Annotated in this window: 110 protein-coding genes, 1 pseudogene and 1 riboswitch (1 of these 112 running past the window's edge); of the genes and pseudogenes, 64 read left to right on the top strand and 47 right to left on the bottom strand. The window is 39.1% G+C overall.

The features are described from left to right. The coding region (putA, locus tag EXE29_RS03540) for a trifunctional transcriptional regulator/proline dehydrogenase/L-glutamate gamma-semialdehyde dehydrogenase (RefSeq protein ID WP_120363990.1) at positions 1-3,465 on the bottom strand (3,465 nt) is incomplete at its 3' end. A 122-nt stretch (positions 3,466-3,587) separates the two neighbouring features. Here putA and EXE29_RS03545 point away from each other — a divergent pair. Further along, positions 3,588-4,082, top strand: a complete 495-nt coding sequence (locus EXE29_RS03545; protein ID WP_106984781.1) for an Lrp/AsnC ligand binding domain-containing protein — start codon at positions 3,588-3,590, stop codon at positions 4,080-4,082. 57 nt (positions 4,083-4,139) lie between these two features. On the opposite strand, the gene putP is transcribed toward EXE29_RS03545, so the two are convergent. Then, positions 4,140-5,654, bottom strand: coding sequence for a sodium/proline symporter PutP (gene putP / locus EXE29_RS03550; RefSeq protein WP_120363989.1), 1,515 nt, complete (start codon positions 5,652-5,654; stop codon positions 4,140-4,142). A 459-nt stretch (positions 5,655-6,113) separates the two neighbouring features. Here putP and aspA point away from each other — a divergent pair, with 459 nt between their 5' ends. The 5 genes from aspA to EXE29_RS03575 all read left to right on the top strand — a co-directional run bounded on the left by aspA (position 6,114) and on the right by EXE29_RS03575 (position 14,034). Continuing rightward, positions 6,114-7,556 (top strand): aspartate ammonia-lyase, encoded by a 1,443-nt coding sequence (aspA, locus tag EXE29_RS03555; protein WP_120363988.1) that lies wholly within the window; start codon positions 6,114-6,116, stop codon positions 7,554-7,556. 329 nt (positions 7,557-7,885) lie between these two features. Then, complete coding sequence (locus tag EXE29_RS03560; RefSeq protein ID WP_120363987.1) at positions 7,886-8,257, top strand: hypothetical protein; 372 nt, start codon at positions 7,886-7,888, stop codon at positions 8,255-8,257. Positions 8,258-8,376: 119 nt separating this feature from the next. Next, positions 8,377-11,838 carry a transcription-repair coupling factor gene (gene mfd / locus EXE29_RS03565; protein ID WP_120363986.1) on the top strand — a complete coding sequence of 1,154 codons (3,462 nt, stop codon included), beginning with the start codon at positions 8,377-8,379 and terminating at the stop codon, positions 11,836-11,838. Positions 11,839-12,071: 233 nt separating this feature from the next. Continuing rightward, positions 12,072-12,506, top strand: coding sequence for an HIT domain-containing protein (locus EXE29_RS03570; RefSeq protein ID WP_106984776.1), 435 nt, complete (start codon positions 12,072-12,074; stop codon positions 12,504-12,506). 121 nt (positions 12,507-12,627) lie between these two features. Further along, positions 12,628-14,034, top strand: coding sequence for an adenylate/guanylate cyclase domain-containing protein (locus EXE29_RS03575; RefSeq protein WP_120363993.1), 1,407 nt, complete (start codon positions 12,628-12,630; stop codon positions 14,032-14,034). A gap of 126 nt (positions 14,035-14,160) precedes the next feature. On the opposite strand, the gene fdx is transcribed toward EXE29_RS03575, so the two are convergent. The 8 genes from fdx to EXE29_RS03615 all read right to left on the bottom strand — a co-directional run bounded on the left by fdx (position 14,161) and on the right by EXE29_RS03615 (position 20,335). Beyond that, entirely contained in the window at positions 14,161-14,499 is a 339-nt protein-coding gene (gene fdx / locus EXE29_RS03580) for an ISC system 2Fe-2S type ferredoxin (protein ID WP_106984775.1), read from the bottom strand. A gap of 16 nt (positions 14,500-14,515) precedes the next feature. Continuing rightward, a complete protein-coding gene (hscA, locus tag EXE29_RS03585; protein ID WP_120363985.1) occupies positions 14,516-16,375 on the bottom strand; it encodes a Fe-S protein assembly chaperone HscA in 1,860 nt (619 codons plus the stop codon). A 34-nt stretch (positions 16,376-16,409) separates the two neighbouring features. Beyond that, positions 16,410-16,925: a Fe-S protein assembly co-chaperone HscB gene (hscB, locus tag EXE29_RS03590; protein ID WP_106984773.1), complete on the bottom strand. Its 516-nt coding sequence runs from the start codon at positions 16,923-16,925 to the stop codon at positions 16,410-16,412. Positions 16,926-17,030: 105 nt separating this feature from the next. Beyond that, entirely contained in the window at positions 17,031-17,351 is a 321-nt protein-coding gene (gene iscA, locus EXE29_RS03595) for an iron-sulfur cluster assembly protein IscA (RefSeq protein ID WP_106984772.1), read from the bottom strand. 37 nt (positions 17,352-17,388) lie between these two features. Beyond that, positions 17,389-17,775 (bottom strand): Fe-S cluster assembly scaffold IscU, encoded by a 387-nt coding sequence (gene iscU / locus EXE29_RS03600; protein WP_005010233.1) that lies wholly within the window; start codon positions 17,773-17,775, stop codon positions 17,389-17,391. 106 nt (positions 17,776-17,881) lie between these two features. After that, positions 17,882-19,099, bottom strand: coding sequence for an IscS subfamily cysteine desulfurase (locus EXE29_RS03605; RefSeq protein WP_106984771.1), 1,218 nt, complete (start codon positions 19,097-19,099; stop codon positions 17,882-17,884). Between the two features lies 1 nt (position 19,100). Continuing rightward, positions 19,101-19,574, bottom strand: coding sequence for an Rrf2 family transcriptional regulator (locus tag EXE29_RS03610; protein ID WP_106984839.1), 474 nt, complete (start codon positions 19,572-19,574; stop codon positions 19,101-19,103). Positions 19,575-19,687: 113 nt separating this feature from the next. After that, the gene (locus EXE29_RS03615; RefSeq protein WP_106984770.1) at positions 19,688-20,335 is read right to left on the bottom strand and encodes a hypothetical protein; all 648 of its coding nucleotides are present in this window, start codon (positions 20,333-20,335) and stop codon (positions 19,688-19,690) included. Between the two features lie 190 nt (positions 20,336-20,525). Here EXE29_RS03615 and EXE29_RS03620 point away from each other — a divergent pair, with 190 nt between their 5' ends. From EXE29_RS03620 to EXE29_RS03640, 5 genes are all read left to right on the top strand, one after another. Then, positions 20,526-20,996: a phasin family protein gene (locus tag EXE29_RS03620; RefSeq protein ID WP_106984769.1), complete on the top strand. Its 471-nt coding sequence runs from the start codon at positions 20,526-20,528 to the stop codon at positions 20,994-20,996. 169 nt (positions 20,997-21,165) lie between these two features. Beyond that, complete coding sequence (gene hbs, locus EXE29_RS03625; RefSeq protein ID WP_106984768.1) at positions 21,166-21,438, top strand: non-specific DNA-binding protein Hbs; 273 nt, start codon at positions 21,166-21,168, stop codon at positions 21,436-21,438. 129 nt (positions 21,439-21,567) lie between these two features. Then, on the top strand, positions 21,568-23,430 hold the full coding sequence (locus EXE29_RS03630; RefSeq protein WP_120363984.1) for a SurA N-terminal domain-containing protein: 1,863 nt from the start codon (positions 21,568-21,570) through the stop codon (positions 23,428-23,430). Positions 23,431-23,572: 142 nt separating this feature from the next. Next, positions 23,573-24,658 carry a hypothetical protein gene (locus EXE29_RS03635; RefSeq protein WP_120363983.1) on the top strand — a complete coding sequence of 362 codons (1,086 nt, stop codon included), beginning with the start codon at positions 23,573-23,575 and terminating at the stop codon, positions 24,656-24,658. 151 nt (positions 24,659-24,809) lie between these two features. Then, positions 24,810-25,742, top strand: coding sequence for an alpha/beta fold hydrolase (locus EXE29_RS03640; RefSeq protein WP_228198707.1), 933 nt, complete (start codon positions 24,810-24,812; stop codon positions 25,740-25,742). A 108-nt stretch (positions 25,743-25,850) separates the two neighbouring features. Here the strand turns inward: EXE29_RS03640 and EXE29_RS03645 are convergent, their stop codons facing one another. Further along, entirely contained in the window at positions 25,851-26,723 is an 873-nt protein-coding gene (locus EXE29_RS03645; protein ID WP_120363982.1) for a DUF2797 domain-containing protein, read from the bottom strand. Positions 26,724-26,757: 34 nt separating this feature from the next. Between EXE29_RS03645 and EXE29_RS03650 the strand changes: the two genes are divergently transcribed. After that, the gene (locus EXE29_RS03650; RefSeq protein WP_106984764.1) at positions 26,758-27,228 is read left to right on the top strand and encodes a DUF6231 family protein; all 471 of its coding nucleotides are present in this window, start codon (positions 26,758-26,760) and stop codon (positions 27,226-27,228) included. A 103-nt stretch (positions 27,229-27,331) separates the two neighbouring features. Beyond that, on the top strand, positions 27,332-27,952 hold the full coding sequence (locus tag EXE29_RS03655; protein ID WP_120363981.1) for a YidB family protein: 621 nt from the start codon (positions 27,332-27,334) through the stop codon (positions 27,950-27,952). Positions 27,953-28,042: 90 nt separating this feature from the next. Here the strand turns inward: EXE29_RS03655 and EXE29_RS03660 are convergent, their stop codons facing one another. From EXE29_RS03660 to EXE29_RS03670, 3 genes are read right to left on the bottom strand one after another with little or no spacing between them, the layout of a single operon-like run. Continuing rightward, complete coding sequence (locus EXE29_RS03660; protein WP_117006689.1) at positions 28,043-28,660, bottom strand: OB-fold-containig protein; 618 nt, start codon at positions 28,658-28,660, stop codon at positions 28,043-28,045. 17 nt (positions 28,661-28,677) lie between these two features. Continuing rightward, on the bottom strand, positions 28,678-28,989 hold the full coding sequence (locus EXE29_RS03665; RefSeq protein ID WP_171356301.1) for a Rieske (2Fe-2S) protein: 312 nt from the start codon (positions 28,987-28,989) through the stop codon (positions 28,678-28,680). A 14-nt stretch (positions 28,990-29,003) separates the two neighbouring features. Then, entirely contained in the window at positions 29,004-30,008 is a 1,005-nt protein-coding gene (locus tag EXE29_RS03670) for an adenosine kinase (RefSeq protein WP_106984760.1), read from the bottom strand. Positions 30,009-30,279: 271 nt separating this feature from the next. On the opposite strand from EXE29_RS03670, the gene EXE29_RS03675 reads away from it, so the two are divergent. The 4 genes from EXE29_RS03675 (at position 30,280) to EXE29_RS03690 (ending at position 36,049) form a co-directional block, all read left to right on the top strand. Then, positions 30,280-30,732: a GNAT family N-acetyltransferase gene (locus EXE29_RS03675; RefSeq protein ID WP_106984759.1), complete on the top strand. Its 453-nt coding sequence runs from the start codon at positions 30,280-30,282 to the stop codon at positions 30,730-30,732. Positions 30,733-30,929: 197 nt separating this feature from the next. Next, the gene (locus EXE29_RS03680; protein ID WP_117006691.1) at positions 30,930-31,709 is read left to right on the top strand and encodes a COG4705 family protein; all 780 of its coding nucleotides are present in this window, start codon (positions 30,930-30,932) and stop codon (positions 31,707-31,709) included. A 196-nt stretch (positions 31,710-31,905) separates the two neighbouring features. Next, positions 31,906-34,845 (top strand): insulinase family protein, encoded by a 2,940-nt coding sequence (locus EXE29_RS03685; RefSeq protein WP_120363980.1) that lies wholly within the window; start codon positions 31,906-31,908, stop codon positions 34,843-34,845. Positions 34,846-34,963: 118 nt separating this feature from the next. Then, positions 34,964-36,049: a phospholipase A gene (locus tag EXE29_RS03690; protein ID WP_372658467.1), complete on the top strand. Its 1,086-nt coding sequence runs from the start codon at positions 34,964-34,966 to the stop codon at positions 36,047-36,049. A 98-nt stretch (positions 36,050-36,147) separates the two neighbouring features. On the opposite strand, the gene EXE29_RS03695 is transcribed toward EXE29_RS03690, so the two are convergent. Continuing rightward, positions 36,148-37,485 carry a TrkH family potassium uptake protein gene (locus EXE29_RS03695; protein WP_106984755.1) on the bottom strand — a complete coding sequence of 446 codons (1,338 nt, stop codon included), beginning with the start codon at positions 37,483-37,485 and terminating at the stop codon, positions 36,148-36,150. Beyond that, positions 37,482-38,135, bottom strand: a complete 654-nt coding sequence (locus EXE29_RS03700; protein WP_106984754.1) for a potassium channel family protein — start codon at positions 38,133-38,135, stop codon at positions 37,482-37,484. Before EXE29_RS03700 ends, EXE29_RS03695 begins: the two co-directional genes overlap by 4 nt. Positions 38,136-38,311: 176 nt before the next feature. On the opposite strand from EXE29_RS03700, the gene EXE29_RS03705 reads away from it, so the two are divergent. Both EXE29_RS03705 and EXE29_RS03710 read left to right on the top strand, forming a co-directional pair. After that, the gene (locus EXE29_RS03705) at positions 38,312-38,818 is read left to right on the top strand and encodes a hypothetical protein (protein ID WP_120363978.1); all 507 of its coding nucleotides are present in this window, start codon (positions 38,312-38,314) and stop codon (positions 38,816-38,818) included. Between the two features lie 199 nt (positions 38,819-39,017). Next, a complete protein-coding gene (locus tag EXE29_RS03710; RefSeq protein WP_106984752.1) occupies positions 39,018-39,563 on the top strand; it encodes a hypothetical protein in 546 nt (181 codons plus the stop codon). 107 nt (positions 39,564-39,670) lie between these two features. Here the strand turns inward: EXE29_RS03710 and ilvA are convergent, their stop codons facing one another. Then, positions 39,671-41,209 (bottom strand): threonine ammonia-lyase, biosynthetic, encoded by a 1,539-nt coding sequence (ilvA, locus tag EXE29_RS03715; protein WP_120363977.1) that lies wholly within the window; start codon positions 41,207-41,209, stop codon positions 39,671-39,673. Positions 41,210-41,316: 107 nt separating this feature from the next. Here ilvA and rpiA point away from each other — a divergent pair, with 107 nt between their 5' ends. The 9 genes from rpiA to EXE29_RS03760 all read left to right on the top strand — a co-directional run bounded on the left by rpiA (position 41,317) and on the right by EXE29_RS03760 (position 50,749). Further along, positions 41,317-41,988: a ribose-5-phosphate isomerase RpiA gene (gene rpiA, locus EXE29_RS03720; protein WP_106984750.1), complete on the top strand. Its 672-nt coding sequence runs from the start codon at positions 41,317-41,319 to the stop codon at positions 41,986-41,988. A 168-nt stretch (positions 41,989-42,156) separates the two neighbouring features. Continuing rightward, positions 42,157-42,834 (top strand): YgjP family zinc-dependent metalloprotease, encoded by a 678-nt coding sequence (locus EXE29_RS03725; RefSeq protein ID WP_117006695.1) that lies wholly within the window; start codon positions 42,157-42,159, stop codon positions 42,832-42,834. A 437-nt stretch (positions 42,835-43,271) separates the two neighbouring features. Further along, the gene (locus tag EXE29_RS03730; protein WP_228198706.1) at positions 43,272-44,609 is read left to right on the top strand and encodes a glycosyltransferase family 2 protein; all 1,338 of its coding nucleotides are present in this window, start codon (positions 43,272-43,274) and stop codon (positions 44,607-44,609) included. Then, positions 44,606-45,559, top strand: a complete 954-nt coding sequence (locus EXE29_RS03735) for a hypothetical protein (protein WP_117006696.1) — start codon at positions 44,606-44,608, stop codon at positions 45,557-45,559. The genes EXE29_RS03730 and EXE29_RS03735 overlap by 4 nt, the downstream gene beginning before the upstream one ends. A 153-nt stretch (positions 45,560-45,712) precedes the next feature. After that, complete coding sequence (argC, locus tag EXE29_RS03740) at positions 45,713-46,765, top strand: N-acetyl-gamma-glutamyl-phosphate reductase (RefSeq protein WP_171356298.1); 1,053 nt, start codon at positions 45,713-45,715, stop codon at positions 46,763-46,765. A gap of 77 nt (positions 46,766-46,842) precedes the next feature. Next, positions 46,843-47,595 carry a DUF6776 family protein gene (locus EXE29_RS03745; protein WP_117006697.1) on the top strand — a complete coding sequence of 251 codons (753 nt, stop codon included), beginning with the start codon at positions 46,843-46,845 and terminating at the stop codon, positions 47,593-47,595. Positions 47,596-47,614: 19 nt separating this feature from the next. Next, positions 47,615-48,031, top strand: coding sequence for an ATP-dependent Clp protease adapter ClpS (gene clpS / locus EXE29_RS03750; protein WP_117006698.1), 417 nt, complete (start codon positions 47,615-47,617; stop codon positions 48,029-48,031). Positions 48,032-48,040: 9 nt separating this feature from the next. Next, positions 48,041-50,317 (top strand): ATP-dependent Clp protease ATP-binding subunit ClpA, encoded by a 2,277-nt coding sequence (gene clpA, locus EXE29_RS03755; RefSeq protein ID WP_120363976.1) that lies wholly within the window; start codon positions 48,041-48,043, stop codon positions 50,315-50,317. Positions 50,318-50,395: 78 nt separating this feature from the next. Further along, positions 50,396-50,749, top strand: coding sequence for a YnfA family protein (locus EXE29_RS03760; protein WP_117006699.1), 354 nt, complete (start codon positions 50,396-50,398; stop codon positions 50,747-50,749). 38 nt (positions 50,750-50,787) lie between these two features. On the opposite strand, the gene EXE29_RS03765 is transcribed toward EXE29_RS03760, so the two are convergent. The 4 genes from EXE29_RS03765 to EXE29_RS03780 all read right to left on the bottom strand — a co-directional run bounded on the left by EXE29_RS03765 (position 50,788) and on the right by EXE29_RS03780 (position 54,267). Continuing rightward, positions 50,788-51,927 carry a hypothetical protein gene (locus tag EXE29_RS03765; protein WP_117006700.1) on the bottom strand — a complete coding sequence of 380 codons (1,140 nt, stop codon included), beginning with the start codon at positions 51,925-51,927 and terminating at the stop codon, positions 50,788-50,790. An 82-nt stretch (positions 51,928-52,009) separates the two neighbouring features. Then, positions 52,010-52,465: a hypothetical protein gene (locus EXE29_RS03770; RefSeq protein ID WP_228198705.1), complete on the bottom strand. Its 456-nt coding sequence runs from the start codon at positions 52,463-52,465 to the stop codon at positions 52,010-52,012. Positions 52,466-52,576: 111 nt separating this feature from the next. Next, positions 52,577-53,497 carry an ornithine carbamoyltransferase gene (argF, locus tag EXE29_RS03775; RefSeq protein WP_117006702.1) on the bottom strand — a complete coding sequence of 307 codons (921 nt, stop codon included), beginning with the start codon at positions 53,495-53,497 and terminating at the stop codon, positions 52,577-52,579. 119 nt (positions 53,498-53,616) lie between these two features. Further along, a complete protein-coding gene (locus EXE29_RS03780; RefSeq protein ID WP_120363975.1) occupies positions 53,617-54,267 on the bottom strand; it encodes a TetR/AcrR family transcriptional regulator in 651 nt (216 codons plus the stop codon). 235 nt (positions 54,268-54,502) lie between these two features. On the opposite strand from EXE29_RS03780, the gene prpB reads away from it, so the two are divergent. Both prpB and prpC read left to right on the top strand, forming a co-directional pair. Then, positions 54,503-55,387, top strand: coding sequence for a methylisocitrate lyase (prpB, locus tag EXE29_RS03785; protein ID WP_117006704.1), 885 nt, complete (start codon positions 54,503-54,505; stop codon positions 55,385-55,387). Between the two features lie 2 nt (positions 55,388-55,389). Beyond that, on the top strand, positions 55,390-56,526 hold the full coding sequence (gene prpC, locus EXE29_RS03790) for a bifunctional 2-methylcitrate synthase/citrate synthase (RefSeq protein WP_117006705.1): 1,137 nt from the start codon (positions 55,390-55,392) through the stop codon (positions 56,524-56,526). A 90-nt stretch (positions 56,527-56,616) separates the two neighbouring features. On the opposite strand, the gene EXE29_RS03795 is transcribed toward prpC, so the two are convergent. After that, positions 56,617-57,099 (bottom strand): CinA family protein, encoded by a 483-nt coding sequence (locus EXE29_RS03795; RefSeq protein WP_120363974.1) that lies wholly within the window; start codon positions 57,097-57,099, stop codon positions 56,617-56,619. A gap of 205 nt (positions 57,100-57,304) precedes the next feature. On the opposite strand from EXE29_RS03795, the gene EXE29_RS03800 reads away from it, so the two are divergent. Together EXE29_RS03800 and EXE29_RS17895 are read left to right on the top strand one after the other, a co-directional pair. Further along, a complete protein-coding gene (locus EXE29_RS03800; RefSeq protein WP_106984944.1) occupies positions 57,305-57,541 on the top strand; it encodes a hypothetical protein in 237 nt (78 codons plus the stop codon). Positions 57,542-57,821: 280 nt separating this feature from the next. After that, a complete protein-coding gene (locus EXE29_RS17895) occupies positions 57,822-57,935 on the top strand; it encodes a hypothetical protein (protein ID WP_410159309.1) in 114 nt (37 codons plus the stop codon). Positions 57,936-58,074: 139 nt separating this feature from the next. Here the strand turns inward: EXE29_RS17895 and EXE29_RS03805 are convergent, their stop codons facing one another. The 6 genes and pseudogenes from EXE29_RS03805 to EXE29_RS03830 all read right to left on the bottom strand — a co-directional run bounded on the left by EXE29_RS03805 (position 58,075) and on the right by EXE29_RS03830 (position 64,033). Then, the gene (locus EXE29_RS03805; protein WP_228198704.1) at positions 58,075-58,596 is read right to left on the bottom strand and encodes a lytic transglycosylase domain-containing protein; all 522 of its coding nucleotides are present in this window, start codon (positions 58,594-58,596) and stop codon (positions 58,075-58,077) included. Between the two features lie 293 nt (positions 58,597-58,889). Further along, entirely contained in the window at positions 58,890-59,378 is a 489-nt protein-coding gene (locus EXE29_RS03810) for a GNAT family N-acetyltransferase (protein ID WP_106984946.1), read from the bottom strand. Positions 59,379-59,466: 88 nt separating this feature from the next. Beyond that, a complete protein-coding gene (locus EXE29_RS03815) occupies positions 59,467-60,666 on the bottom strand; it encodes an acyl-CoA dehydrogenase family protein (RefSeq protein ID WP_120363973.1) in 1,200 nt (399 codons plus the stop codon). Between the two features lie 22 nt (positions 60,667-60,688). After that, positions 60,689-61,983: pseudogene (locus EXE29_RS03820) on the bottom strand (acyl-CoA dehydrogenase family protein). A gap of 225 nt (positions 61,984-62,208) precedes the next feature. Continuing rightward, entirely contained in the window at positions 62,209-63,582 is a 1,374-nt protein-coding gene (locus EXE29_RS03825; protein ID WP_120363972.1) for an ABC1 kinase family protein, read from the bottom strand. Positions 63,583-63,727: 145 nt separating this feature from the next. Next, positions 63,728-64,033: a hypothetical protein gene (locus tag EXE29_RS03830; RefSeq protein WP_106984950.1), complete on the bottom strand. Its 306-nt coding sequence runs from the start codon at positions 64,031-64,033 to the stop codon at positions 63,728-63,730. 152 nt (positions 64,034-64,185) lie between these two features. Between EXE29_RS03830 and EXE29_RS03835 the strand changes: the two genes are divergently transcribed. The 4 genes from EXE29_RS03835 (at position 64,186) to EXE29_RS03850 (ending at position 67,460) form a co-directional block, all read left to right on the top strand. Next, complete coding sequence (locus EXE29_RS03835) at positions 64,186-64,581, top strand: lysozyme inhibitor LprI family protein (protein ID WP_106984951.1); 396 nt, start codon at positions 64,186-64,188, stop codon at positions 64,579-64,581. Between the two features lie 72 nt (positions 64,582-64,653). Then, positions 64,654-65,664: a 50S ribosomal protein L3 N(5)-glutamine methyltransferase gene (gene prmB / locus EXE29_RS03840; protein ID WP_106984952.1), complete on the top strand. Its 1,011-nt coding sequence runs from the start codon at positions 64,654-64,656 to the stop codon at positions 65,662-65,664. Between the two features lie 13 nt (positions 65,665-65,677). Continuing rightward, on the top strand, positions 65,678-66,763 hold the full coding sequence (gene aroC / locus EXE29_RS03845; RefSeq protein ID WP_106984953.1) for a chorismate synthase: 1,086 nt from the start codon (positions 65,678-65,680) through the stop codon (positions 66,761-66,763). Between the two features lie 145 nt (positions 66,764-66,908). Continuing rightward, on the top strand, positions 66,909-67,460 hold the full coding sequence (locus EXE29_RS03850) for a GNAT family N-acetyltransferase (protein ID WP_120363971.1): 552 nt from the start codon (positions 66,909-66,911) through the stop codon (positions 67,458-67,460). 140 nt (positions 67,461-67,600) lie between these two features. Here EXE29_RS03850 and EXE29_RS03855 read toward each other — a convergent pair whose 3' ends face one another. Both EXE29_RS03855 and EXE29_RS03860 read right to left on the bottom strand, forming a co-directional pair. Next, on the bottom strand, positions 67,601-68,134 hold the full coding sequence (locus EXE29_RS03855) for a hypothetical protein (protein WP_117006716.1): 534 nt from the start codon (positions 68,132-68,134) through the stop codon (positions 67,601-67,603). A 251-nt stretch (positions 68,135-68,385) separates the two neighbouring features. Continuing rightward, on the bottom strand, positions 68,386-69,114 hold the full coding sequence (locus EXE29_RS03860; protein WP_228198703.1) for a hypothetical protein: 729 nt from the start codon (positions 69,112-69,114) through the stop codon (positions 68,386-68,388). A gap of 213 nt (positions 69,115-69,327) precedes the next feature. Beyond that, positions 69,328-69,419, top strand: a riboswitch (glycine riboswitch). 162 nt (positions 69,420-69,581) lie between these two features. Here EXE29_RS03860 and EXE29_RS03865 point away from each other — a divergent pair. After that, positions 69,582-70,826 carry a D-amino acid dehydrogenase gene (locus tag EXE29_RS03865; RefSeq protein WP_120363969.1) on the top strand — a complete coding sequence of 415 codons (1,245 nt, stop codon included), beginning with the start codon at positions 69,582-69,584 and terminating at the stop codon, positions 70,824-70,826. A 145-nt stretch (positions 70,827-70,971) separates the two neighbouring features. Here EXE29_RS03865 and EXE29_RS03870 read toward each other — a convergent pair whose 3' ends face one another. Then, on the bottom strand, positions 70,972-71,619 hold the full coding sequence (locus EXE29_RS03870) for an A1S_1983 family putative colistin resistance protein (RefSeq protein ID WP_120363968.1): 648 nt from the start codon (positions 71,617-71,619) through the stop codon (positions 70,972-70,974). A gap of 99 nt (positions 71,620-71,718) precedes the next feature. Here EXE29_RS03870 and ispF point away from each other — a divergent pair, with 99 nt between their 5' ends. After that, entirely contained in the window at positions 71,719-72,207 is a 489-nt protein-coding gene (gene ispF / locus EXE29_RS03875) for a 2-C-methyl-D-erythritol 2,4-cyclodiphosphate synthase (RefSeq protein WP_106984959.1), read from the top strand. On the opposite strand, the gene EXE29_RS03880 is transcribed toward ispF, so the two are convergent. The 4 genes from EXE29_RS03880 to EXE29_RS03895 form a co-directional block, all read right to left on the bottom strand. Beyond that, the gene (locus tag EXE29_RS03880) at positions 72,195-72,719 is read right to left on the bottom strand and encodes a protein tyrosine phosphatase family protein (protein ID WP_106984960.1); all 525 of its coding nucleotides are present in this window, start codon (positions 72,717-72,719) and stop codon (positions 72,195-72,197) included. The two genes, ispF and EXE29_RS03880, sit on opposite strands and share 13 nt — an antisense overlap. Positions 72,720-72,794: 75 nt before the next feature. Further along, on the bottom strand, positions 72,795-73,886 hold the full coding sequence (locus EXE29_RS03885; protein WP_165382478.1) for a 3-deoxy-7-phosphoheptulonate synthase: 1,092 nt from the start codon (positions 73,884-73,886) through the stop codon (positions 72,795-72,797). Positions 73,887-74,013: 127 nt separating this feature from the next. Further along, positions 74,014-74,922, bottom strand: coding sequence for a sulfite exporter TauE/SafE family protein (locus EXE29_RS03890; protein ID WP_120363967.1), 909 nt, complete (start codon positions 74,920-74,922; stop codon positions 74,014-74,016). Positions 74,923-75,056: 134 nt separating this feature from the next. Continuing rightward, a complete protein-coding gene (locus tag EXE29_RS03895) occupies positions 75,057-75,653 on the bottom strand; it encodes a hypothetical protein (RefSeq protein WP_130125644.1) in 597 nt (198 codons plus the stop codon). Positions 75,654-75,769: 116 nt separating this feature from the next. On the opposite strand from EXE29_RS03895, the gene lpxB reads away from it, so the two are divergent. Beyond that, positions 75,770-76,948, top strand: coding sequence for a lipid-A-disaccharide synthase (gene lpxB, locus EXE29_RS03900; RefSeq protein WP_120363966.1), 1,179 nt, complete (start codon positions 75,770-75,772; stop codon positions 76,946-76,948). Between the two features lie 53 nt (positions 76,949-77,001). Then, positions 77,002-77,646 (top strand): hypothetical protein, encoded by a 645-nt coding sequence (locus tag EXE29_RS03905; RefSeq protein WP_106984965.1) that lies wholly within the window; start codon positions 77,002-77,004, stop codon positions 77,644-77,646. Here the strand turns inward: EXE29_RS03905 and EXE29_RS03910 are convergent. Next, positions 77,641-78,576: an AraC family transcriptional regulator gene (locus tag EXE29_RS03910; RefSeq protein ID WP_117006722.1), complete on the bottom strand. Its 936-nt coding sequence runs from the start codon at positions 78,574-78,576 to the stop codon at positions 77,641-77,643. The two genes, EXE29_RS03905 and EXE29_RS03910, sit on opposite strands and share 6 nt — an antisense overlap. 189 nt (positions 78,577-78,765) lie before the next feature. On the opposite strand from EXE29_RS03910, the gene EXE29_RS03915 reads away from it, so the two are divergent. The 16 genes from EXE29_RS03915 to EXE29_RS03990 all read left to right on the top strand — a co-directional run bounded on the left by EXE29_RS03915 (position 78,766) and on the right by EXE29_RS03990 (position 98,433). Next, complete coding sequence (locus EXE29_RS03915) at positions 78,766-79,962, top strand: alkane 1-monooxygenase (protein ID WP_120363965.1); 1,197 nt, start codon at positions 78,766-78,768, stop codon at positions 79,960-79,962. 146 nt (positions 79,963-80,108) lie between these two features. Further along, entirely contained in the window at positions 80,109-80,576 is a 468-nt protein-coding gene (gene ybaK, locus EXE29_RS03920) for a Cys-tRNA(Pro) deacylase (RefSeq protein WP_117006724.1), read from the top strand. Between the two features lie 444 nt (positions 80,577-81,020). Beyond that, positions 81,021-82,844, top strand: coding sequence for an IucA/IucC family protein (locus EXE29_RS03925; protein WP_120363964.1), 1,824 nt, complete (start codon positions 81,021-81,023; stop codon positions 82,842-82,844). Continuing rightward, on the top strand, positions 82,837-84,297 hold the full coding sequence (locus EXE29_RS03930) for a lysine N(6)-hydroxylase/L-ornithine N(5)-oxygenase family protein (protein WP_120363963.1): 1,461 nt from the start codon (positions 82,837-82,839) through the stop codon (positions 84,295-84,297). Before EXE29_RS03925 ends, EXE29_RS03930 begins: the two co-directional genes overlap by 8 nt. Then, a complete protein-coding gene (locus EXE29_RS03935) occupies positions 84,294-86,162 on the top strand; it encodes an IucA/IucC family protein (protein WP_120363962.1) in 1,869 nt (622 codons plus the stop codon). Before EXE29_RS03930 ends, EXE29_RS03935 begins: the two co-directional genes overlap by 4 nt. A 29-nt stretch (positions 86,163-86,191) precedes the next feature. Then, positions 86,192-86,836, top strand: coding sequence for a GNAT family N-acetyltransferase (locus EXE29_RS03940; protein ID WP_117006728.1), 645 nt, complete (start codon positions 86,192-86,194; stop codon positions 86,834-86,836). After that, positions 86,833-87,207, top strand: a complete 375-nt coding sequence (locus EXE29_RS03945; RefSeq protein WP_120363961.1) for a hypothetical protein — start codon at positions 86,833-86,835, stop codon at positions 87,205-87,207. Before EXE29_RS03940 ends, EXE29_RS03945 begins: the two co-directional genes overlap by 4 nt. Beyond that, a complete protein-coding gene (locus EXE29_RS03950; RefSeq protein ID WP_120363960.1) occupies positions 87,180-88,487 on the top strand; it encodes an MFS transporter in 1,308 nt (435 codons plus the stop codon). Before EXE29_RS03945 ends, EXE29_RS03950 begins: the two co-directional genes overlap by 28 nt. Beyond that, positions 88,484-90,730, top strand: a complete 2,247-nt coding sequence (locus tag EXE29_RS03955; protein ID WP_120363959.1) for a TonB-dependent receptor — start codon at positions 88,484-88,486, stop codon at positions 90,728-90,730. Before EXE29_RS03950 ends, EXE29_RS03955 begins: the two co-directional genes overlap by 4 nt. A gap of 101 nt (positions 90,731-90,831) precedes the next feature. Next, positions 90,832-92,103 carry an MFS transporter gene (locus tag EXE29_RS03960; RefSeq protein ID WP_106984976.1) on the top strand — a complete coding sequence of 424 codons (1,272 nt, stop codon included), beginning with the start codon at positions 90,832-90,834 and terminating at the stop codon, positions 92,101-92,103. 472 nt (positions 92,104-92,575) lie between these two features. Further along, positions 92,576-94,663: a bifunctional mannitol-1-phosphate dehydrogenase/phosphatase gene (gene mtlD, locus EXE29_RS03965; RefSeq protein ID WP_106984977.1), complete on the top strand. Its 2,088-nt coding sequence runs from the start codon at positions 92,576-92,578 to the stop codon at positions 94,661-94,663. Positions 94,664-94,852: 189 nt separating this feature from the next. Further along, positions 94,853-95,479, top strand: a complete 627-nt coding sequence (locus EXE29_RS03970; protein WP_227865774.1) for a 2'-5' RNA ligase family protein — start codon at positions 94,853-94,855, stop codon at positions 95,477-95,479. Beyond that, positions 95,476-96,000 carry a bifunctional adenosylcobinamide kinase/adenosylcobinamide-phosphate guanylyltransferase gene (gene cobU, locus EXE29_RS03975; protein WP_106984979.1) on the top strand — a complete coding sequence of 175 codons (525 nt, stop codon included), beginning with the start codon at positions 95,476-95,478 and terminating at the stop codon, positions 95,998-96,000. The genes EXE29_RS03970 and cobU overlap by 4 nt, the downstream gene beginning before the upstream one ends. Further along, positions 95,997-97,049 carry a nicotinate-nucleotide--dimethylbenzimidazole phosphoribosyltransferase gene (gene cobT / locus EXE29_RS03980; RefSeq protein ID WP_117006732.1) on the top strand — a complete coding sequence of 351 codons (1,053 nt, stop codon included), beginning with the start codon at positions 95,997-95,999 and terminating at the stop codon, positions 97,047-97,049. The genes cobU and cobT overlap by 4 nt, the downstream gene beginning before the upstream one ends. Continuing rightward, entirely contained in the window at positions 97,049-97,681 is a 633-nt protein-coding gene (locus EXE29_RS03985) for a histidine phosphatase family protein (RefSeq protein WP_410159308.1), read from the top strand. Before cobT ends, EXE29_RS03985 begins: the two co-directional genes overlap by 1 nt. 5 nt (positions 97,682-97,686) lie before the next feature. Beyond that, complete coding sequence (locus EXE29_RS03990) at positions 97,687-98,433, top strand: adenosylcobinamide-GDP ribazoletransferase (RefSeq protein WP_120363958.1); 747 nt, start codon at positions 97,687-97,689, stop codon at positions 98,431-98,433. A gap of 93 nt (positions 98,434-98,526) precedes the next feature. On the opposite strand, the gene EXE29_RS03995 is transcribed toward EXE29_RS03990, so the two are convergent. Next, positions 98,527-99,750 (bottom strand): OmpP1/FadL family transporter, encoded by a 1,224-nt coding sequence (locus EXE29_RS03995; RefSeq protein ID WP_120363957.1) that lies wholly within the window; start codon positions 99,748-99,750, stop codon positions 98,527-98,529. A 345-nt stretch (positions 99,751-100,095) separates the two neighbouring features. Between EXE29_RS03995 and EXE29_RS04000 the strand changes: the two genes are divergently transcribed. Next, on the top strand, positions 100,096-100,578 hold the full coding sequence (locus EXE29_RS04000) for a winged helix-turn-helix transcriptional regulator (protein WP_106984983.1): 483 nt from the start codon (positions 100,096-100,098) through the stop codon (positions 100,576-100,578). 47 nt (positions 100,579-100,625) lie between these two features. Here the strand turns inward: EXE29_RS04000 and EXE29_RS04005 are convergent, their stop codons facing one another. Genes EXE29_RS04005 through tusD form a run of 4 tightly spaced genes read right to left on the bottom strand, consistent with a single transcriptional unit; the run spans position 100,626 to position 102,010 of the window. Continuing rightward, complete coding sequence (locus EXE29_RS04005; RefSeq protein ID WP_106984984.1) at positions 100,626-100,937, bottom strand: TusE/DsrC/DsvC family sulfur relay protein; 312 nt, start codon at positions 100,935-100,937, stop codon at positions 100,626-100,628. Between the two features lie 13 nt (positions 100,938-100,950). After that, positions 100,951-101,235, bottom strand: a complete 285-nt coding sequence (locus EXE29_RS04010) for a hypothetical protein (protein WP_117006735.1) — start codon at positions 101,233-101,235, stop codon at positions 100,951-100,953. An 11-nt stretch (positions 101,236-101,246) separates the two neighbouring features. After that, positions 101,247-101,597, bottom strand: coding sequence for a hypothetical protein (locus EXE29_RS04015; RefSeq protein ID WP_106984986.1), 351 nt, complete (start codon positions 101,595-101,597; stop codon positions 101,247-101,249). Positions 101,598-101,641: 44 nt separating this feature from the next. Beyond that, positions 101,642-102,010 (bottom strand): sulfurtransferase complex subunit TusD, encoded by a 369-nt coding sequence (tusD, locus tag EXE29_RS04020; RefSeq protein ID WP_117006736.1) that lies wholly within the window; start codon positions 102,008-102,010, stop codon positions 101,642-101,644. Positions 102,011-104,090: 2,080 nt separating this feature from the next. On the opposite strand from tusD, the gene EXE29_RS04025 reads away from it, so the two are divergent. The 5 genes from EXE29_RS04025 to EXE29_RS04045 all read left to right on the top strand — a co-directional run bounded on the left by EXE29_RS04025 (position 104,091) and on the right by EXE29_RS04045 (position 107,780). Further along, positions 104,091-105,098 (top strand): NAD-dependent epimerase/dehydratase family protein, encoded by a 1,008-nt coding sequence (locus EXE29_RS04025; protein ID WP_106984989.1) that lies wholly within the window; start codon positions 104,091-104,093, stop codon positions 105,096-105,098. A 206-nt stretch (positions 105,099-105,304) separates the two neighbouring features. Then, positions 105,305-106,699 (top strand): class II fumarate hydratase, encoded by a 1,395-nt coding sequence (fumC, locus tag EXE29_RS04030; RefSeq protein WP_120363956.1) that lies wholly within the window; start codon positions 105,305-105,307, stop codon positions 106,697-106,699. A 210-nt stretch (positions 106,700-106,909) separates the two neighbouring features. Further along, entirely contained in the window at positions 106,910-107,125 is a 216-nt protein-coding gene (locus EXE29_RS04035; protein ID WP_120363955.1) for a hypothetical protein, read from the top strand. A 233-nt stretch (positions 107,126-107,358) separates the two neighbouring features. Further along, positions 107,359-107,571 carry a DUF4177 domain-containing protein gene (locus EXE29_RS04040; RefSeq protein WP_106984992.1) on the top strand — a complete coding sequence of 71 codons (213 nt, stop codon included), beginning with the start codon at positions 107,359-107,361 and terminating at the stop codon, positions 107,569-107,571. Further along, positions 107,568-107,780 carry a hypothetical protein gene (locus EXE29_RS04045; protein WP_106984993.1) on the top strand — a complete coding sequence of 71 codons (213 nt, stop codon included), beginning with the start codon at positions 107,568-107,570 and terminating at the stop codon, positions 107,778-107,780. Before EXE29_RS04040 ends, EXE29_RS04045 begins: the two co-directional genes overlap by 4 nt. A gap of 115 nt (positions 107,781-107,895) precedes the next feature. Here the strand turns inward: EXE29_RS04045 and EXE29_RS04050 are convergent, their stop codons facing one another. Beyond that, positions 107,896-108,762, bottom strand: coding sequence for an alpha/beta hydrolase family protein (locus tag EXE29_RS04050; RefSeq protein ID WP_120363954.1), 867 nt, complete (start codon positions 108,760-108,762; stop codon positions 107,896-107,898). A 121-nt stretch (positions 108,763-108,883) separates the two neighbouring features. Between EXE29_RS04050 and EXE29_RS04055 the strand changes: the two genes are divergently transcribed. Beyond that, positions 108,884-109,348, top strand: coding sequence for a hypothetical protein (locus tag EXE29_RS04055; protein WP_120363953.1), 465 nt, complete (start codon positions 108,884-108,886; stop codon positions 109,346-109,348). Positions 109,349-109,455: 107 nt separating this feature from the next. On the opposite strand, the gene EXE29_RS04060 is transcribed toward EXE29_RS04055, so the two are convergent. Further along, positions 109,456-109,701, bottom strand: a complete 246-nt coding sequence (locus EXE29_RS04060; protein WP_106984995.1) for a hypothetical protein — start codon at positions 109,699-109,701, stop codon at positions 109,456-109,458. 684 nt (positions 109,702-110,385) lie between these two features. Continuing rightward, entirely contained in the window at positions 110,386-111,678 is a 1,293-nt protein-coding gene (brnQ, locus tag EXE29_RS04065) for a branched-chain amino acid transport system II carrier protein (protein WP_106984996.1), read from the bottom strand. Between the two features lie 359 nt (positions 111,679-112,037). On the opposite strand from brnQ, the gene map reads away from it, so the two are divergent. Next, positions 112,038-112,832 carry a type I methionyl aminopeptidase gene (gene map / locus EXE29_RS04070; protein ID WP_106984997.1) on the top strand — a complete coding sequence of 265 codons (795 nt, stop codon included), beginning with the start codon at positions 112,038-112,040 and terminating at the stop codon, positions 112,830-112,832. Between the two features lie 341 nt (positions 112,833-113,173). Here the strand turns inward: map and EXE29_RS04075 are convergent, their stop codons facing one another. The 3 genes from EXE29_RS04075 to EXE29_RS04085 all read right to left on the bottom strand — a co-directional run. After that, a complete protein-coding gene (locus EXE29_RS04075) occupies positions 113,174-114,073 on the bottom strand; it encodes a LysR substrate-binding domain-containing protein (protein ID WP_106984998.1) in 900 nt (299 codons plus the stop codon). 150 nt (positions 114,074-114,223) lie between these two features. Next, complete coding sequence (locus tag EXE29_RS04080) at positions 114,224-115,135, bottom strand: alpha/beta fold hydrolase (RefSeq protein ID WP_120363952.1); 912 nt, start codon at positions 115,133-115,135, stop codon at positions 114,224-114,226. 145 nt (positions 115,136-115,280) lie between these two features. After that, positions 115,281-115,343, bottom strand: partial view of a PadR family transcriptional regulator gene (locus tag EXE29_RS04085; protein WP_120363951.1) — the 3' portion only. It continues 504 nt past the right edge of the window; the window shows 63 of its 567 coding nt (coding positions 505-567); its start codon lies off the right edge, out of view; its stop codon occupies positions 115,281-115,283.

Raw genomic sequence — 115,343 nt, forward strand, 5'->3', positions numbered from 1 at the left:
TATAAAAGTATTATCTGGAAGTACAGCAGGTTGGCATCCGACTTTAAATAGCGCAAGTAACTGTTGGATCTGATCCTGTTCTTGAGCTGCTATTGTTAGTACACGATGTCTAGGTAGTACCACATATTGGTTACTTTCACCCGTAGGACCTTGTAGTTCATAACTATGGCCTACACAAAAGGCAGCAGGAGTCTGAAGTTTAAATTGAGGGAAGGTTTTTTCTGCCCAAAGTTTAAATGCATCGTACAGTTCTTGCTGATTTGGCAAACTTTCAGCTGAGCCAACCGCGTATGGTGTTGCCAACTGTTTTTGGCTGCACTGTTGCATTAGTCGGTACACATAAATTGGACCACCAGCTTTTGGGCCAGTTCCAGAAAGACCTTCGCCACCGAAAGGTTGTACACCTACGACTGCACCAACAATATTACGGTTAATGTAAAGGTTTCCGACTTCTGCATGTGAAATGACGGTTTGAATCGTTTCATCAATACGAGTGTGTAAGCCCATGGTGAGGCCATAACCTTTAGCATTAATTTGCGTGAGTAGTTGATCAAGTTCGCCGTATTTGTACGTAATAACGTGTAATACAGGACCAAAAACTTCGCGTTTTAAATCATCGAGATTTGGAAGCTCAATTAGGGTAGGTGGTACAAAAGTGCCTTGCTGTAAATCCGTCTCGTCATTATTACGCATGATTTGATGAACTTTATGACCTTTGGTACGCATATTAGCAATATGCTGATCAATAATACCTTTTGCTTCACGATCAATCACAGGGCCAATATCTGTACTTAAGAGATAAGGTTGACCCACTTGAAGCTGTTTCATTGCACCTTTTAACATGGTGATCACAGTTTCAGCATTGTCTTCTTGTACACACAGTACACGAAGTGCAGAACAGCGTTGACCCGCACTGTCGTAAGCAGAATTCACCACATCTAACACAACTTGTTCTGTCAGTGCAGATGAATCGACGATCATGGCATTTTGGCCACCTGTTTCTGCAATTAACGGAACGGATTGGCCAGTTAGGCTTAAACGCTGAGCAACAGTTTTTTGTAAAATACGTGCGACTTCTGTTGAACCTGTGAACATGATGCCATTAATTCGTGCATCTGCACTTAACTTCGCACCGACAGTTTCACCGCGGCCAGGTAACAGTTGTAATACGGCTTTAGGTACACCAGCATCCCATAAAATTTGCACGGCTTGTGCTGCAATCAATGGGGTTTGTTCGGCAGGTTTTGCTATAACGGTATTACCTGTAACTAAGGCCGCTGCGATTTGACCACTGAAAATTGCCAGTGGGAAGTTCCACGGGCTAATACACAATACTGTGCCTAATGGTTCAATTTGTGTTGTAGGTTCAAGGTTCACCATTTGTGCTGCATAGTAACGCAAGAAATCTACAGCTTCACGTACTTCTGCAATGGCATTGGCATAGGTTTTACCACTTTCACGGCACAGTAAAACCATTAGTGGCTGTAGTTGCGCTTCCATGCTGTCGGCTGCACGTTGTAAACATGCCGCGCGTTCATTTTTCGCTAAGTTTTTCCAAGCATCTTGAGCGGCAGTTGCAGAACTTAGTGCAATATCGACTTGTTCTAAGCTGGCTTCTGTTACATGACCAACTAAATCTAGATGATTTGCAGGATTTAAGATCGGAAGTGCAGTGCTTTCAGTTTCTGAATGTAAGTTTTCACCCATTGGTAATGCTTGCCATTCAACTTTACTAAGTTCTTGGGCTGTTAAATCGAGCGCCAATAAATCACGGTCATTGGCTAAGTCTAAGCCAGTCGAGTTGTTTCGCTCAGTACCATACAGATGAATTGGGTAAGGAATTGAAGGGTGCTTTAAGCCAGCTTGGCCTTCAAGTTTCGCTGAGTGTTCAATGGTTTGACGTGGATTTTCAATCAAATCATCAATTTTTAAAGTTTTGTCTGCAATTCGATTCACGAAAGAGGTATTTGCGCCATTTTCTAACAGGCGACGAACTAGGTACGCGAGTAGAGTTTCGTGGTTGCCAACAGGTGCATAAATACGGCAAGGAACACCCAGTTTATGGTCTTTTTTATCACCAACAACTTGTTTGTAGAGTGGTTCACCCATGCCATGTAAGCATTGGAATTCATATTGACCCACATAATATTTCGCAGGATCTGCCAATTGGTAGATTATTGCTAAAGTTTGCGCATTATGGGTGGCAAATTGTGGGTAAATTTGATCAGGAGCTGCCAAAAGTTTGCGTGCACAAGCAATATAAGACAAATCGGTATGTACTTTGCGGGTAAATACAGGGTATTCATCCATACCATCAATTTGTGCTTTTTTAATTTCGCTGTCCCAATAAGCACCTTTAACCAAACGAATCATTAAGCGTTTATGGCTACGTTTGGCAAGATCAATGACATAGTCAACGACATAGAAACAGCGTTTTTGGTAGGCTTGAATCACAAAACCAATGCCTTTCCAATTGTTCAGCTTTGGTTCGAAGCAAAGGCGTTCAAGCATTTGTAATGAAATTTCTAAACGCTCTGTTTCTTCAGCATCAATATTTAAGCCAATGTCATATTCTCTAGCCAATACAGCAAGGTTTAAAACTTTGGCATACAGTTCATCTTGTACACGGGCAATTTGCGAACGTTGGTAGCGTGGGTGTAATGCTGAAAGCTTAATGGAGATACCTGGGCCGTCATACACATTTTTATCTGCTGATGCTTTGCCAATGGCGTGAATGGCATTGGTATAATCATCATAGTAGCGTTCTGCATCATGATCGGTTAGGGCTGCTTCACCGAGCATGTCGTATGAATATCGGAAACCCTTATCTTCAAGTGTTTCTGCATTTTTTAAGGCTTCATTAATGGTTTCACCTGTAACAAATTGCTCACCCATCATGCGCATTGCAACGTCTACAGCTTTACGAATGACGCCACGGCCACTACGTGCCAAAAGGCTGGTCAGCATACCTGAGAGGCTATTGGCTTTTGGTGTTTCCATTAGCTTACCAGTAAGCATGAGTCCCCAAGCAGCAGCGTTCACAAACATCAAGTTACTTTGCCCAAGGTGATCTTTCCAGTTACCTTGGTTAATTTTATCTTTAATTAACAAGTCACGTGTTGCTTTGTCTGGAATACGCAAAAGTGCTTCTGCAAGGCACATGAGTGCAATACCTTCTTGCGAAGATAAGGAAAACTCTTGTAATAAGCCTTGTACAATGCCGGCTTTACCAGACTCGCCTTTGTGCTCACGTAAACTATGGGCCAAATCAAAAGCCAGTTGATAAATTCGATCTGAAAGTTCTTGATCAATTTGGCTATGTGCCAATAAATTTTCAACACATTCACTTTCTGAGCGACGCCAAGCGTCGTTGATTTCAAGCTCAAATTCCGATTTTGAAGTGAAGTGAGTAATATAACCAGTTTGAGAATGATCAGTACTGATAGGAGAAGTTGCGTCTAACATTTTAGTCAACATCCTGTGACATAGAAAATTAAATTGAGTATTGGACTGGATTTAATTTATGATCACAGAAAATATGCAGCACAACTCACTATATTTGGTGTCATTTTTAGGGAATTATTCAGATGACAAACCCAATTATGCTATTAGACCGTACAGACATCAGAATATTGGATATTCTGCAAAAAGATGGTCGAATATCAAATATTAAATTGGCTGAAGCAGTCAACCTTTCACCTACAGCCGCTTTGGCTCGTGTGCAAAAGCTCACCAAAGATGGTTATATCTTGGGCTATGAGGCAAAGCTTAATTCGGACATGCTTAACAAAAGTTTTGTGGTGTTTGTAGAAATTTTACTCGATAAAACCACGCCTAATGCTTTGGAAGAGTTTTCCGATGCCGTGATTCATTATTCAGAAATTGTCGAATGCCACATGATTAGCGGTGGTTTTGATTTCGTAGTGAAAATACGCTGTGCCAATATGGAAGAGTTTCGAAAAATATCAGGGCAGGTGCTTTGGCAACTTCCAGGAGTTAAAGAAACTCGAAGCTATCCTGTGATGGAAGTGATTAAAGAAACCAGCCAAATTAGTATCAAACAACCTGTTAAAAAATCTTAATTTCATAATTTACAGTGAACAAAAAAGGGGCCGAAGCCCCTAAATTTGTATCGGTTTTTATTTTCCAGCTTTTAACTCTTGCATTTCTTTTTCATACAAATCATTGGCTTGATCGAAACGAGCGGTAACGTCTTTCGATGGTGCTTTGCTGAGTAAACTAAATACAATGATACTGATAGTTGCTAAGATAAATCCTGGAATAATTTCGTAAATGCCTGTCGCGGCCATCGTGTTTTTCCACACAATTACCGTTACCGCACCTACAACCATACCTGCAATTGCACCGTTTATAGTCATACGTCGCCAGAACAAAGACAAAATAATAAGTGGACCAAAAGCTGCACCAAACCCAGCCCAAGCATAAGCGACTAAGCCTAAAACCTTACTATTTGGGTTAAGCGCAAGTAAAATTGCAAGAATTGCAATGGCAATGACCATTAGGCGGCCGACCCAAACCAATTCATTTTGAGAGGCATTTTTGCGGATGAAGGCTTTATAAATATCTTCTGTTAGGGTGCTTGAGCACACTAAAAGTTGACAACTTAATGTACTCATTACGGCAGCTAAAATGGCAGCCAAAATCACGCCTGCAACCCACGGGTTAAACAAGATTTTAGTTAATTCCATGAAAATAGTTTCAGGGTTTGCAGTGACCATTGCGGACAGCGCAGGATTTGCATGGAAGTAAGCAATCCCGATATAGCCTACTGCGACTGCACCACCTAAGCAAAGAATCATCCATGTCATACCAATGCGACGTGCCGCAGGAATAGATTTTACTGAGTCAGCCGCCATAAAGCGTACTAAAATATGCGGTTGGCCAAAGTAACCTAAGCCCCATGCCATAGAAGATAAAATAGCAACGGTACTTAAATCTGAAATTAAATTATTCGCATGTGGACGCACAGATTCTACAATTGCACCAACATGTGCTGCATTATCACCAATGGCTATGTAAGTCATAATTGGTGCAAGAAGTAATGCAAAAATCATTAGGCCTGCTTGGAAGGTATCGGTCCAACTAATGGCAAGAAATCCACCAATACAGACATAACTAATCGTTGCGATAGCACCAATCCAAAGAGCAGTAGTGTAGTTCCAGCCAAATAAGCTTTCAAATAGGCGGGCGCCAGCAACCATGCCTGAAGCACAGTAAATTGCAAAAAAGATTAAAATAACAACGGCTGAAATAATCCGCAGTACCTTTTTTGAATCGCCAAAACGACTAGTGAAATAATCAGGTAGGGTGAGTGCATTATGCTGAACTTCGGTGTGTACGCGAAGACGACCTGCCACCAAAAGCCAGTTTAGCCAAGCCCCAATAATAAGACCAATCGCAATCCATGCCTCGGATAAACCAGATAAGTAAATTGCACCAGGTAAACCCATTAAGAGCCAGCCACTCATATCTGAAGCACCAGCTGAAAGTGCGGTAACGACACTACCTAGGCTTCGTCCACCTAAAATATAATCGTCAAAGTTGGTTGTAGCCTTATATGCATACAATCCAATGCCAATCATTGCCACGATATAAAACATAAACGTGATTAGCGTAGGGTTTAGTTGGCTCATAGCTATGCCATCCTTTGTCTGTTCAATTAACCATCTTTCCTAAGATGAATTTTTGCTCGATATCACCGAGGTGCTGATTCAAACACAATTTAAAATTTACGCTCTGTTACATTTCGGTGAGTTTTATTATAACTTTGTGAAACTTATTGTGATTTTGGTTACAAAGTGAATAAAGGTGAATTTTTTTATTTTGATGCGTCACTCGTGTTATTTTGGGTTTAAATCTGCCGATTTTTGTGAGCTGATTTTTTATCAATTGGCTATATTTTTGAAAATAAAGGCAAAGGTTTTAGAGGGATGAGAATTAATTTACATAACTTTACATAGATTACCTAAAACAAACAATTGTAATAATATGTTTCATAATGAAGTAAAACGTCTGTGGTTTAACTAAGCCATCCTTATAGTATGGAAATTGCACACTTTTAGTGCATTTCATGAAGAGTATTTATTGTGGCAATGGTTCAGGTAGTTAAAACAAGAATAGAGCACGATTTGTTGGGACAAAAAGAAGTTTCAGCAGAAAGCTACTATGGTATTCATACATTAAGAGCGCTGGAAAACTTCCAGATCTCTTCTAGCAAAGTCGGTGAAAATCTCCCTTTCATTCGTGCTTTGGCGCAAGTGAAAAAAGCATCCGCACAAACCAACTTTAAATTTTCCAAAATCAGTCATGAGCTGAGTGAAGCAATTCAATTCGCATGTGATCAATTGATTGAACAACCTGCGCAGTGGAGCGCGTCATTTCCACTAGATGTCTATCAAGGTGGCGCAGGCACTTCAATTAATATGAATTGCAACGAAGTCATTGCAAACATTGCCTTGGAAAAATGTGGTTTTAACAAAGGTGAATATGCACATATCCACCCGAATGATCATGTGAATAAATCGCAATCTACCAATGATGTCTATCCGACAGCTTTGCGTTTGGCTGTTTTTTATCAGTTAGAACAATTATTGGCAGTGTTACAGCAAATTGTTGCGAGTATTCAAGCCAAGGCAAAAGAGTTCCAATATGTGGTGAAAATGGGGCGTACACAATTGCAAGATGCTGTTCCAATGACTTTGGGGCAAGAATTTCGTGCTTTTGCGACTTTATTAAAAGAGGATATGAAGTTAATTAATAATACCCGTCAGTTATTGTTAGAAATTAACTTGGGTGCTACTGCCATTGGTACAGGGGTAAATACGCCTAAAGGCTATGCGCATGAAACAGTGCAAGCGCTTAAAAAGATTACTGGTTTGCCTCTGGTTGGGGCAGAAGATTATGTTGAAGCAACCAGTGACTGCGGTGTATTTATTATATTGTCGAGTACATTAAAGCGTTTGGCAGTTAAGCTTTCAAAAATTTGTAATGATTTACGCCTACTCAGTTCTGGACCACGTACAGGTCTTGCAGAAATTCGGTTGCCTGAGCTACAAGCCGGCTCGTCTATTATGCCTGCAAAAATTAATCCTGTGATTCCAGAAGTTGTGAATCAAATTGCTTTTAAAGTCATTGGCAATGATTTGGCTGTCACTATGGCGGCTGAAGCGGGTCAGTTGCAGTTAAATGTTATGGAGCCTGTGATTGCTGTATCTATGAATGAATCGATTGATTTGCTATGCCGTGCAATTGAAACCTTAGATACGAAGTGTATTCAAGGCATTCAAGCGAATGAGCAGGCTTGTTATGATGCAGTCATGCGCAGTGTGGGTATCGTTACTTTATTAGACCCTATTTTGGGGCATGCTAAATGTGATGAAATTGGTAAGCAATGTATTGCAGAAAATAAAACCATTCAGCAAGTGGTGCTGGAGCGGAATTTACTCAGCCAAGCACAATTGGATGAAATTTTTGCATTTAACAATTTAGTGTCCGAAGTGGAATCTGGCCTCATTGATTTAGCTGCAGTTTCTTAATACTGCTATATGCTATATATAGTCTGTAATAGAAAATGTATGGTATCACTTTAGCTATTTAATAGCGCTCTTTCAAAAATCAAAAAAAGATTTATGAAAGATGTTTAAAATTTATCAGGCCATCACTTTAAATATGTATGAAGTGGTGGCTTTTTTGCATCTTAATTTTATCAGCGTTTGAGTTATTGAATGAAGCTTAAGTCGAGCGTGCCTTTAATTCAAAGCTTGGTTGTTTTCTAAGCTTTCATTGCAGAAATCATCGGCATTAGGTCACGTTAGTACCTAAAACATTTTAGAATATTCAAAAAGTCATTCTTGGACAAACCAATATGTTGAATAAACTCACTGCATTGTTTAAAAGCTCTGAGCCTACGGCAGAGCAACTTTTTAAAGAACAGCATCAAATACAATACGATGAAACACAGGGATATATAGTTGCGGGCGTGGTGCTGAATGAAGTGCTATCAGCAAGATTAAATTACTTTTCTAATCGTCGCGTGAGTTCATTTAATGATTTGGCTGCCGTCTACAATGCAGGCATGATTATTAATGAAAAAATTGACTTGGAAATTGCCCGTCAGAGCTTTAATACTGAACTTGGGAACACTGCCGAAAACTTACAGGAATTTAAACAATTAATACGCTTACTTAGCGAATACTATCGTAACTTTTTACGCGAGCATAATAAAAAGGGTCGCTAAGATAAAGCGGACTTATATTCAGTTGTAAAGGCATGTAAAGCAATGCGATAAAACACATCATGTTGAAATGCATCGTGTTAAAATAACAGCCATGTTGTTTAGACGCTAAAGCTATATACATGTTCCAACAAGAAATTACTCAACTTAATTTAAAACAGCTTAAAGCAGGCGAAAAGCGCTGGATTGGCAATTTGCAGGGCTCTGCGACGGGTCTGCTTTTTAAAGAAATCGCACAACAGAATAATAAGCAACTGTTTGTTATTGTTGCGCGTAATAATCAGCATTTGGGGCAGTTGGAAAGCGAGCTTGAATTCTATGGCATAAAACCAACGATTTTCCCAGATTGGGAAATTCTCCCTTATGATCGCTTGTCGCCACATCAAGATATTGTTTCAGAGCGTTTAGCAATATTGTCCAATATGCCAAATTCTGGGGTGCTATTAATTTCAGCATCCACCTTGGCGCAGCGAGTTGCACCAAGCTCTTGGGTTTTAGGCGAGCATTTTGATATTCAAGTCGGTCAAAAATTTGACTTAGAAAAACAAAAAACACGCTTAGTTCAAGCAGGCTATCACTTGGTCGATACGGTTTATGATCATGGTGAGTTTGCTGTGCGTGGCAGTATTATGGATATTTATGCGTCTGGGCAAAATTCCCCAATTCGTATTGATTTATTTGATGATGATGTCGATACACTCAAATTCTTTGATCCAGAAACTCAGCGCACCACAGAAACTTTAAAAAACTTTACTGTACTTCCTGCAAAAGAATTTCCATTAAAAGAAGGTCGCGCCGTATTTCGTGATCGTTATGCAGAACAATTTCCAACGGCTAATCCTAAGAAGAATCCAATCTATCAAGATGTGTTAGACGGGATCGCATCACCAGGGCTTGAGTTTTATTTTCCTTTATTTTTTAGTGCAGAAGCGATTCAGACACAATCTAGCCTAACATCGTATTTACCAAAGAATGGCATTGTCATTACAGATTCGCATTTGGATGATGGCTTAATCCAATTTTGGACTGAAGTACAACGTCGTTATGAAGATCGTCGACATAATGTAGATCAACCTATTTTAGCGCCAGAGCATCTCTTTTTATCGCCTAATCAAGTGTTTGAACAACTCAACCACTTTGGTCGTGTGATTGCTTCGCAAGATGTGTTTGATGAAAAAGCTGGTGTGGTCAATATTATTGCAGAAGCTCCCCCGCGTTTAGCTGTAGATCCAAAACGTGAAAAGCCTTTTACAGAAGTTAAAAATTATATTGACCATGCCAATCATCCTGTTTTATTGGTGGCAGAAAGTGCAGGCCGACGTGAAACTTTAAAGGATGCGTTACGCCCAAGTCTTGGCAATATTCCAACTGTAGAAGGCTTTGAAGATTTTGTGACATCGATGCATGCTGTCGCAATAACCAATGCACCTTTGGAACGCGGTTTATTACTGACAGATAAGCTCAGTGTGATTTCGGAAAATCAGCTGTATGAGCATCGCGTTGTACAACGCCGACGTAAACGCCAGCAAGAAGTTTCTGAAGAGTTTTTAATTCGTAGCTTAACTGAGCTGAATATTGGTGCGCCTGTTGTACATATTGATCATGGTGTTGGACGTTATGCAGGACTGGTTACACTTAGTATCGATGATCAAGACCATGAATTTTTACAGCTAGACTATGCCGATGCGGCCAAAGTATATGTGCCCGTAACTAACCTCCATTTGATCAGCCGTTATAGTGGTGGTGACCCAGATTTAGCACCATTACATAAGCTGGGAACAGATACGTGGAGCAAAGCAAAACGTAAAGCATTAGAGCAAATACATGATGTAGCTGCCGAGTTACTCCATATTCAAGCACGTCGCCAAGCGAAGCCAGGTTTTGGGTTTGAGCTGGATCACAGTATGTATATGCAGTTTGCTAGTGGTTTTGCCTATGAAGAAACACTCGATCAGGCCAATGCAATTGAGGCAACGCTACATGACATGCAACTGGCAAAACCTATGGATCGATTGGTCTGTGGTGACGTCGGTTTTGGTAAAACTGAAGTGGCGATGCGGGCAGCTTTTGTTGCGGTTCAAAATAACAAACAAGTTGCGGTATTAGTTCCGACTACATTGCTCGCTCAACAGCATTATGAGTCATTCAAAGACCGTTTTGCAGATTGGCCTGTGCGAATAGAAGTATTGTCGCGTTTTGGTTCATCCAAAACACATACTAAAACTATAGAAGACTTAGCCGAAGGTAAAGTTGATATTGTGATTGGTACACATAAAATTTTGCAAGAAAATGTGCAATTCCAGCAACTTGGGCTCATGATTGTGGATGAAGAGCACCGTTTTGGGGTGCGCGATAAAGAGCGCATCAAAGCAATGCGGGCAGATGTAGACATGCTGACTCTGACTGCTACGCCAATTCCTAGAACGCTGAATATGGCATTTAGTGGTATGCGTGATTTATCTATTATTGCGACGCCGCCTGCTCGACGTTTAGCGGTAAAAACTTTTGTGCAAGACCATACAGATGATGCAATTAAAGAAGCGATTTTGCGTGAATTGCTACGCGGTGGTCAGGTGTATTTTCTGCATAATGAAGTGGATACGATTGAACGCTGTGCAGAGACGATTCGTAATTTGGTTCCTGAAGCGCGTGTTGCAGTTGCACATGGTCAAATGCGTGAGCGTGAATTGGAGCAGGTCATGCAACAGTTCTATCATAAAGAATATAACGTATTAGTGTGCTCAACCATTATTGAGACAGGTATTGATGTTCCAAATGCCAATACGATTTTAATTGAACGTGCAGACAAGCTGGGTTTAGCCCAATTACACCAATTACGTGGCCGTGTAGGTCGTTCGCATCATCAAGCTTATGCTTATTTAATGGTGCCTTCGATTAAAGGCCTTAAGGGAGATGCTGAAAAGCGTTTAGATGCCATTAGTCGTGCCGCTAATTTAGGTGCGGGCTTTATGCTGGCCACTGAGGATTTGGAAATCCGTGGTGCAGGTGAATTATTGGGCGAACAGCAGAGTGGTTCAATGCAAGCCATAGGTTATAGCTTGTATATGGAAATGCTAGAAAAAGCGACCAAAGCCATTCAAAAAGGTAAGACCCCCAACTTTGATGCACCGTTATCACTTACTGCTGAAATTTCCCTACACATGCCAGCACTTATACCGGATGAATATTTAGGTGATGTCCATCAGCGCTTATTGTTTTATAAGCGTATTAGTAACACCGACTCTCGTGAAAAACTGGATAATATTCGTATGGAGTTGATTGATCGCTTTGGTCTTCCCCCTCAGCCAGTTAAGCAACTATTTGCAGTACATCAAGTTCGTTTGAAAGCAGAGCAGTTAGGCATTACCAAAATTGATATTGGTGGACATGGCGGGCATATTGAGTTTGCGCCTGATACGCCAGTACAAGCGATGAGCATTATTCAAATGATGCAAAAGCATCCGACTTTCTTCCGTATGGAAGGTGGGCAACGCTTAAAAGTGATGGTGATGTTAGAGGAATTTGAAAAGCGCATCCAGTTTATAAATGATTTACTGGACAGTTTGTTGAAAGAGCTAAATTGATCACAGATACATTAAAATATTTATATGAATATTCTTCAAAAAATGCGAGTATGATATTTGTATGTACAAAGAAATACTTGATTTTTTGGAGAAATTTATTAAAGTTAAAAATGTGACTTGCTTCAAAGCAAATCAAAGTTATTTGTACTGAAACACATAGCCTATAATTTTCACACCCAATAGGATGTGATAGTATTAGCCATCATTCTAATTTTTGCATCATTTATAAAGATATGTTTAGTTTACATCCACAACTTGCTCAAGATACGTTTTATGTAGGCGACTTTCCACTGTCAACATGTCGTTTGATGAATGATATGCAATTTCCGTGGTTAATTCTTATACCGCGTGTTCCAGGCATCACAGAATTATATGAGCTGAGCCAAGCAGACCAGGAACAATTCCTACGTGAATCAAGCTGGTTGTCTAGCCAGTTATCTCGCGTATTTCGCGCAGATAAAATGAACGTGGCCGCATTAGGTAATATGGTTCCACAACTACATTTCCATCATGTTGTACGTTACCAAAATGATGTGGCATGGCCTAAACCAGTTTGGGGCACACCAGCTGTACCTTACAGCAATGAAGTACTTGCTCACATGCGTCAAACCCTAATGTTGGCATTGCGTGGTCAAGGTGATATGCCATTTGATTGGCGTATGGATTGAACACCACATTTCTAAATTAAGGAAAATGTGGCTATCTATGTCCGCAAGGAGTAACTGAGTGGCATTGTTAGACGAATGGATTAATAAAGAACCAAGACAGTTCGAGTATCTACATCGCTTGATGGGATACTTGATGCTGTCATTGGTGACCATTGTCTATCATTACACTCAACCAGATACGCATTATCAAATTTACATTCCGTTTTTCTTACTTGTTGTACTTTTAATTACGCCAAAATTTTCGCATTGGTTGATTTATCGTTTTAACAATAAAGTTAAGCGGAATGTGCTTTTTATCATCGATATTATTATTATTTCGGTGATGTTATCGGCAGTACATCTTAATTTGGTGCTGTCATTTTTAGCGCTTTTTGCACTACTGTATACAGCAATAAATAACAAAATTTCCTTTTTGATGGTGTCTTTGGCCAGTCTGATTGGGATTTCAGTTTTCTATTTATGCACCATCTTTATATTTGATTTTCACGAGTACTTTGACAACACCAGTAGTGAACTGACGGTCGTTGGTTTCTTATGTTTGATTACTTATTTTGGCGTGGGAAGTTATTACCAAATGTCCCAAGTTCAATATATGGCCAACAAAAAGAATCATTATTATGATCAGATGAACCGCTATATGGAGTTTGCGAATCAGCTCAGTCGTTATGCGCCAGTACAACTGTGGCAATCGATTATGAAAGGCGAGTCTGAAGCTAAAATTGAATATAAGCGTAAGAAAATGACCATTTTCTTTTCGGATATTCAAGGCTTTACTGAACTATCAGAAACACTGATCCCAGATGATTTAGCCTTCTTGCTCAACGATTATTTAAGTCACATGACTGAAATTGCGAAGCAATATGAAGCAACTGTCGATAAGTTCATGGGTGATGCAATTCTCATCTTCTTTGGTGATCCACACAGTCAAGGTGTGGAGCAAGATGCCAAAGTATGTTTGGAAATGGCGATGGTTATGCGTCAGCAAATGAAATTGCTTCGTGAACGCTGGATCAAAATGGGTTATCCGCCGTTGCATATCCGCATGGGTATTTCTACAGGTTATTGCCACGTAGGGAACTATGGTGCAGCACATCGTATGGCTTATACGATTGTCGGGCGTGATGCAAACTTAGCGGCGCGTTTACAAAGTGCAGCAGAAGTCGATGAAATTTTAATTTCTGACGATACGCATAAGCTGATTAAAAATGATTATCTCTGTGCACCTAAAGCGCCAATTTACTTGAAAGGGATTCAAGGTCCAGTACGGACATGGCAGGTGATGGAGCGTTATACTTCGCAGAAAGTGGATTATCAACGCTGGTTTGATTATGAATATAAAGGCTTCCATTTACTGTTAAATTTAGATGAAGTACAAAATTTTGAGTATCCTGAGCTCATCCATGTACTTGAAAAAATGATCAAGCGAATTCAAACACAACAAAAAATGACAAACTCAGAAGGGATTGTGAAACTCAATCTTGAAGACGAAGTGATTGAAGAAATTGAAAAAATAGAAACCCATAGTTGAATGGTGTGAGTTCACTGAGCTCATTTCGTCTGAAATCACACAATAAATAGGTAGATTCTTAAACTAAAAAAGACCGCTTTTGCGGTCTTTTTTATGCGATTCTGAAGTGACTAAGTTATCGATAACTTAGTGATTTTCAGATGCGTGGTTAATGGTGTATTTCGGAATTTCAACTTCCAAATCATCATTTTCAATTTTAACTTGGCAAGATAGGCGTGAATCTGGCTCTAAGCCCCAAGCGCGGTCGAGCAAGTCGGCTTCAATGTCATCCATTTCTTCAAGCCCATCAAAGCCTTTACGAACAACAACATGGCAAGTTGTACATGCTTTAGACATATCGCAAGCATGTTCAATTTTAATGCCATTGTCTAAAAGGCTTTGGCATAGGTTTGCATTTGACTCAACTTCAAACTCAGCGCCATTTGGGCAAATTGTTGCATGAGGCAATACTTTAATACGTGGCATAGTCTTAACCTGTAAATTAATTTGAGTTTGACCAGTCGTCGAGCTTTGTACCTTTAAGCGCAGTATCAATATGTTGATTCATACGTGCAGCCGCAAAGGCATCACTATGTATTTTAAGCTGTTCTACGGCGTGTTCAATAGCTTGAATCTCATTTGATTCAAGTTGTGTTTCTAGTGCTTGTTTTGCGAGTAGAAGTGCATCTAAGTCAGGAGTAGCTAACAGCTGTTGATCTACTTTAAGTGCTTGAGTAAGTGCTTCTAATTCGCGTTGTGCTTCAATCTTGGTTTCATGCAAATGGCGCAGATGCTTATCTTCTTCAGCAAACTTGAAACCATCAAGAAGTAGACGCTCTGTATCTGTATCGGATAAACCATAAGATGGCTTGATATCAATTTGAGCGTGTACACCCGATGTAGCTTCTTTGGCAGAAACAGTGAGTAGGCCATCTGCATCCACTTGGAAAGTCACTTCAATGCGTGCTTGACCTGCAGTCATTGGTGGAATACCACGAAGTACAAAACGACCTAAGCTACGGCAATGTTCGACCAAATCACGTTCACCTTGTAATACATGAATCAACATGGCGGTTTGGCCATCTTGATAGGTCGTAAATTCTTGGCGACGTGCAACTGGAATGGCAGTATTACGAGAAATTAAACGTTCTACTAAACCACCCATGGTTTCTAGGCCGAGTGAAAGAGGGGTTACATCTAACAGTAAAGAGCCATCTTTGGTGTTACCAATCAATTGATTGGCAGTTATCGATGCACCAATTGCTACAACTTCGTCTGGGTTGATGGTACATAGCGGTTCTTTTTGGAACAGATTACGTACGGCATCTTGTACAGCGTATGAACGAGTTGAACCACCCACCAATACCACACTGTGAATATCGTCAAGTTCTAGTTTGGCATCGCGTAATACGCGTTTACAAACACTCATCGTTTTATCGAGCGCAACTTGAATGATGCTTTCAAAGTTAGCACGGTCAAGTACAAGTTTTTGTTCGAGTAATTGCAGTTCTGCTGATGGTGCGTCAGTGAGTGCTTCTTTTGCTTTGCGTGCTGCAACAACAAAATGTGCGTATTCTGCATCATCAAGTGTATCAATATTTAGCTGTTTTTTTGCCCATTTAACAATCAAGCGGTCTAAGTCATCACCACCAAGGGCTGTGTGACCACCTGTTGCAAGTACTTCAAATACACCTTGAGAAAAACGTAAAATTGAAACGTCGAACGTACCACCACCTAAGTCATAAATGACATAGTTTTGGTCTTGCGCAAGGTTTGATTCTTGATCTAGGCCATAAGCGACAGCGGCGGCTGTGGGTTCGTTAAGTAAGCGTAAAACATTGAGGCCTGCAAGTTGTGCTGCATCACGTGTTGCTTGGCGTTGTGCTTCATCAAAATAAGCTGGAACAGTAATTACTGCGCCATTAATTGGATTTTGTAAACTTGCTTCAGCACGGTCTTTAAGTTGTTTTAAAATTTCTGCCGAAATTTCAACAGGTGTTTTACGACCTTGTGCTGTTTCAAATGCAGGCATTTGATTGTCTTCACCCACCAATGCATAAGGGTGTTGAAATTTAATATCCGCTTTTGAACGCCCCATAAAGCGTTTTACAGAGACAATCGTATTTTTAGGATCTGTCGTTAAGTATGCTTTGGCGTCATCACCATACACTGTTGAATCTGTAGCATAGTGAACAATAGACGGAAGTAACACGCGACTGTGTTCGTCTTGTAGCACTTTTGCTTTACCTGAAAGTACAGAGGCAACGAGAGAATGCGTTGTGCCTAAATCAATACCAATTGCAATACGGTGTTCATGCGGTGCACTTGATTGACCAGGTTCTGCAATTTGCAAGAGAGCCATGTGTTACATCCTTTGAACGTTAAATATAAAAAAATTAAAAATCATCATCTAAATCAAAACTGTCATCATCTAAGAAGCGATCATCAGCTCTTTCGATATCAGCCATGACTTTTTGGAAAAAGCGCAACTTACGAACAGTATCGCGAGCTTCGCCCCAATCTTCATCGGCGTAGTCAATTTTGAATTCGCGAACTAAACCATCCATCCATTGTTGCACTTCAACACGTAAAGATTTTAGATCTTCTGAGCCTTGCGCATCGTCCAGTTGCTCACGAATTTCCATTGCATCTTGTAAAAACTCAAAATCACTGATGGATTGATCAAGATGATAGTCTTGTTTTTTTAGGCTGAGTAAATACGCTGCGCGACTATCTACTTGAGATAAGACTTTATAAGCTTGGTTGATTTCACTAGATTGAATCAATGCTTGGTCTTTATCTTCGGCTTTGTCTGGATGGAATTGTTGCTGCAAACTCAGGAATTGCGCTTTTAAAGCTGCTAAATCGATATCGAGTGCTGCGGGCAGATTGAACAGCTCAAAATGATTCATGGGAGATGTATTCCGCGATTGATGTGCAAAAAAATGTTGCATTAAATGCAATTAAAACAGTGATTTTACACTGTTTTAATGCATAAAGAAGGCATAAAGCTAAGATTAAACAGTGAAAGATTCACCGCAACCGCATTCACCTTTTTTATTTGGGTTGTTAAATTCGAAGCCTTCATTCAGGCCATTTTTAACATAATCCATCTCTAAACCTTCGAGATAAACTAGGCTTTTTGGGTCTGTAAAAACTTTAACGCCAAACTGTTCAAAGACTTGGTCATGTTCATTTGTTTCATCAACAAACTCAAGAACATAAGCCAAACCTGAACAGCCTGAAGTTTTCACGCCAACGCGAATGCCTTCACCTTTACCACGATTTTTTAGGTAATTGCTAATATGAGCAGCCGCATTTTCAGTTAAGTGGATCATGAAAACTCCGTGATATCTATTTCAAAAACTTAGAAAATTAAGCTTTTGTTTTTTTGCTACGGTAGTCTTCTACAGCAGCTTTAATGGCATCTTCAGCAAGTACAGAGCAGTGTACTTTTACTGGCGGTAGTGCAAGTTCAGTTGCGATGTCGATGTTTTTGATCGCTTGAGCTTCATCTAAAGTTTTGCCTTTTAGCCATTCAGTTACTAAAGAGCTAGATGCAATTGCAGAACCACAACCATAAGTTTTGAAACGTGCTTCTTCAATCACGCCGTTATCATCAACTTGAATTTGTAGACGCATAACGTCGCCACATGCTGGAGCACCAACCATGCCAGTACCAACATTTTCAGCGTTTTTGTCTAAAACACCAACATTACGAGGGTTTTCGTAATGATCAATTACTTTTTCGCTATAAGCCATGATGCCTCTCCAAACCTCGGGGTCAGCCTTTAAGATTTAATATGGGGGTGAAATAACATTAATCAATGAGATAGCCTTTAATTAAAAGCTATCTCACGAGGGTGAATCAGTGTTCAGCCCATTCAACAGTAGAAAGGTCGATACCTTCTTTGTACATATCCCAAAGTGGAGAAAGCTCACGCAATTTCTCAACAGCAGCGATAGTTACTTGTAACACGTGATCAATATCTTCTTCAGTGGTGTATTTACCAAAGCTAAAGCGGATAGAGCTGTGTGCTAATTCATCTGAAAGACCTAAAGCACGTAGAACGTATGAAGGTTCTAATGTTGCTGAAGTACATGCTGAACCAGAAGATACAGCAGCGTCTTTCAATGACATCATTAACGATTCACCTTCAACAAAGTTGAAGCTTACGTTTAGATAGTTTGCTACGTTGTGTTCTGGATGACCGTTTAAGAACACTTGTTCTAAACCTTGTAAGCCATTCCAAAGCTTGTCACGAAGTACGCGTAGGCGAGTTTGTTCTGCTTGCAAGTTTTTGCCAGCAAGTTCAAATGCTTCACCCATACCCACGATTTGGTGAGTCGCTAGAGTACCAGAACGCATACCACGTTCATGACCGCCACCATGCATTTGTGCTTTTACGCGTACACGTGGTGAACGACGTACAAATAAAGCACCAATACCTTTAGGGCCATAAATTTTGTGCGCAGAGAAACTCATCAAGTCCACTTTTAAAGTTGAAAGATCAATTTCGACTTTACCTGCTGCTTGAGCAGCATCAACGTGGAAGTAAGTTTTATTTGCGCGAGTTAATTCACCAATTGCAGCAACGTCAGTCACAGTACCAATTTCGTTGTTTACCATCATAAGTGAAACAAGAATTGTATCTGGGCGAAGTGCGGCTTGAACCATTTCAGGTGTAATTAGACCTGTTTTTGCTTCTGGTTCAAGGTAAGTGATTTCAAAGCCTTCTTCTTCAAGCTCACGGCATGTATCTAAAATTGCTTTATGTTCAATTTTAGAGGTAATGATATGTTTGCCTTTAGATGCATAGAATTGAGCAACACCTTTAAGTGCAAGGTTGTCAGACTCAGTTGCACCAGAAGTCCATACGATTTCACGTGGATCAGCTTTAACAAGATTTGCAACTTGTTCACGTGCGTATTCAACTTTTTCTTCTGCTTGCCAGCCGTAAGCGTGCGAGCGAGAAGCAGCATTACCGAAAGTGCCATCAAATGTTAGGCACTCCATCATACGTTCAGCAACTTGAGGGTCTACAGGAGTTGTTGCTGCATAATCAAGATAAATAGGACGTTTCATGTCAAATACCTGTAACCGATAGAAGAGCTGAATCAAAGTTTGAAGAATTTTGGCGAATGGCAACGGTTTGTACGTTGTCACGAGCTACAAGGTCTGCAAGTGTGATTTTTGCGAGATAATCGGCAATGTGGTGGGAGAGTTCTTGCCATAAGTCGTGAGTTAAGCACATTGCACCATTTTGACAGTTGCCTTTATGGTCACAACGTGTTGCATCAACAGTTTCGTTTACAGCTTCAATGATTTCTAAAACTGTGATTTCTTCAGCACTACGAGCTAGGTGATAACCGCCGTTTGCACCGCGAATACTAGAAACTAAGCCGTGGCGTTTTAATTTCGCAAATAGCTGCTCTAAATATGCAACTGAAATTGTCTGGCGAGCCGCAATTTCTGCAAGAGTGATCGTTTGTTCAGTTGGCTGCAAAGCTAGATCAAGTAGAGCAGTCACTGCGTAACGACCGCGAGTTGTTAAGCGCATGATTCGATACACATGTTTAGACTAGATGTGTAGATTTTAAGAATCCTGACTAAAATAGTCAAGTTTTTTTAAGTACAGTTGAATGGTTTTATTTTTACTGCAAAATTATGCAGTTAAGCAGGCCAAACATTATACACTAGTAACACGATTAATAGAACAGTAATCATTGTAAAGATTAAATTAATCCGCTTTTGACGACGCTCAATACGTTTAATTCGATTTTTATATTGTTTTACTTCAACTTGTAATGTGTTGATTTTAGATCGTTGTTGATCAATTTTTTCTAAAAGCGGTGCGATACGCTTTTTAGACGCAGTAATATCTTGGTCATTTGGTGCTTCAGAAAGCCAGTGTTTCCAATCTGAAAGTAGTTTTGGCAGGCTAAATAATGAAAGCAAATCACGAAATTCGTCTTTTAATACGATATCGCCATCAATGCGCATCCCTTTAATGCTACGACGATTACCAAAAATAAAAATTTTGATTAAATCCATGAGGGTGGTGCGGACATCAAGATCAACAGCTTTTTCAGGTGCTTTTTCATCAAACAAAATACCATGGTCTGAAAATTGCACATAAAAATCAAAGTAAGGAATGTAACTGTTGATTTTAATCGCAATTTTTTGGTCTACAAACTTTTTAGCTTGAAGTGCCACAACGCGGTCATGTTTTAAAATAAAAGAGAAAACTGTTTCTAAAACAATTAGAGTCATTGTGAGGAGCAGATGAGTTTGATCTTTTCTCTGTTGCGCATCACTCATAAATAATCAATCCTTACCTGAAGAAAGCATCCTGCTTGTTAAATCTTTCAGGTGTAACAAAAACACGTGAATTAAGTTGCTTTGTAGAACAGTTTAGCAAATCTATCAAGTACTAAGTTTGTTAATATGGTATGAAATTGCAATTTGCTGTATACAATTGCATATAAAATAGCTAGGAGCGTCCTGATAGATGGATCAAATAAATATAGAAGAAGAAAAGCACGACGAGCAAGCTGAGCAAAATAGTGTTGAGACTAAGCGAACGAGGCATTCTAGCCGTAAATCAGTACTCGATTTTCGTAAGTATACCAAGCAAATTTGGCTCGCTGGTTTAGGTGCTTTTTCACGTGCTGAGGAAGAGGGAAATAAGTTATTTGACTCTTTAGTCAAGGTGGGGGAAGAGCTAGAATCTAAAACCACTGAAATTGCTGACCAAACCGTAGAGAAAGTTTCAGAGAAAGCCAAAGAGTCCGTAACAGATACAAAAGATAAAGTTGAAAAACTGCTCGACAATAGCGTTAATCACTCTTTAAACCGACTCGGCTTAATTACTCCAAAGGATTTACAGCATTTAGAAAAGCTTCTTTTACAATTACATGCAAAAGTTGATGCTTTGGCAGAAGAGCAGGCTCAAATAAAAGATCAATTAAAGAAAAAATAAGAGTACGATCCACATTATTTATTTATCAAGGATTTTTTCTCTCTTATTTTGCAAAAAAAGAGGATCAGAAGTATTGCCTTTACCCCCAAAGCATTGCTATAAAGGCGCTATGGCGAAATAAACTATTTTCTGGACCTTAAATAAACGATATTAAGAGGACGTAATTTTCATGAATAAATCAGAATTAATTGATGCAATTGCAGAAAAAGGGGGATTATCTAAGGCTGACGCAGGTAAAGCTTTGGATGCGACAATTGCTTCGATCACTGAAGCGCTAAAAGCTGGCGATACAGTAACTTTAGTTGGTTTCGGTACTTTTAATGTGAAAGAGCGTGCAGCACGTACTGGCCGTAACCCACAAACTGGTGCAACTTTAGAAATTAAAGCAAGCAAAGTACCAAGCTTTAAAGCTGGTAAAGGCTTGAAAGATTCAGTAGCGTAAGTTGCTAATTTACTAAACGCGCCTCTTTGGCGCGTTTTTTTATGGATAAATGTGATTTATTCGCTCAACACATTCATTCAACTTTGGTTTTCAGTTAGAATCAGTCGCAAATAAAATATTGGATTACTTATGGAATCTTTTCGCAAAGTCATCAAGGGCTGGCTAGGCAAAGTTTTGCTCGTTTTGTTTTTAACCCCTTTAGCATTGGTTGGTATTGAGGGTTATTTTAGTGGCGGGTCAAAAGATGCTGTGAAATCCGTAAATGGAACAGACATTTCGCAAAAAGAATTAGAAAATGTCACGAAATCATTTAAAGATCAGTATTTAGCATACGTAAATGGTGATGAAACTCTTCTAAATTTAGATTTCATCAACAATAAAGCGATGGATACACTGATTTCACGCCAGTTACTATTACAACAAGCTGAAAAATTGGGTATTAGCTTAAGTGATCAGCAATTAATCCAAATGATTCATCAACAGCCAAGTTTCCAAGAAAATGGTGTGTTTTCGGATGAGATGTTTGCTAAATATTTGGCTTCTATTGGTATGACGAATCGTCAATTTTTAGACAATTTACGTCAAGATCATGCACTTAAAATGCTATCGACGACTTTTACTGATAATCCATTGGTCAGTAAGGTTGATATCCAACAAATTGCAAATTTACAAACTGAACAGCGCAGCATTCAGTTGGCGAGCATTCATTTAGATGAATACAAAAAAGCAGTTAAAGTAACTGACGCTGAAATTGTAGCTTATTTTGAAAAACATAAAGCTCAGTTTAAACAGCCAACTTCTGCTGATGTTGATTTTGTTGTTTTGAGCCCTGCTAATTTACCAGCAGTAAATACAGCGCCAAGTGAAGCTGAATTACAGCAAGCGTATAATGATTATGCTGAAAAACTGAAAAAAGATGCTCAGCCAATTGTGAAGCATATTTTGATTACAGCAGGTGATCGTACAGATGCTGAAGCAAAAGCTTTGGCCGTATCTGTAGCTGACAAAATTAAAGCAGGTTTAAGCTTTGATAAAGCGGCAGCACAGTTCTCTGAAGATCCTGCATCTAAAGCACAAGGCGGTAAGCTTGCCGTATATAGTAAGGGCGCTTATGGTGATGCCTTTGATCAAACTGTTGCAACTGCAAAAGTAGGTCAAGTGTCTGCACCTGTAAAAACGAAATTTGGTTATCACTTAATTGAAGTTGAAGGTGCGGTTGCAAGTGTGCCTGCATTTGAAACACAAAAAGCACGTTTAGCAGAAGAATTACTTGTTGCTAAAAAAGCCAATGCTTTTGCTGATACGGTAAATACGTTAAATGACCAAGTGGTAAGTAGTGATGCACTTGATGTGATTTCGCAAGACGTTAAAGGCGTATCAGTTCAAACTGTTAAAGGTTTAACTTTAGCTTCGCGTCATCCGGTTTTAAGCGAAAATGCGACAAAATCTAAAATCTTTAATGATGATGTGAAAAACGGTGATCGTAACGTTTCGAGTAGCATTCAGTTAAGTAATGGCGATGTTGTTTGGTTGAAAGTACGTGATTATCATCAAGCTGGTGAGCAGTCTTTAAATGCTGTTAAGCCTTTGGTTAAAGCTAAACTGATTGAACAAAAAGCGTATGATGCTGCAAAAGCTAAAATTCAAACTGTATTAAATGAGTTCAAAACAAAACCAGCAGCGGCTGTTGTTAAAACAGGTTTGAGCTTTGAAAATGCAGGCACATTTACACGTGCAGATGGTCTACTAAAACGTGACTTGCAGCGCGCCGCATTTAGTGTGGCTGCGCCAAAAGCAGGTTTTTGGTCTGTAACAACAGCAAGTATGCCAAATGAATTGGTGGTGGTTGCGGTAACAAATGTGAATAAAAATGTGAGTGCAATTCCAGCTGAACAAGTGGCAGAGCTACAGAAGTTGTATCAACAACTTCGCGGTCAGCAAGAGTTTGATGATTACACTCGTTATTTGAAGGCACATGCCAAAATTAAATAAAATGTGATCAGCTTCATGTAAAAAACCAGCCTAAAGGCTGGTTTTTTTATTTATATTTCAAAGTTTTATAAAATGCATGTTAGTCTGCTGATGCGTAAAAAATTGCATTTATAAATACTGAGTATATTTGGGGGAATAGAAAATGAAAATAAATAAGTTCAATCTGATTGAGCCAGCACAATTCAATTTGATTGATTTATTTGCATTGTATAAAAACTTCCTGAGCGCATTGCAAATACAATTAACTCCAACAACGCCAGAAGTTATTGAAAGCCATGCTTATTTGGTTGGGACTGCAGATCCTTATGCAACCGTCGTGCTTGTGGCAACTGATGTGGAGTATCGTGTTCGGGCAGATGCGCATGGCAACTGGAATATCGAAAACCCAATGATCAATGGGGGGAGTTTGACGCTTTATGTAGTGAATGCATTTGGCTTGCGCTCAGAAGAGATTAGCATTGCTGTGATTCCTGCACCTGAAATTGTAACGGCACCTGCTGTGCCTGTAATTTTGGAGCAAGGCGCGTATTTAAGTGGGACTGCAGATGCAAATGTATCGATTGTGATTCATGCTGAGGGTGTGGAGTATCGTATACCAACTGATGCGGATGGCCATTGGAGCATTGAAAATCCAATTATCAATGGTGGCAGTTTAATGCTCTATGCTGAAAGTGACAGCGGGCTTCAATCTGAGCAGATTGGTCTGGCAATTTTAATGCCTGAAATACCGCAAATGCCAGAAATTCCTCAGGTGATGGTAAATGGCGATATTTTATCGGGTACAGCATCTGCCCAGCATAAAGTGATTGTAACTGTAAATGCGCAAGAGTACGTAACGTATAGCGATGCATCTGGCCAGTGGGCTATGGATAATCCCATCAAACACGGTGGTTTTGCTTCAATTGTGACTGAAAATGGGCAGGGTGTACGTTCAGCTGAAATTCAAGTTGCAAAATTGGCTTTTTTTGAACATGAAACCGAAGTGCAAATCACCGACATTTTACTTTTAGCAGAAGGCGTTAACAGTAGTGAAGAACTCACATATTCAGATGATGTTGCGACAAGCGTAGATTTATCTGCACTTTTAACAGCCCATCAAGAGGATGTGCTTTATGCGGATCATACAGTAGCGACGAGCTCCGTACACTCTCAAAGTATTCCGTTGCATACTGCAACGACGTCAAATTTACTTGATGACGGACTCCAACAAAACAATTGGATTGGCTAGTAAAATGTGACTAAACCAGCTTTTGAGCTGGTTTTTTTTGTGGCTGATTTTGGTCGGATAGCGACTTTTGGGCAAATGCTTTTTTATAGAGGATACGAATAAATCAAATATAGAAGAAAACGTGGAAAATATTGAAATGGAGATCAAGGCTATGAAGGCTTATTTGAGTGCTTTGCTGCTGTGTTTCATCAGTGGTTTATTAAATGCAGCTGAAATTAATTTTCAAAATATTTTACAGCAAGAACGCACTTGGGCAGGACTAGAAAGTAAAACGTTAAAAGTGGGTGAGGTTGAATGGCGCTATAGTGAAGGCGGGAGTCGTTCTAAGCCAACCTTATTATTACATGGACTGTCTGGTACACGAGATAATTGGAATCGTGTCGCACGTTATTTTACACCTTATTATCATGTGATTATTCCAGACCTACCTGCGCATGGTGAAACCAAAACGCCAGAAAATTTTGATTTATCCATTCCAAACTTAACTGAAAAGTTGCGTCGTTTTGCTGATGCAGCACAATTTGACCCAAACTTGCATCTTGCTGGTCATTCAATGGGAGGTGCTATTGCAATGTTATATGCGGCTCAATACCCAACAGAAGTGAAATCATTGCTTTTGGTGGATGCAGCAGGCGTGTATAAGTCAGCCAATACGGCCTATCTTAAAAACCCAGAACAATTAAGAAATATTGTGGTAGAAAGGCCAGGTGATTTTGATCGATTGATGAACATTGCCATGCAAGCGCCTCCGTTTATTCCACAAGAGTTAAAGGTGGCGCAAGAAAAGCTTATGATTGCGCAGTCTAAAAATACCCATAAAATGGTTTCGACTTTGGTGGAAATGTCAAAACTCTATACGCCAGAATCTTTTGCCATGGCGACGCGAATGATTGATGCGCCCGTGATGATTGTTTGGGGGCGAAATGATCAAGTAATTAATGTTGAGGTTGCACAGGAGTTACATGGCTTATTTAAAAAGAGTGAAGCACCTTTAATTTTAAATGGAGTGGGTCACATGCCGATCTTAGAGGCAGAGCAATTGGTGGCACAGCCGTATTTGAAGTTTTTAAACACAGTTAAATAGCCTAAGCTAATTTGGATCTGTTGAAGTTCAGTATTTAAATAGGGTGCACATAGCAAATAAAAAAAAGCAGGATCGTATCCTGCTTTTTTATAACGAATTACGCTTTTATTATTCGGCACGTACTTTGAGTTCATAACCTGTATATTTGCGAATATTAATTACACCTGTATCCATAATCAGGTATTGGCCTTTAATGCCGTGCAATTTGCCACGGACAATAGGTGTTTTATCTAGATTATGAGACTTCACTTTTTCAGGATATTGCTCAACAGGGTAGATAAACTGGCGTGGTTTTTCATTTTCTAAAACTTCAATTCCTTCATTGAATTCAAGTTTTTGACTAAACTCATCGCGAATGATTTGAATTTTAGGCGCAAATTCTTCGAGTAATTGTTCACGAATACCAATTAAATCAATTGGATCAGCTTCGCCCTTAAGGAGTTTACGCCAATCTGTTTTGTCGGCGACTTGCGTACCAAACATGATTTCCAGTTGGCCAGATAAGCGACGTGATCCCACTTTCATAATTGGGAGTGCTTGGGTTGCACCTTGGTCTAGCCAACGCGTTGGCATTTGGCCCAAACGTGTAATACCTACTTTAAGCGCGCTTGAATTGGCCAAATAGACGATATGGGGTTGAAAGCAGACGTCGTGTGCAAAGCTGTCTTCACGGCAAGTTCCTAGATGGTAATGGCATGTTTCTGGTTTCATAATGCACATGTCACAAGACGCTTTGGTTTTAAAGCATTTAAAGCAATGACCCTGTGAATAGGACTTTGGTGTTTTTGAACCGCAAGAAACACAATAGATTTTACCTGTCCATTCAAGTTCAATTTCTTGACCAACACTGAATGGAAGCTCAATATCTGAACGATCTAATATGAGTTTGTATTCAACATTTGCCTTGTGTATATGTTGATCAGTTACACTAAGGTCTTTAAGGCCTGCATGCATTTTATGGCAAATGCCTTGTAGTTCCATACAAAATACTCACTTTAAACTAAGGATGCAGTAAATGGCTGAACAGAATGTCATCACTTCAATGCTAGACGATTTATCCACCGAACAGCCCATTTCAACTGCATTATGTATTGGTCAAAATATTGAGCAATACGGTCATGATCATTTAATTTCTTGGCAATATTTTAACGTAACTGACTTTTTAAGTCTGCCTTTTACCCAACGTTTTGACTTGGGATTTGTCTTGCTCGATACAGAAGAATGGCTGGGTGTAAGTGAAACGCAAAAAAGCCAAATTTTAGTCAAACTACGCGATTTAATGGCAAAGCGGATTGTGGTGGTCAGTCGTTTACAAGATGAAAAAATGCTTCGCGCTTTGGGTTTTACGCAATTAATTGACAAGACCACTCATGAAAGTGATTTTGCGTTATGGCAGTTTAATATTTTGACCTATAAGCATGTACCAGATTGGTTTAATTCAAAATTTTGGGCAAACCCAGAAAACTGGAATAAGTTCCGTTGGTAAAATTATGACTCTGTTAGTAGGCTAAATAAAATTAACAAAGATCAACAATGTATGAAATAAAAGCGTCGTATGCTGTAGTGATAATTTTATTTGGACTATAAACATGACAAATTTAAGTAATATCGTGGAAATTCTAGCAAAGCAGGCATTAGGCGGGGCAAATAATCAACAGGATACAAACTCAGGCGTAGGTGGCTTGGGAGGTATTTTAGGATCTGTGCTCGGTCAATTGGGTGGTGCAACTAATCAGCAAAGCAATGCGCAAGGCGGGCTTGGAGGTATTCTTGGATCTGTCTTAGGTCAATTAGGTGCAGGTCAACAGTCAACTGCAGGTGTGGGTGGTTCTAAGGCATCATCTTTATTAATTGCGGTATTGCCATTGGTACTTGCATGGATTCAAAAGCAAGGTGGCTTGCAAGGTGCTTTGGATAAACTCAGAGGGCAAGGCTTTAGCAGTCAAGTTGATGATTGGGTATCTACGGGCGAAGGTGATAACTTGGCTGTTAATCCACAGCAAGTTCAAAGTCTTTTTGATGACCAAGAAGTTGAGCAAGTTGCACAAGAAACTCAAATGCCAAAGCAAGATGTTTATAGTGCAATTTCTTCGGTATTACCGCAAATTATAGATGCTTTAACACCACAAGGTGAACAAACCAGTAAAACTGAGGCAAATGCCGACATTCAGCAAGTATTGGGCTTGGTCTCAGGCTTTCTTAAAAAATAAATAATTGTTTTGATCGTATTTTAGCTGCCCTTACGGATGGATGCTGTAGGGGCTTTTGATGCTAAATGATTGAAGACGAAGTATTCAGCCTTATGCATCAAGATCGAGTTTAAAAAGCTGATTCGCTTCGCAGATTTTTTTGGCTACGTAATGCGATCTTTTTAAACGGATCAGAATAATTTGCGATTGAAATTCGAGTTCGCCAAATTCAGGTTCAACTTGTACATAGTGGAGTTGACCAAATTCATCGCGTACGCGAGCTTGTGCTGAAAAACCTGGGCGGGCACTGCCACTGGAGATTGTTGCAAGGCGACCAAGTAGATTTACATTTGGGCGTTGATATTTACTTGGAATGACTTGATCCAAGCAATGAATCATAAAAACAGTAAAAAAGATGGCAATAATCAGCGCTGGTAGGGCCAAATAATACCAAGGGAAAAATTCTAGCTCTTGTGCATATATACACAATTGTAAAAAATATCCAGCAAGACTGAAGTTCATGAGTAAAAAGAACATAATCAGCATTTTAGAGAACTTAACATTCAAAATAGGTAAGTCATCGAGCTGTTTAGGGGATATTTTTTTGAGCAACATGCTAGGTCGAAGATTGAGATAGAAACCAATGGTTTCGGCCACACCAAGCAAAACCACAGCAATAAGACTTAAATGAAAGGGAATTAAGTCAATTTCTGTGAATAAGTTTGGCATGGCAAGACCTTTAGGTTTTATTCTTCGTTAAGATAGATTCCGCCATCAGAATGCACGTTAATATCTACTTTTTCAAGTGCTTGACCTTGGCACGGGCCAGATACACATTCACCAGTTTCAACTAAAAATAGAGCACCGTGTGTTGAGCATTCAATCATTTCTTGATCACGATCTAAGAATTGATTTTCCAAAAACTCAAGCTCTACTTGTAAATGTGGACAGAGATTTTGGTAGGCAAAAAAACCACCATCACGTTGTGTAATAAAAATAGTATCGCCATTTGGAAGCTCAAAAGAACGCGCTTCGCGCTCAGGCACATCCTCAGTCATGCAAATTTTATACATTAAGCACATTCCTTTTGAAAGCTATTTAATAGTGTTGCATAAGCATCATTGGCAAGACGTGGGCCAAATTGAGCAACAACTTCACTTGAGATTAAGATCGCAAGTTCGGCAGCAGTTTGAATATTAAAGTCAGCATTTAAAGCATATAAGAATGCGCCTGCAAAAGCATCACCAGCGCCATTGGTATCAATCGCATTAACTTTGCGACCTGCAACACTAAAAGTTTCGCCAGCGTGGTGAATACGTGCACCTTGTGCGCCCATTGTAATGACAACGTCCTTACTTAATGCTTTAAGTGCCTCTAATGCTGCATCAATGCTCTCAGTGCGTGTGTACATTAAAGCTTCTTGCTCATTGCAGAGTAATAAGTCTACGCCGTTGCCTACAAGCTCATCGAGACCTTCACGTGCGTATTGAACCATTGCTGGATCAGACAAAGTAAGGGCAATTTTCACATGATTGGCTTGTGCAATTTCACGTGCTTGTTTTACTGCTTTACGTGCAGTTTCGCTAGTTGATAAATAGCCTTCTAGGTACAACCATTTCGCAGTGGTTAAAGGGTCGAAGTCAATTTGAGCTTCAGAAAGTTCAGCTGTGATACCGAGGTAAGTGTGCATTGTACGTTCGCTATCTTCACTGACGAGTACCATGCATGTACCTGTTGTGCCTTCACTGATTGATTTTTCAGTAGTAGCAATGCCTGCTTCATTGAGGCCTTTAAGATAAATTGAGCCTAAATCGTCATTGCCTACGCGGCAACCATAAAATGCAGAACCACCTAATGCGCTAAATGCAACTGTTGTGTTGGCTGCAGAACCACCAGAAGCTTGACCTTTATAGTCTTGGCTTGCTTGTAGGTTTTGGAAAAGCGTTGCTTGAGTTTGACCATCTGTAAGTTGCATGGTGCCTTTTTGCAAGTTTTGTTCAAGAAGGAAGTGATCAGAAACTTTAAATTCCTGGTCAATTAACGCATTACCAATTGCAAAAAGATCAACAGTTGCCATGTCTTTCGGTCACATCAAAAAAATGAAAACCTAAGTTTACACGAATGCTCAGGATTGCTGTAGTTTGTTGAATAAAATTCATTTTATGGGTTTTGGCTGAAAATTAGACAAAAACAGCGCATTTATAGGTTTTTTTAACGATTTATATTTTATTTGTAGTGCTTTGCTATTGATCAATTGTGATTTTTTTATTTTGATAGGTGCATTGGGTCATGCCATTCGTTTCGGGCGGTATGAATGATAAAAAACGATGAATTATAAGTGTGAGTATATGGAAATTAGTATTCGACAAGCCGATGGTTTGCCAGCGCAAATCGAGCAATTAGCAGCATTGGCACGACAAGAAGGCTATCAATTTATTTACAAACTTATAGAGGAATTCCAAAGCGGAAAAAATCGTTTTGATCAATCAGGTGAATTTTTACTCCTTGCGTATGATCAAGACCAGCTGATTGGTTGTGGTGGTTTAAACCAACAATGGGGAGACGCTGGTGTAGAAGACCGTATAGGTCGTGTACGACGTTTTTATGTGCATCCAAAGTATCGTCAATATGGCGTAGGTAAGGCGCTGTTGCAACATTTGGAAAAGCAAGCTAAGCCATTTTATTCAGCACTTTGCCTGAATACTGAGCAAAAAGGTGCTGCTGGCTTTTATCAAAAGCACAATTATGTGTTTGTCGAAAGTCATCCAAACTACAATTATTTTAAATATCTGATCGCATAATATCTGTTGGATGAATAAAAACCCTATCTAAATAGGGTTTTTTTATGAGTTATTATTTTATTATTCATCGTATTAGCCTCATGTGATTACCAAATAAGATTTAACTTTGAGTGTCATCTGCTGTCACTTTCTTTTAATCTGTTTTTAAGTTCTGCACCTAACAATAAACTTATGTTCTGTAGATGAAGCATCTAAACATGATTGCGACAAATGACACAGCGTATTCAAAAGAATTGCTTTCGAAAGTTCCACAAATTACAGCGTTGTTTTGGCTCACAAAAATCTTTGCGACAACCTTTGGCGAAACTGCGGGTGATGCGGTTTCAATGTCAATGAATTTAGGATATTTGGTCAGTACCTTTATCTTTGCTGCTATTTTTATTGCATTGGTGATTGCACAAATTCGGGCCAAAACCTATCAACCATTTTTGTATTGGGCGACCATTATTGCCAGTACTACTGTCGGTACGACTTTGGCTGATTTTGTCGATCGATCTTTAGGCATTGGTTATGTCGGTGGGAGTACTTTGCTATTGAGTTTGGTGCTCATTTCACTGTTTGTGTGGCATAAAGCTGAAGGCAGTATTTCTCCACATGCGGTTAATCATCCGCGTGCAGAATTGTTTTACTGGTTAACGATTACATTTTCACAAACACTGGGTACAGCCTTAGGAGACTGGTCTGCGGATAGTGCAGGCTTGGGCTATACCGGGGGAATTATGCTCTTTAGTGGTCTGATTATTTTTATATTAGCATTGTATCGTTTTACTTCGGTGTCGCGTACGCTACTGTTTTGGGCGGCTTTTGTATTAACGCGTCCCTTGGGTGCTGTGGTTGGCGACTTCTTAGATAAACCTATCAGTTCTGGTGGATTAGATTTAAGCCGATTTGGTGCCTCAGCGGTGTTGCTCATTGCAATTATCATTTGTGTGATATGGGCCAAAGCGCAGGATAAAAAAACGGTATCAACTTTATAGCAATTGCATTTCGACTGAAGTCAGTCATTTAAATTGTTTCAGTAGATGTCCGCGTAAAGGCTTTAAATTCTCCTCAATAGGAAGCATTTGGAAAGTAGACTAATTTGCTTGGAAAATTATCAATCAATGAGTCGTATTGATGTTTTTCAGGTTATACTCAGAACACTTAAAAAATGCTTTGAATTGAGGAGACCACATGACTGTAGATGTCACTGAAACCATTTCACAAACTGTACATCCTGCGTTTCAGTTGGTACGTCAACACCATGTTGAAGCCCTAGACATTTTAGTGTCTGAATATAAACATAAAGTGACTGGCGCAGTGCATTATCATTTGGCTGCCAATCATGACGAAAACGTATTTTTGGTGGCATTTCGCACCCAGCCTATGGATTCAAAAGGCGAAGCGCATATTTTAGAGCACACAGCTTTGTGTGGTTCAGAAAAATTTCCCGTACGCGATCCGTTCTTTTTAATGATCCGCCGTTCACTCAACACATTTATGAACGCATTTACGGCAGCGGATTGGACAGCATATCCATTTGCGACACAAAACAAAAAAGATTTCCAAAACTTACTTGAAGTGTATATGGATGCTGCCTTTGCAGCGAACTTAAATCCATTAGATTTCGCTCAAGAAGGTATTCGTATTGAGTTGGAAAATGGTGACCCTGTATATAAGGGTGTGGTATTTAATGAAATGAAAGGGGCAATGAGCTCACCTTCAGATCAGCTTTATCATCAGCTCGCACATCATTTATTCCCAGAAACAACTTACCATTACAACTCTGGTGGCGATCCGAAAGACATTCCAGATTTGAGCTATGAAGAACTGGTAAATTTCTATAAATCGCATTATCACCCAAGTAATGCCGTATTTATGACCTTTGGTAATGAGTCCGCATATAACTTACAAGAACAGTTTGAAACTCTAGCTCTGTCTAAGTTTCAGCAAGGTGAGACTTTATACTCTAAAGCAGAACGCCGTTTAACTGCACCTGTAACAGTGACTGAAAGCTATGCAGTAGATGCAGAAGATTTAAAAGACAAAACGTATCACATCATTTCATGGTTATTACCAGAAGCCAGTGATATTAAATTGCGCTTGGGTATGCGTTTGGTTGAAGGAATTTTACTTGAAGATTCAGCTTCACCTTTACGTCATTATTTAGAAACTTGTGGTTATGCACAGTCTACTGGCCCAATTATGGGTGTAGATGATTCAAACTTTGAGATGACTTTCTACTGTGGTGTACAAGGTTCAAACCCTGAGCATGCAGAAGAATTTAAAGCTGGTGTATTTAAGGTCCTTGAGCAAGTTGCTTCTGCACCTGTAGATGCGCAAATGGTTGAAGCAATTTTGCATCAAATCGAATTGCACCAACGTGAAATTAATGGTGATGGTACACCATACGGCTTAAGCTTAATTTTGAATGGTTTAGGGAGTGCTATTCATCACTCTGACCCCGTACATGTATGGGATGTAGACACGGCCATTGAACAAGTGAAAGAAGAGTTGAAAGACCCAATGTGGCTTTCAAACTTGATCAAAACGCATCTGATTGATAATCAACACCGTGTGCAAATGACTTTGGTGCCTGATGCAGAAAAATCAGCTAAAGAAGCTGAAGCAGAAAAAGCACGCTTGGCAGCGATTGGTGCGCAATTAACAGATGAACAAAAAGCGGAAATTTTAGCGCAAACTGAAGCACTTAAAGTACGCCAAGATACACCTGATGATCTGAATCTTTTACCTAAAGTAGGTTTAGAAGATGTGCCAGCAGAATTGCAAATTGTGCAAGGTCAACTGCGTGAAATTATCAGCAATGGTTTAGATACGCCGTTGAATTTGTACCATGCTGGAACCAACGGTATTTATTACCAACAAGTGTTAGTGCAAATTCCACAAGACATCGTGCAGTCACCATATTTCAACTTACTGTCAATTTTGGTAGGTGAAGTTGGTGCGGGTGAATATGACTATCTTGAGTTGCAACAGCTACAAACAGCTGTCAGCGGCGGTCTTGGCATGGGTGCATCTTTACGCTCAAAACTAGACGATAAAAACCAAATTACAGCATGGTTAACGTTGACCACAAAGTCTTTGGTTAATAATTTAGACGCGATTCGTTTATTGAAAGTAGCCTTTGAACAACTACGTTTTGATGAAAAAGACCGCATTATTGAGTTATTACAACAACGTAAAACGCGTTGGCAGTCGCGTGTTTCGGGCGCTGGTCATAGCTATGCGATGCAAGTTGCGGGCCGTAACCACAGTGCTTTAGCACTACGTGATTATAATAATACGGGTTTAGGCGCACTCAATTGGTTAACAGAGCTTACAGCGAAAATCGAACAAGATGAAACTGCGTATGATGCACTCATTGCAGAATTGCAGTTGATTCATCATCGTATCTTAAAAGCACCTAAACAGTTCTTGTTGGTTTGTGAAGAGCATCAATCTGAACGCTTGGTTGAAGAAGTTCAAACCATTTGGGATAAGTTATCTATTGAACCAAATGATCGTGAACTGACTCAAGTTAAAGCAACTGTTACAGAAAACGATGAAGCTTGGTTAATTCAAGCCAATGTTCAATTCTGTTCAGCTGCTTATCCTGCTGTAGAAGTATCACACCCAGATGCGGCACCGTTAATGGTGTTAGCTGCTTATTTACGTAATGGTTTCTTACATAGTGCGATTCGTGAAAAAGGCGGTGCTTATGGTGGTGGTGCAAGCTATGACGGCAATGCTTGTTCATTCCGTTTCTATAGCTACCGTGACCCGCGCTTAGCAGAAACATTCCAAGACTTTGATGCCAGCATTGAGTGGTTGTTAAATGCACCGCAACAAGAACATCAGCTGGAAGAAGCAATTTTAGGTTTAATTGCGAGTATGGATAAACCAGGTTCGCCAGCAGGTGAAGCGATTACAGCGTGTTATTCATTGCTTCATAAGCGCACGCCTGCATATCGTAAGTTGCTTCGTACGCGCTTACTTGCAGTGAACTTAGATGATTTGAAGCGTGTCGCTACAACATATATTCAATCGCAAAAACCAACAAAGGCCGTGGTTGCACCTGTTGCGAAACGTGACATTTTGATGGAACTTGGTTTTGATATTAAACAAGTGAACTAAATAAATAAAACAAGAAGGGAACTTTATGACGCTTCGTAACTCTATGCGTAAGTCTTTACAGTATGGTGTTGCTTTTACTGCATGCGTGGTTGTAACCGCGCATGCTGATGTACAAACAATATCTGCGCCTCTGGCAAAAGATACGCCTAACCCAGCATCTGCACAGGCCTGTGTAGCATTAGATTCAAATGTTGAGCGTTTGACTTGCTACGATACTTTGTTTAGACCATTACCCACGGTAAATGCGCCTTCATTGGTTTCGGAACGTCAAGCGGCTCAGGAAATTAAACCTGAGGCGACGGCTAAGCTTAGCTTGAAAGAAAAAGTAAATAATGCATTGTCTGAGCATTTATTTGCAGTTGAAGCGCCGAAGTTATCTCCTGATTTGTCTTTATTAGATCGACGCTGGGAGCTTTCACCTGAGAGTAAGTTAGGTACATGGAATATTCGTGCATATCAACCTGTGTATTTATTGCCAGGCTTTTGGAGTTCAGATAAAAATGAACAACCGAACAGCCCAAATCCACTCAATAAAGTAACAGCAGCTGAAGAAACACGCTTAACCTCGATGGAAGCTAAATTCCAGTTGTCATTAAAAACCAAGGCAGTTGAAAACTTGTTTGGTGACAATGGCGATGTTTGGTTGGGTTATACGCAGTCATCTCGTTGGCAAGTTTATAACGAAGACGAATCTCGTCCATTTCGTGAAACCAATTATGAACCTGAAGCCAGTATTGTATTTCGTACTAACTATGAATTACTGGGTTTAAATTGGCGCATGTTGGGCCTGACCTTTAACCATCAATCGAATGGTCGTTCTGACCCGTGGTCACGCAGCTGGAATCGTGTGATTTTAAATCTAGGTTTTGAGCGTGATAACTTTGCGCTAATGCTTCGTCCTTGGTATAGACTTGAAGAAGATATGCCTGATGACAATAACCCAGATATTAAAAATTATGTGGGCCGTGGTGATATGACTGCGTTTTATCGCTGGAATGATCATGAGTTTAGCTTAATGCTACGTCATTCATTAAAAGGTGGTGATGACTCACATGGTGCAATGCAGTTTGATTGGTCATTTCCAATCAGTGGTAAGTTACGTGGTACCGTACAATTATTTGATGGTTATGGCGAAAGCTTAATTGATTATAACCACCGTGCGACTTATGTCGGGGTGGGTGTATCTTTGATGAATTGGTATTAAATGATTTGATAATAGCGACTTAGCTATCACTTAAAAACCACGCCGAGGCGTGGTTTTTTATATGCGTGATTGAGGTTTTGGGTGTTGGATTATGTGAATTATCCAATCTGAATTTCGGCTTGTGGATGTTTTAAGCGACTCTTTTTAGGGGTGGCAATTAAATAGGCCAAGGTTAATGGCCCTAAACGACCAGCAAACATCAGTAGCATCAGCACCCACAGACTCGCAGGTTGCAAATCATCAGTAATCCCACGTGATAAGCCTACCGTACAGGCTGCTGAGACAGTTTCAAATAATAAATCCAAAAAGTTTTTATTTGGCTCAAGGAGCAATAAACTAAAAAAGCCAAGAAAAATCAGCATAACTGTAATAGAAACCACGGCAAATGCTTTAAATGATGTTACTTTAGATACCGAGTGATTGAACACGCGAAGTTCATCTTGGCGCCTTAAAAAAGTAATAACGCTGAGTATCATAATAATAAAAGTGCCAACTTTAATGCCACCCGCCGTACTGAGTGAACCCCCACCAATGAACATAAGAAGCATAGTTACCAATGCAGATGCATTGCTCATGTGCTCTAACGGTAAGCTATTGAAACCAGAAGAGCGGGGCACGGTCGCGTGGAACCAGGCATTAACCGCTTGATCGCCCAAACTCATGTGTGCCAAAGTTAGCGGATTATTGGCTTCTAAACCCCACATAATCAGAAAAGCCGTGATATTTAAACCTAAAATACTGCTTAAAATAAGTTTGCTGTTGGTGCTTAAGCTACGCCATTTTTTATTGCGTTTGATGTCCATCAGGACTAAAAAACCAACCCCGCCAATGATATACAGCATACTGATCGTAAAGGTAATAATGTATTGGTCGGCAAAGCTCATTAAGCTATTAGGGAAGAGGGAAAATCCCCCATTGTTAAAGGCGGAAATACTGTAAAAGGCGGCATAGAAAAATGCTTGGGCAAAGTTGTAATCATCTAGCCATGCAATCGTTAAGACAATGGTGCCAATAGCTTCAAAAAATAATGAGTAGAGTAAGACGCCTTTAATAGTGTAACTCACCTTACGTAAACTGGTTTCTCCAATAGTGTCTTGCGCTAAAATTTGCTGTTTTAAGCCAATTTTTGGAGAAAGGCTCATAACTGCTAATATGGCAAATGTCATAAAGCCTAAGCCACCACATTGAAGTAAAAGCATAATGATGACTTTGCCAAACACAGTATAAGCTTCACCGACATTCACAACCGATAATCCAGTAATTGTAACTGCCGAAGTTGCTGTAAATAAAGCATGTAACCAGCTTAGCTCTTGATGATGCGCAAAGGGAAGCTTCAGCAATAAGGTGCCAATGCAAATTAGACTGAGAAAGCCCAATGCTAATATGCTGGGTGGACTAAGATTGAGCGTCTTGCGCTTTTTATTATGTAGTTTCATTCGGTTTTAAAGTGCTTTGCGAGTCGACGTAATGGTTCGAGTAAACCTTCAACAACTAAAATATCATTGGTTTGCAAAATCATATTTGGGTCAATGCTAAATAAAATCTCTGGACCGCGTTTATGCAGTAGCGTTCGGACTTCATTTTGATCCATTAACTGGTGAAAGCGCATGCCATTTTGAGCTTCCTTAAGTTGTACTTTAACAATGTAATGATCGTCATCTAAGACCATATAGCGACTAACCATTGGATAGCTTAGAGATTGCGCTACACGTACACCCATGTCTTCTTCAGGGTGAATAATTTTAGTCACACCCAAATGGGTTAAAATCATGTGATGTGCTTTAGATTTGGCTTTCACCCAGATCTTTTTTAGCCCCATATTTTTAAGATGGAGCACACATAAAATACTGGCTTCAATGTCTTCACCAATTGCCACCACAGCAGCATCACAGTTTTGTATATTTAATTCCTGTAGTACATGCTCATCTGTTGCATCGGCAATAACAGCATGGGTCAGTTGTTCGGAAATACTTTCGACGTATTTTTTGTTGCTGTCTATACCAATGACATCATGATGAAGTCCAATCAATTCCGTGGCAACAGTTGCGCCAAAACTACCCAAACCAATGACTGCAAATTGCGCCATATTCAGTCCTTTTTATTACGATCATATTTATTAACGATTCACTGCTGTTTGCATGAAGCAGATTCGTCTAAGCTTGTTCTCGATATAGTATCTTTTTCTGATCTGTCCAGCTATTCAGCTTACATGCTGTAAAGAAATAAAAGCAAAATACTGGACCACTCTGTAAGGAGCGGGAGATGAGTGCAACCTTGTATGAGTTAATACGTGTGGCATTTCCAGAATTAAAGGAGCTGCCTTTACCTGATGAACCAGAACTGTTTTCAAATTTTGAAGCATGGATAAATCAGCTTTACCCGAATTTAATGCGCTTAGATGGTTTAGATGTTCAGCAAAACGGAATTGCCGAATGTCATCGGCTTCAGCAATTGCAAATCGATTTAGATGAGTTAAAAAGTCATATACAAGATGAGATGTCGACTTTTCATAATATGTACGAAAGTTCAGATTTAGAAGAAGAGTACGAGGAAGATCAATTACATGCTTATGATTTTGAGTTTACTTATAAAGTCATTTTGAGCAATATCCAAATGTTTGTTGAGCCTTATGATTTGGCTGTGCTGGCTATTGAACAAGATCAACCGTATTGGATGTTGGTTCCAGAAAATGATGAATTAATTCAAAATATTATTCATCATTTTGGATTGGTATTTAGTGCATCTGAGCCAATGCTTCGCATCGATTAAATCAAGTTCTCTTGTATTATTTCACCATGGTTGTCTTTTGATGCGATTTAAAACAATTCTGTTCAGCTATTGTCATGAATCTTTCAAATTGCATAGTTATGCTCTGAATGTGTTAATTAAATGGCGCATTGCTGGCGCAAAGGCCTGTTAATCATTTGAAATGGTCAATTGTTCGACCACGTATTTAAGTGCCTTCACGATGAATGATAAAAAAATATATAAGATTCTGCAGGAATGGTTTCCAGAATTAGACTTTAAGAAAGTGCCAAAGGAAAGCCAACGACGCGATTTTGAACATTTTAAAGCATGGATGATGACTGAGAAAAATAAGGGTTACACCCGAACTTATTTAATGGCTTTACATCCCGAACATGCTTTAGAAAGTCATATTCATCAGGCAGCTGTTTTACAAGACTTGGCACTAGACTTGGAAAAAGCCCAATTTGAAATGATGCAGGCAGTTCAACCTACGCTTTATCATTATGAAAAAAACAAAGCAAATATTGGAAAGAATTATCAAGTTCAAGAGCAAGTGATCGAGATGATATTGTCTAAAATTTATGAGCGCTTAGACGCATATAATTTTCGGATGCTACTCATTTATGCGGATCAATATTATTGGATTGCAGTTCCAGCACATGCAGAAAAACTGAATAAATTTTGTAAAAAGTTTGAAAAGCAATTTAAAGCAGAACAATTGAAAATTGAGCTATTTTCAATGTCGGATTGTTTGCAATCTACTTAGGTTTGGCACAACTTAAGATTAGATATTCCTAAAATGGCTTATGCAAAATTAGATGCCAACAAAATAAAAAAGCCTGCAATCATGCAGGCTTTTTTATACAAATCGGCTTATTTTAAGAAACGTTGGTAACCCAAGTTATTGGTGATTTCAGCATACGGATAAGTAATGCTTTCTAGTGTTTCAATTAAACCGTCTGGATTTTGTTTAGCATCAGTTGCTTCCATGCCCACGAGTACGCGACCTTCAGCAGCACCGTGGTTACGGTAATGGAAAAGCGTGATGTTGTGGGTAGGGCCAAGACGTTCCAAGAAAGTCAGTAGCGCACCTGGACGCTCAGGGAATTCAACACGGAATAGGCGTTCATTTTCGATATCTGCATGACCGCCAATTAAATAACGGATATGAAGCTTAGCGACTTCATCATCAGAAAGATCATCTACATCGTATTCAAACTTTAATGTTTCATAGATGTCATGACGTTCTTTTTCTCCACCTTTTAGGCTGATACCCACAAAGACTTGCGCCGCAGAAGAATCACTTGCACGGTAGTTGAATTCTGTGATGTTACGGCCTTGCAGAGCACGACAGAATTTAAGGAAAGAACCTTTTTCTTCTGGAATGGTTACGGCAAAGATTGCTTCTTTACGTTCACCGAGTTCTGTACGTTCTGCAATATAGCGTAAGCGGTCAAAGTTCATGTTTGCACCGCAAACAATTGACACCATATTTTTATCTTCTAGGCCATGCTCAGCAATATACTTTTTAATCCCTGCAAGCGCCATTGCACCAGATGGTTCAACAATGCTACGGCATTCATCAAAGGTATCCTTAATGGCTGCACAGATTTCATCTGTATTTACCAGTACAACTTCACGCTCAACAATTGGGCCTGAGTTATCTGATTTTTGCAGCTGAATCACTTCAAATGGCTTTTCACCAATTTGCGCAACGGCAGTACCGTCGGCAAATAAACCTACAGATGGAAGAATGAAACGTTCATTGGCTTCGAACGCTGCTTTTAAACATGCAGATTCATCATATTCAACAGGAATGACTTTAACATGCGGTGCTACATCACCTAAGTAAGCTGCTACACCAGCAATTAGACCGCCACCGCCTACTGCAACGAATACGTAGTCGACATCACGCCATTGACGTAAAATTTCGTTGGCAATTGTACCTTGACCCGCCATAACGAGTTCATCGTCATAAGGGGGAATAAACGACATGCCTTCATCTTTTGCGCGCTGGATTGCATATTTGTTTGCAACGTCAAAAGAGTCACCATGTAATACAACTTCACCGCCTAGGCGTTTAACGGCTTGAACTTTAATATCAGGTGTTGTCTTTGGCATGACAATAATGGCGCGAATACCCAACTTTTTACCAGATAACGCCACGCCCTGAGCATGGTTACCTGCAGAAGCAGTAATAACGCCACGTTCTAACTGAGATTTCGGTAATTGACTGATGCGGTTGTAGGCACCGCGCAATTTGAAAGAAAAGACAGGCTGCAAGTCTTCACGTTTAAAACGGATATTATTCTTGAGCTTTTCACTAATTCGTGGCGCTGCTTCGAGTGGGGTTTCGATTGCAACGTCATAGACCGTTGCCTGTAATATTTGTCGAACCAAACGAGACAGCATGTTAATTTTCCATCTAACAGTTTAAAATAGGCGTTCATTGTAACAAACACCCGTACATTTGGGCTGTAAAATCAGCAACAAATGTCAAAAAATAGTTGAGCCAAGTTATGAGTCTGTATGCTACCCAAGATGAAAAGAAACAAGCTGTCGCAAAAGCTGCGTTAAAGCATTTGCCAAAAGGCGGTATTTTGGGTGTTGGTACAGGAAGTACTGTGAACTTCCTTATTGAGTTATTGCCAGAACTTCAATTGGAAGCGGCTGTTGCGAGTTCTGAAGCAACTGCACAACGCCTTAAAAAATTAGGCATTGAAGTTGTAGATATGAACAGCGTAGGCGGTTTGGATGCCTACGTAGATGGCGCTGATGAAATTGACCGTCACATGCACATGATTAAAGGCGGCGGCGCTGCACTTACACGTGAAAAAATTGTTGCGTCTATTGCGAAAAAATTCGTATGTATCGTAGATGATTCAAAATGGGTAGATCAATTGGGCCGTGATTTCCCACTTCCTGTAGAAGTGATTCCAATGGCACGCTCTGCAGTTGCACGTAAAATCGTTTCTTTAGGTGGTGACCCTGTGTACCGTGAAGGCGTGGTAACGGATAACGGTAACGTGATTTTAGACGTACACAACTTAAATATCTTAAATGCTTTAGAGCTTGAAAAGACTTTGAATGACATTCCGGGTGTGGTGTGTAACGGTATTTTTGCTTTGAACAAAGCTGATATTGCTGTTGTAGCAACTGATAACGGTATTGAAGAGCGTACTGCTGTTTAATAGGCTAATATTTCCCTCTCCTTTTAGGAGAGGGTTAGGGAGAGATTTCTTTTTAATAGCTCCCTCATCCTAACCTTCTCCCAGAGGGAGAAGGGACTCCTAATATATTTTTGAAAACTATTTAAAATTCAATTTTATGCATTATTAATAAGCTTTTAAAAAGAATAAATGACACCAAACCTTCCTGAAATTCAAATCACTCGAAAATTACGTGCCACACGCTTAAGACTACGTGTAGAACCAACTCAAATTAAATTAACTGTTCCCCAGTTTTGCACGCAGCGCCAAGTTGAAGAATTTTTAAAACAATCAGAACAATGGATGATTGAAACATGGCAAAAACAGCAGGAAAAAGCAGGGCAAATTGATAAGATACTTCCAACTGAATTAAAACTCTTTAATTTAGAGCAGCCTTTACAGGTTGTATATCAAACTCAAAAACATTCATTTATCTTGGATGAAGAAAATCATCAACTATTCATCAGTGATCGACAGCCTGAATCTTATTTAAAGTCTTTTGTCATAGCGTATGCAAAGCAATATTTACCAACGTATTTGAACAAGCTAAGTAGTGAAACAGGACTGAGATTTAATCAATGCGCAGTTCGTCAGCCTAAAACCCGCTGGGGCAGCTGTTCTGCCAAGCATGACATTATGCTGAATAGCGGATTGGTACTTTTCCCATTGGAAATCACACGATATGTGGCTGTACATGAGTTAGCACATACTAAGCACTTTGATCACAGTTCAAACTTTTGGGCAGAAGTCCAAAAGCATGATGTTTATTTTCAGCAGCATCTGAAAATTTTAAAAACCACGGCCTTGCCATGGTGGTGGAATAAATAAATCGATTTTTTGAAGATAATGAATGATATCTATTAAGTATTTATACATATAAAAAATAGATTATTTATTTTTATAAAGGCAAACAGCCTTATTTTTAATTTTTTTATATATTTTCTTTTTTATTATTTAGATAAATGTAATTAGAGTATTTACTTTAATATTCTGATTAATTTGAAATCTATTTTTGCTTTAAATACAAGCAAATTATTTTGTAAAATGATAAACAAATCACGTTTTATGTATTGTTTTGTGAATTATTAATATTATTATGTGTGGCTATTGAGGTTGGGTATATTTTAATCACGTTTTTTTAAAAAAGTGATTTTTAGGATTAATTTGAGTACGGGTGTATTTAAATTTATTCAATTTATATATTTTCAATCACGTATTTTTTTCTCTCCCTCAGCGTTAATAATAGACGCTTAAAGTAATTATATATGGTTAGCCAAGATCGTAGCAGTCCCGCTACACGGTTGTATATTTCTGTTCGCGTTAAATTTGTGATCGCTTTCATTGGAGCCTGTCTGTGGACATGGTTTTCTTTATGGATGGCTGAAAATTGGATCCGTGATTTGAGCCAATTGATTGGGTCAGTTGCAGCGATATTCTTTATTTATGGTATTGCGATTATTCCTGGATTTATGAATTCCTTTGCTGCTTTAAGTTTGTTGATGGATAAAAGGCCTAAACGAAAAATCTTAGATGTTTATCCAAATATTACAATTTTGATTGCTGCATATAATGAAGAATCTTCTATTCTAGACACGCTTAAGAGTGTGGATCGACAGAATTATCTGGGTGGACTGCAAGTCATTGTGATTAATGACGGTTCTAAAGATCGTACTGCGCAACTGGTCAAACAGGCTGAAGCTCAGTATTCATGGCTGACTTTATTGGATTTAAACCAAAATGCAGGTAAGGCTCATGCCTTAAATGAGGGTTTGAAATTAGCCAAACATGATTTGGTGCTTACTGTTGATGCAGATTCCTACTTACACCGTATTGCTTTGCAATGCATTGTGGAGCGCTATGTTGCAGATCCGCCGAATACACGCGCTGTTGCAGGTAAAATTTTGGTACGAAATTCACGTCATAATTTACTGACAAAAACGCAAGAGTGGGATTATTTTTTGGGAATTGCTGCGACAAAACGCTTACAGTCTTTATATCAAGGTACGCTGGTGGCTCAAGGCGCATTTTCAATTTATGATCGTAATGCACTGGTTGAAGTGGGTGGCTGGCCTGAGTGTGTAGGTGAGGACATTGTACTTACTTGGGCATTGCTCAGAGCAGGTTACCGTATCGGACATTCGGAGGATGCCTGTGTATTTACCAATGCGCCGACGGAACTCAACGTGTTTGTTAAACAACGTCAGCGTTGGGCACGTGGCATGATGGAGGCTTTTATTAAGCATCCAGGTATTTTAATTAAGCCACGATTATCCACCTTCTTTATTCATTGGAATGTGCTTTTCCCGTGGTTGGATATTGCGTTTACCTTTGGTTTTATTCCTGGAATTATTCTGGCGTGTTTTGGTCATTTTTGGATAGTTGGTCCAATGACTTTGGCACTCTTACCTATGGCTTTTTTGTTGGGTTTTCTCAATTACAGTATTGAAAAACGTATGTTTAAAGCTATGGATCTTAAAATACGTAAAAACCTAATGGGTTTCTTTGTATATGTTTTGGCTTATAGTTTTTTGTTGCAACCAGCAAGCATTTTAGGCTACTTGGACGAAATTTTGAAAACACGTAAAAAATGGGGTACTAAATGAAATCTAATAATATAAATTTTGGTTTCTCATTATGCTTTTTGTGCTTACTTTCAACCGATGTGCAGGCAGGTGAGTCTTCAGCAACCCAACCCTCAGATTGGGCTGCGGGTACTGAGTTTTTCATTAGCCATGATAGTGAAGGTTTTGAAACAAAAAAATTATCAGCTGAAGTTTTTCCTCAATACACCAATGCAAATGATTATTTAGGCGCACGTTTTAGTGCCTATAATTATAAAATTGATGATTGGCAAAGTGATGCTTATAAAGTTTCAATTCTTGCTAAGAATGTAGAAGCGGCGACTGCAAATGGATGGACGCTCGAAGCTGGGGTGTTTGAACAAAATGACCATACCTTAGCCACCTTTGATGGTAGCTATCGTCAACCATTAACTAAAAGTACCGCAGTAGAAGTATTTGCCAATCGAGATTGGGTCGAAACACGACCAGCTTTAGAGCAAGGTATTCATTTTACTTATTTGGGTGGAGCGGTTGATCAACAAATAGGGCCACATGTTACCGTGGTTGGTTTGGCTGCAACACAGCTTTTCTCTGATGATAATCGCCGTGACCATGGTCGCTTAAAATTAATCTATCAGCCATCCTTAGAACATGGCTTAACTTTGCAGGCGCGATACCGTATGTATCGAAGTGATGCTGATGATGTTGCAGGCTTGTATTTTAATCCTAAAGATTATGAAGAAAGTATGCTGGCACTGGGGTGGCGTAAACGATTCAGTGGTTGGACGACGGGTATGACCGTTGGTTATGGCCGAGAAAAAGTGGCTGATGCACCGAGCCAATCAACAAAACTGCTTGAACTGAACATACAGAGCCCAATCCATCAAAACCAATTTGTGCGCTTAAATGCGGGTTATAGTAACAGTGCTTCATATTATGGCGTCGACTATAGCTATCGTTATTTAATGGGCGAATGGGTACTTAAGTTTTAACAATGCTGTCAAAAATTGAATTCACCTTTAGCTTGGCTTTTTAAGTTTAGGTAAAATGATAAAATTCAGCCAACAGCTCGGCAAAACTGTTCAGAAAATATGAACTTCCTGTCATACTACGACCTTATAAATGGATAGTTTAGATTTGAGGTAATGAGCGTGATTTCAGTTGGTATTGTCGGCGGTACAGGTTATACAGGCGTTGAATTACTCCGTATTTTACTGCGTCATCCAAACGCGGAAGTAAAAGTTTTAACTTCACGTACTGAAAATGGTCGCCGTGTCGATGACATGTTTCCAAGCTTACGTGGCCATACTGAACTCAAATATTCAGACCTTGATATCAATGCATTAAAAGCATGTGATGTTGTATTTTTTGCAACACCACATGGTGTAGCGATGAAACATGCTGCTGAATTAGTTGCAGCAAATACCAAAGTGATTGATTTGGCTGCTGACTTCCGTTTGCAAGATCTTGAACAGTTTGAAAAATGGTATGGTTTAGAGCACGCTTGCCCAGAAATTCTAAAAGATTCTGTTTACGGCCTGTCTGAGCTGAATCGTGAAAAAATTCAACAAGCTTCAGTGATTGGTAACCCAGGTTGCTATCCAACTACAGTGCAATTGGGTTTAGCACCTGTGCTCAAGGCTGAAGGATTAGTGAAACCTGAAAGTATTATTATTGATGCAAAATCTGGGGTTTCAGGTGCAGGTCGTAAAGCAAGTCTTGGCATGATCTATTCTGAAAATGCAGATAACTTTAAAGCATACGGTGTAGCGGGTCATCGTCATCACCCTGAAATTGTAGAAGCACTCGAAAATATTTCAGGTCAAAAAGGTGTGTTTAACGAAATTTTATTTGTACCTCATTTGGTGCCAATGATTCGTGGCATGCTCAGCACAATTTATATCGATTTAACGGATGCTGGCGCAACTGCAGATTTGCAAAACTTATATGAACAGTTCTATGCAAATGAACAGTTTGTAGATGTGATGCCATCGGGAAGTTCACCAGAAACACGTACAGTACGTGGCGCTAACCAATTACGTATTGCATTGTATAAACCACAGCCTAAGAAACTAGTCATTCTTGCAGTACAAGATAACTTAGTAAAAGGTGCTGCTGGTCAAGCAGTACAAAACATGAACTTAATGTTTAATTTTGCAGAAAATGCAGGGTTACAAGGCATTGGTTTATTACCATAAGAAACGCATTAAAACTTCACACACATTTAGATTTCGATTTAAATGTGTGTTTTGAATAAATCAAATAAGAGACGACGATGCCGAATACAGACTCTAATATCACGTCAGAACCGACTTCAAGTAACAACAAACCATTTTTGAAAAGTAATATGCCTTTGGTTGCAGGTGCTGCAATCATTGCGCTGAGCAGTGGTTTATTGGGTTATTCCGTTGGCCATCGTCAAGGCCTGACGGTGGTGGGCTATGATGCGGATGCGGAGCAATTGGTTGAAGTTGTGCAAAAGCAAAAAGCTGAATTGGCTGTGCTCCACAAATCACTCAATACTGCTGTGCAAGAGCGCGATATAGCAGTAAGCAATTCAAATGATTTAGGATTATCTGTAATTAAATCACGTGATGCACAAGAGCAAGCAGAAAATCTTGGTGTGTTATATCGTGAGGTATTACGCCAACGCGGTGGTATTGCATTGGCAGTCCAACACTTGGCTATTAAACCTTTACCTGAAAATGCTTTTGAATATCAACTGGATTTAATGCAGGTGAGTCCAAATAAAGCCAATGTTTCAGGTAGTGTGGAAATGCGCTTAATTCAAGGTACAGAAGTTCTGACTGTACCTATGGAAGACAAAAACTTCAATTTTGAAAACAATGAACGTTTAACGGGTCGATGGACTATGCCTAAAGGCTTTACCCCAAGTTTTATTGAGGTACGTTTAAATGGTTCAGGTAAACAAGTCACCCGTCGTTTCAGTTGGACAAAAGGCCCTGCAGTAGATAATCAAGCTGCATTCCTTTCCGAGATCCCACAAACTGAAGCAAACGTAAACTAAAGTGTGTAATAAAAAAATTATGCGAACAAATAAGCGTCAAATTAGCCTGTCGAGTATCAAAGACTCTTTTCATCAATCTGGATTGGTCGATTGGCATCTCAGCCCACGCTTGAGCAACGACGATTCGCATGAAGAAGGTGATTCAAATACTGCGGTAATGACTGCGCCGCCTCAATTTAAACGTCCACCGATGTACGCTGTCGTTTTAATGAACGATGATTACACCCCAATGGACTTTGTTATTGAAATTTTACAACAATACTTTGCAATGAATCTTGACCAAGCTACTCAAGTAATGCTAACTGTACATTATGAAGGAAAAGGTGTTGCAGGTGTTTATCCGCGAGACATCGCGGAGACTAAAGCGAACCAAGTCAATAATTACGCTCGGTCTCAAGGTCATCCATTACTTTGTCAGATTGAGTCCAAAGATTAAGGGGGTTGCATGCTCAGTCGTCAATTAGAAGTATCATTACGTTTGGCTGTCAGCATGGCTCGTCAAAAGAGACATGAGTTTTTGACGGTAGAACATTTATTATTGGCTTTACTTGATAATGACTCTGCTGTAAATGCATTAAAAGCATGCGGCGCAGACATTATTGTGCTTCGCAAAGAGTTAGAAGAATACGTCGAACAACACACCCCAAAATTGGGTGAAAATCAGGATCAAGCACCGCATCCTACGGAAAGCTTTGACCGTATTTTGCAACGTGCCATTTTTCATGTGCAATCTAGCGGTGGTGACCGTACTGTAGAAGGTGCGGATATTTTGGTGGCGATGTATTCTGAGCGTGATTCTTTTGCGGTGTATTTACTTAAACGCCATCAAATTAATCGTTTGACTCTGACTCAATACCTTTCTCATGGAACACGTAAAGAAGAAGTACAAGCTGAAGAAGAAGTAGAAGAGCTGGATGGCGAATCTGCAGCTTCTGCCAATGCTGGCCCATTAGAGCTTTACACCACCAATTTAAATCTAGAAGCGCAAAAGGGCAAAACTGACCCTTTAATTGGCCGTGAAAAAGAAATTGAACGCGCAGCTCAAATTCTATGCCGTCGCCGTAAAAACAACCCGCTGTTGGTGGGTGATCCCGGCGTAGGTAAAACGTCTATTGCAGAAGGTTTAGCTTGGCTCATTGTAAATGGTAAAGCGCCTAAGCCACTTGAGCATGCTGAAGTATTTAGTTTGGACATTGGTGCATTGGTTGCAGGAACCAAGTATCGTGGCGATTTTGAGAAGCGCTTAAAACAATTGTTAAATGCGCTAAAGAAAAAACCAGAAGCAGTGTTATTTATTGATGAAATTCACATGATCATTGGTGCAGGCTCAAGCATGGGTAGCACGATGGACGCATCGAATTTGATTAAGCCAGCACTTGCAAATGGTACTTTACGTTGCATCGGTTCAACAACTTTCCAAGAATACCGTCAGGTATTTGAAAAGGATCATGCTCTATCACGTCGTTTCCAAAAAATTGATGTGAATGAGCCTTCAATTTCAGAAACGATTGATATTTTACGCGGTTTGAAATCTAAATTTGAAGAATTTCACCATGTGAAGTATGAAGATAAAGCTTTGGTTTCGGCGGTTGAATTATCTGCTAAATTTATTAATGACCGTTTCTTGCCTGATAAAGCCATCGATGTAATTGATGAAGCTGGTGCACAGCGCAGATTGAAGGCAGAGCAAGACGATACCGCAATTACGGTTGAAAATATCGAAGATATTGTGTCTAAAATTGCCCGTATTCCGCCAAAAACGGTATCTAAGGATGATAAATCTGTACTTGAACATTTAGAGCGCGATTTGAAACGTGTGGTCTTTGGTCAAGATGAAGCGATTGAAGCCTTGTCTTCAGCAATTAAACTGTCACGTGCAGGCTTGAAGTCACCAGACAAACCCGTTGGTAGTTTTGTTTTTGCTGGCCCAACAGGTGTGGGTAAAACGGAAGTTACCAAGCAATTGGCTAAACTGCTAGGTGTAGAACTCGTACGTTTTGATATGTCTGAATACATGGAGCGTCACGCCGTATCTCGCTTAATTGGTGCGCCTCCAGGTTATGTTGGTTTTGACCAAGGCGGTTTACTGACGGATGCGATTCATAAAAATCCACACTGTGTATTGTTGCTGGATGAAATTGAAAAAGCACATCCAGATGTATTTAACTTATTGCTTCAAATTATGGATCATGGTGCGTTAACGGATAATAATGGACGTAAGTCTGATTTCCGTAATGTAGTGTTGGTGCTGACAACGAATATTGGTGCAGAAAGTATTTCTCGCGTCAGCATTGGCTTTATGGATCAAGACAACAGTAATGACAACCAAGATGCAATGAAAAAAGCATTCTCACCAGAGTTCCGTAACCGTTTGGATGGTGTGATTCAGTTCCGTGCATTGCCTACAACAGTCATTGAAAATGTGGTTGATAAGTTCTTAACTGAACTACAAGCACAGTTAGATGATAAAAAAGTGATGCTAGAGGTGGATCAAGATGCCCGTGAATGGATGGCTGAAAATGGTTATGATCGCCTGATGGGCGCTCGACCGATGCAACGTTTGATTCAAGAGCATTTGAAAAAACCACTTGCTGAAATGATTTTATTTGGTGAGTTAGCAGAGCATGGCGGTAACGTTGCCGTTTCTGTGAAGAAAGAAAATGGCAAAGCGATTGGCTTGAAACTTGAAGTATTTGAAGATCAAACCGCTGAACCAGCATAATTTCACAACTGATTTAAAATAACCCGTGTTCTCACGGGTTATTTTTTGACTATCCACATAATTGAAGGGCTTAACGTTTTGGATTTGCCATTTGCTAAAATATTAACGACATTCTTTTTGTTTTTAGTCACTGCTGTGATGGAAATATTAGGTTGTTATTTTCCTTATTTAATTTTGAATCAAAACAAAAGCCAATGGTTATGGGTTCCAACTGCTCTGGCTTTGGGGGCTTTTGTTTGGCTGTTGACTTTACATCCGGCTGCCTCCGGGCGTATTTATGCGGCCTATGGCGGTATTTATATTTTTACAGCGCTGCTGTGGCTGCGCTATGTAGATCAGGTGAGTTTAAGCCGTTGGGATTTGGCTGGCGGCGCAGTCGTGCTTGTTGGGGCGGCTTTAATTATTCTGCAGCCGCAGGGGCTCATCCGTTAGGCTTTGGAAGATTATATGAGGCATGAAATGGAGTGAATCTAAACAGGCTCAAACCATTTCACAATGCGATGAATATCCGCTTCAATACTTTGAATCTCTTGATCATTGGGTTTTGCAAGTACACATTGTCCTAATGCGGAATACCTTTTGATAGGGCACAGATAATGCCATTCTGCATAATGCATTTGATTGCTTTTGTTGTTGTATATACTGTGTCCAAATGTGTCGATACTTCCATTTTCAAAGCGACTAAGGTTTATATAGTGTGTTTTGCAATTGGTTTGATCTGTTTGTGTTGACTCATAGTGCACTAGTTTTCCATTAATATAGAATATGTTGTATTCAAAACTTGGATATTCCTTGCAAGTGCTGACATTTTTGAGCTTGGCGCGAATGACATAATTTTCAAAATGCAATTGATCCAGCTGAGCTGTATATTTTCGTGCCTCATAGACTTCGTCCACATTTGGAATGCGGTGCTTTAATTCAGCGTTATGGTCACTGCTTTGAACATTATCTATCTGCCGAATGCCGCTGTTTTGCATATAACCAAAATAATGGTGATGACGGGCAAATTGATAAGGTGCAGGCTGGCCGTTGTTGATTAAGTCAGCATTAATATGTTGTTGTGTTTCATAGCCTTGTTTACTGAAGCTTAGAGTTCCGAGTAGGCCTTCATAAGCTGTGCCAATAGATATTGCCTGTTGCAGTATATTTCCTCCTCCATAAGTAAAAGGAGTCTGAATGACTAGCTGGCCTTCCATAACTGAGGGAGCATTATTTTTTGGATCAGACTTTGGTAGCGAGTAGTTGAAATTACTGAGCTTATACAGCCATCGGTGGTACTCAGGAATATGGAAAACAATACTGTGAGTGGTTGGATTTGCAGCGCCTTGAATGGGCACAGTGATGAAATTTCTATGCAAGCAAGGAAGCTGTAAAAAACTACATTTATCTATTGTGGCAGTCAGTCCAGGTATTGCAATGATGGCCTTATAACTGGCTTGGGCTTGTTGCGGCTGAAGAAAAATCTTCTGCACCTTTTCTGTGGTCATGGTTCCATAACTTGAATATAAATCTAATTTGATATCAAGGTATTGTTTATATTGGAATAATTGAATAAAAATAAATAAGAGGAATAGGGTGGCCAAACTTATTTTAAGTTTTTTATGATGCATTATTATCGTGAGCAGGCTTCTGAAATATTCAGGAATTGTTGCAGAAGCCTATCCATATAGCAAATAGGATATTTGCCGATGATTAAATACCGCAATCTTTTTGCTTTAATTCAAGTTTGTAGTGGTTTTTCTCTGAACTTAAATCGAACTCGACCAAATAGGGATTTCTTTTCTGATATTCATGCTCAAAGAAAATAGGGCAGTTCTGTATTAAATTTTTCTTAATGAGTTTCTGAACTTCTTTAGATCCAAGATCTTGCTCAAACTGTGCAAAATCAGGTGTGATAATCATGCCTTTAAGCTCAGTTTTTTTAGAAGTTAAGCTGAGCTGTTCAATAATAGTATTGTGGTCGATTTCGAGCGGCAGTGTTTTAGAATCTTCTGCACTTAATACACTGAGCAGTTCATCCAGCTGTTTGGGCTCTTGAATCTTAAAATTCTCATCAATAATCTGTTTTGACTGCAGGTATTGATCAAATTCAGATGCTTGAGTGTGGAAAAATGCAGAAGCTAAAACTGCAGACAGGCAAAAGCTCATTTTTTTTAGATGCATAAAAATGGTCGCTATTAGAATTTTAAAAGACCATTTGATTATATCCATGAAGCATAAAAAAAAGCACCCGAAGGCGCTTTTTATTCAACGAAAGGCTTAGTCTTTTTTAAGGTTTTCGTTAATTAAGAATTCAACCAGCGCTTTTTGAGCATGTAAGCGGTTTTCAGCTTCATCCCAAACCACTGCATTTTTGTGGTCGAGCATATTTTCTGAAATTTCTTCACCGCGGTGCGCAGGCAAGCAATGCATAAATAGGCAATCCGGATGCGCCAAGTCCATTAAACGTTCATTGACTTGGTAATCTGCAAATGCTTTTTCACGGATTTTTTGCTCTTCCTCTTGGCCCATACTTGCCCAAACATCAGTCACAATAAGATCTGCATTTACAGCAGCATCTTCAGCTGAGTTTACAAGCTCTACGCAGTGCGCAAATTCAGACAAAAATTGCTCTTGAGGTTCATAGCCTTTTGGTGAAGCAATTTTTAATTTAAAGCCCCACATGTGTGCAGCTTCAATATATGAATTGCACATGTTGTTGCCGTCACCAATCCAAGCAACTGTTTTACCTTCGATTGAACCACGGTGTTCAACAAAGGTTTGTACATCGGCAAGAAGTTGGCAAGGGTGGTGGTCATCTGTTAAAGCATTAATGACTGGAACTTTTGAGTAAGAAGCAAAACGTTCAACAATGTCATGGCCGAAAGTACGAATCATGACAATATCGAGCATGCTTGAAATAACACGTGCTGAATCTTCTACAGGTTCACCGCGACCCAATTGTGAATCACGTGATGAAAGGAAAATTGCACTACCACCAAACTGGCTCATACCAGCTTCAAACGATACACGCGTACGAGTGCTTGATTTTTCAAAAATCATGCCCATTACTTTGCCAACAAACGGTTGGAACACTTCATTGTTGTGCTGTTTGCGTTTCAGCTCAATACCACGTTGCACAATTTGGTTAAGTTCTAAAGTCGATAAATCGCGTAAAGTCAGAAAATGACGCAGAGCCATGATTACTCCACAATAATTGCTGAATCAAAAAATAAACAACAATTAGTTGTTGGTTGGTTAAAGAAAAAAAAGGAGAATCAAGTACTCTATACCAAAAACCTGCAAAAATGCAAAAAAAACTAGGACTTTTGATGCCCATCTAAGAAGCGATCTACACAGTAATTTATGTAATTGATGTTTTCTTGATCAGTTTCTTCATTTGGTAGACCCATTAAAATTTTCCATTCTAAATTACGTAAGATACCAAAATAAAATTGTGCTGAAAAAAGCGGGTGCTCACAGACCAGTAAACCTTTCTGATGAGCAGTTTCCAGTGCTGTTGCAATCGCCAATTGAATTTGTTTTGGGCCGTGCTCATGGATATGTTGTGCAATATCAGGGTTGCGCTGACTTTGCTCAAGGACTAAACGCATAAATGCGACTTTATCGGGTTGGTTCAAATGATGCTGAAAATTTAAAAGGGTTTGAACTAAATAATTGCGAAAGCTAGACAGCTCAGGATTAAATGGGACGCAAATATCTTTAAAAAATTGATCGCGCCGATAATCACAAATTGACTTAAACAAGCCTTCTTTATTGCCAAAATATTTATAAATGGATGCTTTTGAGCCACCTGCATGATTGACAATATCATCAAGTGAAACGGCATCATATCCATGTCGTAGAAATAGTTCAGCACCACTTTCTAAAAGTGCGACACATCGTTCATGACCACGTTTAGTTTGTGGTAAGTCGCGTGCGAGCGGTTCTAACTGAGCTAAATCTTGCATATTGGAAATAAATAGATCCACTAAAAATAACACTTGTAATTATAGCAAATCTTTGTACAAAGAGGGTGTAATCATCTGTATTGACTAAGCAATATACAGTCACGAAATAATATTATATCTTTCAAAAATATTTGACTAAAGTTATAGAGTAAAAATTCTAATTGGTCATAGCACACCAAATAATTATGGTTATACTCAAGCCTCAACAAATATAGAGACCTCTGTGGAAGGGAATATGACAGAACAAACGTCTGCAGGTTTAAGATTTAGACAAGCATTAGAAGTGGAAAAACCATTACAAATTATCGGCACAGTCAACGCTTATGCAGCAATGATGGCGAAACAGGTGGGTTATAAAGCCATCTATCTTTCGGGTGCTGGGGTTGCGAACTATTCTTATGGTTTACCTGACTTAGGTATGACCAGTCTGGATAACGTTTTAGAAGATGTCCGTCGTATTACAGAACGTGTAGACACACCGCTTTTGGTGGATATCGACACAGGTTGGGGTGGTGCATTTAATATTGCACGCAGTGTAAAGCAAATGATTGCTGCCGGTGCAGCCGCGGTTCATATTGAAGACCAAGTAGCACAAAAGCGCTGTGGACACCGTCCAAACAAAGAAATTGTGACGCAGCAGGAAATGGTCGACCGCATTAAGGCTGCTGTAGATGCAAAAACCGATTCAAACTTTGTGGTGATGGCGCGTACAGATGCTTTGCAAAAAGAAGGTCTGCAAGCAGTGATCGACCGTGCATGTGCATGTGTAGAAGCAGGTGCAGATGCGATCTTTGCTGAAGCCATGACTGACATTACCATGTACAAAACTGTCTGCGATGCAGTAGGTGTGCCTGTATTAGCCAATATTACAGAATTTGGTGATACCCCTTACTACACCAAAGAAGAACTTGCTGAGCAAGGGATTAGCATGGTGCTTTATCCATTGTCTCCGACACGTGCAATGCAAAAAGCAGCATTAGAAGTGATGCATGCCATCCGTAATGAGGGTACGCAAGTCAACGTGCTAGATAAAATGCAACAGCGTAAAGAACTTTATGAGTTCCTTGACTATCACACATTTGAAAATACATTAGATAAATTATTCACCGAAGGAAAATAAAAATGGCTGAAGGAAAAGTACTCACAGGTGCAGGACTGCGCGGACAAGTAGCGGGTAAAACGGCACTTTCAACTGTAGGCAAAAGCGGTGCGGGCTTAACCTATCGTGGTTATGACGTTCAAGACTTGGCAGAAAACTGTCAGTTTGAAGAAGTTGCGTACCTGATTTTCTTTGGTGAATTACCAACAACAGAACAGCTTGCAGCGTATAAAGCTAAACTGAAGTCACTACGTCAATTGCCACAGGCATTAAAAGAAGTATTAGAACGTATTCCTGCTGACTCACACCCAATGGATGTGATGCGTACAGGTGTTTCAATGTTAGGTAACCTTGAAACTGAAAAATCGTTTGAAGAGCAGCAAGATGTTGCAGACCGTATTCTTGCAACATTGCCTGCAATCATTTGCTACTGGTACCGTTTCAGCCATGACGGCGTACGTGTAGAAGAAAATACCGATGATGATTCAATCGGTGCTCAATTCCTGCATTTACTGCGTGGTGAAAAACCAAATGAATTGCATGAACAAGTGATGAACGTGTCACTTATTCTATATGCAGAGCATGAATTTAACGCTTCTACATTCACAGCGCGTGTATGTGCATCAACATTGTCAGATATGCATTCATGTATCACAGGTGCAATTGGTTCACTTCGTGGCCCATTACACGGCGGTGCAAACGAAGCAGCGATGGAAATGATTGAAAACTGGACGTCGCCAGAAGAAGCAGAACGTGAAATGCTTGGTAAACTTGAGCGTAAAGAAAAGATCATGGGCTTCGGTCATGCGATCTACAAAGACAATGATCCACGTAACGGCATCATTAAAATCTGGTCTGAACGCCTAGCAAAAGACGTTGGCGACACCGTACTTTATCCAGTATCCGTACGTTGTGAAGAAGTAATGTGGCGCGAGAAGAAATTGTTCTGTAATGCAGACTTCTTCCATGCATCTGCATATCACTTCATGGATATTGCAACCAAACTATTCACGCCAATCTTTGTAATGAGTCGTGTAACAGGCTGGGCAGCGCATGTGATGGAACAGCGTGCAGACAACCGTATTATTCGCCCAAGTGCGGACTATACAGGCCCTGAACTGCGTAAAGTAGTGCCGATTACAGAGCGTTCCGCTGCATAAGTTTTAAATTTTAGTTTTCAAAAAGCCTCTTCGGAGGCTTTTTTGTATATTGAATTTTTTTAATTTAGATGAATAAGCTTATTTTAGGGGCTATGTAATGAGCGTATCAACTTCTTGTGCGACCAGTTCCGTCAATTGTTCAAGGCGACTAAGTGGTTGTCCTGTTAAATAATATTGAAAGTTATAACACTGCTTTTGATATAAAATACTAATGAAAAATGTACCTTCGGGTTTGTCTACTGTGGCGCTTCCACCTGGCTTAAGCAAACCTGTACATGCCACAATTACATCTGCTTGCGTAAAGAGCAATTTTCCTTGCTGTGCCATTGCTTGAGTTACTTCAGCCGATTCAGCGGTATAACGTTCTATAAGCTGAGGGGATATGTTTAAAATAGACACTTTGATACTTGGGTCATAACTGACTAAACCACCTAATAAAATATCTGCGCCAGAATTTTTATAGATAGAAAATTGACTGCTGAGATAACCTGAACTCGCACTTTCAATAAAGGCAATCGTTTTATGATTGTGCTCAAGGGTTTGGCAACATTGTATTAATTGAGTTTTAGGCATTTTTGAACTTTAAGTTTTTAATGTATTTTAGCAATAATGTTTAAATATTTGAAAGTATAGTAACTTTTTACTGAAACTTATTTCAATTTGGTGTTTATGGTTTAAATGATTAAAGTATGGGCAAATTTTGAAATTAAAGGTTTTACTTCACTCAAAACAGTGGTAAAAATAAAAATAAAGTGTGTTAAGAAAGTAGGATACATTGATGAAAACAACAGTAAAGTATGTCGTTTTAAAAAGCTTAGATTACCAATTAGGCACGCCACTTTTTCAAGAGGAATTAGAGGCAGACAGTCAGTATTTTGACCAAATTCCTGCAGAAATTTCATATCAAAATCACAAGTTCAAAGTCAAAAGCAAAGAGCTGAAGCGATTACAAATTGTGGAAGAGTTTGAAGATTCACAAACGATTATCGTAAAAGTTCTCGCTTTAAGCGAATAATGAAAAGCGATAAAAAAACTCCGAATATCGGAGTTTTTTTATCGCTATACTTTTGTCAGATAGAGGGTGAATACTTAAAAATAGAATTAATTTTAAAATGTGAAATTGTTTATAGATTACAAAAAGCATGTGATAAATAACTTATTGGTGTGAGAGTTCATGGTTTGGTGCACGATTTTAATTGTAATTAAATGTAACAAATGGTTAAAAAAAAGATACAATTCACAGAATGTGTTGCGTAAAAACGTATAATTAATCCGATGTATTAGCAGTTTGAGTCATGAATATTCTAAAATTCATTAAAAGCTTTAATACTTCAGGTACTTACCTCATATTGTCAATTGTGATTTTAGCATTTTTGGTTGTTTATTTTTATGTGATAAATCCAGTATAGGATTCTTCTTTAAATATTTACTCCAGCTAAATGTGTTACCTGATGCTAGCCGGAGAAAAAAGAGCAATGTGATCATCACATTGCTCTTTTTTTATGTGAGTTACTAGGTACAGCGAGATGAGGTGACTTTTAAGCCTATTTAAAGCGCATTTTTTAACGATTTACGATGAGCTTTAACTTGTTTGGCATAGCGTTTACCTTGTTTTTTCATAGCACGATTATTGTTATAACCTGTAGGCCCAACATTGTAATAAGCCAAGGCCTTTTTGCTGTCGCCAGCTTGTTGAGTGTATTTGGATAGTATGTAAGTCCCACAGTTAATGTTGGTATTTTCATCAAATAAATCACCCATACAGGTGTTTTGCCAATAACGTGGAATAATTTGCGTCAGACCAACAGCACCTGCAGGTGAGCTTACATTCGTTCTATAAGATGATTCTTGGCGAATTAAGGCAGCCATTAATAATGGATCCATTTGATAGCGTTCGGCACTTTGAATAATCATTGGTGATACCCGATCAGCCGTAGGTGGTGCGACAGAATAAGCCCGTTGTATGCCTACAGATAATTTTTTTGCCCGTTTTTCTACAGATCCACCGCCAAGAGAAGAGCAACCAGCAAGTGTGCTTAAGCTTAGAAAAAGTACCGCGGACTTCAGCATGTTTTGCTGAGCAGAAAAAGTTTGGCAAAAATTGAAAAATCTATTGGCGTACATAAAAGTCCTATTTTAGGGGATTACAAATTAAGCTAGTAATCATTATCAATTACATCCATGTTAGGTCAAGCACATAACAGCATGATTCTGATTGCAAAATGTTACTCAGTAAAAACTGTCAGATCATCTGCTCTTTTTACAAAACCAACGAACGTAGTGCATTCATCACAGATTTTTATCAGCATAGCTGATGATGAAATAACGGCTATAGCACGTGTATATAAGGCGACGATAGCGCATTAAAATATGTCTTTTGCCATCCAAATTTCACATGCATGGCTGTGTCCTGTAGCGCCCATTGGAGCCTTTAGATGTGAAAATCCCAATTTTTCATATAGTTTGACTGCTTGCCATAAGCTTGAAGTCGTTTCCAAATAACAGATTTGAAAATGATGTAATTTTGCGAATTCAAATGCGGTTGCCAAAATCTTTTTGGCAAAGCCTAGACCACGTAAAGAAACATCGAAATACATTTTTTGTATTTCAAGTACATTGGGGTCACCCTGAAGCGGTGAGATACCACCACCACCTAAAACCTGATCATCTTCATTAACCACCACCCAATATTGTGCATTCTTTTGGCTATAGACCTGATATAAATCATCTAAAATAGGGTCGGCAACAGCAAATCCAGATTCAGGTGCTAATCCAAATTCTTGTGAAACTTTGCGAATTAGGGTTGCAATTTGTAGATTATCTTTTTGTTGAATGGGGCGAATGTGATACATAAATATAAGATAAAAAAAGAGATGATTTTTTATAGCAAAAAAATCATCTCTTGTGTCTTTTTGAAGAAAAAATAGCAAGAATATTCTACTACTTCAGTTCACTTGACGTTTTTCCTAGCTCACGGCGAGCAATAATGAGTTGTTGGATTTGTTGTGTACCTTCAAAAATATCAAGGATTTTTGAATCACGTGCCCATTTTTCGAGGAGTTCATCTTCGTTATAGCCCACACACGTTGCCAGTTCGACGCATTTTAAAGTGATTTCATTGGCTATACGGCCTGCTTTGGCTTTAGAAATAGATGCTTCACGTGAGTTTGGAATTTTGTTATCTGCCATCCACGCGGCCTTAATCATTAGGAGTCGAGCAGCTTCCCATTCAGCTTCCATGCGGTAAATTTGCGCTGCGATGTTTGAGCTTTGTAGGTAGGGCGTTGCATAAGTAGGATCAATTGAATCTTTAAATATTTCTTTAATACGCTCCAAAGACGCTTTTGCACAACCAATAGCCATAGCTGCAACTAAAGGGCGAGTGTTATCAAAAGTTTCCATCACACCAGCAAAACCTTTGGCTACATCTATTTCGGCATTGCCTAATAGGTTGGCGGCAGGGACACGACAGTCAATAAAGCTAATTGCTGCGGTATCTGAAGCTTTAATGCCGAGCTTATGCTCTAGTCGGTCAATATTCATGCCCGGAGTGCCTTTTTCAACCACAAAGGATTTAATTGCAGCACGTCCTAATTTTTTATCTAAGGTCGCCCACACGACAACTGCATCTGCACGTTCTCCACTGGTCACAAAGATTTTTTCGCCATTTAGGATGTAATGATCGCCATCTAAGGTTGCGGTCGTGCGAATTGCTGCTGAGTCTGAACCACAGCCAGGCTCTGTAATTGCCATGGCAGCCCACACCCCATCAAATCGTTTTAGCTGCTCATCATTTGCCACGGCTGCGATTGCAGAATTTCCTAAGCCTTGGCGGGGCATAGAGAGTAATAAGCCTGTATCGCCATAGCACATTTCAACAACACTCAGTGCTGTTGACATATTTACGCCATTTTTATTGCCTGTTTGTGTATCGCCACGTTTATTCACTGCGGCACCAGCGTTCAGTCCATCACCACTTTGGTTCATCCCATCGACCAAAGATGACAACATGTCGAGCTCTTTCGGATAGGCATGTTCTGCTTTATCGTATTTACGTGAAATTGGGCGTAGCACATTTAAAGCAACTTCATGTGCTTGATCAATGAGCATTTTAAATTTTTTAGAATTTTGTAAATTCATAACGGTGTCCTTGTCTTATCTTTTATGCATGTAGGCCAGATTGCATGATGGCTACGGCACGTAAATCACGATACCAACGCTCTACAGGATGCTCTTTGGTAAAACCATGACCCCCTAAAATTTGCACACTATCCGTACCTATTTTCATTGATTTTTCGGCACACAGTAGACGCGCTAAATATGCTTCACGATGGAAAGGCTGCCCTGATTCTGCAAGGCTAGCTGCATTCAGTAACAGCATGCGCATAGCATCAATTTCAATGGCCATATCGGCAATCATAAAAGCGACACTTTGACGATGAGAAATAGGCTCACCAAAAGCCAAGCGGTCATTGGCATATTCAATGCAGTACTCTTTAGCTGCTGTGCATGTACCAATAGCAAGTGCACACCACATTAAATTGCCTAAATCTAAAAAGGCCGTGTAATTAAAGTCATTGTCAGACAGACGCTCAGCAGGACTATTTTCAAAATATAAGGTTACTGTCTCTGCAGGTTTTAGGCCCATTGCAGGTGATTTTTTCATTTGAATTGATGGGTGGCGGGGCACAACAAAAACTTCGGGTTGGCCATTTAACATTGCACTCACAAGCAAAATATCAGCAGATTGCCCTAAGAGAACGGCAGTTTTTTCACCGCTAATACTGTATTGGCCATTCTGATCGGTTGCTTGAGTTTTAAGTTGGAATGGATTAAAGGCGGGGGTATTTTCTTGAACAGCAAAAGTGGCTTTAAGTTCAGAGTCTTCACTAAAAGCGGTGAGATATTTAGCCTGAACTTCAGCAGATCCCCATTGAGTCAGTGCATTTATGACGCTAAAGCTGGAGAGGAGTCCAGCACATAAACTAAAGTCGCCATGTGCGAGGTGCTCTGCAATCAGTAGGTTGGTCACAATATTTTTTCAGTCGCAACACCACCAAGGCTTTCAGGTAAAGCATAAAAATTTAACCCTAGGTCTGTACTGTGTTGCCAAAGCTGTTGTGGAAAGAGTTCATCATGATTGACTTGTTGAGCGAGTGGGCGTAAGACCTCGCTGGCAAACTGTCTCATAGCATCACTGAGCATTTGTTGTTCTTCACTCAAGCTTAAATCAAACAGCGATTTTTCTTGATTGGGAAGGCGTTGTTTATTGATCTTAGCTTGGGGTTTAAATATTTTTTGTGTTTGGTTGAGGGTTTTGAATCCAGCTTTTGAACCTTGATAGAGTGACTTTTCAAGAAACTTTCGAAGTTTAAGCTGATCTAATACTTCGCTTCCTGCAATTTTTGTAATAAGCGATAACCCAAATCCTTGAGCCTTATTTACCATGTTGGTCATACTGATTATTCCTAAGCGCAAATTTTATGCTTATTTTTATGCTGACATTTGCGTTTTAAAAAAACTATGTCAGTTTTGACATTGTTTATTGACTAAGATAAACGGTCAGTATGGGCTTGAATTGATATTTAATAGATTGATTTTTATTTATTTAAAAATTATTTAGAAAACTTCATTTACTGATAAATTGGCTTGAATGACATTGCATCATTCAAGCCTGAATCATTATTGATACTTTTGGATCATGTTACGTACATTAGTTTTTGCTTCAATAACCGTCATAAAAGTATATGCACCGATAAATTTACGACTGATAAACATAAATTCTTTCGGTGGAATACTGAAGTAACGTGATGCCATAGATTTAGAAGCTCGTTGCATAACACGACTATGCAATTGGCTTTTTTTCCAATCGTAGCGTAAATGCTCATCCATTACACCAGCTGGCAAATCAGGATTGTTTAAGGGACTACTAAATGCTTCTGTTGCCAGCAAAAACACTTTGGCCATATCTGGTTTAATACTCAGAGGCATTGCATCAAAAAACTCATATCCAGTCATCGCTTCAACCATTTCAGCGGCATCATGATGATAACCAGCTTCAATTAAATTACGCGCAACTTTTAATAAATTGGCATCAAATTGGCGGATAGCACCAAAATCAAGTAACACAATTTTATCTTGTACTTGTGCGCCATCACCTAAGCGAACCAAATAGTTACCAAAATTTGGGTCAGTTTGCATTTCACCCCATTCGAATATTTCACGAACGGCAATTTCAAGGGATGCTTCACCTAATGCATTACGACGCTCTTGTGGGAGTGACAGCATGACAGGGCTGTTGATAGGCACGCCACGCTCAAAAGTCATACATAAGACTTGATGTGTGCAGTAGTCATCGACAATCTGAGGAACAATGTAGCGCGGATCGTGATTTAAACGACTTGCAAAACGACGTGTAGTGTCCGCTTCAATTTTATAATTCACTTCACGATGCATCATTTCACGGACTTCTTCGAACCATTGATCGAATTCGCGTGTTTGAGGCACCATACGAGTGAGTTTCAGCATATTTTTAAATAAGTTCATATCTGAATCAATTGCATCTGCAACACCAGGATATTGAACTTTTAACACCAATTCCAAACCATCGGATTTACGGGTTGCACGATGAACTTGTGCCAAAGACGCAGTACCTAATGGTTCATGATCAATGGTCAGATCATTTAATTTTGAACCTAGCTGTGCTTCAAGCTGAGTTTTAATTGCTGGCCATGCCAAAGCCACAGTTTGGTTATTAAGCGTATTTAGAGCTTGAGTAATTTCTTCAGGTAAAAAATGCTCGCCATATAAAGCCATCATTTGGCCAATTTTAACAATAGAGCCTTTAAGTTTGCCAATTTCTGCGACCAGATACTCAGCTTGTTCTTTCATGGCTTTTTTGCGTTTACGTTCTTTTTCTTCTTCACTTGAGAACATTGTGCTTGCACTTGAGGCAGCCCAGCGCGTACCAGCCAGTAAAGAGGCTTTCGCAATCGATAAGCGTCGATCCATGGAGGAGGTTTTCAATTGTTTAAGCTTATCGTTCTGATCTGACATTTAAACTTAATCCTGTTCAACAGTTCGCAGAAAAATTCATTGTAGCGAATCTTACATGGTCTGCACGTATTAAAAAAGTTCAACATGCTGAATTTACAGTGTAGTTATGCAACTGAAAATTCTAAAAATAAGAGAATAAAAGACTTTAGAGCCTAAATTTAATTTTGACATCAAATTTTTGTTGCAGCTCAGTGCGGTGCAATTCGATGTGTTGTTTTATCAGTTGCTGTATAGAAGGCTCCATAAAGCCTTTGGCATAACCTTTTATGAGAATAATACTCGGTAAACTAAAGAATAATGATTTTGCATCTTCAAGATTAGCATTTTCAAAGATACCTAAGTCGTTTAAGAGTTGTTGAAAAAATACTTTTTCAGCATTAACGCGAGGTGTATGTGCGTCATTCCAGTAATTTTGACGCATTGCCATAAGATTGTTGTGCTTGTAGCTCATGTTTCATCTATTGTGGTGACCATAATCTATATAATGAAGTTAAATTTTTAATTTTCAATCATGCTTTATTGAAAGCATTTTAAATATAAATCTAAGATGATATAAAGGCAGAATAATTTTATAACTATTTATTTTTGTATGGGGACGGAGTCATGAAAAAGCGCTTAACACAAGGTTTGTTAATTGCATGTGCTGGTTGGTCCGTGAATGCATTCGCATTAGGTTATACCGGCGATTTTGAGGCATGTATGAGAAAGGCTCAAAGTCAATCCAATCTTATTAATACCTGTCAAATTAAAGAATATAAAGCGCAAAATAAAAGAATGAAAAAGCTTTTAAAAATAACATTAAAAACAACTGCAGATAGTGAGCAAGCGTTGGTAACGCAGTCTCAAGAGGTATGGTTACAGCGTCGCGATAACGCATGTAATATTAAAAATAAAAAAGCGAAAGAGTTTTTGATTTCAAATTCAAGTTGTGCGGTTCAAATGACAATGTCACATGCTGATATGATGGAAGTACGATTGCACAATAAAAATATGAAATGATTTTCCCAAAAAAACCATGAAAACTAAGGTATCATAGGGCGTTTTAAAAATATGACCTTGGAGACGCCTTAAGTGGATCGACCGACTATTAGCCCTGAACATTTGCAGGAAGCTGCTGAAAATTTATCCACCATTCGAGATTACATTCGTTTTGGTGTAACAGCATTACGTCAATACGATGCACATTTAGGTCAAGGTACAGAAGACTATTTTGCTGAAAGTTCTGCACTGGTTTTGCAAACACTGTCATTAGACTGGAATGCGGATGCTGAAATTTTAGATGCGAAAGTTTTGCCAAGCGAAGCCGCTGAGTTTTTAGCTTTACTTGAACGTCGTATTAATGAAAAAGTGCCAACTTCATACTTGTTAAATTTGGCATATTTCTATGGCAAGCCATTCTATGTTGATGAGCGTGTACTTATTCCACGTTCACCTATTGCTGAGCTTATTGAAAACCGTTTTGCGCCATATTGCTTAGGTGAAAATGCTCAAATGGGCGCAGCTGTTAATAATTTACCTGAAAATCCAAATCCAAAAACGCCACAGCGCATTTTAGATATGTGTACGGGTTCTGGCTGTATTGCTATTGCTTTAGCTTATGCTTATCCAGATGCAGAAGTAGATGCTACGGATATTTCTAAAGAAGCTTTAGAAGTAGCATCAATTAATGCAGAGCATCACAACAAGCAATACCAAGTGGCTTTGCTTGAATCTGATTTATTTGCAAAAATTCCTGCAGAAAATCAATATGATTTAATCGTATCAAATCCACCTTATGTGGATGCTGAAGATATGGCTGACTTGCCAGATGAATTCCATCATGAGCCAGAACTTGCATTAGCTGCTGGCCAAGATGGTTTAGACTTGGTGCGCAAAATGTTGGCACAGGCAGCAGATTACCTCACGGAAGATGGCTTGATCGTAATTGAAGTAGGTAACTCTGAATGGGCAATGCGCCAAAACTTCAACACAGTTGATTTCTACTGGTTGCAGTTCCAAAAAGGCGGTACGGGTATCTTTGCTTTAACTGCACAGCAATGCCGTACATTCCGAGATTTATTTATTCAATCTATTCAAGCATAAGGAGTCGTTTGACATGGCAGGTAATAGTATAGGGCAACTGTTCCGTGTAACGACTTGTGGTGAATCTCATGGCGTTGGTCTTATGGCCATCGTTGATGGTGTACCACCGGGTATTGAATTAACTGAAGCTGATTTGCAGAAAGATTTAGACCGCCGTAAACCAGGGACATCTAAATTTGCAACACAGCGTAAAGAGCCAGATGAAGTTGAAATTATTTCAGGGGTTTTTGAGGGTAAAACCACTGGCACTTCAATAGGCTTGCTTATTCGCAATACTGACCAAAAATCGAAGGATTATGGCAATATTGCGCAAACTTTCCGCCCAGGTCATGCAGACTATACCTATACCCAAAAGTATGGTTTCCGTGACTACCGTGGCGGTGGCCGTTCAAGTGCACGCGAAACAGCAATGCGAGTTGCTGCTGGTGCAATTGCTAAAAAGTTCTTGCTTGAAAAGTTTGGCATTGAAATTCGCGGTCATGTAACACAAATTGGAACTGAAAAAGCTGAAAAATTGGATTGGAATGAAGTTCCAAATAATCCATTTTTCTGCGGTGATGCTGATGCAGTACCTCGTTTCGAAGCTTTAGTGACATCACTGCGCGAGCAAGGGACTAGCTGTGGCGCAAAGCTTGAGATCATTGCGACTCAAGTGCCAGTGGGCTGGGGTGAACCTGTATTTGACCGCTTAGATGCTGATATTGCCCATGCCATGATGTCTATTAATGCTGTAAAAGGCGTTGAAATTGGCGATGGTTTTGCTGTTGCTGAGCAGTTTGGGCATGAAACACGTGATGAATTAACCACTGAAGGTTTCTTAGCGAACCATGCAGGTGGTATTTTAGGTGGTATTTCAAGTGGTCAAGATATTCGTGTCTCTATTGCTTTAAAACCTACAGCGTCAATTACTACGCCAGGTAAAACCATTACGATCAATCGTGAAGATACAGATGTTCTAACCAAAGGTCGTCATGACCCATGCGTAGGTGTACGTGCAACACCGATTGCAGAAGCTATGCTTGCAATTGTACTTATGGATCATTTCATGCGTAATCGTGCGCAGAATGCTGATGTAGTCGCACCATTTGAACCTATTTAAATATTCGCTTCTAAAAAACCAGACTTCGGTCTGGTTTTTTTAATTTAAATATAGATTAAAAGTCAATTCACGATATATTGCTACTCAGTCGTATCAATAAAAATACTAAAAATCATTGTCTAATATAATTATATGCAGGCCCATAATGAATACATTTCGTCGTGCAGAATCGAACGATATTCAGAATTTAGTTGTTTTAATTAATCAAGCCTATCGTGAAAATCTGGGGCGGAGTTGGACCAATGAACAGCATATTATTCAAGGTCAGCGTATACAGCCACAACAGTTGGAAAGTTTATTAACTGATCCATATTTTGAATTATGGGTATGTGAAAAATCTACAGATGATCTTTCGAAACAACACAATATGCTTTTAGGTTGTATTGGCTTAACACATGACCAAGATGATGTAAGCCAGTTAGAAATTGGCACATTTGCAGTGCAACCAGACTATCAAAATCAGGGTTTAGGCCGTCAATTTTTAACGTTTATAGAGCAACATATCCATCAGAGGTATAGTGAAGTTCACACTATAAATATGTATGTATTAAATGTTCGTCACTCTTTGATTGCATTTTATGAACGAGCAGGCTATCAGCAGAGTGGATATACGGAAGTTTATCCTACGGATCTTGATGTGGGTATTCCTGCTGTAGAGGTTCATTTAATTCATTTACAAAAAAATCTCTTAGAATAAACCAGGTCTGTTTGATTCAATTTTAAAGATGAAATGATGATATATAAAAATAACAGTGAGCAAAAAAAAAGCGTATCCGAAGATACGCAAATGTCTGATTAAAAGACACAAAGTGGAGAGTTTTAAGCCGCTATTGGTTATTAGTAAGCACGACGGAATAAACGGAATGCATCAGATTGTTTATTTGGGCTAAGCATATCGCGTGTGATATCACCTTGGTTGGTACTAATCACTACTTGGATATTCTTGGCTTGATTGATTTGACTAAACAAATTACTCGGAACTTCGGCATTATTTGTAGACTCATAAATGCCTGAATTATTAATATTACGTGTAGTTGTTGCGCCAATGGTGCTAAATGAGCGCGTTTTACCATCTACAATAAAAGTAAATTCTTTTAAATCATACTGCTGTCGATCATATAAATGGAATGAAACATTGTATTGACCTTGATTTTTATTCCAATCAATATCTAGTTCAGGACAAACTTCATTGCTATTACAAGTTAATTGCCCACGAGTATTTACACGAGTAATGTCATTTTTAGAGTTATCAACATTGCTATCACCTTTAATCAGGGAAGCAGGGTTGTTATCTTTAGATTTGCCAGTTGGAATTGCAATACACCCAGAGAGTAAAGCTGTTACAAGTGCTAATCCTAGTAAATTTTTCATTTTGAGTTCCAAAACAATGTAATTTTTATAGAGCGATTATTTGAATCTATAAAAATAATCACATATTTTTTATAAAAAGTAAAATAAATCACACTTTTCAATAATAATTGTATTAATCAAATAACTAAATTGATGATTTATTAAATTTTATTAAATTATATCGTCGTAAATATGTTGATTTTTATGGCACTTTGGAGAGAATTGTGTTCAACATTGCCATATCAAAGCAGTATTTTTTGAGAGTTATTATATTATTTAAACTCTAAGTTTCTTATTTTATTGGATAAATTTATTTTTTCTTGATCTATTTTATATGCATTAGTGGTTTTTGAGAGCTGAGCCGGTGTTTTTTGTCCTAAAAAATATTGGATACGTTCACTATTTGCACCTGAAGGATGAGGGAATCCATCTAAAATTTGCCCTTCATTTAAATAGCCTAAGCTAGAAAGGTAATGTAAAACCTGCGCAACACTTAAACCCATGGGTATATATACAGCACTAGAGGAAAGTTGTTGAATCTCAGGGATCAAAAAACTATGAATATGTTGCTGTAAAAATTCATTTCTTAGCATATTAGGCGTAGAACCATTATAGTTTTGCCCTTTATTTAAAATGCAGTGTCTAAGTGCAGAAGTACTATGTAGCAAGTGTTGATTTTTTTCAAATAGTTGCTGTGAAGTTTCAATCCCAAGTTTATGTTGTAGCCCTACATAATCTAGCATTTGTACAATATTGCGGCGCATTGGACCACGAAATGCGCTTTCTGCTTTTATCTTTTGCAACAACGTTGCAGGGGGAATATTGCTTTCTAAACCTGTTTTTGCGACCTCAATTGCATGTTGCCACTGGGCTTTACCTGGGCAAATCCCTACAAAGATCACTTGAGCCATTGAATTGATTGCTTCAAATGGGGCGTAATAGCTACTTAAATGACCTGATTGCCCAATTTTGAGATGATCTTGTAGATAAAGTTGCTCCAATGTATGACTTCGAATGGTGCAGGAAAAATCAGAAAATTGGTCATTTAAGATCATCGAGTATAAAAGTATATTAGGTTGAGCCGTTAATTTATCGATTATTTGATTAAATAATCAAGGGCTTAGCATATTAAACTGGCCTTCTATACAAATAATGAACAAATTATGTGCTTTTAACACTTTTCGTTGGTACATAAATTGCTCATATTAAGATTACAAATTGCTGTAGGAGAGAAACGTAATACATGACGTTCGCCGAAGGAGCAAGGCCTCAGGAAACTCTCAGGCAAAAGGACTGCAGCAATTCAATATCTGGAGAGAAGCGAACAATAAAAAAGCGCTCACCGAAGGAGGAAGGTTTGTATGGCATGTGGCTGTATAAGCTGAAGCTCTCAGGTCGTCATCATCATGACGGAAGACAGATGAGGCACCCAATTTAAAGTGTAGAACATACATTTTAAGGAGGCGTTATGTGTCATATTGCAGTCGTTGGAGCAGGTATTACTGGGGTAACAACAGCCTATGAGTTAGCCTTACTTGGCTATCATGTTACAGTGATAGATAAGCACTTATATCCAGCAATGGAAACTTCTTTTGCTAATGGAGGACAGCTTTCAGCTTGCAATGCAGAGGTTTGGAATCAAAAAGCTACAGTGCTTAAAGGCATAAAATGGATGTCACAAAAGTCTGCACCATTATTGCTTAATCCAAGTTTTAGTATTCATAAATATGCATGGCTGATGGAGTTTTTGGGGAATATTAAACACTATAAAGAAAATACCCAAGAGACGGTAAGGTTGGCACTTTTGGCTCGGCAACGTTTGTTTGAAATTGCAGAAAAAGAAAACATTGATTTCAACTTGGAAAAGCGAGGGATTCTACATTTTTATCATAATCAAGCAGATTATGATGTGGCGATTGGCGTGAATGACATGCTGTGCCAAGGTGGTTTAGAGCGTTATGCCGTAAGTAATGATGAAATCAAGCAGATTGAGCCAGCCTTAACTGGGGATTATTATGCGGGTTTTTATTGCCCAGGCGATGCCACAGGAGATATTCATAAATTTACCACTGGGCTGGCTGAGGTTACCCGTAAGCATGGTGTGAACTATAAATTTGGTTATGAAGTCACATCTATTCAGCACCATCAAAGTGGTGTGAGTTTAGCTTTAAAGGCGAGTGACGAAAATATGGAAGGCTCAGATGCTGAGCCAACGACATTAGAGTTTGATGCCTTGGTAGTATGTGGTGGTGTTGGAAGCTATCAATTGGCAGAAATGTTAGGTGACCGCGTAAACGTTTATCCAGTAAAGGGTTATTCCATTACCGTTGAACTGAGGGACGAAGCCAGCCAGAAACATGCACCTTGGGTAAGTTTACTTGATGAAAGTGCAAAAATTGTGACTTCTCGATTGGGCGTAGATCGCTTAAGAGTAGCGGGCACAGCAGAATTTAATGGTTATAATCGAGATATACGTTCTGATCGAATTCAGCCTTTGGTCGATTGGGTAAATCGAAATTTTGAACTCTCGACAGAGTTTTCTGTGCCGTGGGCGGGGTTAAGACCGATGATGCCCAATATGATGCCAATCGTTAATCGAGGCAAGCGTGAAAGGGTGTTTTATAACACTGGGCATGGGCATTTGGGTTGGACGCTTTCAGCGGCAACGGCAGCCATGATTAGTCAGCAAGTGGCGCATAGTCATCCTATTTAAATGCGCGATGAGACCTTTTAATTGAAATGAAGGGGATATAGAGGGATCTTGATTGCAAAACCATCTATATTTTTATAGCGATGGTAATGTGATGAGATCACTTTATATCCTTAATCATTTTTTAGGTGCAGAAGTTGCCTTTACATTAATCATAGAGGCGATAAATCCCTACGAATCGTTCACATCCTTTTTGTTTGCTCTGCACGGAAAGGATTGCTTTGCTGTAGCTGAACTGATATTTACAGTCATGTTCATTGTCTAAAATATCGTTTTTTTGATCTGGTGTAGTATAGGCTAGAAAGGGGATGATTTGTGTTTCAGCACGATTATTGGGATTACGATAAGACAAGCCTTCAATTTTAATACGATCTTTACTGAGTTGATGAACTTTAAGCTGGGTGAATGGTTGTGCAAATGTTCCGTGTTCAAATTTTAAATAATGCTGTGTTAGGCTTTGATTGAGTGAAACAAAAATATTGAGATCATCAGCGCGTAGCTCAAATTGTTGCTTATAACAATCGATACTTTTACATTGTTGTAATCGATTTTGCCAAATGTACTGCGTATCTTGAATGATACTTAAAGGCGCATCAGTGACTAAACTGGCCGTTAGATATAAATTGTCAAGTTTTTCACGTTGTGTGCTAAATGCTTCAGAGCACACTTTTTTGAGCGATGTTGTAGCTGGTATGCATTGAATTGCTTCAGCAAATGCCATAGGCGTGCAAAAATAGCCAAGGATGATGGCTAATCTAAAGTTTTTGATGATTTTTTTATCAGTTTTCAACAGCATGATCGCTTATACTTTCATTACGTTGCGCTTGACCTAACTATAGCGAAATAGAAAGCGTGAATACAAGATTCCAATCGTTTATTTCTAAGGAAACATAAGGTGGTTGCACAAATTCGTATCGGTCAGGGCCTAGATGTACATGCCTTTGAAGAAGGTAGCTTTGTTACATTGGCAGGCGTTCAAATTCCACATACACATGGTTTAAAGGCACACTCAGATGGTGATGTTGTGCTTCATGCCTTGTGTGATGCATTGTTAGGTGCATTGGCACTTGGAGATATTGGTCAGCATTTTCCAGACACAGATCCAAACTTTAAAGGTGCGGATAGTCGTGTATTACTGAAACATGTCTATCAATTGATATTAGATCGTGGTTATGTACTGAATAATGCGGATATTACGGTCGCTTGCGAACGCCCAAAATTAGCCAAGCATAATTTGACTATGCGTCAAAGCATTGCAGATGTATTAAATGTAGATGTAACACAAATCAGCGTAAAGGCAACGACCACTGAACAGTTAGGTTTCACTGGTCGTCAAGAAGGGATTTTATCCACCGCAACGGTGTTAATTTCTCACGCAAAATGATCTGGATGGATCATTGAGTACTGTAACTCTTGGGTTGATTTTCGACCTTGGAGTTGCACAGTTACAGCATGAATGAGTCCTGTCCACGTTGCATTAGGTTCCCAAATTTGATGCAAATATTCCTGCGCAGTTGGCATATCAATATTCATATAAAATTGGCGATATAAATACATCAGGCAACTGGCGCTAAAATTATCTGTGCAATGAACCCACACCATTTGTTCTTGTACCAAATGATCAATCATATCCAGTACCAATAAACATTGTGCGTCAGAAGGCGTATCTAGTGAAATTGGAATTTGAATGTAGTTGAGTCCCAGATCTAAACACAAATGATCTTCTTGTGGTAGATGGTTTGGCGCATCACTCAGTGCAAGGTTGATTACAGTGGTTACACCATATTCTTTAATGTGTTTGAGTTCTGCTTCTGAAGGTTGTCCTGAGCTAAATAAATGTTCATGAACAAACTGGAAGTGATCAATTTGAGTCAAACTATTTTCAATATCATTCATACGCTGTATTTAAAGTTCTAATCCCTTTTTACTATAGAGTAAAAACGCCATCTTGACGATGGCGTTTTGGATGACTTAGCGGTTTGGGAGCAACTCTTTAAGGGCTGCATCCATTTCCAATAAGACTTTTTCGGTGGTATCCCAATCAATACAACCATCTGTAACGGATTTACCGTACTCAAGATCGCATAAATTAGTTGGAATATCTTGGCGACCACCTTTTAAATGACTTTCAACCATAATACCTACGATTGATTTATTACCGTCTTGAATTTGTTCAGTAATATTTTTAAGTACTAAAGGCTGTAAGTACGGGTCTTTATTTGAGTTGGCATGGCTGGCATCAATCATGATTTTGCCACTTACTTTCGCTTTAGCTAAAGCAGCTTCTGCTTCCGCAACTGAACCTGCATCATAGTTTGGTTTACCATTACCACCACGCAATACTACATGTGCATAAGGGTTACCTTTGGTATTGATGACAGACACTTGACCATCTTCATTTAAGCCAAGGAAACTATGACCATGTTTTACGGATTGCATTGCATTGGTTGCCACAGTGAGGCCACCATCTGTACCGTTTTTAAAGCCTACAGGTGATGAAAGGCCAGATGACATTTCACGGTGAGTTTGGCTCTCAGTGGTACGTGCACCAATTGCAGACCAAGAAATTAAGTCTTGGTAATATTGTGGTGAGTTTGGATCGAGAGCTTCTGTAGCACAAGGTAAACCTTTTTCATTTAATTCGAGAAGTAATTGACGGCCTAAGCGTAAACCTTTCTCAATATTAAATGAGTCATTCATATCTGGGTCGTTGATTAAGCCTTTCCAACCGACTGTTGTACGTGGTTTTTCAAAATACACGCGCATCACGATATAAAGCGTATCTTTAACTTTTTCACTTAATACTTTAAGGCGATCTGCATATTCATGTGCCGCTTTAGTATCGTGAATAGAGCAAGGGCCAATCACCACAAATAAGCGTTTGTCTTGACCATCTAAAATATTACGAACAGTTTCACGGCCTTGTAACACGGTCTGATATGCTGTTTCAGTCAGTGGCAGTTCTGATTTTAATTGTGCTGGTGTTACGAGAGTCTGAATGCTTTTTACATTCACATCATCGATATCGTTTTGGGTAATAGAATTTGACTGTAAAGTATTCATTGCCGTCACTGGTTGTTCATACAAAAAGGTTGTTTCATGAACTGAATATAACATGAATGTACAGCTTCATTGTTATAAAAAAGATCAATAGGTCGGTTAAAAAAAAGTGATGAATCGTATGAGAAATTTAAACATTCACAGTTTTAATTTCTGCATGCGATGTACTTTGAATCATCATCGCTGTTTCAGGTTTTGCTACAGGTTTCGCTTTAACTGGATTGATCATAAAATTTACACCAAGTGCAAACAGGGTAATGCCCAAGATCTTACGAATCAGTTTTTCTGGTAAACGTGAACTAATAAGCGTACCTACTATAATCGCTGGGATTGAGCCACACAGTAACCAACCTAATAGATGGAAATCGACGTTACCTGATGTCATGTGTCCCATACCTGCAACAAAAGTCAGTAAAACTGCATGAACAACGTCTGAGCCAATAATGCGAATCATGGGTAAATTTGGAAACATGAGCACTAAGGCCATAATACCAAATGCACCAGCACCTACAGATGAAAGTGTAACGAAGATACCGAGCACAATCCCCATAATGACAATATAAAGACGCTTATTTTTGGCTTGAAAATTGACATTTTCTAAATCGGAGGTCATATCGTCTTGGGTATTGGCCTGACGGAATTTATTAAAGAAACGTTCAATATGGCCACGAAACATAATAGATAGGCCAGTCAAAGTCAGCATAAAGCCAAGTACTGTTGTGAGTACAGCTTTATAGCTACTTGATTGACTTAAGTAGGTGTCGAGTACCCAGTGTGTTGCAAAAGATGCTGGAATACTACCAACAGCAAGCCAAATGACGATTGGCCATACAATATTAAGTTTTTTGGCATGTACTAAAGAGCCACAAAATTTTGAAATTGCGGCATAAAGTAAGTCTGTACCAATGGCAATGTGAGGTTCTATTCGAAATAGGCTGATTAAAATTGGAGTCATCAGTGAGCCACCGCCTACGCCAGTAATACCGACACACAAACCAACTAAAACACCAGCCATAATAAATTCTAAAGGACCAAACATGTTTATATGCCATAATCAAAAAACGTGCTTATCTTATGACTTTTAAATATAAGCTGTTGTCTTGATTACTGATTTGCTTATGCAAAAAAAAGATAAAGCTACACGTGTAAAGCAAAAGGTCATTGGTAAAGCATTTATTTTGGAACTGAGTGAGACCGATGTCTTATTTTGAACCAAGAAGCCAGAGCCATATACAGCATATTTATGAGGAGAAGCATGCGGATGATGTGCGTGGATTGATACTGTGCTTGAAGCCACTGTTGCTGCTGTTGCGTTGTAGCATGGATGTGCCGCGCCGTAGCGGTGTGGTCAGTAACTAAACTCATCGCTTGAATAAAGACTTCTTTCTTTGAGCCTTTAGACAGCTGAAATGTTGTGCTGAGATAAATAAATTGCACGGATTGTATGTTGAGTTGCTGATGATGTGCTGCCGATTCACATAGTTGTTTGATTTCTGGTATTTGCCATGTACAACGTGCAAGGTATTTTTTATAGCCTTGTTGCAACACGATATTTTGTGTTTTCCCCAGATTGATTTGATTTTCAGGCTTTTTAAGCGCGAGATGTTCAATTTTTGTAGGCAACCACACGCTTGGTATGATTAAAAACGTGATTGCTTGAAGCAGAGCAGAAGCAATGACGAAGAGCGCAAAATACTTGAGTGTAAGTTGCCAGATTTGGCGTGCAGGCTGAATCAGCTCCTGATGTAACCATGTAGTTATTTTAGACAAAAGATTTCCTTTGTGCTCAATGAGATGGCGTATTGCGCTGTGCAACTTCATTTATAAAGAAATGTTTATGTTAGAATCAAGCACAATAATGATTTAGATAGACAAAGGATTAAATCTTGCAAAATCGGAAACTTAAAATTGGCATCGTTGTTGGGGAAGTGTCTGGCGATACCTTGGGCGCTAAACTAATCCGCCGTTTTCGTGAGCAAGGGATCGATGCAGAGTTTGAAGGCATTGGTGGCCCGCAAATGATTGCAGAAGGCTTTAAAAGTTATTATCCGATGGATATTTTATCGGTGATGGGGATTGTTGAAGTTTTAAAAGATATTAAAAAGTTATTTGCAGTTCGCGACGGTTTAGTCGAAACATGGAGAAAAAATCCCGTTGATGTTTTTATTGGGATTGACGCACCAGATTTTAATTTGCGTTTATCCAAGAGCCTAAAGCAAAAGCAACTACCGATTAAAACTGTGCAGTACGTTAGCCCTTCAGTGTGGGCATGGCGACAAGGGCGTGTGCATGGTATTAAAGCCAGCATTGATTTGGTGCTGTGCTTATTTCCATTTGAAAAAGCATTTTATAAAAAATGGGATGTGCCAGCCGCATTTGTGGGACATCCACTTGCTAGCCAATTGCCTTTACAAAACCCGATTGCTGAAGCTAAGGCAGAGTTGGGCTTAGCGCAAAATCAAAAGCATATTGCACTTTTGCCTGGGAGTCGTCGTGGTGAAATTGAGCGCTTAGGACCGTTGGTACTTGATGCTGCACAAATTTTAATGCACAAACACCCAGATTATGAGTTTTTAATTCCAGCGATTAATGATGCACGTAAACAGCAAATTGAAGCCTTACTAGAAAAATATCCAGCGCCTCTTAAAGCAAAAATTCATTTGTTGGAAAATACAGATACTGAATCTAAAATTGGTCGTCAGGTGATGAATGCATCAAATATTGTCGCTTTAGCCTCGGGGACAGCGACCTTAGAAGCAATGTTGCTACACCGACCAATGGTCACTTTCTATCAGTTAAATACTCTCACGTATTGGATCGCCAAGCTATTGGTTAAAATACCGTATTATTCACTGCCGAATATTATTGCGGGTAAAAAAGTCATTCAGGAATTGATTCAAAAAGATGCAACAGCAGCAAAACTAGCAACTGAAATTGAACGCTTGATGGATATAGAAACAGCACAAATTCAAGCAATGCAACATATTACGATGCATAAACAGCTTTTGTCTGGTAACAGTGAAGACCCTGTTGCTGCAATTTTATCGATGTTAGAAACTGCTTGATTAAGAGTGAGAAACTATACAAATTAGGATAGTCAGAAACATAAGAGTTTATAATGTACCAATTACATCCGAGTCTTAGGCTACAAAAATTATTTAAAGATCAGCCTTATCAAGGCTGTTGTCCTATTGATGCTAAATATTTGTTTATAGGTTTAGATGCAAACTATTCAGCGGATATTGAGAAACAGGATGTATTCCCATTTCTTCTTCAATATCACCAGAATGGAGTCGAGTTTTGGCGAAAATATAATATGCATCATCCATTCTTGCATAAAAATTATAAAGGTGATGGGAAAAAGTATCATCAATCATTTGCCAAAATTGGATTAACATGTGAACTTGCAAATGAAATTTCATTTATTGAATTGTTGCATGTACCGACTGTTGGTAGAAATATGCTAACAATTGATGATTTGAATGAGCAACATTTAGATTATATTAACTGTGCAATATTTTCGAATAAGAAAAAAGCAGTTTTTATTTCTAACTCAGTATTTATGTTAATGAGAAAAAGTAAAAAATTTAATTGGTTAAGTGATCCTAAATCAATCCATAGTCATCATTTGCAAGTCTTTTATGATGAAAATACTGTGGTTTATAAGCATTTGCATTTTTCTAATTATGGGAAATTTCAAGCACGAAAAGAAATCGAAGCTAAAGAAATTTATAATATTATTCAGTCAACTAGTTCATTATAACCTTGTGTGCTTTACTCTATACTGACTTGGCGTGAGTTCATAAGAGCGTTTAAAACTTTGGCTAAAAGCAGTTTCGGATGAATAGCCGACACGATGTGCAATTTGTTGAATCGATAAATCCCCATGGCGTAAATGTTGTGATGCCAAGCGGAGTCGATGTTGCTGTAAATAAGCCAAAGGTGTTTCGCCAATAATTTGAGTGAATAAATTGGCAAATTTAGAGCGTGACATACAGCATTGTTCAGCCAAACTTTCTACTGTCCAAGCAAATTCAGGTTGCCCATGTATGGCAGCCAAAGCATTAGAAAGTTCAACATGTGTGAGGGCATTTAACCAATTTTGTGAATCACTTAACTGTGCAATGTGATCACGCACACATTCAATAAATAAAATACTCACCAAATGATCGAGAATTTTGTCACGACCAGGTCGAATTTGATTGGCCTCAACGGCAAGAAATTGTAAGCCAATCTGCAACCATTCTGGGGCTGTGCTACTTAAAATATGATGAATATGTAAATAGTGGGGCAGTGCATTAAATAAAGGCTTGGCCATAATACTGTCTACACGACCACGAATGGCTAAAATTAAACTTTCTTCATGTTTAGGGTGTTGTTCAGATTTAAGGTGAATGGTCTTTTGGTGCTTTTCATCAAAAAGTGGATGAATATCGGTAGCATCTTGAAATACTGCATTTTTGGATGCGGTACATAAGTGAGGAAGACCTGATGGGACTAAAAGTAAATCACCTGATTCGAGCATAATTTGCTTGTCTGCAATATGTAATACACATTGGCCGTGCATCATAATATAGGCCACCATTGCGCCATGCTCTTGATGCTGGAAGGCCCAATTATTTTGGGCTTTCAAATAGATATATTCAGAATGATTTAAATGTATATCATCGAAAATTTTACTTAAAGCGTCCATGTGCTTTGTTTTTCTTTCCTATTTCTTTTTGCTTTATCATCCAAACATAACAGAAAGAGTGTCTGTAGGTCATTATTTATCAAATTAAGCCAAAGACTTTGGCGTAGGTTTTTTGGACGCTCAAGACTTTTGTTACGGCCTTATTTCTACAAAGATAAAGACAGTAAAAGAAATAAGGAAATTTGCCAGATGAATGCGCCTCTACAACTCACGTCAGAGAACACAATACTTCGTACAGGACGTCAACTCGACAAAAAAAGATTTGGTTGGTTACTTAGCCCAGGTTTACCTGTCATTGGGATGGGGATTGTGGCAGGTTATCATTTTGGTCCTAAAGCAACCAAAAAAGTGTTTGCACTGGGAGGACCTTTATTACTGCATGTGATTATTCCAATGATTGATGCTTTGGTTGGCTCAGATGATAACAATCCAAGTGATGATGACATTAAGCAGTTGGTGCAAGACCCATATTATGACCGTATTGTAAAAGTATTTATTCCATTACAAATGGCTGCCAATGTGTTTGCTGGCTATGTGGTTACACGTAAAAATGTTTCTTTGCTGGATCAAGTCCTACTTGGGATTTCGATGGGAGCAATTAATGGTGTAGCTGTAAATACAGCACATGAACTTTGCCACCGTCCTAACAAAAAAGATCATTACTGGTCACATGCAACATTGATGCCTTTGGCGTATAACCACTTTCGTATTGAGCATCCGTATGGGCACCATAAACGTGCAGCGACGCCTGAAGATCCTGCTTCATCTAAAATGGGTGAAACCTTTTATGAATTTTGGCCACGAACTGTTTTTGGTGGCATAAAGTCGGCTGTTGAAATTGAAAGAAATCGTTTAAAACGTAAAGGCTTATCTTTCTTTAGTAAAGAAAATGAGTTATTTCATGGCTGGGCAATGAGTGCGGGCTTTCATGGCACAATGTTGTCTTTATTTGGTAAAAAAGTTGCGCCGTATTTGGCTACACAAGCATTTTATGGTGTTAGCCTATTTGAAGTGATTAACTATATTGAACATTATGGTTTGAAACGCACACAAAAAGAAGACGGCTCTTATGCTCGAACTATGCCTGAACATAGTTGGAATAATAATAATATTGTGACGAATTTATTTTTGTACCAATTGCAACGTCATTCAGATCATCATGCTTATCCAACACGACCGTTCCAAGCCTTACGTCATTTTGATGAAGCGCCTGAGCTACCAAGTGGTTATGCAACTATGCTTATACCCGCATTGATTCCTTCTTTGTGGTTTAAGATGATGGATAAACGTGTCTATGATCATTATGAGGGGGATTTGACCAAGGCCAATATTCACCCAAAACGCCGTGATCGAATCTTTAAAAAGTTTGGCTTAAGCCTATCCTAAATAATTAATACGCTCTTAAAACTTCGCTAAAACCCATACACAAGTATGGGTTTTATGTTTTTTGAATAGGTTTAGATTCGGATCAGTCATTGTATGGAAGATGTATCGGCATATAATAAGGGCCTGTTTAAAGCATCAGAATATCTATGACTCCAGCAACTAAACTACTAAAAGCACAAAAAATTGAATTTTCTATTCATGAATATGAGCATGATCCAGATGCGAAAAGCTTTGGTTTAGAAGCTGCAGAAAAGCTTGGTTTACAGGTAGAAGAAGTGTTTAAAACGCTTATGGTTACCGATGAAAAAAACTATTTTGTGGCTGTGTTACCTGTGAATCATCAACTGAACTTAAAAAAAGTGGCTTCGGCTTTTGGCTGTAAAAAGCTTAAAATGGCAGACCCTAAAGATGCTGAACGACTCACGGGTTATTTGGTCGGGGGGATTAGTCCTGTTGGGCAAAAGAAAAGACTAAAAACAGTGATTGATGCAAGTGCTGAAACATTAGCTAAAATTTATGTGAGTGGCGGGAAGCGTGGTTTAGACATTGGCTTAAAACCGCAAGATTTAGCCAAAGTGTTGGGTGCAGACTTTGTCGATGTTTTAGATCAATAACAGCTTTATTCTCATACTTATGATATGCAGAGCACAATATGAACAATATTGTGCTTTTTTTACGAGGTTCATTTTTATTGTTATAAAAATATAATTATTACAAATAGATAGATTTTATTTATTTTTCTTATGGGGAGGGATTACGCTTAGAAAATGATAAAAACAATCGTAAATGAGAATATTATCATTTAGTTCCATGCCAATATTTCTAATACTTTTCAGCAGAAATATTCATATTAAAAAATAAATAACTAAAAAACAGTTTATTACAGCAAAAAATCGAATTTGTTAGCAAAAATTCACAAAAGTGCAAATGTTAACAATAATGATTATCATTAATATGTTTTTGAGCGTTGGCCAGCGCAGTCACAAAATTTGTGCATTAAAAGAAACATAAATATATGAAAGGCTCAAATTGAGTTTAAAAACAGAGGATATGGTCAGATGAAAGCGCTTGCTAGTCGCTTGGCGATGCAGCATCTTGTCAATGCATACTCACAAGAAACGGGTAAATCAATTTTACTCGAGAAGTATCAACAAAATTCATCTCAACTGACGTTTAGCCAAGGCTTGACGTTATTGGTATTGCCATTAGATGCAATACAGTCTCAGCTGTTGGTGCCGCTCTCCTATGTGAGTACAGTAGGACGTCATCGTATAGCTACGTTGCCCAAAGTAAGGAGTAAGGGGCAATTTCAAAATATGAGCTGTGTGGCTATGGTGGCCTTACTTTTAGAAGAGCTTGTAATGACATCACGTGTAGGTGATGCGCAAGAAGAAGTGCAACCCTGTCAAACAACACGTTTAGATCCTGCATCATTGTTGGAGCGTTGGATTGAAAGTCGAGATGCACTTACGCAGTTTTTAACCCTGCGTCAGCATGAATTTGACGATTTTATTCAGCTCGAACAAAGTTTTATAGAAACTGAACAGGCCTTAATTTTAGGACATAGCATGCATCCTGCACCCAAAAGTAGAGTGGGTTTTGTGCATGAAGACTGGACAAATTTCTCACCAGAAGCCAAGTCACAGACCCCAATGCATTATTGGTTGGTCGCACCAGACTATATTGCAGAAGGGAATGCTCTCAATACGTCTATTTCGAGTGAATTGAAACAGCATTTATACAAACATTTAAGTAATACAGATTATGCATGCTTAGAAAAATATCCACATTATAAATTATTGCCATTACATCCTTGGCAAGCACGCTATTTGCAGTGTAAGCCGTGGTTTAAGCAATTAAAGGCGCAAGATCAAATCATCGATTTAGGTGAGCGTGCTTGGGCATTTTCACCGACAACTTCAGTACGAACTTTGGCAAGTTTTGATGCGCCTTGGATGTTGAAGCCATCGTTATCTGTCATGATTACCAACTCGATCCGCGTGAATTTAGCCAAAGAATGCTACCGGGGCGAAATGACACATCAACTATGGCACAGTACTTTAGGGCAGAAAATATTAGCGCAATGCCCAACTTTAAAAGCATTGAATGATCCAGCTTGGATTGCACTAAAACAGCAAGATGAAATCATCAATGAAACGATCTGCATTTTTAGAGATCAGCCCTTTGATAAGACGCAACAAGTAAGCTGTATTGCATCCTTATGTCAGGATCATCCAAGCCAAGCACAAAATCGTTTTGACACGTTATTTGCCTATTTGCATCAGCAAAATCCAGCACAAGATCGAGGCCAAATTGCGCTGTATTGGTTCCAAAAGTTCCTCGATATTTCTTTAAAGCCGTTGATGCATGTGTATCACCAATATGGCATGGCATTTGAGTCACATCAGCAAAATGTGTTACTTGAACTGGAACATGGCTTACCTAAATATTTGTGGCTTCGCGACAATCAAGGTTTTTATTACATTCAAGAGCGGGCAACGGAAGTACTATCGCTATTTCCAGATTTAGCCGATAAGGCCCACGCTGTAGGCTCGCAAGAATTTGTAGATGAACGTTTTAGTTATTATTTCTTTGGTAATACCTTATTTGGTTTGATTAATGCCATTGGTGCAACGGGGTGGATTAAGGAACAACAGCTATTAGATGAATTACAGCAGCGATTATTGGTTTTATTTGCGCAATATCCTGAAAGTAGCCTATTACATGCTTTGCTCTACCAAGAGACTCTACCGTATAAAGCGAATCTTTTAACGCGATTACATGAGCTTGATGAGCTCATTGCACCTGTAGAACAACAGTCTGTGTATGTTCAATTGAGTAATCCTTTGCAACTTAAACAAAAGGATGCGCGCTATGCTTGATTTTATAGGAATTGGATTAGGGCCCTTTAATTTAAGTTTGGCCAGCTTATTACAAGATAAAACCAATTTGAAATATCGCTTTTTTGAACAAAAAGCGCAGTTTGATTGGCATGCGGGGATGCAGTTACCAGATACCGTTTTGCAAGTACCATTTATGGCCGATTTGGTGTCGATGGTTGATCCGACCAGTCCTTATAGTTTTTTAAATTATTTAAAAGCACAGCAACGTTTATATAAGTTTTATTTTCTTGAACGTTCGCAAATTCCACGACGTGAATATAACCATTATTGCCAATGGGTCGCAGATCAGCTCAGCAATATTCAATATCAATCGAGTGTCAAAGCTATTTATGCCAAAGAGCATGGTTTTGAAGTTGTGGTCGAGCAAGATGGTGTATTACAACATTTTCTATGCCGTCATTTGGTGATTGGTTCAGGGAATGTACCTCATTTACCTGTGTGCTTGCAGAGCTTGCAACAACAGTATCCTGAACAATGTTTACACTCGGCTTCGTACCTCAGCCAGAGTGGTCAGCAGCGTAGTGGTAATGTGGTGGTGTTGGGTTCAGGCCAATCTGCTGCCGAAGTCTTTATGGACTTGTTTGATCAGCAGCATGCGCAAGAGCGTCAGCCAAGATCTACTCGTCAAGCATTGCCTTATAAGTTGCACTGGCTTACACGGTCTAATGGGTTTTTCCCAATGGAATATGCACCGCTTGGCTTGGAGCACTTTAGTCCAGATTATACCGAGCATTTTTATCAACTCAGTGCAGCGCAAAAAGCGGATCAATTGAAACAACAAGCATTGTTGTATAAGGGCATTAGTGCACAAACGATTCGTGAAATTTACCAAAAACTGTATCACCGCAGTATTGGTACACGAGAGCAAATGACGCACTTACATGCGCAATCACATTTAAAGCATGCAGAGTATGTGCAAGGCAAAATTCAATTGCATTTCCAACATACCGTCACAGAGCAACAGTTTGTTTTACAGGCTGATTGTGTTGTAGCAGCAACAGGTTATGTCAGTCCAGAATTTGAATTTTTAAGATACCTAAAACCCTTAATTCATACCGATGAACAAGGGCGTTGGAAAGTGCATCGTGACTACCGGTTGTCACATGATGCTCTAGGCGAAATTTACGTACAAAACCAAGAGTTGCATACACATGGTGTGGGTACACCCGACTTAGGTTTAGGTGCATGTCGCGCGGCCCATATTGCCAATCAATTAGTAGGATATGAGCTGTATGAAATGAGCGACCAAGCTCAGTGTTTTCAGCACTTTCGGCCTGAAAAAAACCCAGAGTTAAGTCTGGTGTCTACAGCGCATCAAACGGTGCCGATGCAGGAGCAATTTTGCATTCAAAAGTTGAACGATCAGACACAACGCTTTGAATTAAAAGGGCTAAAAACACAGAAAAATAATGTATTTGAGTATATATCATGAAATTTGCAAAGTTACAGATTGGTCAAAAAGAGTGGCGCCGTGCAGGCCAGCAATTAATAGAAATGGCAATTGCTGAATTTTTATATGAAGAAATGATGAGCGTCACGAAAATAGCACCAAGGACCTACCATTTGGTGTTAAACGGACAGGTTTATCAGTTTAAAGGTGAGCAATATTTGCTTGGGCATTGGCAGATTGAAACAGGTTCAGTTCGCGAGTTTTCAATCAATCAACCAGATGATCCTGATTTAAATACTGAGCCAGCATGGAATTTACATGCATTTATACAGGCTTTTGCCATTCAAGCGAATGTAAAGCCGTTTACTCAAGCCTATTTAATGAAAGAGATGAACAATACGTGGTTGGCAGAAGCGCATGTGATGCTTGAGCACCGTCTGCCAAGTACAGCGGTACTCACAGAGCCTCACTATAAAATTGAAGGTATGCTGCGCGGTCACCCTTGGTTAATTATGAGTAAGGGGCGTATGGGCTTTGGTTATGATGACTATGTGACCAGTGCCCCCGAGCTTTCACCACAAGTTAAAGTGCTGTGGTTGGCGGTTCACCGTGATTTAGCACAGTTTCGTGCAACAGCAGAATGGCAAGCCAGTCGTTTATATGAATATGAGTTGAGTGCATCTGAACGAAATCATTTTGAAGAGATCTTATTTCAGCGTGGTTTATCGACAGCAGATTATTTCCTCATTCCAGTACATGCATGGCAATGGCACCAATGGTTGGTGGCGACTTATGCTCATGAAATCGTGTCACAGCGCATAATTGAGTTGGATATTGGGCAAGACCAATATGTTCCGATGCAATCCATTCGAACTTTATGCAATATCAGTCAGCCTCAACGTCACTACGTCAAACTCCCTGTCAGTATTTTAAATACGGCGGTTTATCGTGGCTTACCATCGAAACGTAATTTAGCTGCGCCAGCACTCACGGCATGGTTAAAGCAAATTCAGCAACAAGATCCTGATTTAAAAGCTTCTGGTGTAGAGTTCTTGGGCGAAATTGCCACATTGACCATACAGCAGCCTTGCTATGACCAAATTGAAGGCGCGCCATATCAATTTAAAGAGTTATTTGGTTGTTTGTGGCGCGAAAGTGTAGACCCGTGCATTGGCGTAGGTCAGTCTGCGCTGTCTCAAGCTGCGCTTTTGCATCGTGATGCCAATGGTGAATCTATTTTAAAAGTGTTAATTGACGCTTCAGGTTTAAGTCCATTGCAATGGTTAAAGCGCTTTGCTGAAGTCAGTGTTCATCCATTGCTAATTTGTCTTTATAAATATGGTTTGGCTTTTTCACCACATGGTGAAAATACCATGCTGATTCACCGTCAGGGTGTACCTGAAAAAATGGTACTCAAAGACTTTATTGATGATGTGAATTTGGTGGATGAAGATTTTGCCGAGCTGGCCAATTTACCTGCTGAAGCACAAATATTACTGCGCCATAGTGCCTTAGAACTTAGTCATTTTATCTTCACAGGGCTGTTTATGGTGCATTACCGTTATATCTGTAATGTATTTTTGCAAGATTTTCCTTCGCACAGCGAACTTGAGTTTTGGCAAACCATATCTGATGTGATTGCTGCATTTCATCAGGCGCACCCTGAATGGGTTGAACGTATTGAAAAATTTGCAATGTTTAGACCTGAATACGACAAAATTTGCCTCAATCGCGTGCGTTTATTTACCACCAGTTATAACGATGAGGCAGAACGCCCAGTTCCAGTTTTTCTAGACCCAATTGCAAATCCTGTAAGCCCACAAACATTAGCGCAGTGGGCAACACAGATTACATCGAATAAAGCTCAACCATCTGTGTCTGCAAAGCAACAGCCAGCTATTTCATAACATTTAAGACATTTTTTAGGACGAAAATAATGACTACTTTATCGCGTCAACTGCCTGATTTTTATGAATACCATGAGAATGAGACGCAATTCTATTTACGACAAATGCGATATCCAGAAGATATGGCTTTGGTACATAAATGGATGCATGAGCCGCATGTCATTCCACAGTGGCAACTGAACAAATCTGAACTTGAGCTACAGGTCTATTATGAAAAAGCCTTGGCGGATGATCATCACCGAATATTGATTGTTGGTGTGAATGGGCAGGATGTGGGCTATACCGAAATTTATGAAGGTAAGCGCGACCGCTTAGGGCGCTATTACGACGGGGATGACACAGATTTAGGCTGGCATTTGTTATTTGGTGAAAAGTCTGCATTTGGTCAGGGATATTTAAGACCCGTGATGCGAATGCTGGGTTTTTATATTTTTGAACATGCACCATCTACAAAAATTGTGGGTGAGCCAGACCATACGGTGAAACCTTATGCAGTTGTAGTAGAGGAGCTTTGTTATGAGGCACAGCGATTAATTCCAATGCCTGAAAAAACCGCCATGCTGTATTACTGCTTCAAAGATAAGTTCTATCAAAAATTTGGCGGTTATTTGACTGCATCTCAGCAAGCTCAAAAGAAAATACAGCCTGTAGCGCAGACTGAGGCTATGTTATGAGCTATGCCTCCACACATATCCAAATTATGGACATGCGCTTTTCAGCGCATGTTTCTACCGAAGAGTTTGAGCTATGGCTGAGTCAGGTAGAGCGCTTTTTTCTAAAGCAACAACATTTTGTTTTGGTCATGCAAACTGAGCCTGTGACTGAGTTTCCAGAGCAATACAGACAGCTACAAGCCACATGGTACAAGCGCTATAAGCAAGATTTTTTCCAATACTGTTTGGGATTGGTACGCATTGCACAAGATCCAGCAGATCAGCAACGTTTAAATGCACCGTCTTTACATGCAGCATGGCGTGTACCGTATTACGTCACTTTAGACCGTACAGATGCGTTGCTATGGGCTGTTCAGAGGTGGCTATGTTAAATGTAAAACAACAAGCAACAGGTCAGGGGCTTACAGCATTGAGCTTGGGCATTGTGATTGTGTTGTATTTGGCGCATGCGCTACCCCTGTATTTTTATAATGTGGCGTTGCCTGCAATCTTGAGGCACCAAGGTGTCGATTTACGTTGGATTGGCATGCTGTCTTTGCTGTATCTGCCGTGGGCCTTTAAGTTTTTTTGGGCGCCATATATAGATCGCTTTTATATTCAAAAATTAGGCAAACGAAAAACATGGTTGTTTGTGACCCAAATTGCCTTAGTTTTAGGTGTATTGGCCTTGGCCATGACGCAATTTTCCTATGGTTTAGGGGTATTTGTCATCGTTGGGCTATGGATCTCCACCTTTGCTGCTACGCAAGACATTGCCATTGATGGTTATACCGTAGAAAGCTTTAAAGATGCCGATTACCGTTTTGGCAGTATGGCACAAAGTATTGGTGTTGCATTGGGGAGCATGATTGGTGGGGCTGCTACGCTTTGGCTGTATCAATACTATGGCTGGCAATATGCATTGACCAGTTTGGCTGTGTTGACGGCACTGACCATGCTAGCGATATTTTTTATACAAGAAAAATCTACAATATCGACAACTGCAGAAGCATTCGTTGACACCCGTCCTAGTTTAAAACGTGCTTTTAAACGCCCAGAAATATTGTGGGCTTTGGCCTTAATCTTGTGTTATCGCGTGGTAGAAGCACCAGCAATGGCCATGCTTAATCCGATGCTCATCGACCAACAATGGTCACTCTCACAAATTGGCGTATTGATGTCTGTGATTGGGGCGGGTGTGGGCTTGTTGGCGGCTGTCAGTGCTGCCTTCCTACTAAAAAAAATCCCCTCAACCCAATTACTCATTTGGGCTGCATGGTGTCGTACGGCGCTTTATGCCGTTATGGGCTTTGCCATTGTTTTAGGTTGGTTCCAGCAGTGGCATTTATTCTTGGCGCTTTGCGTTGTGCTGATGCTGGCCATTCGTTATATCGCCATGACAGCGCTGTATGCCTACTTCATGCAAAGCGCATCTAAAGCCCAAGCAGGCACAGATTTCACCATTTTAGTGTGCTTCGAATTGCTGGTGTATTTCATTGGCGGAGCTTTTTCAGGCTTTTTGGCCAAAGCACTTGGCTATGGTCATTTCTATTTGGTTTTGGCCATCGGATCTGTGCTTAGCGTGTTACTGAGCCAACTCATAATTTCACAAATAAAAAAACACAAACTTCGTCAAAAAAATACTGTGTCACACAGTGAGGAAAACCCATGAAACGCTTTTTTGTTCCAATGCAATTGACCTGCTTGAGTCTTGCTGTATGTACACAGCTATATGCTGCCGACATCAACAGTACGGAAAATACCACAACTGAGCCCTCAACCACTAAAATGGAAACCATCGTGGTAACTGCAACACGTTCAGCCAAAAATATTGCTGATATTGCAGGAACGGTTTATAGCATTCCACGTCAAGAAATTGAAAAACAATCGAATGCGGGTAAAAGCACCTCAGACATCTTGGGCGTATTAATTCCATCTTTAACAGCAGGTTCAGGTACAACATCTAACTATGGCATGACCATGCGTGGTCGTGTCGTGCAATATATGATTGATGGCGTACCACAAACGGGTTATCGAGATTTATCACGTCAGTTAAACAGCATTAGCCCTGCCATGATTGAGCGTATTGAAGTGGTTTCAGGAGCCAGCAGTATTTATGGTTCAGGCGCAACTGGCGGTATTATTAATATTATTACGCGCCGTGGTGGTGATGAACCCTTAAGTTTTGAAACCAAATTAGGTGTGACTTCAGGCAATAATATTAAATCTGATGCCATGGCTTATGAAGTTTCACAAGTGATGAATTTTAATCAGGGCGATGTGAAAGGGACTTTAGGTGCAAGCTATGCCAAGCGTGGTGAATTTCAAGACAGTCATGGTAAGCGAATTGGCCCTGAAGTTGCACAGACCGATCGCCAAGACACAGATACGCTAGATTTAAATGGTCGCGTGTCTTGGAAAATTGCTGATGGGCAAAATTTAAGTTTTGGTGCAAATTATTTTCATGATGAACAAGACAGTGAATATGGGCCAGATTATGGGTCAAATTTAGCCGTTTTATTACAAGGGCAAACACCTTCCTTGCATGCTGTTAAAGGCTTACAGTTGGATGAACAACCTCTAACAGAGCGTTATGGCTTTAATACGCAATACGAAAATCAAGACTTTTTGGGCCACCATCTGAATGTAGAAGCATATTACCGCAATGAAGTTGCACGCTTTTATCCGTCTGTAAATGGTTTTGATCATCCTTCACTCAAAACCTTTTTGGTGAGTCAGTCGGAAAGTGAAATGGAGGTATTGGGGGCACGTGTTGCCTTACAAAAAGACTTTGATGTCGCAAATAAAACATTAGGCCTTACTTATGGTGTGGACTATGAAAATGAAAAAGACAGTGCAACCTTCCGCCGTTATGACCTCAATACCTTTATGCAAAGTAATGGCCTAAACTTTAAAGCACAGGGCAAATATGGTTTTGGGCCAGATGTTGAAACCAGTAAAATTGGTGCTTTCGTACAAGCTCAAATGGATGTAACAGACCGAATTGGTGTGCAAGCAGGCGTGCGTCAAGAATATGTAGAAAGTAAAGTTGCAGCTTCTACGCCGTATTCTGAACAAGTGGTCGCCAATGATGTGCCAGGCTATCAGGCCAAAACCCTCAATGGCGGTAAAATTGACCACGATGCAACCTTATTTAATTTGGGTGCGGTCTATCATTTAACAGACGAGCAACAGCTGTTTGCTAATTTTTCACAAGGGGCTAATTTACCCGATGTACAGCGTATGCTCCGTGATGTGCCTGCTGGTTTTGAGGTAAGCAACAAAAGTATTCAGCCAATTAAAGTCAATAGTTATGAAGTGGGATGGCGTAAACAGTCTGCAACAGGGTTAAATGCAGGGCTGTCGGCTTTTTATAATGACTCTAATAAATCGATTAAATTTGGACAGCCAAATTTTACCATTGATGTCGTTGATACGGATGAGCGCGTTTATGGCCTAGAAGGCAATATGAGTTATCAGTTACAGCCTGATTGGACAGTAGGGGGAACTCTGGCTTATACACGCGGCCAGTTTAAAAATACCACAGGTGCTTGGCAAGAACTGGACGCTATCCGTGTAGCTCCTTTAAAAGGGACAGTTTTTTCTGAATGGCAATTTGATCATGACATGAGCTTACGTGTGCAAGCACTTGCAGTAGGGGGGGCAGATAAAGCGAAAAAAGATGCTGAAAAATATGGTTCACGTGCACCAGCAGAAATTAAAGGTTTTAGCACGATGGATGTGATTTTTAATACCAAAGCTGGGCCAGGTAACTTAGGCTTAGGTGTATATAATGTATGGAACAATGACTATAAATCTGTATATAGCCAGTCTGTATCTACGGTATATGGCCCAATTTCGAGCTTGCCTGCACAAGGGCGAACCTATGGTTTGAGTTATAGTTTGAAATATTAAAACTCACACAATCTTTCCGCTTTATGCAGTGCATCGTAAAAAGGTAGCGCAAGCTGCCTTTTTTGCTTTATAAACATGTCAGCCGTATGAGTTATAAAACAATGAAGCAAAATAATAAGATTTTTATTGCCGCAAGCCTTGCCAATGGCGCAAGTTTTTCCATGATTTTACCCTTACTTGCACCACTGGTTCGTAAGTTACAGCTGTCGGAGCTTCAAGCGGGTGCCATGGTGTCTATAGGTGCGCTCCTCATGGCGTGTGCTGCAATTTATATCAGTAAAAATCAAACAAAGTTTTCAATTTATCAATTGCTGAGCATTGGTTTTATTGGCATGGCAGTCACGTGGGGACTGTTTAGTGGTGTGCTCATGTATGGGCTTACGGCGCAAATATCCGTAATGTTGCTATTTACCTTACTCATGTTGGCGCGCGCCAGTACAGGGGTATTTATGGCAATGCCACAAATTGCGCTACAAACCCATGTTATGACCAGTTATGAAGAAGAACAGCTACGCTCAAAAACTATGTCAAAATTTGGTGCGCTCAATAGCGTAGGTGTGGTATTTGGGCCATTTTTGACCACATTACTGTTGGCATGGGGCATGATGACACCACTTTGGGCTGCTATTGCGATTTTGAGCATTATTAGTGTGGTGATTGTTGTGTTATTTGACCAGCAAAAGCCAAAGGATGCCAGTTCAGAAAACTCAATCAGCCTTGAATCTACAAGTACTTTGGCTCAACAGAGCAAGAGTTTAGATTCAGATGAAGTACTGACAGAGGGGAAAAACTTTAGTTTAAAGCGCTCAATGGCATGGCTGGTACTCGGGTTTAGTTTGTACTTGGCTATCGTTACGGTTAATTTAACCGCTGGCTTTTATATTCAAGACCACTTTAAAACCAGTGTTTTACAAGGTGCGACATATTTTTCTCAATGCTCGTTACTGGTGGGAATTTCGCTGGTGGTGATGCAAGTGCTGATTTCTAAAAAGCTCAAATGGTCTGTATATACCTTACTTTGGGTGGGCTTGGTTGCAATGAGTATCGCACTTTGGATATCTGTCAGCACAGAACATTTGAGAGTATTCCAACTGGCCTATGTGCTTTATGGTGTGTCGGTAGCGTGTTTAATCCCTGCTTTTACTACAGGTGCTGCGCAAACTGCACCTAAACATCAGCAGGCTAAAGTGGCTAGTTGGTGTACGGCTACACAAGCTTTAAGTTTTGTAATCGGGCCAATTCTAAGCACTGGCTTATACCAATGGCATACGTCTTATCCGTATTATTTTTTAATGCTCACGATGTTTGCACTCATGGTGTTTTTTGCATTCAAGCAAATCAGTCCCGAAAAAACAGCTGAATTGGCCCGTTAAATTGACTAGTTAAATTTATCAATTTTTATGCTGGAACTTAAGTCTGCATAGTTACATCAATATTTATGTTTTAAGCCAATCACGATCAAGTAGCAAGCTATTGAGATTTGTCTGATTGGCTGATTCATGTTAAGTGAAGATTTGTTTTAGCCTATTTTTTTCGCGTTGATTCGTTATTTATACTGCTGAATATTGATCTCTTTTTATGTGCTTAAGCTGGAAAAGCTGTAGAAGATAGAATTATTTTGACTGTACGGCTCCGATGTTATTTTGTGCTTATTCTCCATTTATCGCTTGTTGAGATTACATAAGCACATTAGAGCGCTAAAGAAAAAACAACAAAAAATAGTAAGCTTTAAATATTTTGGATCAAAAAATAATCAAATTTGTTTCCATATTTATATTTTAGCCTTTCTTGGTGCGAGCTCAGCTAGCATAGGTAGGTGCATTAATTTATAAATTAGGGGAATAAATGTTTAAATTTCATGGAAAAAATATTTTTGCTGCCATTTTTGATATGGATGGAACAATGTTTGATACTGAGCGGCTTCGGTTTCAAACATTGAAACAGGCATCTCAAGAACTGCATGGCGAGGCATTTTCAGATGCTTATTTAATGGCTTGTTTAGGGCTGAGTGCCAAAAGTGCAGAAGAATTGGCTCATCAAGAATATGGGGAATCAATTCCTTATGCAGACATTCGTCAAAGAGCTGATCAATTGGAATTGGAGTATGTTCGTACGAACGGTGTACCCATTAAATTAGGGTTGGTTCAAGTTTTAGAACGCTTACGTAAATCTGGCCTACGTATGGCGGTAGCCACATCTAGTCGCCGTGCAATTGCAGAAGAATATTTGATTAATGCAGGCGTATATAAATTTTTTGATGTGTTGGTTTGTGGAGATGAAGTACAGCAAGGTAAGCCACATCCAGAAATATTTTTGAAGGCGGCTGAGCAGTTAAATGTCGAAGCAAATGCAAGTCTAATGTTTGAAGACTCTGCCAATGGTATTCGTTCAGCGCGTCATGCAAACGGCATTACCATCTTATTAAAAGACATTAAGACACCGAATGCTGAAATGATGCGTAATGCAGATTTTTATTATGATGATATGTATGCGTTTTTTGATGATTTAGACCAATATGTCGATCATTTGTTGATGCCAGAATTACAAACGGCTTTCCCGCAAACCATTAATTTATTAAGCGTAGGCATCCATGGATTTGGGGCGATTGGTGGGGGCTATCTTGCGCAAGTTTTTTCACATTGGGATGGCTATACGCGGCCAAAGCGTATTTATGCGACCACACGTAATCCACTGTATCAATCTGCGGTAAATGCCTTTGGTGCATATAGTATTCGTTATGGTGAAATGTCTTATGATGAGCGAATTGATAATATACAAGTGATTGATGCTGGCAATCTTGAGCAGATGCAAGAGATGTATACGGAATCGACTATGGTGGCAGTATGTTTGCCTGAATCTGCCTTAGCTCAAGAAGCCAAAACCATTGCACAGGGGCTTATGGCGCGTCATGTTGCATTTGAACAACAAGAGCTTCCGCTGACGTTTTTAATTATTTTAAATAAAATTGGTGCGAAAGCGCTGTTCATGCAACTGGTTCATCGGGCGTTGCTAGACATTACCGATGCAGAGATTGCAAATAAGATTATGTGCCAGCATTATTTCTGCGATACGGTGGTGAATCGTATGGTGTCTAAGCTAAGTGATCAAAACCTATATCGCCAGCTTAAAATTAAACATGGCATTTTTCAGCAACAGCAAGTGGACGCTGAGGACGACGCACAACAGCATTGGGATGATGCGACGCAATTAACGCTCGAGCAAGAACAGCAAGCGACGACTTATATAGATCACTTACGCCGTAATTTACAACCCAGCCATGCATTACAAAATATGGATTTGATTCTATTTCATGCAGAACTCAATATGCCTTTATATGTCGAAAATAACAGTCCTTTGCTACGTAAAATGCGTCAAATGATTTTAGTGGACGACATACAAGACATTCAGCGCATTAAAAATCGTTTATGGAATGGTGTGCATGCGATGACTGCATGGTATGGCAGTGTATTGGGCTATGAAACCATTGGACTTGCGATGGCAGATGAGCGAGTCAGTTTGTTTTGCCAGTCACTGCTTAAAGAAGTGACAGCGGGTCTAAATAGCAGTATGCCAAATTATCATCATGATTTAGCAGAACTGGCTCAGGCATTTTTAAGGTCTTGCCAAAATGCATTTAAAGACCCATGTGCGCGTGTGGCACGAGATCCTTTACGTAAGCTCAGTGCGCAAGAGCGTGTACTCGGTTCATTGCAAACGAATCTTGAGTATGGTTTGCCCACAAGTGCTTTAGAACAAGGTGTTGTATTGGGTGCGATGTATGCCGTACAACAACTGCAATATTCCCAAGAAGATGTGCGGCTATTTTTACAAAAGCAGTTTGCTTTGATCGAGGCAGATCCAAAGCTGGTACAGCAAAGCTTTCATGCGATTGATAGCGTTTTACAGAACCAATTAGCGCAACATGATTTTTAGATTGATCATCTAAATTTACGGCTTTAGGCAAATAGAGTAAAAATGCAGACGATTTATGAACGATTGAGTGTGAGCTGAGAAATATTCAGCTTAAGATGAATATTGCTAATCCAATTGAGTGTGTTTAAGCATGGTTTTCATGCCTAAACATGGTTAAAGTAAGTCACCAATTTTTATTGTGAATTGTCTGTGTTTCTCCAGCCGAATATGCCTGTCATTGCGACGCTACAACAAGATTATCCTGAATGGCATTTAGGGCGCACAGAGTTTTCATTATGGTATCTTGAAATACATGCCCCAGCGCTTTTGGCGTATTTATCACAATTACGTCAGCAATTTGCCGATATATTATTACAACCCAATACGCGCCAATTTCATATTACGCTATATATTTGTGGGTTTTGGAACGCTCAGCACAGTGCGAGTGATAATTTTAGCGTACAACAATTACAAGAACATCAGCACCAATTACAACAATTGAAATTACAGAAATTTCGACTCAAAACTAGCCATATCAACAGCTTTGAAAGCGCATTATTTGTAGAAATTGAAGACCCAGATCAGGTCCTAACACAAATCCGGCAGGCGCTGAATCTCTGCTCTAATGAAATCGCACCTTTAGATTATTGTCCACATATTACTTTAGGTCTGTATGGGCATCAGTTAAATAGCAATGAAGTTTTAGCGCGAGTAGCAGAAGTGCCAAAGCAAAGCTTTGAATTTGAGGTGGATGCCTTAACATTTGGTACCTATCATGCCCAGCAATTACAAGCTGAGTTAATGGCTCAACACTATTTTCACTTAGGTTCTCTATGATTCAATTGATATTGGGTGGTGCACGCTCGGGTAAAAGCCGTCTAGCTGAACGTACTGCACAGCAAGCAAATAAAAGTGTGACTTATATAGCGACTGCGCAAGCATGGGATGATGAAATGGCTGAGCGTATTGCACATCATCAAGCACAGCGACCTTCAACTTGGCGGGTAGTTGAAGAGCCTTTGCAGTTGGCGGCTTGTTTGCAAACATTAGATCAAGCTGGACAAGTTATTTTGGTCGATTGTTTGACTTTATGGATGAGTAATTTGCTCATGCAAGATGAGCAAACGCAATGCCAAGTAGTCGAATGTCAAAAGTTATTAGATGTGCTACCGACCTTAAAATCGGACATTATTTTGGTGAGTAATGAAACCGGACTTGGTGTTGTGCCGATGGGGCAAATCAGCCGTAAGTTTGTTGATGAAACAGGGCGTTTGCACCAGCAATTGGGCCAAATTGCAGATAAAGTTGTATTTTGTGTGGCAGGTTTTCCCATGATTTTAAAAGGAGATAAAGAATGAGTTGGTGGTTAAGTGCATGTAAAGTGCCTAGTGAAAATGCAAAACAACAAGCAGAAGCAAGGCAGCTTCAATTAACCAAACCTACAGGTTCTTTATCTGAATTAGAACGCACGGCAGTGTTATTGGCAACGCTTCAAGATACAGCACAACCATCTATAGAACGACCATGGATTTGTATATTTGCAGGTGATCATGGCGTGATGGAAGAAAATATTTCAGCCTATCCACAAGCCGTTACTCGCCAAATGCTACAAAACTTCACATCTGGTGGCGCCTGCATTAGCGTGATTGCTAAAGAATACAATGCCAATTTACAGGTGATTGATTGTGGTTCTGTGGGTGAGGCTTACGACTATGCAGGAGTAGAGCGCCACTGCATTATGCAAGGCACGGCAAATTTTGCACATCAAGCTGCCATGACAGAAGAGCAGTGCGAACAGGCCATGCAATTGGGCTATCTGAGTGCCGAAAAAGCCTTTGCTACGCAGGCGTCTATTTATGTCGCGGGTGAGATGGGTATTGGGAATACGTGTTCTGCATCTGCTGTGGCGTGTTTTTTATTAAATGAATCTGCAGAAAAACTCACAGGTGTAGGCACAGGAATTCGTGCAGAGCAATTGGCGCATAAAAAACACGTGATCGATCAAGCTTTGGCATTACATCAAGAATATGTACAACAGGATGCATTTAAAGCTTTGGCTGCAGTGGGTGGCTTAGAAATTGCTGCGATGACAGGTGCATATATTCGTTGTGCACAATTAGGTCTGCCTATTGTCGTTGATGGCTTTATTAGTACAGTTTCGGCATTGGTTGCAGTACGTTTAAATCCACAAGTGCGTGAATGGATGCTATTTGGCCATCAATCTGCCGAATATGGCCACCGCCGTTTATTAGAGGAATTACAAGCTGAACCGTTATTAAAACTGAATTTACGTTTGGGTGAAGGCAGTGGTGCAGGTGCAGCACTTGGCCTAATTAAGCTGGCGTGCAGTTTGCATAATAACATGGCCACATTTGCAGAAGCTGCTGTCATCGGTGATAAGGTCTAATGTCAAGTCAGTCTGACATTGCAACTGATGTGCTGCATTTAGATGTGATGCGTCATGGTGAAACTGAGTTGAGCCACACTTTACGTGGCTCAACCGATGATGCGTTGACTGAAAATGGCTGGCAGCAGATGCAGCAAACACTACGCAATGCGATTGAGACGGGGCAAAGTTGGGATGTTGTTTTCAGCTCACCGCTACAGCGTTGTCAGCGTTTTGCACAGTCTGTTGCAAGGCAACTCAATTTAGATGTGCATTGCTTAGCACAATTGCAAGAAATGCATTTTGGCGACTGGGAAGGGCAAAGCACGCAGTTTTTATATGAAACTGTGCCTGATCAGCTGGAAAAATTTTGGTTGCAACCGACTGAATTTAGCCCGCCCAATGCAGAAACTTTGGCACAATTTGATGCACGTGTGACTCAAGCAATCGTGCAGATGATGGCTTATATGCAAGAAAACAAGCTCAAAAAGGCCTTGGTGATTAGCCATGGTGGCATCATTAAACTACTCAAATGTAAAGCGCTCAAGCTACCGATGAATGATTTATTGAAGATGACTGCAGAATTAGCACAGCTCAATCATTTTTGTGGTAGACGTGCTACAGATTTGATGTATCTGCACATCGAGGAGTAGCCCTTATGATGCCATTTTGGATTGCACTCCAATTTCTGACCACATTTCCCGTACAGCTGAAAGCCATGCCAAGCAAACAGCAAAATGGGCAGTCGGTATTATTTTATCCGCTAATTGGATTTATCATTGGGGCAATACTCTGTGCTGTAGCCCTATTATTACAGGTTATTCCTGCCATATTATCGGCAAGTCTTATTTTAGTATTGTGGATCTGGCTAACAGGTGGCTTACATTTAGACGGATTGGCCGATACTGCCGATGCATGGGTGGGTGGCTTTGGTGATGCAGAACGTACACTGAAAATTATGAAAGACCCTGCATGCGGGCCGATTGGTGTACTCAGCTTAATCATTATTTGCCTATTAAAATGGTCTGCGCTGTACTTATTAATCCAAAAGCAACTATATAGTGCTTTGCTACTATTTCCAGTTTTAGGCCGTTTGGCGCCGATGTTTTTGTTTTTAAGCACAGACTATGTACGCGAAAAAGGCTTGGGTAGCTCAATGGCTTCATATATCCCTAAAAAGCTAGCCATTACTATTATGGTCTTGCTTGTGCTGTCATCCTTATATTTTTCAGTTTTAGGTCTTGTTGCTGTTTTAGTCACAGCTTTTAGTTTGCTTTATTTGCGTCGTAAATTTAAGCAACGTATTGGTGGCATTACGGGGGATACTGTAGGCGCGAGCATTGAAATCTGTGAATGTGTCAGTCTATTGGCTTTCGTGTTGGGGAGCTATTATCTACTGACATAACGTTTAAAGCTAAGTAGGGCAAATTTATTCTGCATATATTAAAAAAGCCTCTGATGAACAGAGGCTTTTTTTTGACACAAAACTTAAGCTTGATTAGAAGTTATAGCCAATATTTAGACCATAACCTACAGCATGGTTATTGCTAAAACGGCCAGCTTCAGTATGTGCACCTGTGACCGCATCTGCATCACCTAACCAGAAGTATTTAACACCTGCACCAATAAAGTAATTTTTTGCAGGGTTATAACGTACCCCTGTACCTACAGACCAGTAACCTTCAGTTGGTCCAAGAGTAGTTACAGGATTACCTGCGCCAGAATCCCAACCTACAGAAAGGTTTGCACCCCATTTATCGTTAAACTTACGGCCTACACCTGCATTCACAGAAATTTGATCGTCTTTATAGTCAATAAGATTGTAGCCATTTGGTTTACCAACCAGCGGGCCTGTGGCTTGGCTCACTTGACCTAATTTAAAAGGACGTACAACAAAATTAGACCAGTTCACCCAGCGAATATTTGCAAAGGCAATGGTGTTGGCCATAATCCCTGTTTGCAAGTCTAAGTTAACTGACTGTGGTGTAGAAAAGGTAAAAGTATCAATAGGGTTAGTACTTAAATTGAGTAAACCGGCTGTCTCGTAAGGTTTTAATGCAATACGTGCATAATTAATTTGCTCTTTCGCATCAATTTTATGTTCGACTTCAGAGCGATAGGTTAAAGATGCTTTTAAGGCAATTTCAGGAATTTGATAAGCAACACCTGCTAGCCAGCCCCATGAATAGTCATTTCCTGTTTCTAAGTTATAGCCATCTAAAACAGAAAATAATGAGCCACGTAATTTCACATCACCATTTACAGACTGGTAAACAGGGCCAGCATAGAGGTTCCAGTTTTCATTAGGCTGATAGCCCATAAGCAAAGATAGACTTTGTGTTTTAACGGTAACTTCTGTACCACCAGAAATACCTAATGGTGCAACATTCGCGCCAGAGACAAACGCATTTTTGCCTTCATATTTGGCATCTGCACCATAAGGTTGGTCGTACAACAAACCTAAAGAAATATGATCTGTAGCTTGAACTTTTAAGGCTGCAGTTGGGAAATAATAATCACCCGCCATATCATTGGCAGCCTTCCCATTTTTGTCCTGCCCCGAAACAGAAGGATCAAGCACGGAAATACCAGCTTCAAAGTAATTACCTGGCTGTAAAAAGGCAGAAATAGATTGACCAGAACGGTCTAAACCACCTGCAAAAGCCATAGGGCTAACACATGCACTGAGTAAAATGGCAGATTGAAGCGTTGTAAGTTTCATAGCAGACAGGTCAGGGAGATGACGATGTAGAAAAAAATTGATGGAAAAATAACATAATATTAAAAAAAGTACAGATGTATATAAAATAATAATTAATCAAAATGTGAATAAAAATAAAACTTTTATGTTTATATTTATTTGTTTTATATGTGTTTTTATAAAAACACAGCAGTCCTTCTGTAATAGGCTGTTTGTTCTAAAAATACACATGTATACAAAATAGCTGAATTTCAACCTTATAATGACAAGATGTATTGCCATGCACAATCATGCTATAAAATAATGGTATGCATACCAACAGTATGCATACGCGTATAAGACTTAAGTTGCTAAGGGTTCAAATTCATGAAATGGGAAGAAATTGGTAATCAACCTTGTTCCATCGCTAGGGCATTATCAGTTCTGGGCGACCGCTGGACTTTACTGATTATTCGCAATTCATTTTTGGGCATGCATCGATTTGATGATTTTCAAGAAAATCTAGGTTTAACTCGCCATGTACTTTCTGACCGTTTAAAGCGTTTGGTTGAGCATCAAATTTTAGTAAAAACGCCGTATATGGATCGGCAGGAGCGTTTTGAATATCGACTTACTGAAAAAGGCTTAGAGCTTTATCCACTCTTAATGGCCATGAATACGTGGGCTGATAAATGGATGGATGAAGGGTTAGGCTCACCGGTTCAGTACGTCCATAAGCGTTGTGGGCAGGTTTTTAAACCGATGATGGTCTGTTCAGAATGTGGTGAGCTACTACATGCGAAACAGGTCAAAGCAGTATTTACGGAAGCATATTATACAAAGCTGAATCAGCTCAATCAGGTTGTATAAAAGCGCCAATTGGCGCTTTTGGGAAAGGTAAAATTAACGGTACGAGACTATAGGCAATTTGCAGGTTTGGGTACACCCGCTAAACGGCTAAGATGTCGTGCCACTAAGCCAGTATTAAACTTTTCTTGCAAGATTGCATTATTAATGTCTGGACTCACGGTTTTCATCAGAAATTTGATGAGTGGGCGTGTTGCAGGAGAATGCCCAAATTGTTGGTAAAATTGACGCACAGCTTGCAAAACTTCAAAGTGCCAAGCCGTCAATTCTAAATCTAAAGATTTAGCCAGCTCTTGTGCAACCTGTTCATTCCAAATGCTGTAATCGACTAAATGGCCATCTTGGTCCAAGGCTAAATTCATTTTAAATAACCACTTATTTTAAGGTTACCACACGGGTATATTGAAGGCATAGTGTTGCAAATTGAGCGTAGTTCAATACAGCTAAATGCTCCAAAGCGCTATCAGCTGGTATTAATGCTTTCTCGGTGTCTAAAATCGCACATGAAAAATTTGCTAGCGTGGGCTGTGCCACATGCATGACAGCATCACCCATTAGTACCACACGATCTGTTGATGTTGCCATTTGTTGCAATTTTTCTAATACGGAGAGCGAATTCGCGTAGCTGGATTGAACTAAAAATAATGTAGATGTATTCATTGCATTATTCCTTACCAATACAAAACATGGTCAAATTGCTGAATGAGCGTTGCATTGAGTTCAACAAACTCAAGCTCTTGTTCTGTTGTTTGTACCCAACGTTGGCTTTGGTTTTTAGTTTCAACTAAAACTGGTGTTAAGTCGTAAAATTCAAAGCTTTCCACCATATTGGATGCAACTTTAAATGCATGCTTTATTTGATTAAATTCTATATCTGAAGCCAGTAAACTTAAGGCAGCATCTTGTAATAGTACTTTGACTTCACAGCCAAAAGTAGCCAAAACCATCGTTGCAGAAAGGCTTTCATGCACCTGCAAACTACTTAAGTTGGCTTGGGTTAATATAACGAGTACTTTTTTCACACGATAAACCTTTTATATACAGCAAATTAAGCCAGTAACATTCATTAAAATTGAATTAAACGCTCTGAAGACTGAACTGCATCTGCGAGTTCACCTAATCCAACCAACTCAAAACCTTCAGCCAAATTGTAATGCTGAATATGATGACGCTTGGCATTTTCTTCATCACTAATGCCACGTGCAAGTGCTGCACTTACACACACAGGTAAGCGAATTTCGAGCTTTTGCCATTCTTTAGTTAAATTACGTTGGTCATCGGGCACCCATTGCAATGTATTAGCAACAGCGACACCATCTTGATAGAAAAAAACTCGAAAAGCTTCATTTTTCAAATGTAATGCTTGTGCTAAACCTAAAGCATGCCATGCATGTATAGATGTTGGAGAGGAGGTAATTAGTAATAAGGTACTCATACTTTCACTGCAAAAATTAGTTGCAACAGCAACTGAATTTAGACGTTAGAAGAAAAAGGCATTATACAATAATTTCAGGTGCCATAATTTTAATGATCTCGTTATAGGCTAGATTAAATTATCCTGTCTTTTAAGAATGAATATTTTAAATGCTAAGAGATCAACTCAATGATTGGATAATCACTCAAAACACATTACAGACAATTTACTATTGGTGCTCCTTAAATCGATTCTCGTATACAACTTTAGTCAATTGTTTTTAGTTGCGCCTAATAGTCAACTTGCTTAATGCTCAATTAAGTAGCTCATAAAATAACGGGTGAAAAAAATAAAATTCTTCATCAAAAATGATGGTTTAGTATGACCTAAGAAATTTGTGCCGAGCTTGATCATGAAAAATTAAACTATTTTATTGTTGCTTAAGGGAACCGCAGCTTGAGCATTTCTCAAATGTATTGTGTAGAAGTATAAGGAGCTATTTAAAGTCATGAATCAACTCAATATAAAGATATATTTGACCAGTGTTAAACCATGGAAAAGAACATAAAATCTTCGCTATAAACTGCTGTAGTTTCTAATTAATCTTTAAGGTGTTTTAGTTTGGCTTGCTTATCTTGAAGCAGTTTTTTTTAATAAAATATTGTATTTAGAGTAGAGGTAGTGTGCCAATTTATTCAACTGATAGTTAGATGGATTTTATATGAGTAATTACTCTAAATAATTACTTAAGAAACCTGAATTATTGTTAAAAATACTTAATAAATAATAGTTTAGATATAATTTTTTGTTGTATTAATATTTGGTTGTGTTAGTTTTTTGTTGAACATAATAAGATGAAACTTCGATGATTTACTCAACCCCCAAGTTAGTAGTTGAACAAATATATAACTTTGTAGCTGAATTTGACGGGATAGATACCAAAAGTCGATTTATGCAACTTTCCATTTTTTTTTAACGCACTTCATGAAGGCGTAGAGTCAGGTTTTCAGGCACATAGATCATTAGAATTTCAAGGTATATTTAACAACATTGAAAAAAGTATTTTTGCAAATGCAGCACCTGAATTTTTTGATAAGAAAAATTTTTTAGAGTGGGTTGTAAGAGAAATAAAAACCGAACCTTAGAAGAAGCAAAAAATTATGTCGTAGAGGCCAAGTGCTATTTTTTGTATTGAATAGGGTTTATTCAAAAGTCAAAAAATGATCATGAGTTGGTACTTAAATGACCAATGAAAGTCCTTTCTCCCTTTGGAATGAAGAGCAAGCTCCGCAAAAGGATGAGGGGTTTTAAGTATAAAAAACCTCTCCCTTTCGAATCAGTACTTCCAATTTTTTAAAGGAGAGGGAACTTACATCATGAATGTTCATAGTTCAAAAATGACTTATTAAAGAAGTCTAATGTATTTAAAATAGATAAAGCATACATAGAATTAGAATTTTGGATTACTGATATGGTATGAGTAAAATTTAAAATACTAGTTTAGAGTACGCCATGCACTCCTTAATAGAACTACAATCAATGCAATGAGCATATATAAAAGATATTCCCCAACCCCAGATGCTTGATCAAGTCTGTAATGATAGACAATAAAGAGTAGAATGAGAATTCCAATGATATGAAGCATTGTGATTTATAAAATTTTAATAAGTATCAAAAATATAATAAGTATTGGGTTAAGAAAATGCAAAAATTTAGTGGTCATGATCACAGATAAATTTTAAGCATAGTTGAATTTTATTTAAAAGACTGGGTTAAAGTTTCTTTGTTGGTAGTATAAGCACATGATTAAAATAAAAAATGTATGAGAAAGATTGATTGATTTAGTAAAAATTAGACTGCTTTTTTAGGTGTGTTTTTATAATTCTGGCTATATTCAACATACAGTTGGTATTCATAACAACAACAAATGACTTTTTTTTAAACAGTAATATATAACTATAATTTTCTTGAATATTCGCCAGCTCAAGAGAAATTGTGAGCTGGCTTATTTGGTTTAGAGATCTGTGGATCTGTTACACAGAGCATCAAAATAATTCAAATAAAACATAGCTTACTGATTCAGAAGTGGAGTTGATAAAGAATGATTTTAGTCACGGGTGGTTTAGGCTTTATAGGCTCACATATTGCTTTAAGTCTTTTAGCGCAAGGACAAGAAGTCATTATTGTTGATAATTTATCGAATGCGAATTTACAAATTTTAGAGCGCTTGGAATTTATTTCTGGCATGTATGTGCCCTTTGTTAAAATTGATATCCGCAATACACCTGCCTTAAATAAAGTGTTTGAGCAGTATTCTGTGAGTGCTGTAGTTCATGCTGCTGGGTTTAAGTCACTCGAAGAATCTGTGCTTAAACCTCTGGAATACTATAACGATAATGTAAGCTGTATTATGAGTTTAATGCGTGCTATGCAACGCACAGGCGTACGTACTTTAGTACATTTATCAAGCTTAGCTGTATATGGTAAATCCTCTGCGCAACTAAAAGAGGATATGGATTTTCACTATGCGTATCCAAATCCCTATATTAAATCGCAGCAAATGGTTGAAGAAATTATACGTGATACCGCTCGTACAGACAGTGAATGGAAAATTGCGATATTGCGCTTATCGAATATTGCAGGTGCCTTAGAGCAAGGTATTTTAGGTGAGTTTGTAATGCCTTTACCTAAAAATATTGTGCCTTTAGCGATGCAAGCTGGTGCCATGCAACGTGATTTTATTGAGCTACGTAAACATGCTAATACAGATGATAAAACCAATGAGCGAAGCTTTTTACACGTTTTAGATGCCTGCCATGCGATTAGTAAAAGCTTGGAATGGCTGAGCCAACAGCAACAGGTATGTGAAGCCTTTAATATTGCGGGTGAGTTAATATCTATCCAAAAACTATTAGATGAAATTGCAGAAGTGACACAAACCACCATTCAAACAGTGGAGTCGAGTTACTATCCAAATGAAGAGTTAGACCGTTTAGGTGCAGATATAAGTAAAGCAGAAGCAGTATTAGGCTGGAAACCCGTGCGAAATTTGCAGCAAATGCTTAAAGATGAGTGGAATTTTTATCAGCAAATTCTACGTGGGCAATAACGTTAATTCCCCTACGTTAAAAACATGAAATGAATATGGTGATGTGACATATATTTTTACGATCAAGAGGATTGTAAAAAGCGCGATAATTGATATTGATTCTTATTTACAATTGTTTGGGAATTTCATACACTCAAATCAGCCATAGCAAAGTATTGTTTAATTAGCTAAAGCTAAGGTCTTAAACAAGGAAATAGGGTTGTAACATGCAAACACGTATTGAACATGACACGATGGGTGAGGTTGAAGTACCAAGCGAAGCAATGTGGGGAGCGCAAACACAGCGTAGCCTACAAAATTTTAAAATTGGTGCAGAACACTTACCTCGACCAATGATTCGTGCGATGGGATTGGTAAAAAAAGCAGCGGCATTAACCAATGCAGAGTTGAATCAAATTCCACAGGACTTGGCACAATATATTGTGGGTGCAGCTGAAGAAGTGATGGCTGGGCAGTGGGATTCACAATTCCCTTTAGTAGTTTGGCAAACAGGTTCTGGCACGCAAAGTAATATGAACTGCAATGAAGTTATTGCGAATATTGCGAATCAAAAGCTGGGGAATCCATTAGGTTCACAAAAGCCAGTTCATCCAAACGATCATGTGAATCGTGCACAATCAACAAATGACTCATTCCCAACCGCCATTCATGTAGCAGCAAGTTTACAAATCAATGAACTCCTTATTCCTGCAGTCACTCAATTACGCAACACCTTGCAGGCAAAATCTGAAGAATTTGCAGATATTGTAAAAATTGGCCGTACACATTTACAAGACGCGACACCACTGACATTGGGTCAAGAGTTTAGTGGCTATGTGTCACAGTTAGACCATGGATTAAAACGTTTACATCAAGCTCTAGAAGGTTTGTACGAATTACCATTAGGTGGCACAGCTGTAGGTACAGGCTTAAATGCGCATCCAGATTATGCCGTGAAAGCTGCAGAGCAATTGGCAAGTTTAACGGGTTTGGCATTTGTGACTGCGCCAAATAAATTTGAGGCATTAGCAGGGCGAGATGCTGCCGTTTTTGCATCAGGTGCCTTAAAAACATTAGCAGCCAGTTTAAATAAAATTGCCAATGATGTTCGTTGGTTAGCAAGTGGCCCTCGCTGTGGTTTTGGTGAGTTGAGAATTCCTGAAAATGAACCTGGTTCAAGCATTATGCCAGGTAAAGTAAACCCAACTCAAAGTGAGGCAATGACTATGGTTGTCGCACAAGTAATGGGGAATGACACCACAATAAATATTGCAGGTGCTTCAGGTAACTTTGAATTAAACGTGTTTATGCCTGTTATTGCATTTAATTTATTACAATCTATTCAGTTGTTGGGTGATGCTTGTAATAGCTTTAATGACCATTGTGCAGTAGGGATTGAGCCAAACCGAGAAAAAATTGATCATTTCTTACATGATTCACTTATGTTAGTCACGGCTTTAAACCCAGTTATTGGTTATGAAAATGCAGCTAAAGTGGCTAAAACGGCTTATAAAGAAGGTAAAACTTTAAAGCAAATTGCAGTTGAGTTAGGACTTGTGTCTGAACAACAGTTTGATGAAGTTGTACGACCAGAACAAATGGTTTCACCTAATACTCAATAAGTGCAGAAGGCTTTTAGCCTGTATAAGAAAATCCACGTATAACCACTGATAATTGATCGTTTAGGTCTTTTATTGGTGGTTTTTTTATGCGATGAGTTTTTGATTTAATCACCATCAGCAATTGATCCAGAAAAGGCAGGCAATTGCTTTACAGTTAAATGGATACACTGTTTAATCTGCTGAAATGTTTATTTAAAATTTGATGTAAAAATGCCTAAACAAACTCGATTTCTCTGCATAGGTGGATTTCTGGATGGAACTCAAGTAAAAGACCAAGGTGAAAGCTTTACTTGTGTAGAAAATGGTAAGTCAATTACTTACTTTAAAAAAGAAATTTTTAACCAAGATGCATGGGATCATGACTACTATGTGTGTGAAACCACAACAGATACGCAAGCGCGTAACTGGGTTTTTGATATTCAATAATTCTATATTTGTTAAATTTTAGATACTAAAAAGCCCCTATGGTTAAGGGGCTAGTCGTATCACTCGCGTGATACTCATATAAGGCTCATCTCATACTGCGTATATTAAAGCATATATTTCAAAAAATTACAGCTTATAAAACTACTTTGCTGTGTTGCTCACTCATTACATGCTATATATAATGATATCGCATATTTAATGCATGACATTAATTGAATATAAGATAATATAAAATGAAAGAATATAAAGTTGTTATTTATCAGGAAGGTATGCTGGGCTCTTTGCTTTTAGGCTCTTCAAAGGTTGATCCTGTAAAGTTTACAAATTTTTTAAACCAAAATGCACAACAAGGTTGGGCTGTCATTACTATGGAAAAAGACATCCGTCGCATGTTGCTGTTTTGGAAACGTGAGGCTTATGTTGTCATACTGGAGCGTGAGCGATGAAATATGGTGTTTTTAGTGCATTAATCATTTCTGTCTTGTGGGGCATTTTGGCCATTGCTCAACTGTGGTTTTCGCCATTAAGTTCTGAAATATTTACTAAAGTAACCATTTCAGCGGGTATTTTAGTCGCGATTATTGTACTGAGCACTATTGTAATCCGTGAATTCCTTACAGATCAAAAGCTAAGAAAAGATGGATTTATAGATTAATTTGGTTTGTGCATCTGCTCTACAAAGTCCATTTAAATAATTAAATGGACTTTTTTTGAGTCATTATATTGTGTATTTCATTTCGACATGAAGGCTCAGGTTTTGCGTTGATGCCTTACGAAGCTATTAATAATTGCTTAGCGATCACAGGCCAAAGGTTTTGATGCGACTTTTTAAACATCAGCATGTGACCAATCATTTTATGATTATAGCTGGCTGGTTTAAGCTCAATCATATCGGTATGGGCATTTGGGTAGAGGCGGAGTAAGTCTCTTACATTGGCTTCCGTGGCAATTTCATCATCAGATGACCAAAGTACTGTAATTGGAGTATGTACTTTTGAGTGAAAGTCTTCATGAATGGTTTTGCCGACAGCATTTAGAATATAACCAGGCTTTGAACAGAATTGTGCCCATTCAAGCGCAACATCTTTGGGTAAGTTTTCACCCATGCCAATTGCATTGGTTGGGCCATAGCCTAAGGTTAAACGAGCAAGTGGAAAAATACCTTTAAACATTATTGGTGCAAGTATTTTTGTGCGTCCTTTTAAGCCTTTGATATGACCACTTGAGCCAGACACCGCAACAACTTTGGCCACTTTATGATGGTTGGCATTAACCCCCATAAGCTGACCACCCGCACTATGACCGAGTAAATAGACCTGTTGAGCATGGGTTTTATTTAACAGCACATCTATCGCGGCAGGAATATCTAATTCACCCCATTGAACGATACTGGCTGTTGAGTCCTTGAGTTGACCGTGTAGTGATTCGCCAATGCCTCTAAAATCGAATACCATGACATCAAAACCTTGTTCGCTCAACCATGTCGCAAAGCTATGATAAAACTGTTTGGTAATACCTGTAGCTGGGCAGATTAAAACTGGTAAATTTTGCTTTTCTTTGTTGGTATGTGCATAAAAACGTGCAGCCAATTGATAGCCATCTTTACATACAATAGGAAGTGCTTCAAATTCAGACATGATGAAGGTATTTATAAAAAACAAGTCATGATTTAATTTACACGAGTTCTAAAAAGAAACTTGCTAAAAGAGTGACTTTAAAGTCAGTTGGAAGACCATAAAGTAAAATAAGGAAAATTAAATGGATCATTTATTAATACCAGTTTCAGTGCAATGCGCCATTGTATTTAGTGGGCTGTTTTTATGGGTAGGCATGCTTACTGGTGTATGGAAGTATTGGCAAATCCGTCATTCGATACAGGCTAGAGCGCACTATTATGTAGATATCGCGCATCGTAGTAGTTTGTTATATGCACCTGCGTCGCTTATTTTGGCTGTGTTGGCCTATTTTTCGCAGTTCCCTGAGTGGGTGAATTTGCTATGCGTTTGGGTTAATTTAGTTTTTTTTAGTTTCTCTATTTTAAGTTACATCTTACACGGGGTTTTACAGGACACCACAAATCAATTTAAAACGCCTCATCGTTTAGGCTCAAAATGGACTGTGCCGACTTGGTGCATGAGTTTGGCTATGTTATTGCTGGTGATAGGGGAATTGGGGGCAACTTTATTATTAATTTTAGGTACGCTTATGCGCTTTCTCAGCTGAACTTATGTGTTTAAAGGGGATGGTGGGAATGAAATATTTTAGGGAAAGATATTGTTTTTATTATTTGTATATTTTGATTGAAGATGGATGACGGAGTCATCCACCTTTCAATCTTTGAAATATTGAGAAGAAGTATTACGACGGTATTTTTGGTCTACAACAGCCCAAACAAAAAAAGCACACGAGACGATAATTGCATACATGAAATATTCTGGCTTTAAGTTGCCATGAATCATCCCTTGTATTAATAACGTCAACATGAGGGCAAAAGTTGTGCTGACAAACGTCACCATGTTCTTATTTGCCTTTAGAGCGTTAATGAAGAATTGCTTGTTGAAATGTATAGATAACATCTCCATCCCTCCTTTTTTGTTGTTGGTACTAAAACCTTAATGTTTTAGTCTGGATTTCAATTACAGTTTTACTGTGATTTTGAGTGTATTTCAAGCACTAATGTCATTATTTTGTCATATTGACATGTTAAGTCATGAAATTTGTGTATGTGGTGGAATTGTTTAAATATCCAACAGTGTTTAGCACATGCATTTAAAAAAAATAAGTACTTTAACGAAGTTGAATATTTCCAAAGACCTGCAGTTTTGCATGGTTTAAAACAGTGCAAAATAGCGGGGTTATAGCTTAATAAAGCAAAATATGGACCAGTTTTGTAGGTCGTAGATTGAATGGATTAAGAGATCGCTTAAACTTGAAATAATATTCAAAATGAAGAAAGTCAGGCAGTGTATCAAAGTTAAAAATAAATAAGTACGTGTTTTTGTTCGGCTTATGTTGTACTAAAGTGTCGTTATTCGTGGTGTTTCGTTATCAATAAGTTTGGTTTGATGCATTAGTCAGTTGGTGCATCACAGCATGAAGCATAGAAATGATGCTAGATAAGCCTGAGTCAAAGATAACATTGCAGAAGTGTATGGGAAGACGAATAAAAGCATATTTGGATAAAATATGACATTTATAGGTCATTGTTAAAATCTAATTTTGGGTAAAAATTTGATTTTATTCCATTAAAGTAAGAAAGCTTAGTTTTTTACTTTATCAATCACAAATGCAATGATAAGAACAATGACTGATGGGATTAGCCATGCAAGATTCTGTTCATTTAAAGGTAGATTTTGTAGAAAAGCAGGTAGTTGTTCTGAGAAGCCAGCAACTTTAATACCATCAACAATACCAAATAAGAATGCTACGCCAGTTACAGGAGCAATAATTCGAGAAGGATTGTTGAAAAATTTACCACAGAAACTTAATAAAATAACGGCAATTGCAGGTGGGTAAATTGCACTTAATACTGGTACAGACACCGCAATTAACTTAGTTAAACCTAAGTTTGAAATGACTAATGAAAAGCCAATCAAAATTAATACAAATACTTTATATGGAATTTTAGTTAATTCTGAAAAGTATTCAGCACATGCACAAGTTAGGCCAATAGCAGTTACCATACATGCAATAAAGATCATTGCAGAAAGGAAATAAGCACCCATATCACCAAAAGCGTGTTGAACGTATGCATGCAGGATCACTGCACCATTTGTTGCATTTGGAGCGATATCATGGCTACTCATGCCTAATTTAAATAAGCTAATGTAGACGAGTGTTAGACCAATACCTGAGATAATGCTAGCAATAACGGCATATTTGGTAATCAGTTTGCTATCCGACACACCGCGTGATGTGATGGCTTTAACAATTACAATACCAAAAACTAAAGCACCTAAAGTGTCCATGGTTAAATAACCATTCACAATCCCTTCAGATACAGGGCTTGCTACATAGTTACCTACCGCAGGCGGGATGATGCCAGCTGGAATAAAGAATGCAGAAACACCTAAAACCACTAAACCTAAAATTTTAAGCGGTGAAAGGAAATAGCCCACAGTGTCCAAAATTTTATTTGGATACAAAGAAACAATGGTCACTAAAGCAAAATAAATGATGCTATAAATCATCAAAGTATTTGAAGAGTTGCCAAAGTAAGCGGAGAAACCAATTTCATAAGAAACAGTTGCAGTACGTGGTGTTGCAAATAAAGGCCCTACTGCTAAGTAACAAACAACAGTCAGTAAAATACTGGCTGCTTTACCTAGGGGAGAACTTAAAATTTGAATCGAACCATTTACACGAGATAAAGCAATAATAGTGATTACAGGTAGGCCAACGGCTGTGATTAAAAAACCAAAAGCGGCTAACCATACATGTTCACCGGCTTGCTGTGCCACAATCGGTGGAAAGATAATGTTACCAGCGCCAATAAATAGGGCAAAGGTCATAAAACCTAAGGCAACAATATCTCTAGTACGGAGATTTGTCATAAGTAAAAGGGAGATGGGCTAGCCAATAGAAGTCGGTAATTTTAAAGCAGGTAAAATTTGATTTGCAAAATATTTTATTTTATTGATGAATATTTTTTATAATATCCAATATTAATATATTGAAAGATCAAATGTTGTTTAATTTATCCGTTTGATTGCGTGAAATATATTTAAAAATAAGAGAAATTAAGCAGACTTGAATATTGTTTAAAAAAAATTAATGCCCTATGTATTTTTTGTTTATAAAACAGGCAATTTTAGCGTTACTTGCTATGGATTGACAGTTCAAAACCATGTATTAAAAACAAAATGCTGTAAAAAGGTCTATACTCTATTGTATCGAATTTGAGGATGATGTAATGAAAGCTTCCAGTATCACGATTAAAACCGAGCAGGATTTAGAAAAATTACGTATTTCAGGACGTTTAGCTGCGCAAGTTTTAGCAATGATTGGGGAGCATGTGAAGCCAGGCGTAACAACAGAGTATTTAGATGACCTGTGTAACGATTTCATTGTAAATACTTTAAAGGTTATTCCTGCCAATGTTGGCTATTATGGCTATACCAAAACAACCTGTATTTCTCCAAATGAAATGGTGTGTCATGGTATTCCATCTGCTGAAACGATCTTAAAAGACGGCGATATTATTAATATTGATGTTGCGATTATTAAAGATGGCTATTTTGGTGACACCAGCCGAATGTACTATGTAGGTCAAATTAAACCTGAAGCAAAACGCTTGGTCGAAACGACATACGAAGCGATGGTTGCTGGTATTCATGCTGTTAAAGCTGGTGCAACATTGGGCGACGTAGGTTATGCCATTCAATCTGTTGCACACCGTGAAGGTTATTCTGTGGTGCGTGAGTATTGCGGTCATGGTATTGGTAAGGTTTACCATGAGCAACCAAGTGTGTTGCATTATGGTCAGCAAGGCCAAGGTGTAGTGCTTAAAACAGGTATGGTGTTTACGATTGAACCTATGATTAATGCCGGTAAAGCCAGAACCAAAGAGCTTAAAGATGGCTGGGGTGTGGTGACGGCAGATAAATCATTGTCTGCACAGTGGGAACACATGGTTGCAGTAACTGATGATGGATTTGAATTGTTGTCTCCATGGCCTGAAGGTTATGGAACATATCCAGAAATCTAAGTATCTCATAGGCTTAACAATAGTGGCAGTTATGTATAAATTTTAGACTTTGGTCTAAAATTTATACTGAAATACTACTTTAATAGATATTAGCGATAAATCTTTTTTAAAAATTAATTTAAAAACAAAGAGATCAGTTTTGTTCCAAGTCTTTTTTAGTGTTAAAAAGGATTTATTGTTGTGTGTATTTTGGTCTATTATTGTTTTAAGAAATTAGCTGTAGTTTCTGATTTCAAGCTTACCCTACACATAGGGTAAGCTTTTTTTTTGCGCTGAACTTTATCAATGCTTGCTACAAAGTAAATAAAGTACCCGAGTAATTTATTCATATATAGCGATGATTAGTGTTTGCTAAGTTGAGCAACTAAATAATCAATAAATACACGTACAGCTGGTAATAAGCCCCTACGTGAAGGGTAAACTACATGAAATGTACCGTGTGGCGCTTTCCAAGTAGGCAGTACTCGTACCAATGCACCCGAGTTTAAATGTGTTTTTACAACACTGTCAGGCAATAAAGCAATACCACAATCTTGTCGAGCAAGCTCGGCCAACATACTGAGATCTGAGCCTAATACTGTCGGATTAACCCGAATTTTAATTTGTTGGTTTTCTTCATTGTGGAGCACAATATTTTGATCCAAATGCTCATCTGACATACTTAAAATATGATGTTGTGATAATTCGCTTGGGTGTTTTAAGTTGCCGTGTTCATTTAAATAAGCTTGGCTGGCAAAGAGATGTTGCTCAATGGTTTCAAATTTGCGTAAGACCAAGTTGGGATCATCGTCTAAGTTATCTCGTACGCGTAAGGCCAAATCAAAACCTTCATTAATAATATCCACCCGACGGTTTGTCACAATCATTTGAACTTTAATTTCAGGATATTTTTTTAAAAACTTAGGCAATATGCGCGCGATTTCATTTTGTGCAATGGAAACTGGGGTACTTAACTTAATGACACCACGTGGTTCTGTACTTAAATGATCAACTAGGTCATGGGCAGCTTGTGCTGCATTCATCATGACTTGGGCATGACGATATATGTTCATGCCAATATCAGTCACTGCAAAATGCCGTGAGCTACGTTGAATCAGTCGAACCCCTAAGCGTTCTTCAAGGTTGTATACACGTCGACTGAGTTTAGATTTTGGAATATCTGTGGCACGTTCTGCTGCACTAAAACCGCCATGTTCGACCACTTGGGCAAAACAATAAAAATCATCCAAATCACTCAGCATTTATATATTTCCATTTATGCAACAATTTAGACTATTAAAAATGATCGTTGCAAAAAAAGTCAATTGCATTTTGGCAAAGTTTACAAAGAGCTTATCTCAGCTTTATTTCTTATGCTGTAAATATGTTGATTAGGTAAATAATGGATTAGACTAAGCATCATGCGCATGTAAAAACCGCCCAATTTCAGAGGCAAATTTTAGAGGTTCACTTAAGAGCGGTGTATGCCCGGATTTTTTAAAAATGACTTGTTGTGCTTGTGGTATGGTGTTTGCAATTTGCTGTTGACCTTCGGCTGGGTAGAGCTTTGATTCGGCACCAATAAAAAAAGTCACAGGGCACGTGAGTTGTGTCAGTGCTTCTCGGTAATCTTCTTTATGCTCAAGATAATTATGTATATACCAAGACAAATAATCTAAGCGTTGTATGGGTAATACGTGTGCTTGCAAGCGTGGATATTTCAGGGTTTGCTTAATTAAAAAGGGTGCAATTTTGCTACCAGCTTGTAAATCTATAAATGCTAACCAACTGTTTAATAGGTGTTGACGGTCTGCACTCTTTAAATCATGCATGGCTTTGGCATCAGGGTTTGCTTTAAGCACCTGTGAGATTTGCTGTAAAATTTCGATAAACTGTGTATGTTTTTCGCCAAATAACCCAAAAGGCCAACTTTGATCAGCGCTTATTTTGGGTGTTTGATCAATATGTAAATATTGCTGAATAGAGCGGTGGAATTGACCATATTGCATGCCATGCATGGCTGTTGTTGCACCCATAGAATAGGCAATTACTTTAAACTGAGGCAGATTAAGCTGTTGAAGCAATGCTTCAATATCTCGCCAATGACTACTAATGGCATCTAAATGAGGGATTTTGCATTGTTTAGAGCCACCAAAACCACGCCAATCTGGAATAATAAATTCAAATTTCTTGTGGTGTGGATATAAAAAAGGATGCCATTGCCAACATTGCATGCCTAAGCCTGATAACACCAACACAGGTTCACCTTGGCCATAGCGTCTTACAAACAGCTGTTCTCCATCTGGCATGTGATAATAGGGCATATTTTTTCCTTTTTATTTTATTTATCTTGGCACATTTGAATGGTACAAAGAGATCCTATAAGGTTTGCTTAATATTCATTCAACTTAAATCGTGTTTTTAGTGTTAGGTACACTATAGATGCCATGGCAGTCTAAGCCACTTTATTTAAACATCATGTTTTTTTTCTGTATCTGCTGTTGCATCAAAGGCTTTTAAAGCAGGAATTAA

The sequence above is a fragment of the Acinetobacter sp. WCHAc060006 genome (assembly GCF_004209135.1).
Classification (GTDB): Bacteria; Pseudomonadota; Gammaproteobacteria; order Pseudomonadales; family Moraxellaceae; genus Acinetobacter; species Acinetobacter cumulans.

Excerpts from the sequence above, each read along its gene's own strand:
- EXE29_RS03545 (WP_106984781.1), top strand. The coding sequence starts at position 3,588 with ATGACAAACCCAATTATGCTATTAGACCGTACAGACATCAGAATATTG.
- putP (WP_120363989.1), bottom strand. The coding sequence starts at position 5,654 with ATGAGCCAACTAAACCCTACGCTAATCACGTTTATGTTTTATATCGTG.
- aspA (WP_120363988.1), top strand. The coding sequence starts at position 6,114 with ATGGTTCAGGTAGTTAAAACAAGAATAGAGCACGATTTGTTGGGACAA.
- EXE29_RS03560 (WP_120363987.1), top strand. The coding sequence starts at position 7,886 with ATGTTGAATAAACTCACTGCATTGTTTAAAAGCTCTGAGCCTACGGCA.
- mfd (WP_120363986.1), top strand. The coding sequence starts at position 8,377 with ATGTTCCAACAAGAAATTACTCAACTTAATTTAAAACAGCTTAAAGCA.
- EXE29_RS03570 (WP_106984776.1), top strand. The coding sequence starts at position 12,072 with ATGTTTAGTTTACATCCACAACTTGCTCAAGATACGTTTTATGTAGGC.
- EXE29_RS03575 (WP_120363993.1), top strand. The coding sequence starts at position 12,628 with ATGGGATACTTGATGCTGTCATTGGTGACCATTGTCTATCATTACACT.
- fdx (WP_106984775.1), bottom strand. The coding sequence starts at position 14,499 with ATGCCACGTATTAAAGTATTGCCTCATGCAACAATTTGCCCAAATGGC.
- hscA (WP_120363985.1), bottom strand. The coding sequence starts at position 16,375 with ATGGCTCTCTTGCAAATTGCAGAACCTGGTCAATCAAGTGCACCGCAT.
- hscB (WP_106984773.1), bottom strand. The coding sequence starts at position 16,925 with ATGAATCATTTTGAGCTGTTCAATCTGCCCGCAGCACTCGATATCGAT.
- iscA (WP_106984772.1), bottom strand. The coding sequence starts at position 17,351 with ATGATCCACTTAACTGAAAATGCGGCTGCTCATATTAGCAATTACCTA.
- iscU (WP_005010233.1), bottom strand. The coding sequence starts at position 17,775 with ATGGCTTATAGCGAAAAAGTAATTGATCATTACGAAAACCCTCGTAAT.
- EXE29_RS03605 (WP_106984771.1), bottom strand. The coding sequence starts at position 19,099 with ATGAAACGTCCTATTTATCTTGATTATGCAGCAACAACTCCTGTAGAC.
- EXE29_RS03610 (WP_106984839.1), bottom strand. The coding sequence starts at position 19,574 with ATGCGCTTAACAACTCGCGGTCGTTACGCAGTGACTGCTCTACTTGAT.
- EXE29_RS03615 (WP_106984770.1), bottom strand. The coding sequence starts at position 20,335 with ATGAGTGATGCGCAACAGAGAAAAGATCAAACTCATCTGCTCCTCACA.
- EXE29_RS03620 (WP_106984769.1), top strand. The coding sequence starts at position 20,526 with ATGGATCAAATAAATATAGAAGAAGAAAAGCACGACGAGCAAGCTGAG.
- hbs (WP_106984768.1), top strand. The coding sequence starts at position 21,166 with ATGAATAAATCAGAATTAATTGATGCAATTGCAGAAAAAGGGGGATTA.
- EXE29_RS03630 (WP_120363984.1), top strand. The coding sequence starts at position 21,568 with ATGGAATCTTTTCGCAAAGTCATCAAGGGCTGGCTAGGCAAAGTTTTG.
- EXE29_RS03635 (WP_120363983.1), top strand. The coding sequence starts at position 23,573 with ATGAAAATAAATAAGTTCAATCTGATTGAGCCAGCACAATTCAATTTG.
- EXE29_RS03640 (WP_228198707.1), top strand. The coding sequence starts at position 24,810 with ATGAAGGCTTATTTGAGTGCTTTGCTGCTGTGTTTCATCAGTGGTTTA.
- EXE29_RS03645 (WP_120363982.1), bottom strand. The coding sequence starts at position 26,723 with ATGGAACTACAAGGCATTTGCCATAAAATGCATGCAGGCCTTAAAGAC.
- EXE29_RS03650 (WP_106984764.1), top strand. The coding sequence starts at position 26,758 with ATGGCTGAACAGAATGTCATCACTTCAATGCTAGACGATTTATCCACC.
- EXE29_RS03655 (WP_120363981.1), top strand. The coding sequence starts at position 27,332 with ATGACAAATTTAAGTAATATCGTGGAAATTCTAGCAAAGCAGGCATTA.
- EXE29_RS03660 (WP_117006689.1), bottom strand. The coding sequence starts at position 28,660 with ATGCCAAACTTATTCACAGAAATTGACTTAATTCCCTTTCATTTAAGT.
- EXE29_RS03665 (WP_171356301.1), bottom strand. The coding sequence starts at position 28,989 with ATGACTGAGGATGTGCCTGAGCGCGAAGCGCGTTCTTTTGAGCTTCCA.
- EXE29_RS03670 (WP_106984760.1), bottom strand. The coding sequence starts at position 30,008 with ATGGCAACTGTTGATCTTTTTGCAATTGGTAATGCGTTAATTGACCAG.
- EXE29_RS03675 (WP_106984759.1), top strand. The coding sequence starts at position 30,280 with ATGGAAATTAGTATTCGACAAGCCGATGGTTTGCCAGCGCAAATCGAG.
- EXE29_RS03680 (WP_117006691.1), top strand. The coding sequence starts at position 30,930 with ATGATTGCGACAAATGACACAGCGTATTCAAAAGAATTGCTTTCGAAA.
- EXE29_RS03685 (WP_120363980.1), top strand. The coding sequence starts at position 31,906 with ATGACTGTAGATGTCACTGAAACCATTTCACAAACTGTACATCCTGCG.
- EXE29_RS03695 (WP_106984755.1), bottom strand. The coding sequence starts at position 37,485 with ATGAAACTACATAATAAAAAGCGCAAGACGCTCAATCTTAGTCCACCC.
- EXE29_RS03700 (WP_106984754.1), bottom strand. The coding sequence starts at position 38,135 with ATGGCGCAATTTGCAGTCATTGGTTTGGGTAGTTTTGGCGCAACTGTT.
- EXE29_RS03705 (WP_120363978.1), top strand. The coding sequence starts at position 38,312 with ATGAGTGCAACCTTGTATGAGTTAATACGTGTGGCATTTCCAGAATTA.
- EXE29_RS03710 (WP_106984752.1), top strand. The coding sequence starts at position 39,018 with ATGAATGATAAAAAAATATATAAGATTCTGCAGGAATGGTTTCCAGAA.
- ilvA (WP_120363977.1), bottom strand. The coding sequence starts at position 41,209 with ATGCTGTCTCGTTTGGTTCGACAAATATTACAGGCAACGGTCTATGAC.
- rpiA (WP_106984750.1), top strand. The coding sequence starts at position 41,317 with ATGAGTCTGTATGCTACCCAAGATGAAAAGAAACAAGCTGTCGCAAAA.
- EXE29_RS03725 (WP_117006695.1), top strand. The coding sequence starts at position 42,157 with ATGACACCAAACCTTCCTGAAATTCAAATCACTCGAAAATTACGTGCC.
- EXE29_RS03730 (WP_228198706.1), top strand. The coding sequence starts at position 43,272 with ATGGTTAGCCAAGATCGTAGCAGTCCCGCTACACGGTTGTATATTTCT.
- EXE29_RS03735 (WP_117006696.1), top strand. The coding sequence starts at position 44,606 with ATGAAATCTAATAATATAAATTTTGGTTTCTCATTATGCTTTTTGTGC.
- argC (WP_171356298.1), top strand. The coding sequence starts at position 45,713 with ATGAGCGTGATTTCAGTTGGTATTGTCGGCGGTACAGGTTATACAGGC.
- EXE29_RS03745 (WP_117006697.1), top strand. The coding sequence starts at position 46,843 with ATGCCGAATACAGACTCTAATATCACGTCAGAACCGACTTCAAGTAAC.
- clpS (WP_117006698.1), top strand. The coding sequence starts at position 47,615 with ATGCGAACAAATAAGCGTCAAATTAGCCTGTCGAGTATCAAAGACTCT.
- clpA (WP_120363976.1), top strand. The coding sequence starts at position 48,041 with ATGCTCAGTCGTCAATTAGAAGTATCATTACGTTTGGCTGTCAGCATG.
- EXE29_RS03765 (WP_117006700.1), bottom strand. The coding sequence starts at position 51,927 with ATGCATCATAAAAAACTTAAAATAAGTTTGGCCACCCTATTCCTCTTA.
- EXE29_RS03770 (WP_228198705.1), bottom strand. The coding sequence starts at position 52,465 with ATGAGCTTTTGCCTGTCTGCAGTTTTAGCTTCTGCATTTTTCCACACT.
- argF (WP_117006702.1), bottom strand. The coding sequence starts at position 53,497 with ATGGCTCTGCGTCATTTTCTGACTTTACGCGATTTATCGACTTTAGAA.
- EXE29_RS03780 (WP_120363975.1), bottom strand. The coding sequence starts at position 54,267 with ATGCAAGATTTAGCTCAGTTAGAACCGCTCGCACGCGACTTACCACAA.
- prpB (WP_117006704.1), top strand. The coding sequence starts at position 54,503 with ATGACAGAACAAACGTCTGCAGGTTTAAGATTTAGACAAGCATTAGAA.
- prpC (WP_117006705.1), top strand. The coding sequence starts at position 55,390 with ATGGCTGAAGGAAAAGTACTCACAGGTGCAGGACTGCGCGGACAAGTA.
- EXE29_RS03795 (WP_120363974.1), bottom strand. The coding sequence starts at position 57,099 with ATGCCTAAAACTCAATTAATACAATGTTGCCAAACCCTTGAGCACAAT.
- EXE29_RS03800 (WP_106984944.1), top strand. The coding sequence starts at position 57,305 with ATGAAAACAACAGTAAAGTATGTCGTTTTAAAAAGCTTAGATTACCAA.
- EXE29_RS17895 (WP_410159309.1), top strand. The coding sequence starts at position 57,822 with ATGAATATTCTAAAATTCATTAAAAGCTTTAATACTTCAGGTACTTAC.
- EXE29_RS03805 (WP_228198704.1), bottom strand. The coding sequence starts at position 58,596 with ATGCTGAAGTCCGCGGTACTTTTTCTAAGCTTAAGCACACTTGCTGGT.
- EXE29_RS03810 (WP_106984946.1), bottom strand. The coding sequence starts at position 59,378 with ATGTATCACATTCGCCCCATTCAACAAAAAGATAATCTACAAATTGCA.
- EXE29_RS03815 (WP_120363973.1), bottom strand. The coding sequence starts at position 60,666 with ATGAATTTACAAAATTCTAAAAAATTTAAAATGCTCATTGATCAAGCA.
- EXE29_RS03825 (WP_120363972.1), bottom strand. The coding sequence starts at position 63,582 with ATGTCAGATCAGAACGATAAGCTTAAACAATTGAAAACCTCCTCCATG.
- EXE29_RS03830 (WP_106984950.1), bottom strand. The coding sequence starts at position 64,033 with ATGAGCTACAAGCACAACAATCTTATGGCAATGCGTCAAAATTACTGG.
- EXE29_RS03835 (WP_106984951.1), top strand. The coding sequence starts at position 64,186 with ATGAAAAAGCGCTTAACACAAGGTTTGTTAATTGCATGTGCTGGTTGG.
- aroC (WP_106984953.1), top strand. The coding sequence starts at position 65,678 with ATGGCAGGTAATAGTATAGGGCAACTGTTCCGTGTAACGACTTGTGGT.
- EXE29_RS03850 (WP_120363971.1), top strand. The coding sequence starts at position 66,909 with ATGAATACATTTCGTCGTGCAGAATCGAACGATATTCAGAATTTAGTT.
- EXE29_RS03855 (WP_117006716.1), bottom strand. The coding sequence starts at position 68,134 with ATGAAAAATTTACTAGGATTAGCACTTGTAACAGCTTTACTCTCTGGG.
- EXE29_RS03865 (WP_120363969.1), top strand. The coding sequence starts at position 69,582 with ATGTGTCATATTGCAGTCGTTGGAGCAGGTATTACTGGGGTAACAACA.
- EXE29_RS03870 (WP_120363968.1), bottom strand. The coding sequence starts at position 71,619 with ATGCTGTTGAAAACTGATAAAAAAATCATCAAAAACTTTAGATTAGCC.
- EXE29_RS03880 (WP_106984960.1), bottom strand. The coding sequence starts at position 72,719 with ATGAATGATATTGAAAATAGTTTGACTCAAATTGATCACTTCCAGTTT.
- EXE29_RS03885 (WP_165382478.1), bottom strand. The coding sequence starts at position 73,886 with ATGAATACTTTACAGTCAAATTCTATTACCCAAAACGATATCGATGAT.
- EXE29_RS03890 (WP_120363967.1), bottom strand. The coding sequence starts at position 74,922 with ATGTTTGGTCCTTTAGAATTTATTATGGCTGGTGTTTTAGTTGGTTTG.
- EXE29_RS03905 (WP_106984965.1), top strand. The coding sequence starts at position 77,002 with ATGTACCAATTACATCCGAGTCTTAGGCTACAAAAATTATTTAAAGAT.
- EXE29_RS03910 (WP_117006722.1), bottom strand. The coding sequence starts at position 78,576 with ATGGACGCTTTAAGTAAAATTTTCGATGATATACATTTAAATCATTCT.
- EXE29_RS03915 (WP_120363965.1), top strand. The coding sequence starts at position 78,766 with ATGAATGCGCCTCTACAACTCACGTCAGAGAACACAATACTTCGTACA.
- ybaK (WP_117006724.1), top strand. The coding sequence starts at position 80,109 with ATGACTCCAGCAACTAAACTACTAAAAGCACAAAAAATTGAATTTTCT.
- EXE29_RS03925 (WP_120363964.1), top strand. The coding sequence starts at position 81,021 with ATGAAAGCGCTTGCTAGTCGCTTGGCGATGCAGCATCTTGTCAATGCA.
- EXE29_RS03930 (WP_120363963.1), top strand. The coding sequence starts at position 82,837 with ATGCTTGATTTTATAGGAATTGGATTAGGGCCCTTTAATTTAAGTTTG.
- EXE29_RS03935 (WP_120363962.1), top strand. The coding sequence starts at position 84,294 with ATGAAATTTGCAAAGTTACAGATTGGTCAAAAAGAGTGGCGCCGTGCA.
- EXE29_RS03940 (WP_117006728.1), top strand. The coding sequence starts at position 86,192 with ATGACTACTTTATCGCGTCAACTGCCTGATTTTTATGAATACCATGAG.
- EXE29_RS03945 (WP_120363961.1), top strand. The coding sequence starts at position 86,833 with ATGAGCTATGCCTCCACACATATCCAAATTATGGACATGCGCTTTTCA.
- EXE29_RS03950 (WP_120363960.1), top strand. The coding sequence starts at position 87,180 with ATGGGCTGTTCAGAGGTGGCTATGTTAAATGTAAAACAACAAGCAACA.
- EXE29_RS03955 (WP_120363959.1), top strand. The coding sequence starts at position 88,484 with ATGAAACGCTTTTTTGTTCCAATGCAATTGACCTGCTTGAGTCTTGCT.
- EXE29_RS03960 (WP_106984976.1), top strand. The coding sequence starts at position 90,832 with ATGAAGCAAAATAATAAGATTTTTATTGCCGCAAGCCTTGCCAATGGC.
- mtlD (WP_106984977.1), top strand. The coding sequence starts at position 92,576 with ATGTTTAAATTTCATGGAAAAAATATTTTTGCTGCCATTTTTGATATG.
- cobU (WP_106984979.1), top strand. The coding sequence starts at position 95,476 with ATGATTCAATTGATATTGGGTGGTGCACGCTCGGGTAAAAGCCGTCTA.
- cobT (WP_117006732.1), top strand. The coding sequence starts at position 95,997 with ATGAGTTGGTGGTTAAGTGCATGTAAAGTGCCTAGTGAAAATGCAAAA.
- EXE29_RS03985 (WP_410159308.1), top strand. The coding sequence starts at position 97,049 with ATGTCAAGTCAGTCTGACATTGCAACTGATGTGCTGCATTTAGATGTG.
- EXE29_RS03990 (WP_120363958.1), top strand. The coding sequence starts at position 97,687 with ATGATGCCATTTTGGATTGCACTCCAATTTCTGACCACATTTCCCGTA.
- EXE29_RS03995 (WP_120363957.1), bottom strand. The coding sequence starts at position 99,750 with ATGAAACTTACAACGCTTCAATCTGCCATTTTACTCAGTGCATGTGTT.
- EXE29_RS04000 (WP_106984983.1), top strand. The coding sequence starts at position 100,096 with ATGAAATGGGAAGAAATTGGTAATCAACCTTGTTCCATCGCTAGGGCA.
- EXE29_RS04005 (WP_106984984.1), bottom strand. The coding sequence starts at position 100,937 with ATGAATTTAGCCTTGGACCAAGATGGCCATTTAGTCGATTACAGCATT.
- EXE29_RS04010 (WP_117006735.1), bottom strand. The coding sequence starts at position 101,235 with ATGAATACATCTACATTATTTTTAGTTCAATCCAGCTACGCGAATTCG.
- tusD (WP_117006736.1), bottom strand. The coding sequence starts at position 102,010 with ATGAGTACCTTATTACTAATTACCTCCTCTCCAACATCTATACATGCA.
- EXE29_RS04025 (WP_106984989.1), top strand. The coding sequence starts at position 104,091 with ATGATTTTAGTCACGGGTGGTTTAGGCTTTATAGGCTCACATATTGCT.
- fumC (WP_120363956.1), top strand. The coding sequence starts at position 105,305 with ATGCAAACACGTATTGAACATGACACGATGGGTGAGGTTGAAGTACCA.
- EXE29_RS04035 (WP_120363955.1), top strand. The coding sequence starts at position 106,910 with ATGCCTAAACAAACTCGATTTCTCTGCATAGGTGGATTTCTGGATGGA.
- EXE29_RS04040 (WP_106984992.1), top strand. The coding sequence starts at position 107,359 with ATGAAAGAATATAAAGTTGTTATTTATCAGGAAGGTATGCTGGGCTCT.
- EXE29_RS04045 (WP_106984993.1), top strand. The coding sequence starts at position 107,568 with ATGAAATATGGTGTTTTTAGTGCATTAATCATTTCTGTCTTGTGGGGC.
- EXE29_RS04050 (WP_120363954.1), bottom strand. The coding sequence starts at position 108,762 with ATGTCTGAATTTGAAGCACTTCCTATTGTATGTAAAGATGGCTATCAA.
- EXE29_RS04055 (WP_120363953.1), top strand. The coding sequence starts at position 108,884 with ATGGATCATTTATTAATACCAGTTTCAGTGCAATGCGCCATTGTATTT.
- EXE29_RS04060 (WP_106984995.1), bottom strand. The coding sequence starts at position 109,701 with ATGTTATCTATACATTTCAACAAGCAATTCTTCATTAACGCTCTAAAG.
- brnQ (WP_106984996.1), bottom strand. The coding sequence starts at position 111,678 with ATGACAAATCTCCGTACTAGAGATATTGTTGCCTTAGGTTTTATGACC.
- map (WP_106984997.1), top strand. The coding sequence starts at position 112,038 with ATGAAAGCTTCCAGTATCACGATTAAAACCGAGCAGGATTTAGAAAAA.
- EXE29_RS04075 (WP_106984998.1), bottom strand. The coding sequence starts at position 114,073 with ATGCTGAGTGATTTGGATGATTTTTATTGTTTTGCCCAAGTGGTCGAA.
- EXE29_RS04080 (WP_120363952.1), bottom strand. The coding sequence starts at position 115,135 with ATGCCCTATTATCACATGCCAGATGGAGAACAGCTGTTTGTAAGACGC.